95 protein-coding genes (1 of these 95 only partly in view) are annotated in these 115,343 nt (G+C 35.7%); 46 read left to right on the top strand and 49 right to left on the bottom strand.

The genetic code is table 11. The features are described 5' to 3' along the window. Nucleotides 1-689: the start of an alpha-N-acetylglucosaminidase gene (locus BLP44_RS14660; RefSeq protein ID WP_091134032.1), read on the bottom strand. It extends 1,480 nt beyond the left edge of the window; the window shows 689 of its 2,169 coding nt (coding positions 1-689); it begins with the start codon at nt 687-689; its stop codon lies beyond the left edge, outside the window. Nucleotides 690-978: 289 nt separating this feature from the next. On the opposite strand from BLP44_RS14660, the gene BLP44_RS14655 reads away from it, so the two are divergent. Continuing rightward, nucleotides 979-1,713 carry a helix-turn-helix transcriptional regulator gene (locus tag BLP44_RS14655; protein WP_170830247.1) on the top strand — a complete coding sequence of 245 codons (735 nt, stop codon included), beginning with the start codon at nt 979-981 and terminating at the stop codon, nt 1,711-1,713. A 73-nt stretch (nt 1,714-1,786) separates the two neighbouring features. Next, a complete protein-coding gene (locus BLP44_RS14650) occupies nt 1,787-2,317 on the top strand; it encodes a dihydrofolate reductase family protein (protein ID WP_035692297.1) in 531 nt (176 codons plus the stop codon). Between the two features lie 281 nt (nt 2,318-2,598). On the opposite strand, the gene lpdA is transcribed toward BLP44_RS14650, so the two are convergent. The 4 genes from lpdA to BLP44_RS14630 all read right to left on the bottom strand — a co-directional run bounded on the left by lpdA (nt 2,599) and on the right by BLP44_RS14630 (nt 7,931). Next, nucleotides 2,599-4,002 (bottom strand): dihydrolipoyl dehydrogenase, encoded by a 1,404-nt coding sequence (gene lpdA, locus BLP44_RS14645; protein ID WP_091134029.1) that lies wholly within the window; start codon nt 4,000-4,002, stop codon nt 2,599-2,601. 65 nt (nt 4,003-4,067) lie between these two features. Beyond that, nucleotides 4,068-4,670 carry a TetR/AcrR family transcriptional regulator gene (locus BLP44_RS14640; protein ID WP_091134442.1) on the bottom strand — a complete coding sequence of 201 codons (603 nt, stop codon included), beginning with the start codon at nt 4,668-4,670 and terminating at the stop codon, nt 4,068-4,070. 274 nt (nt 4,671-4,944) lie between these two features. Then, nucleotides 4,945-6,876, bottom strand: a complete 1,932-nt coding sequence (locus BLP44_RS14635; protein WP_091134027.1) for a glycoside hydrolase family 97 protein — start codon at nt 6,874-6,876, stop codon at nt 4,945-4,947. A 32-nt stretch (nt 6,877-6,908) separates the two neighbouring features. Further along, nucleotides 6,909-7,931 (bottom strand): aldose epimerase family protein, encoded by a 1,023-nt coding sequence (locus BLP44_RS14630; RefSeq protein ID WP_091134025.1) that lies wholly within the window; start codon nt 7,929-7,931, stop codon nt 6,909-6,911. Between the two features lie 115 nt (nt 7,932-8,046). Between BLP44_RS14630 and BLP44_RS14625 the strand changes: the two genes are divergently transcribed. The 3 genes from BLP44_RS14625 to BLP44_RS14615 all read left to right on the top strand — a co-directional run bounded on the left by BLP44_RS14625 (nt 8,047) and on the right by BLP44_RS14615 (nt 13,846). After that, on the top strand, nt 8,047-8,976 hold the full coding sequence (locus BLP44_RS14625) for an AraC family transcriptional regulator (RefSeq protein WP_244511782.1): 930 nt from the start codon (nt 8,047-8,049) through the stop codon (nt 8,974-8,976). A gap of 127 nt (nt 8,977-9,103) precedes the next feature. Beyond that, nucleotides 9,104-10,513 (top strand): sugar porter family MFS transporter, encoded by a 1,410-nt coding sequence (locus tag BLP44_RS14620; protein ID WP_091134020.1) that lies wholly within the window; start codon nt 9,104-9,106, stop codon nt 10,511-10,513. Between the two features lie 18 nt (nt 10,514-10,531). Continuing rightward, complete coding sequence (locus BLP44_RS14615) at nt 10,532-13,846, top strand: DUF5107 domain-containing protein (RefSeq protein WP_091134017.1); 3,315 nt, start codon at nt 10,532-10,534, stop codon at nt 13,844-13,846. Between the two features lie 169 nt (nt 13,847-14,015). On the opposite strand, the gene BLP44_RS14610 is transcribed toward BLP44_RS14615, so the two are convergent. The 10 genes from BLP44_RS14610 to BLP44_RS14565 all read right to left on the bottom strand — a co-directional run bounded on the left by BLP44_RS14610 (nt 14,016) and on the right by BLP44_RS14565 (nt 36,676). After that, nucleotides 14,016-16,352, bottom strand: coding sequence for a glycoside hydrolase family 95 protein (locus BLP44_RS14610; protein WP_091134015.1), 2,337 nt, complete (start codon nt 16,350-16,352; stop codon nt 14,016-14,018). Nucleotides 16,353-16,445: 93 nt separating this feature from the next. Then, nucleotides 16,446-19,391, bottom strand: coding sequence for a discoidin domain-containing protein (locus BLP44_RS14605; RefSeq protein WP_091134013.1), 2,946 nt, complete (start codon nt 19,389-19,391; stop codon nt 16,446-16,448). Between the two features lie 193 nt (nt 19,392-19,584). Continuing rightward, the gene (locus BLP44_RS14600; RefSeq protein WP_091134011.1) at nt 19,585-21,117 is read right to left on the bottom strand and encodes a RagB/SusD family nutrient uptake outer membrane protein; all 1,533 of its coding nucleotides are present in this window, start codon (nt 21,115-21,117) and stop codon (nt 19,585-19,587) included. A gap of 26 nt (nt 21,118-21,143) precedes the next feature. Next, nucleotides 21,144-24,170 (bottom strand): SusC/RagA family TonB-linked outer membrane protein, encoded by a 3,027-nt coding sequence (locus BLP44_RS14595; protein WP_091134010.1) that lies wholly within the window; start codon nt 24,168-24,170, stop codon nt 21,144-21,146. Nucleotides 24,171-24,712: 542 nt separating this feature from the next. After that, nucleotides 24,713-26,305, bottom strand: coding sequence for a solute:sodium symporter family transporter (locus BLP44_RS14590; protein ID WP_091134008.1), 1,593 nt, complete (start codon nt 26,303-26,305; stop codon nt 24,713-24,715). 3 nt (nt 26,306-26,308) lie between these two features. Continuing rightward, nucleotides 26,309-27,325 (bottom strand): GntR family transcriptional regulator, encoded by a 1,017-nt coding sequence (locus tag BLP44_RS14585; protein ID WP_008469304.1) that lies wholly within the window; start codon nt 27,323-27,325, stop codon nt 26,309-26,311. A 70-nt stretch (nt 27,326-27,395) separates the two neighbouring features. Then, on the bottom strand, nt 27,396-29,600 hold the full coding sequence (locus tag BLP44_RS14580) for an alpha-galactosidase (protein WP_091134007.1): 2,205 nt from the start codon (nt 29,598-29,600) through the stop codon (nt 27,396-27,398). Between the two features lie 19 nt (nt 29,601-29,619). Next, a complete protein-coding gene (locus tag BLP44_RS14575; RefSeq protein WP_091134006.1) occupies nt 29,620-31,590 on the bottom strand; it encodes a sialate O-acetylesterase in 1,971 nt (656 codons plus the stop codon). Nucleotides 31,591-31,601: 11 nt separating this feature from the next. Then, entirely contained in the window at nt 31,602-33,557 is a 1,956-nt protein-coding gene (locus BLP44_RS14570; protein ID WP_244511781.1) for an alpha-amylase family protein, read from the bottom strand. A gap of 443 nt (nt 33,558-34,000) precedes the next feature. Next, nucleotides 34,001-36,676, bottom strand: coding sequence for a T9SS type A sorting domain-containing protein (locus BLP44_RS14565; RefSeq protein ID WP_091134002.1), 2,676 nt, complete (start codon nt 36,674-36,676; stop codon nt 34,001-34,003). Nucleotides 36,677-37,328: 652 nt separating this feature from the next. Here BLP44_RS14565 and BLP44_RS14555 point away from each other — a divergent pair. The 3 genes from BLP44_RS14555 to BLP44_RS14545 all read left to right on the top strand — a co-directional run bounded on the left by BLP44_RS14555 (nt 37,329) and on the right by BLP44_RS14545 (nt 46,080). Further along, nucleotides 37,329-39,851 carry a KAP family P-loop NTPase fold protein gene (locus tag BLP44_RS14555; RefSeq protein ID WP_091133997.1) on the top strand — a complete coding sequence of 841 codons (2,523 nt, stop codon included), beginning with the start codon at nt 37,329-37,331 and terminating at the stop codon, nt 39,849-39,851. A gap of 65 nt (nt 39,852-39,916) precedes the next feature. After that, nucleotides 39,917-40,960, top strand: a complete 1,044-nt coding sequence (locus tag BLP44_RS14550) for a ComEC/Rec2 family competence protein (RefSeq protein WP_091134441.1) — start codon at nt 39,917-39,919, stop codon at nt 40,958-40,960. After that, complete coding sequence (locus tag BLP44_RS14545; protein ID WP_091133995.1) at nt 40,957-46,080, top strand: ATP-binding protein; 5,124 nt, start codon at nt 40,957-40,959, stop codon at nt 46,078-46,080. Before BLP44_RS14550 ends, BLP44_RS14545 begins: the two co-directional genes overlap by 4 nt. 34 nt (nt 46,081-46,114) lie before the next feature. Here BLP44_RS14545 and BLP44_RS14540 read toward each other — a convergent pair whose 3' ends face one another. Further along, nucleotides 46,115-47,080 carry a hypothetical protein gene (locus BLP44_RS14540; protein WP_091133993.1) on the bottom strand — a complete coding sequence of 322 codons (966 nt, stop codon included), beginning with the start codon at nt 47,078-47,080 and terminating at the stop codon, nt 46,115-46,117. A gap of 141 nt (nt 47,081-47,221) precedes the next feature. Further along, nucleotides 47,222-47,548 (bottom strand): helix-turn-helix domain-containing protein, encoded by a 327-nt coding sequence (locus BLP44_RS14535; protein WP_091133991.1) that lies wholly within the window; start codon nt 47,546-47,548, stop codon nt 47,222-47,224. A 421-nt stretch (nt 47,549-47,969) separates the two neighbouring features. Here BLP44_RS14535 and BLP44_RS14530 point away from each other — a divergent pair, with 421 nt between their 5' ends. The 5 genes from BLP44_RS14530 to BLP44_RS14510 all read left to right on the top strand — a co-directional run bounded on the left by BLP44_RS14530 (nt 47,970) and on the right by BLP44_RS14510 (nt 53,943). Further along, the gene (locus tag BLP44_RS14530) at nt 47,970-48,815 is read left to right on the top strand and encodes an RteC domain-containing protein (protein ID WP_091133989.1); all 846 of its coding nucleotides are present in this window, start codon (nt 47,970-47,972) and stop codon (nt 48,813-48,815) included. 304 nt (nt 48,816-49,119) lie between these two features. Then, on the top strand, nt 49,120-49,416 hold the full coding sequence (locus BLP44_RS14525; protein WP_091133987.1) for a helix-turn-helix domain-containing protein: 297 nt from the start codon (nt 49,120-49,122) through the stop codon (nt 49,414-49,416). A gap of 97 nt (nt 49,417-49,513) precedes the next feature. Then, the gene (locus tag BLP44_RS14520) at nt 49,514-50,971 is read left to right on the top strand and encodes a DUF3945 domain-containing protein (RefSeq protein ID WP_091133985.1); all 1,458 of its coding nucleotides are present in this window, start codon (nt 49,514-49,516) and stop codon (nt 50,969-50,971) included. A 6-nt stretch (nt 50,972-50,977) separates the two neighbouring features. Further along, nucleotides 50,978-53,062, top strand: a complete 2,085-nt coding sequence (locus tag BLP44_RS14515) for a type IA DNA topoisomerase (protein ID WP_091133983.1) — start codon at nt 50,978-50,980, stop codon at nt 53,060-53,062. After that, the gene (locus BLP44_RS14510; protein ID WP_091133981.1) at nt 53,062-53,943 is read left to right on the top strand and encodes an ORF6N domain-containing protein; all 882 of its coding nucleotides are present in this window, start codon (nt 53,062-53,064) and stop codon (nt 53,941-53,943) included. Before BLP44_RS14515 ends, BLP44_RS14510 begins: the two co-directional genes overlap by 1 nt. Before the next feature lie 188 nt (nt 53,944-54,131). On the opposite strand, the gene BLP44_RS14505 is transcribed toward BLP44_RS14510, so the two are convergent. From BLP44_RS14505 to BLP44_RS14490, 4 genes are all read right to left on the bottom strand, one after another. Further along, a complete protein-coding gene (locus BLP44_RS14505; RefSeq protein WP_091133979.1) occupies nt 54,132-57,704 on the bottom strand; it encodes a leucine-rich repeat domain-containing protein in 3,573 nt (1,190 codons plus the stop codon). Between the two features lie 418 nt (nt 57,705-58,122). Further along, the gene (locus BLP44_RS14500) at nt 58,123-58,944 is read right to left on the bottom strand and encodes an RteC domain-containing protein (protein ID WP_091134439.1); all 822 of its coding nucleotides are present in this window, start codon (nt 58,942-58,944) and stop codon (nt 58,123-58,125) included. 233 nt (nt 58,945-59,177) lie between these two features. Further along, nucleotides 59,178-59,726, bottom strand: coding sequence for a cysteine hydrolase family protein (locus tag BLP44_RS14495; RefSeq protein WP_091133977.1), 549 nt, complete (start codon nt 59,724-59,726; stop codon nt 59,178-59,180). 121 nt (nt 59,727-59,847) lie between these two features. Further along, the gene (locus BLP44_RS14490; protein ID WP_091133975.1) at nt 59,848-60,723 is read right to left on the bottom strand and encodes a helix-turn-helix domain-containing protein; all 876 of its coding nucleotides are present in this window, start codon (nt 60,721-60,723) and stop codon (nt 59,848-59,850) included. Between the two features lie 265 nt (nt 60,724-60,988). Between BLP44_RS14490 and BLP44_RS14485 the strand changes: the two genes are divergently transcribed. The 4 genes from BLP44_RS14485 (at nt 60,989) to BLP44_RS14470 (ending at nt 67,408) form a co-directional block, all read left to right on the top strand. Beyond that, nucleotides 60,989-62,023 carry an efflux RND transporter periplasmic adaptor subunit gene (locus BLP44_RS14485; RefSeq protein WP_091133973.1) on the top strand — a complete coding sequence of 345 codons (1,035 nt, stop codon included), beginning with the start codon at nt 60,989-60,991 and terminating at the stop codon, nt 62,021-62,023. Between the two features lie 19 nt (nt 62,024-62,042). Next, a complete protein-coding gene (locus BLP44_RS14480) occupies nt 62,043-65,177 on the top strand; it encodes an efflux RND transporter permease subunit (RefSeq protein WP_170830246.1) in 3,135 nt (1,044 codons plus the stop codon). Nucleotides 65,178-65,255: 78 nt separating this feature from the next. After that, complete coding sequence (locus BLP44_RS14475) at nt 65,256-66,530, top strand: TolC family protein (protein WP_091133972.1); 1,275 nt, start codon at nt 65,256-65,258, stop codon at nt 66,528-66,530. Between the two features lie 53 nt (nt 66,531-66,583). Continuing rightward, nucleotides 66,584-67,408 carry a universal stress protein gene (locus BLP44_RS14470; protein WP_091133970.1) on the top strand — a complete coding sequence of 275 codons (825 nt, stop codon included), beginning with the start codon at nt 66,584-66,586 and terminating at the stop codon, nt 67,406-67,408. A 146-nt stretch (nt 67,409-67,554) separates the two neighbouring features. On the opposite strand, the gene BLP44_RS14465 is transcribed toward BLP44_RS14470, so the two are convergent. Continuing rightward, nucleotides 67,555-68,862: an O-acetylhomoserine aminocarboxypropyltransferase/cysteine synthase family protein gene (locus BLP44_RS14465; protein ID WP_091133968.1), complete on the bottom strand. Its 1,308-nt coding sequence runs from the start codon at nt 68,860-68,862 to the stop codon at nt 67,555-67,557. Between the two features lie 355 nt (nt 68,863-69,217). Here BLP44_RS14465 and BLP44_RS14460 point away from each other — a divergent pair, with 355 nt between their 5' ends. Both BLP44_RS14460 and BLP44_RS14455 read left to right on the top strand, forming a co-directional pair. After that, on the top strand, nt 69,218-70,018 hold the full coding sequence (locus BLP44_RS14460) for a phospholipase A (RefSeq protein ID WP_091133966.1): 801 nt from the start codon (nt 69,218-69,220) through the stop codon (nt 70,016-70,018). Nucleotides 70,019-70,064: 46 nt separating this feature from the next. After that, nucleotides 70,065-70,526, top strand: a complete 462-nt coding sequence (locus BLP44_RS14455; protein WP_091133965.1) for a hypothetical protein — start codon at nt 70,065-70,067, stop codon at nt 70,524-70,526. Between the two features lie 51 nt (nt 70,527-70,577). Here BLP44_RS14455 and BLP44_RS14450 read toward each other — a convergent pair whose 3' ends face one another. Continuing rightward, complete coding sequence (locus BLP44_RS14450; RefSeq protein ID WP_091133963.1) at nt 70,578-71,465, bottom strand: helix-turn-helix domain-containing protein; 888 nt, start codon at nt 71,463-71,465, stop codon at nt 70,578-70,580. A gap of 256 nt (nt 71,466-71,721) precedes the next feature. Between BLP44_RS14450 and BLP44_RS14445 the strand changes: the two genes are divergently transcribed. The 9 genes from BLP44_RS14445 to BLP44_RS14410 all read left to right on the top strand — a co-directional run bounded on the left by BLP44_RS14445 (nt 71,722) and on the right by BLP44_RS14410 (nt 79,374). Beyond that, the gene (locus tag BLP44_RS14445; RefSeq protein WP_244511780.1) at nt 71,722-72,099 is read left to right on the top strand and encodes a hypothetical protein; all 378 of its coding nucleotides are present in this window, start codon (nt 71,722-71,724) and stop codon (nt 72,097-72,099) included. A 430-nt stretch (nt 72,100-72,529) separates the two neighbouring features. Beyond that, complete coding sequence (locus BLP44_RS14440; protein WP_211516884.1) at nt 72,530-73,123, top strand: SCO family protein; 594 nt, start codon at nt 72,530-72,532, stop codon at nt 73,121-73,123. A 10-nt stretch (nt 73,124-73,133) separates the two neighbouring features. Then, nucleotides 73,134-73,505: a hypothetical protein gene (locus BLP44_RS22970; RefSeq protein ID WP_170830245.1), complete on the top strand. Its 372-nt coding sequence runs from the start codon at nt 73,134-73,136 to the stop codon at nt 73,503-73,505. A gap of 37 nt (nt 73,506-73,542) precedes the next feature. After that, the gene (locus BLP44_RS14435; RefSeq protein WP_170830244.1) at nt 73,543-74,409 is read left to right on the top strand and encodes a helix-turn-helix domain-containing protein; all 867 of its coding nucleotides are present in this window, start codon (nt 73,543-73,545) and stop codon (nt 74,407-74,409) included. An 11-nt stretch (nt 74,410-74,420) separates the two neighbouring features. Further along, nucleotides 74,421-75,089: a superoxide dismutase gene (locus tag BLP44_RS14430; RefSeq protein ID WP_317040789.1), complete on the top strand. Its 669-nt coding sequence runs from the start codon at nt 74,421-74,423 to the stop codon at nt 75,087-75,089. Nucleotides 75,090-75,108: 19 nt separating this feature from the next. Beyond that, nucleotides 75,109-75,417, top strand: coding sequence for a YHS domain-containing protein (locus BLP44_RS23050; RefSeq protein ID WP_091133954.1), 309 nt, complete (start codon nt 75,109-75,111; stop codon nt 75,415-75,417). A gap of 260 nt (nt 75,418-75,677) precedes the next feature. Continuing rightward, nucleotides 75,678-77,120, top strand: coding sequence for a c-type cytochrome (locus tag BLP44_RS14420; RefSeq protein ID WP_091133952.1), 1,443 nt, complete (start codon nt 75,678-75,680; stop codon nt 77,118-77,120). 11 nt (nt 77,121-77,131) lie between these two features. Then, nucleotides 77,132-78,478 carry a c-type cytochrome gene (locus BLP44_RS14415; RefSeq protein ID WP_091133950.1) on the top strand — a complete coding sequence of 449 codons (1,347 nt, stop codon included), beginning with the start codon at nt 77,132-77,134 and terminating at the stop codon, nt 78,476-78,478. A gap of 647 nt (nt 78,479-79,125) precedes the next feature. Beyond that, entirely contained in the window at nt 79,126-79,374 is a 249-nt protein-coding gene (locus BLP44_RS14410; protein WP_091133948.1) for a hypothetical protein, read from the top strand. 142 nt (nt 79,375-79,516) lie between these two features. Here the strand turns inward: BLP44_RS14410 and trxA are convergent, their stop codons facing one another. The 14 genes from trxA to BLP44_RS14340 all read right to left on the bottom strand — a co-directional run bounded on the left by trxA (nt 79,517) and on the right by BLP44_RS14340 (nt 88,559). Then, the gene (gene trxA, locus BLP44_RS14405) at nt 79,517-79,810 is read right to left on the bottom strand and encodes a thioredoxin (protein ID WP_091133946.1); all 294 of its coding nucleotides are present in this window, start codon (nt 79,808-79,810) and stop codon (nt 79,517-79,519) included. Next, nucleotides 79,788-80,009, bottom strand: a complete 222-nt coding sequence (locus BLP44_RS14400) for a DUF6132 family protein (protein WP_091133944.1) — start codon at nt 80,007-80,009, stop codon at nt 79,788-79,790. The genes trxA and BLP44_RS14400 overlap by 23 nt, the downstream gene beginning before the upstream one ends. After that, the gene (locus BLP44_RS14395; protein ID WP_244511779.1) at nt 79,993-80,145 is read right to left on the bottom strand and encodes a hypothetical protein; all 153 of its coding nucleotides are present in this window, start codon (nt 80,143-80,145) and stop codon (nt 79,993-79,995) included. Before BLP44_RS14395 ends, BLP44_RS14400 begins: the two co-directional genes overlap by 17 nt. A gap of 165 nt (nt 80,146-80,310) precedes the next feature. Further along, nucleotides 80,311-80,952, bottom strand: a complete 642-nt coding sequence (gene pdxH, locus BLP44_RS14390; protein WP_091133940.1) for a pyridoxamine 5'-phosphate oxidase — start codon at nt 80,950-80,952, stop codon at nt 80,311-80,313. Nucleotides 80,953-81,034: 82 nt separating this feature from the next. Next, nucleotides 81,035-81,601: a class I SAM-dependent methyltransferase gene (locus tag BLP44_RS14385; protein ID WP_091133938.1), complete on the bottom strand. Its 567-nt coding sequence runs from the start codon at nt 81,599-81,601 to the stop codon at nt 81,035-81,037. A 39-nt stretch (nt 81,602-81,640) separates the two neighbouring features. Then, nucleotides 81,641-82,348, bottom strand: a complete 708-nt coding sequence (locus BLP44_RS14380; protein ID WP_091133936.1) for a DsbA family oxidoreductase — start codon at nt 82,346-82,348, stop codon at nt 81,641-81,643. A gap of 85 nt (nt 82,349-82,433) precedes the next feature. Then, nucleotides 82,434-82,844, bottom strand: a complete 411-nt coding sequence (locus BLP44_RS14375) for an OsmC family peroxiredoxin (protein ID WP_091133932.1) — start codon at nt 82,842-82,844, stop codon at nt 82,434-82,436. Between the two features lie 183 nt (nt 82,845-83,027). Further along, complete coding sequence (locus tag BLP44_RS14370) at nt 83,028-83,918, bottom strand: hypothetical protein (protein ID WP_091133931.1); 891 nt, start codon at nt 83,916-83,918, stop codon at nt 83,028-83,030. A 31-nt stretch (nt 83,919-83,949) separates the two neighbouring features. Next, nucleotides 83,950-84,537, bottom strand: a complete 588-nt coding sequence (locus BLP44_RS14365; protein ID WP_244511797.1) for a DUF417 family protein — start codon at nt 84,535-84,537, stop codon at nt 83,950-83,952. A gap of 72 nt (nt 84,538-84,609) precedes the next feature. Beyond that, complete coding sequence (locus BLP44_RS14360; protein ID WP_244511778.1) at nt 84,610-85,434, bottom strand: helix-turn-helix domain-containing protein; 825 nt, start codon at nt 85,432-85,434, stop codon at nt 84,610-84,612. Between the two features lie 226 nt (nt 85,435-85,660). Next, complete coding sequence (locus BLP44_RS14355) at nt 85,661-86,512, bottom strand: helix-turn-helix domain-containing protein (protein WP_091133928.1); 852 nt, start codon at nt 86,510-86,512, stop codon at nt 85,661-85,663. Between the two features lie 181 nt (nt 86,513-86,693). Further along, the gene (locus tag BLP44_RS14350; RefSeq protein WP_091133926.1) at nt 86,694-87,191 is read right to left on the bottom strand and encodes a nuclear transport factor 2 family protein; all 498 of its coding nucleotides are present in this window, start codon (nt 87,189-87,191) and stop codon (nt 86,694-86,696) included. 14 nt (nt 87,192-87,205) lie between these two features. Next, nucleotides 87,206-88,102 carry an SDR family oxidoreductase gene (locus BLP44_RS14345; RefSeq protein WP_091133924.1) on the bottom strand — a complete coding sequence of 299 codons (897 nt, stop codon included), beginning with the start codon at nt 88,100-88,102 and terminating at the stop codon, nt 87,206-87,208. Nucleotides 88,103-88,121: 19 nt separating this feature from the next. Beyond that, nucleotides 88,122-88,559, bottom strand: a complete 438-nt coding sequence (locus tag BLP44_RS14340) for a cupin domain-containing protein (RefSeq protein WP_139159206.1) — start codon at nt 88,557-88,559, stop codon at nt 88,122-88,124. A 133-nt stretch (nt 88,560-88,692) separates the two neighbouring features. Here BLP44_RS14340 and BLP44_RS14335 point away from each other — a divergent pair, with 133 nt between their 5' ends. Continuing rightward, nucleotides 88,693-89,034: a winged helix-turn-helix transcriptional regulator gene (locus tag BLP44_RS14335; protein ID WP_091133921.1), complete on the top strand. Its 342-nt coding sequence runs from the start codon at nt 88,693-88,695 to the stop codon at nt 89,032-89,034. A 75-nt stretch (nt 89,035-89,109) separates the two neighbouring features. On the opposite strand, the gene BLP44_RS14330 is transcribed toward BLP44_RS14335, so the two are convergent. The 8 genes from BLP44_RS14330 to mobC form a co-directional block, all read right to left on the bottom strand. Continuing rightward, nucleotides 89,110-89,310 carry a hypothetical protein gene (locus BLP44_RS14330; protein WP_091133919.1) on the bottom strand — a complete coding sequence of 67 codons (201 nt, stop codon included), beginning with the start codon at nt 89,308-89,310 and terminating at the stop codon, nt 89,110-89,112. Nucleotides 89,311-89,466: 156 nt separating this feature from the next. Then, complete coding sequence (locus BLP44_RS14325) at nt 89,467-89,844, bottom strand: nuclear transport factor 2 family protein (protein ID WP_091133918.1); 378 nt, start codon at nt 89,842-89,844, stop codon at nt 89,467-89,469. Nucleotides 89,845-89,963: 119 nt separating this feature from the next. Beyond that, nucleotides 89,964-90,728 carry an MBL fold metallo-hydrolase gene (locus tag BLP44_RS14320; protein WP_091133915.1) on the bottom strand — a complete coding sequence of 255 codons (765 nt, stop codon included), beginning with the start codon at nt 90,726-90,728 and terminating at the stop codon, nt 89,964-89,966. Between the two features lie 36 nt (nt 90,729-90,764). After that, on the bottom strand, nt 90,765-91,145 hold the full coding sequence (locus BLP44_RS14315; protein ID WP_091133913.1) for a VOC family protein: 381 nt from the start codon (nt 91,143-91,145) through the stop codon (nt 90,765-90,767). Nucleotides 91,146-91,231: 86 nt separating this feature from the next. After that, complete coding sequence (locus tag BLP44_RS14310; protein ID WP_211516883.1) at nt 91,232-92,347, bottom strand: NAD(P)-dependent alcohol dehydrogenase; 1,116 nt, start codon at nt 92,345-92,347, stop codon at nt 91,232-91,234. A 191-nt stretch (nt 92,348-92,538) separates the two neighbouring features. After that, nucleotides 92,539-93,246 (bottom strand): DUF5131 family protein, encoded by a 708-nt coding sequence (locus BLP44_RS14305; protein ID WP_091133907.1) that lies wholly within the window; start codon nt 93,244-93,246, stop codon nt 92,539-92,541. Nucleotides 93,247-93,336: 90 nt separating this feature from the next. Further along, the gene (locus tag BLP44_RS14300; protein WP_091133905.1) at nt 93,337-93,951 is read right to left on the bottom strand and encodes a Crp/Fnr family transcriptional regulator; all 615 of its coding nucleotides are present in this window, start codon (nt 93,949-93,951) and stop codon (nt 93,337-93,339) included. Between the two features lie 300 nt (nt 93,952-94,251). After that, entirely contained in the window at nt 94,252-96,255 is a 2,004-nt protein-coding gene (gene mobC / locus BLP44_RS14295; protein ID WP_091133904.1) for a conjugal transfer protein MobC, read from the bottom strand. A 270-nt stretch (nt 96,256-96,525) separates the two neighbouring features. Between mobC and BLP44_RS14290 the strand changes: the two genes are divergently transcribed. After that, nucleotides 96,526-97,308, top strand: coding sequence for a hypothetical protein (locus tag BLP44_RS14290; RefSeq protein ID WP_091133902.1), 783 nt, complete (start codon nt 96,526-96,528; stop codon nt 97,306-97,308). 126 nt (nt 97,309-97,434) lie between these two features. Here BLP44_RS14290 and mobB read toward each other — a convergent pair whose 3' ends face one another. Together mobB and mobA are read right to left on the bottom strand one after the other, a co-directional pair. After that, on the bottom strand, nt 97,435-98,718 hold the full coding sequence (gene mobB, locus BLP44_RS14285) for a conjugal transfer protein MobB (RefSeq protein ID WP_091133900.1): 1,284 nt from the start codon (nt 98,716-98,718) through the stop codon (nt 97,435-97,437). Nucleotides 98,719-98,726: 8 nt separating this feature from the next. After that, the gene (gene mobA, locus BLP44_RS14280) at nt 98,727-99,158 is read right to left on the bottom strand and encodes a conjugal transfer protein MobA (protein WP_091133898.1); all 432 of its coding nucleotides are present in this window, start codon (nt 99,156-99,158) and stop codon (nt 98,727-98,729) included. A 749-nt stretch (nt 99,159-99,907) separates the two neighbouring features. On the opposite strand from mobA, the gene BLP44_RS14275 reads away from it, so the two are divergent. The 3 genes from BLP44_RS14275 to BLP44_RS14265 are packed head-to-tail and all read left to right on the top strand — an operon-like array spanning nt 99,908 to nt 101,776. Continuing rightward, on the top strand, nt 99,908-100,675 hold the full coding sequence (locus BLP44_RS14275; RefSeq protein WP_091133896.1) for a ParA family protein: 768 nt from the start codon (nt 99,908-99,910) through the stop codon (nt 100,673-100,675). A gap of 4 nt (nt 100,676-100,679) precedes the next feature. After that, nucleotides 100,680-101,129 (top strand): DUF3408 domain-containing protein, encoded by a 450-nt coding sequence (locus BLP44_RS14270; protein WP_091133894.1) that lies wholly within the window; start codon nt 100,680-100,682, stop codon nt 101,127-101,129. A gap of 11 nt (nt 101,130-101,140) precedes the next feature. Then, on the top strand, nt 101,141-101,776 hold the full coding sequence (locus BLP44_RS14265; protein WP_091133892.1) for a conjugal transfer protein TraD: 636 nt from the start codon (nt 101,141-101,143) through the stop codon (nt 101,774-101,776). 16 nt (nt 101,777-101,792) lie between these two features. Here the strand turns inward: BLP44_RS14265 and BLP44_RS14260 are convergent, their stop codons facing one another. After that, nucleotides 101,793-102,827 (bottom strand): hypothetical protein, encoded by a 1,035-nt coding sequence (locus BLP44_RS14260; protein WP_139159205.1) that lies wholly within the window; start codon nt 102,825-102,827, stop codon nt 101,793-101,795. Continuing rightward, the gene (locus BLP44_RS14255; RefSeq protein WP_091133886.1) at nt 102,808-104,670 is read right to left on the bottom strand and encodes an AAA family ATPase; all 1,863 of its coding nucleotides are present in this window, start codon (nt 104,668-104,670) and stop codon (nt 102,808-102,810) included. Before BLP44_RS14255 ends, BLP44_RS14260 begins: the two co-directional genes overlap by 20 nt. Before the next feature lie 270 nt (nt 104,671-104,940). On the opposite strand from BLP44_RS14255, the gene BLP44_RS14250 reads away from it, so the two are divergent. The 13 genes from BLP44_RS14250 to BLP44_RS14190 all read left to right on the top strand — a co-directional run bounded on the left by BLP44_RS14250 (nt 104,941) and on the right by BLP44_RS14190 (nt 114,948). Then, entirely contained in the window at nt 104,941-105,246 is a 306-nt protein-coding gene (locus tag BLP44_RS14250; protein ID WP_091133884.1) for a DUF4134 domain-containing protein, read from the top strand. A gap of 11 nt (nt 105,247-105,257) precedes the next feature. Continuing rightward, nucleotides 105,258-105,587 (top strand): DUF4133 domain-containing protein, encoded by a 330-nt coding sequence (locus tag BLP44_RS14245; RefSeq protein WP_091133881.1) that lies wholly within the window; start codon nt 105,258-105,260, stop codon nt 105,585-105,587. Continuing rightward, nucleotides 105,584-108,085 carry a TraG family conjugative transposon ATPase gene (locus BLP44_RS14240; protein WP_091133879.1) on the top strand — a complete coding sequence of 834 codons (2,502 nt, stop codon included), beginning with the start codon at nt 105,584-105,586 and terminating at the stop codon, nt 108,083-108,085. The genes BLP44_RS14245 and BLP44_RS14240 overlap by 4 nt, the downstream gene beginning before the upstream one ends. 87 nt (nt 108,086-108,172) lie before the next feature. Further along, a complete protein-coding gene (locus tag BLP44_RS14235; protein ID WP_394363685.1) occupies nt 108,173-108,793 on the top strand; it encodes a DUF4141 domain-containing protein in 621 nt (206 codons plus the stop codon). 2 nt (nt 108,794-108,795) lie between these two features. Then, complete coding sequence (gene traJ, locus BLP44_RS14230) at nt 108,796-109,791, top strand: conjugative transposon protein TraJ (RefSeq protein ID WP_091133877.1); 996 nt, start codon at nt 108,796-108,798, stop codon at nt 109,789-109,791. Between the two features lie 21 nt (nt 109,792-109,812). Next, a complete protein-coding gene (gene traK / locus BLP44_RS14225) occupies nt 109,813-110,436 on the top strand; it encodes a conjugative transposon protein TraK (protein WP_091133875.1) in 624 nt (207 codons plus the stop codon). A gap of 11 nt (nt 110,437-110,447) precedes the next feature. Then, complete coding sequence (locus BLP44_RS14220; RefSeq protein ID WP_091133872.1) at nt 110,448-110,882, top strand: hypothetical protein; 435 nt, start codon at nt 110,448-110,450, stop codon at nt 110,880-110,882. Nucleotides 110,883-110,898: 16 nt separating this feature from the next. Continuing rightward, nucleotides 110,899-111,186, top strand: coding sequence for a nitrogen regulatory IIA protein (locus BLP44_RS14215; RefSeq protein WP_091133869.1), 288 nt, complete (start codon nt 110,899-110,901; stop codon nt 111,184-111,186). After that, nucleotides 111,173-112,498 carry a conjugative transposon protein TraM gene (gene traM, locus BLP44_RS14210; protein ID WP_091133868.1) on the top strand — a complete coding sequence of 442 codons (1,326 nt, stop codon included), beginning with the start codon at nt 111,173-111,175 and terminating at the stop codon, nt 112,496-112,498. The genes BLP44_RS14215 and traM overlap by 14 nt, the downstream gene beginning before the upstream one ends. 86 nt (nt 112,499-112,584) lie before the next feature. Further along, the gene (gene traN / locus BLP44_RS14205; RefSeq protein ID WP_091133866.1) at nt 112,585-113,487 is read left to right on the top strand and encodes a conjugative transposon protein TraN; all 903 of its coding nucleotides are present in this window, start codon (nt 112,585-112,587) and stop codon (nt 113,485-113,487) included. Nucleotides 113,488-113,508: 21 nt separating this feature from the next. Next, a complete protein-coding gene (locus BLP44_RS14200) occupies nt 113,509-114,069 on the top strand; it encodes a conjugal transfer protein TraO (RefSeq protein WP_091133865.1) in 561 nt (186 codons plus the stop codon). A 12-nt stretch (nt 114,070-114,081) separates the two neighbouring features. Further along, the gene (locus tag BLP44_RS14195) at nt 114,082-114,531 is read left to right on the top strand and encodes a DUF3872 domain-containing protein (RefSeq protein ID WP_091133863.1); all 450 of its coding nucleotides are present in this window, start codon (nt 114,082-114,084) and stop codon (nt 114,529-114,531) included. 135 nt (nt 114,532-114,666) lie between these two features. After that, nucleotides 114,667-114,948, top strand: coding sequence for a molybdenum ABC transporter permease (locus BLP44_RS14190; protein ID WP_091133861.1), 282 nt, complete (start codon nt 114,667-114,669; stop codon nt 114,946-114,948). Nucleotides 114,949-115,343 lie beyond the last annotated feature (395 nt).

Raw genomic sequence — 115,343 nt, 5'->3', positions numbered from 1 at the left:
TGAAGTGCTTCTTTTTTAACAAACCATTCTTGTGGCAATGGACCTTCCAAACTATTAATATTGCCCATACGCTGCCAAGGAAGATAAGCTGGTCCTGCAAAATGAGATTCTAACTGCGAGCTGGTTAAGCCATATTCTTTCCATAATTCCTCCCAAACCGCTTCTTGACCTTCCATTGCCGTCGGCAGATTGATTCCGTGCAATGCCATCCAATCAATTTCCTGTTCCCAACGTTTCCAGTCCCACCACGGAGTTGTATAGCCAAAAGTACAGGCATTCAGATATTCTCTGTACTGAAAAGGCGTTTCTCCTTTTTTTGAATATTTCGGCCATGCTTTAGGCAAATCAATTCTGTTTCCCTCCCAACTAATCAAAACTGCTCCTATGTCTTTTAAGAAATTGTATGCGGCATAACAGATTGCGGTATTAGTCGAACCTTTTATCTTGACCAAATTATTCTCTGTCTCAATTTTAAACCATTCCGAGTTACTTTTTTTGTTTTCATCAAGACTTAACTGAAATTCGTTGGCACGACTTCCCACAAGTCTTTCAATAACTCCAAAAGCACTTTTTGTCTTTTCTTCATTTTGGCAATATCCTTTTACTGGACCAAAAAACAATAGCATAAAAGCTATGACAGCCAATTTTAGGGAACTGCTCTTTTTAATTTTAAAATTCTCGCTTTTCATATAAATCACATATTTATTAAATTGTCTTAATCACTTTGGCTTAACAAAACAAAGGAGATTAAATAACTATTAATCTCCCCTGCACAAACAAAACCTAACAAATTTTACTAACATTAGCAGTCTTACCCAAAAAACCATAACAACGAAGTAAGATCTGAACTGAAAATAAAATTATATATAATGCTATCCCATAAGATGGATTTATCGGTCAAAAGCATAGACATATTTAACAGTCTTTTTATTCGTTCAAATTGAAGGTTAGCTACTTTTGTAACTAATATAGATGCGTATGGAATACATAAAAATAAAACCCTGCAAGGAATTAGAACCTTATATTCATTTCTTTTGGGAACTAAAAGGAAACCCATACGAAGCGCAGTGGGAACGGGTTTATCCAGACGGATGCAGTGGAATTATTATAAATTTAGGAAGCAACTGCTTGACAGATAACGGCTCTCTACATCTTGAATTCGGAAAAACTTACGCTGTTGGTGCTATGAATTCCTATAAAGATAGTTTAATTGATATGGATACTCATTTAGCAGGCGCATGTCTAAAACCTGCCGCTTTTGCTAATTTCTATAGCTACGACCCGCAAAATATATTGATTAATAATACTGTTGAATTTGAAAAATCTAATTCATTTCATGCTGATAAGATATTTGAAAAACCATTCGATTATTTTAACCGCTTCTATTTGGATAGAATAAACAACAAAAACATTCCTCTGCAATCTGTTATTAGGGATATAGATTTAACAAACGGACAAATCAGTATTTACGAATTAGCTAAAAAGAATTGCACAACGGTGAGACAGTTGGAGCGTAATTTTAAAAAATACATTGGATTCTCTCCAAAAGAATATTCAAATATTATTCGTTTTCAAAATGCTTTAAATATTATCCAAAAAACAAATCAACATCGAAGCCTTTCGGATATTGCATTTGAATGTGGCTATTACGACCATTCGCATCTCAGTAATGAAATTAAGCGAAACACTGGATTTTGGCCTTCATCATTATAATTTGTCGCATTTTTACAAAGTATAATCGGTGGCGCAAAAGTACATTTGACAGAACATTAAAACTTAATAAAAAATGCGAAAAATATCACTTTTCATCGCTATGAGCTTAGATGGCTACATAGCAAAGCCAAATGACGATCTTAGCTTTTTGAAACTTGTCGAAAAAAAAGATGAAGATTATGGATATGCTGAATTTACTGCTAATGTAGATACTTTAATTATTGGCAGAAAAACATATGATTATGTGCTAAAGGAAATCGGTGCATCTCATTACGACAACGGCCAAAGAGATGTTTATGTCATCACTCGAACTGAAAGGCCACAAATAGGGAGGACAATTTTTTATACAGGAAACATAGCCGAACTAGTCGAGAAGCTAAAATCTGAAAAAGGAAAAAATATTTATTGTGATGGCGGCGCTGAAGTAATAAATGAACTGTTGAAAAATAGTTTAATCGATGAATTCATAATTTCAATTATCCCTGTTTTATTGGGTAATGGAACCAAACTTTTTAAAGACGGCAGACCTGAGCAAATACTTGAATTTGTTTCGGCAAAAACATTTGAAACTGGATTAGTGCAGCTGTATTACAAAAAGAAATAGAATATTATTTTTCAGAATTATTTAAAAAATGATTTCGCAGCAAAACGATTCCATTCCACACAATAACATGCATCTTGCAAAACGAACTTCCCTTTGGCAAAATCTATTATATCAGGGTCGCTATATTTCTCGCCATTTCCTGCGCACTAATTCCGTTGTGCATCAAACTATTCAGTCTAAGAGCATAAAACACTAGAGGCAGCACAAATTTTCGCTGCCTCTAGTCTAGTTTGAATTTAATTTTAAACTAAAATGAATTATGATTTTTTCAATCCTTTGTTTTAAATATTAAGTGACGGCTTTCCTGAAGCAATCGTATATGCTTCTTTAAGCGCTTCTGAATAGGTTGGATGAGCATAACTGATAGAAGCCATGTCTCCCGCGGTCACTTCGTACTCTAACCCTACAACGGCTTGTGCTATAAGATCTGCTGCTCTAGCTCCTATAATGTGCACACCCAATAATTCGCCATATTTTGGATCAGAAATCACCTTAACAAAACCCTCCTGCTCCATACCTGCTCTGGCCCTGGCGTTGACTGCAAAAGGAAACTTGCCTATTTGATAAGCAACTCCATCTCTTTTTAATTCCTCTTCCGTGGCCCCTACAGAAGCAACCTCTGGCCAAGTATATACCTCGGAAGGAATACGGTTATAATGAATATGCGGTTTTTGACCATTTATCCTTTCCACCGCAAATACAGCTTCTTCCTCGGCTTTATGAGCCAACATGGCTCCACCAATAACATCACCAATAGCGTAAATATTAGGTACTGCTGTTTGGAGAAGTTCATTTACCTTGATAGTGCCATTGGCATTTAATGTTACATTGGTATTCTCCAGCCCCAAAGCAGTTACATTGGGTTTTCTACCTACTGCAACTAACACATAATCAACCTTTAGCTCATTTTGTTCGCCTTGTTTATTTTTGAAATACACTTTAGCTTTTTCACCCAGATTTTCTGTTTTGTAAACCGCTTGTCCCAATTTAATTTCAACACCTTCCTTACTTAAAATTTTAGCCAAAGCACTTCCGAGTTCCTGATCCATATTAACAATAAGGTTATCAGCATACTCTAAAATGGTCACTTTTGTTCCTATTCTATTAAAGATCGATGCCATTTCAACACCAATTACGCCACCACCGATGATAGCAATATGTTCAGGCTTCTCTTTCATATCCAACGCTTCAGTAGAAGTAATTATCTTTTTTTTATCTATGATGACACCAGGAATCGTAGCTGGTTTAGATCCTGTAGCAATAATATATTTCTTTGATTTTAAAAAAGTTTCGGTCTGATCGGCATGTGAAACTTTAATTTGTTCATCGCTGACAAAAGAAGCTATACCATGAAGTACGCTGATTTTATTCTTTTTCATCAGAAATTCTAGGCCTTGTGTGTTCTTCTGCACCACCTCGCTTTTGCGTCTGTAAAGCTGCTCAAAGTTTAGCTGGATATCTGAAAATTCTATTCCATGCGCTCTAAAACTCTTCGCTGCATCTGCATAATGATGCGTGCTATCCAGGAGTGCTTTCGTAGGAATGCATCCCACATTGGTACAAGTACCGCCCAAACTGTTATATTTTTCTATTAAAACTGTTTTGTAACCAAGCTGTGCGCTTCTAATTGCGGCTACATATCCGCCAGGACCTGATCCTATAACGGCAATATCAAATTCTTCCATTTTATTATTGTTTATTATTTTATAATTCAAAATAAACCAATCGGTCTTTTTTATAGTAAAAAAAATTATGCTCTTAACTGCATAATCATTTTTTCCAAAAACGACATTGCTACCTTGAGCTCGGTCATTCTATTATTCACTTTTGCCTGCATAAACGCCCCTTCGATTATCGAAATAATAATCACAGCCAATTCATTTGGATCTGTTTCTTCTTTTATTTCCTTTTCTTCAATACCTCGTTTTACCTGATTCACAATAGCAGTTTTCCAAAGATCAAGTGCCTTTTGCGCGCGTTCCTTAAGTTGCGGATGGGTATCATCTGCTTCTGTAGCTGTATTGAGTATCGGGCATCCCGACTGTAAAAACGGATATTTATAGTAGTTTTTATACATTTCTGGATAAACCAACAGTCCTTCAACTGAATCGCCTGTTGCTAGGATGCGTTCTTTCATATGCTGGGTAATCTTCGCAAAATTATAATCAAAGACTTTCAGGGCAATTTCATCCTTATTTTCAAAATTACCATAAATACAGCCTTTCGAAAGACCCGTTACGTTCATCAAATCATTGATGGAAGTACCTGCATAGCCTTTTGTATTAAAAACCGATGCCGTTTTTTCTATAATTAACTGCTTAGTATTTTCTGACTTGGATGTCTTTATTTTCATGGCCCTTTTTTTTACTATGACAAAATTACAATAAAAAAAGAACAATCGGTCTTTTTTATAAAAAATATACTGCTTCGCTTCTTGATTGTAAGCTTTTATTTTTTGATGCGAAGAAATGTCAATCAATAACATCTTAATAGATAAAAAAACTTAAGTTTTAAAACTCCTAAAGCATTTAAACTTTTTTTGTTAATAAGTATAAAATAAAAATCAATAGACTCTCTTATCTTTAAAAATCACACATTATTAACCAAACTTATTTTTCTATTTTCCGCTACTTAATAAATTGGATAATAAATCCTCCTTTTGGAGCCAAGCTATATTTCCAGTTTGAAGTTACAGGATAAGTCTCTACTTTAAATTCCATTAACTTATCGTTTCCTTCAGAAATAATTCTGAATTTTGAAAAACCTTTTCCGTATTTTTTCAGATCAATTGTTATGGTTTGATTTGCATTAGTTCCATTAATACCCACGATATAAGAAAGATTATCTTTCTGGCGTGACAATACTAATGCTTTGCCCGGCTCTCCAATGATACATTCTGTTTTATCCCATGTTGCTGGCATTTCTTTCAGTAAATTCTTCAACTCATTCGGAAGTGAATTGAAAACCTCTTCTGAATCGGCAAAATGAATTATTCCTGAAGTATAAATCATGGCCATAGCCAATTCGTGCGTCGCTGTATTTAAACGAGTGTACTTTCTAAAAGTCAAAGCAAATGGCGTATAATCTGCTGGTCCTGCAACATTTCTTGTAAAAGGCAATACAGTGTTTTGCTCCGCCGCTTTTTCAGGAAATCTTGGCTCATAAAAATAACTTTCAGTTCCTAAAATAGCCTCAGCTGTTACGAAATTCGGCCATGTTCTATGCCAGCCTCTTGGCATTGTAGTACCGTGCAGATTTACCAAAAGATGTTCCTTGGCTGCATCTTCAAAAACCGACTGCAGCGTTGCCATAACTTCCTGTCTGTCTGAACACCAAAAATCTATTTTAACTCCTTTTACGCCCATTTCTGCCAGCTCCTTAAATCTCTTCTTCCTTTTATCAGCGTCAAAATATTCAGCCGAATAACCCCAAACCAGTGGCTGAACTCCTTTCGACAAAGCATCGTCAATAATTTTTCCTTCTCTGTTTGCTTTTTCCCATCCAGCGTCAAAAAGCGTGTATCTAAATCCAAATGATGCCGAAACATCTGTAAACTTTTTATACATTTCTGGCGTAAAATCTTCAGGATGTGACCACCACGACCAAGCCGCTTTTCCTGGAACAATCCATGAAGTCTCTTCAATTTTAGAAGCTGGAGCCAAATCGGTAATCATGGTAGATAATAGTATATCTCCTGCTTTATCTCCAATCATAATTACTCTCCAAGGCATTGTCCAAGGCAAGTTTGATTCAGGATATGCAATTCCTTTATCAGCTAAAGGCAGTGTGAATTTTTCATCATTTTTAGCAAAAGCGATTCTGTAAATTCCATCTTTAGAATCTGAATCTAAATGACAGCCTGGAAATGAACCATCAGTTCCTGATTCTGCAATTAAAATCCAATTTTGAGTATTATTTACATTAAAAAGCGCCGGCATGCACCAGCCAACTGATTCACCTCTGGCACCATTTATAGGATCTCCAGGCTTTACATTAATATAAAAATCCTCATAACCTGGTGTATAATCTCCTGCTTTGTTATAAGGCTGCAACCATCCCTTTACATTCTGAGCTATATGAAAACCTGTCAATTCATTTTTAAGTATTCTAGTTTGCTTTTCCTGCTCGGGAAACTTATATCTAAAAGCAACACCTTCTTGGCCTGCAATTAAATCTATTGTCATTAAAGCGTCTTTGCTGTTTTTGAATGTAATGCTTTTGCTTTTAAAAACATGATCTATTACTTTGTTGTTCGCTACTTTAAGTTCGTATTGCTCACGCTTTTCTTCAATAGCTGAAACTTTTGCAACAGACAAGCCTGATGAAAAATCCTGATTTTCAAAAACAAGTCCAAGAGGCGAATCTTCGATTATTGTTTTATCTTTACGGGAAACCTTGTACGATAATTTTCCGTCTTTGGTCAGAGACAAATTGATTTCATTGAGATTATCTTTTGATTTTAAAGAAAGTTCTTCGTTTTGTGCAACACAGCTCGTTAGCACAAAAAATACCACAGGTATCAGCACACTTAAAGATCGGTTAAGAAAGATTTTTTTCATTTTATAATTATTAGAGGTGATAGTTCCTTTTGTTATTTTATTACATCAAAAGCATACATAATAGTTTCGTTATAAACTTGTCCGGATTGGAATATCGTATTCGGAAAATGCTGGTGATTTGGACTGTCGGGATAAAACTGGCACTCTAAGCAGAGTCCGTCAAATGAACTGTATAATTTATTATGTTCTCCAACAATATCACAGTTTAAATAATCTCCAGTATACAATTGTAGTCCTGGATATGAGGTATAAACACGCATTATTCTTCCCGATTTTTCATCATACAATTCGCAGACAGCATTTTCATTTTTAGTTTTTCTATCAAAAATATAATAGAGATTAAGTCCGTTGTTTTGCATCACGTCTTTTAATTCATCTCTCAAAAACAAATATTCGTCGGCGAGCAAAATTTTTCCAGTTGGAATATAATCAACAGTACTTTCCAGAATTTTTGATCCTTGAATGGTTAACTGATGATGATGTATTTTTTCTTTACAAGCTGTCAAATTAAAATAAGAATGATTGGTAAAATTTAACGGAGTTGGTTGATCGACTTCTGCCAGAAAATCAATTTTAAGTTCGTTTTGATCTGTCCATTTATAACGTACTATTGTTTTCAAATTCCCAGGAAAACCACCCTCTCCATCTTTACTTTCAAGAGAAAAAAATACGGCATCTTCTTCTACAATACAATCAAATACTTTGTTATTAAATCCAGCCGAACCACTATGATTATTATTTTTACCATCGTTTTTATCGAGATAATAGATTTTATTTTTGATAGAAAATGCCGCATTATGAATTCTATTTGCAAAACGGCCAACAGTCGCTCCTATATAAGATTGATCTTTTACATAACCTTCTAAAGTTGGAAATCCTAAAACCACATTTTCTTTGTTTTCCACTTTATCTGGCACTACTATGGATTTTACTATGGCACCATAATTAATAAGTTCGACATAGTTGCCGTGACTATTTGTGATCTGAAATTTGAAAATCTCTTTCTCATCATGCCAGCCAAAAGACTCCCAAACAATGTTATTTGTACCATTCATAAAGTTTTACAAAAAGTTTAGAATTTGAAGTGTTAGTATAGAATTTCAAATTTAGTTTTGATTATGGTTCTCAAAATGGACATTTTTTGTGAAAGCATGGATTAAATTACGATATTTGAAAAACACAATCTGGATCATGAAAAATGCAGCGCAAAAAGAAAAAACAAAAGTCAAAGAAGGTTTTCTAGGACAGCGAATGATTGTAATTCCAAAGAATATACTTTCGATCATTAAAAAGAATCCGCTTATAGCTGGTTTATATTTTACGGATATTGGTGTTTTCCCTAATGCAAGTCATCACTCCATGAAACGAAAACATGGGAGCAAGCAATACATTTTAATTTATTGTTACAAAGGAGAAGGCATCATAAGCAAAGAAAATAAAACCATAACATTAAAAGCCAATACCTTTTATATTATACCTCCTGAAGTTGCACATGATTATTATGCTTTAAAACAAAATCCGTGGAGTATCTACTGGATCCATTTTACGGGAGTGCAAGCTCCTTTTTTCTATGATAAATTCATTGCCGAACATCCTGACACTGCACCTCAACTATCACTTGAAGAAAGACGCATAGAACTTTTTGAAAACATATTAGACGTTATGGAAGACGGCTATAGCGCCAGTAATCTCGAATTTGCCAATCTTTCGTTATGGCAGTTACTAAATACCTTTTTGTATGAAAAATTCTTCATTCAAAGGAACCGAAAATTTTCAGAGGATAATACTATTGAATCGGCTATTGACTATATGAAAAAACATCTCGATATTTCCTTAAAAATTAATGATGTTGCCGCTTATTTTAATTATTCTCCTTCTCATTTTTTTACACTATTTAAGAAGCAGACTGGTTACTCTCCTATACATTATTTCAATTATTTAAAAATGCAGAAAGCCTGCCAATATCTGAGCTTTACCACTATGAGCATAAAAGAAATCAGTTTTAATTTAGGGTTTAATGATCCTTTATATTTCTCTCGTTTGTTCAAAAAAATCATGAGTACTTCACCAATACAATATCGAACCGAATACAAGCAGTAACGCAATTGTTTTCGCACTTAATCATTCAATAGTAAAAAATCAGATTATAATCCATCTATTCAAAAAAAATATCCATAAATCAAAGGTTCCTATTCCGCTAATTTTACAAAAGCTATAAAACCTTTTTATGAAAAACTATAATTATACCTTTTTACTATCAATCAGTCTTGTTGCGGCATTGGGAGGATTACTCTTTGGTTACGACTGGGTTGTAATCGGCGGCGCAAAACCATTTTACGAACTTTATTTTGGCATTACAAATTCTCCAGCTCTGCAAGGCTGGGCAATGAGCAGTGCGCTTGTAGGATGCGTCGCAGGAGCAGCCGTTGCAGGAAAACTAGCCGACAGTTACGGAAGACGTCCTATACTAATCGTTGCTGCCATATTATTCTCCTTATGCGCTCTTGGAACAGGAGCATCTGAAACCTTTACCGTGTTTATTATCTGGCGAATTATCGGCGGAGTCGGAATTGGAATCGCTTCTACCATTTCTCCTTTATACATTGCAGAAATCGCCCCTCAAGAAACCCGAGGATTATTTGTTTCTATCAATCAGTTAACCGTTGTGATTGGAATTCTTGCTGCACAGATTACCAATATGTTAATTACTGATGTTATTCCGCCAGATTATTCACATGAACAGATTTTAGCTTCTTGGAACGGTCAAACAGGCTGGAGATGGATGCTTTGGGCAGGATTTTTTCCCGCGGTTCTTTTCTTTATATTAATGTTTTTAATACCTGAAAGCCCTCGCTATCTTGCAAAAAAAGGGAACCATGATAAAGCAGAGAATACTTTAACTAAAATTGGAGGTTTGGCCTACGCCAAAGAAGAGATTGCCACAATTAAAGAAACTTTTACAGAAGAAACCGAAAAAACCGATTTCAAAATGTTGCTTGATAAAAGAGCTTTACCCATTCTGCTAATCGGAATTGTATTGGCCGCTTTCCAGCAATGGTGCGGTATTAACATCATTTTTAATTATGCTCAGGAAATCTTTGTTTCGGCTGGTTATAGCATTAATGATTTGTTTATGAATATCGTAATTACAGGAAGTATCAATCTTGTTTTTACATTGGTTGCCATGGGAACTGTTGACAAAATTGGACGTAAAAAACTAATGCTTTTTGGTTCGGCTGGACTTGCCATAATTTACGCCTTACTCGGTTATTTTTATTATACCAATGTTACCGGTCTCCCTTTATTATTACTGGTATTATTAGCAATTGCTATTTACGCCATGTCTCTTGCTCCTATTACGTGGGTTATTTTATCTGAAATTTTTCCTAACCGCATCAGAGGTGTTGCGATGTCTGTTGCCACATTTGCACTCTGGATAGCATCTGCACTTTTGGTACAAACGTTTCCAATCTTCAACGAATACTTAGGCACATCTGGAACTTTCTGGATCTACGGAATTATCTGTGCCTTAGGATTTTTGTTTGTATCTAAAAAACTTCCTGAAACCAAAAACAAAAGTCTCGAAGAGATTGAAAAACTGATGGTTTCTGATAAAGAATCAAAGAATATTCAATAATTTAAATTTCATTACATCATGCAAAAAGTAAATGTTTGGAAGGAAAAAATAATCCTGCCAACTTATGAGGTGGGCAAACCTGAAAAAAATCCTGTATTTATTGAAAAAAGAGTGTATCAGGGAAGTAACGGATCTGTATATCCTTATCCAGTTATTGAAAAAATTGCTGACGAAAAAACCAATAAAGAATATCAAGCCGTTTATCTTGAAAATGAGTTTGTTAAAATAATGATTTTACCAGAACTAGGCGGACGCGTTCATATGGCTTACGATAAAACCAAAGAACGTCATTTTGTGTATTACAATCAGGTTGTAAAACCTGCATTGGTCGGACTTACAGGTCCTTGGATTTCTGGTGGAATTGAGTTTAACTGGCCACAGCACCATAGACCAACCACTTTTGACCCTGTTGATTTTACTATAGAAGAACATGAAGACGGGAGCGCTACAATTTGGTGCAGCGAAGTAGAACGTATGTTTAGAACCAAAGGTATGGCCGGATTCCGGTTGTATCCAGATAAAGCTTATTTGGAAATTAGAGCCCAATTATACAACAGAACCTCATTTCCACAGACTTTTTTATGGTGGGCCAATCCTGCAGTTAAAGTAAATGACGATTATCAGTCAGTTTTTCCTCCAGATGTAAATGCTGTTTTTGATCATGGAAAGCGCGACGTTTCGTCTTTCCCAATTGCAAAAGGAACGTATTACAAAGTAGATTATTCGCCAGGAACTGATATTTCGCGTTATAAAAATATTCCCGTTCCAACATCATATATGGCGATTGCATCCAAATATAATTTTGTGGGAGGTTACGAAAATGATTCAAAAGGCGGATTGCTTCATGTTGCCAATCATCATGTTTCTCCTGGGAAAAAACAATGGACATGGGGACACGGCGACTTCGGTCGTGCTTGGGATCGTAATCTTACTGATGAAGATGGCCCTTATATCGAATTGATGTGCGGGGTTTATACCGACAATCAGCCTGATTTTACTTGGATTATGCCAGGCGAACAAAAAGAATTTACGCAATTTTTTATGCCCTATCGTGATTTAGGAGTTGTAAAAAATGCCACTAAAAACGCGATGGTTAATCTGGAAAGCATCGATAACAAATTAGTAATTAAAGCTTACACAACAGGAGTTTATCCAAAAACAACCGTCACTTTAAAAAACAATGATATTGTTTTGTTACAAAAACAATACGATGCTTCTCCCAAAAATTCATTTGAAGAAACTATCGATTTTGAGTACAATACCTCTTTAGAAGGTTTATCGATTTCTGTGACCGATGCAGATGATAAAGTTTTAGTTGACTGGATTTATGAAGGACAAAATGAAGATGAAATTCCAGAAGCCGCAAAACCTGCACTTGCTCCAGAAGATATCCAAAACAATGAACAGTTATTCCTGACTGCACAGCATTTGGAGCAATACAGACACGCTACTTACAGTCCGATTCCGTATTACGAAGAAGCCTTAAAACGTGATTCTGGCGATATTCGTTCTAATAATGCTATGGGATTATGGCTCATGCGAAGAGCAAAATTTACTGAAGCTGAACCCTATTTTAGAGCAGCCATAAAAACATTGACGCAGCGAAACCCAAATCCGTACGATGGTGAAGCTTACTTCAATTTGGGATTGTGTCTTAAATATCAGAACAAAAACAAAGAAGCATACGATGCTTTTTACAAATCAACTTGGAATGCAGCTTGGCAAAATCAAGGTTATTTTTATGTAGCACAACTTGATGCTTTAAATGGCGATTTTGAACTGGCTTTGGAACACATTCAAAAAGCTATTTCTAAAAATACCGAAGATCATAAAGCACTGCATTTGCAGGTAGCATTTCTTAGAAAATTAAATCAAAAAGAAAAAGCACTTCAACTTGCAGACCAATATTTACAGAACGACTTGTTTAATTTCGGATTGCTATATGAAAAGTATATTTTAAGTACCGATAAAAAAGATCTGGCGTATCTAAATGCATTAATCCGAGATAACATTCATACTTATATTGAATATGCTTTAGATTACAGCGCAACCGGTTTATATGAAGAAGCTGCATCATTATTAAATGAAGGTCTGAAAGATGAAAACACTTATCCAATGGCATGGTATTTTGCAGGTTCATTTTATGAAAAATTAAATGATTTCGGTCAAGCCGAAAAATGTTTCCAAAAGGCTTCTCAGGCAAAACCGGATTACTGTTTTCCAAACCAGATTGAAGCGGCTTTAGTTCTTTCAGAAGTTATCAAGAAACAGACGAATGACGCAAAAGCATTGTATTATTTAGGAAACTTTTGGTATGCTTCAAAATTCTATGATGATGCTATTTCCTGCTGGGAAAAATCGGTTGCTATAGACGATACGTTTCCAACTGTTCACCGTAACTTATCATTGGCTTATTACAATAAATTAAATGATGAGCAAAAAGCGCTTTCAAGTTTAGAAAAAGCATTTTCTCTGGATACGGAAGATTCCAGAATTTTAATGGAATTAGACCAATTGTACAAACGTTTGAACAGAGATTTGGTTTTCAGACTGGCTTTCTTAGAAAAACATTTAGAGTTGGTTATTCAAAGAGATGATGTGTATTTAGAAAGAGTGGCTTTGTACAATCTTTTAGGCAAACATAATAAAGCTTTGACTTTATTGCAAAACAGAAAATTCCATCCTTGGGAAGGTGGTGAAGGAAAAGTAAGCGGTCAATACGTGATTTCTTTGACCGAAATTGCTAAACAACAGATTTCTGAGGGCAATTATGATAAAGCAATCGAACTTTTAGAACAAGCTCAAATTTATCCAGAAAATTTAGGTGAAGGAAAACTGCCAGGCGCACAAGAAAACGATATTCATTATTGGCTTGGAGTTGCTTTCGAAAAGAAAAATAATTTAGAAGAAGCGAATAACTGGTGGCATAAAGCAACTCAAGGATTAGAAGAACCAACAGCAGCGATTTTTTATAATGACCAACAACCAGATAAAATTTTCTATCAGGGATTGGCTTTCTTAAAATTAAACAATATTCCAGAAGCCAATAAACGTTTCGAGAAGTTTGTTGCTTACGCAGAAAAACATGTAAACGATCATGTTACGATTGATTATTTTGCAGTTTCGCTTCCAGATCTTATGATTTGGGAAGATGACTTGGACAAGCGAAATAAAATTCACTGTCTATACATGAAAGGATTAGGTCTTTTAGGTCTTGATAAAAAAGTAGAAGCTGAGGAAACTTTTAACAGTGTTCTTTCTGAAGAGAAAAGCCATTCAGGAGTTACGATACATTTATCGTTATTAAAAAACGAAGAATCGGTTTCGGTTTAAGTTAGTAACTATTTTTAACAGCAGACCCGACAGGTTTTTAAAACCTGTCGGGTCTTGCTTTTCTTATTCCTACAAGGTTTTCAAAATCTTGTAGATATTATATTTTAAATCGAGATAAAAAAGGTAAACCTACGAGGTTTTTAAAACCTTGCAGGATTACTACTCGAACTTATAATTTAGAAGAAGTGATTTCTTTTAATTCTCCATTCACTTTTACTTTTACTTTAGCTGGCATTGCAGACTTAATTTCATACTCAATTACTTTACCATTTTTCCATTTCATGTTTATGGTAAAATTGCCTTCCGCCTTAAGTCCTTTTACTTCACCTTCTTTTAGCCAAGCATCGGGCATTGCAGGCAATAATTCGACAAATCCAGCATGGCTTTGTATCAACATTTCGCCAATTCCGGCTGCGGCACCAAAATTACCATCGATTTGGAATGGCGGCCCAGCAGAAAATAAATTTGGATACACTCCTCCTCCTGCTCCATAATTAATATTCGTTGCTAAAGTTGGTCTCAAAATCGTTTTTAATAATTTATAAGCTCGGTTACCCTCTTTTAAACGAGACCAAAAAAGCATTTTATAAGCTATTGACCAACTTGGACCATCGTCTCCGCGAACCTCGAGTGTTTTTTTAGCCGCTTCGGCAAGTTCTGGCGTGCTTTCTGGGGTAATTAAAGGCGCTGGATATAATCCGTATAAATGAGAAACATGACGATGTTGTGGGTCTGGTTCTTTATACGGTTTTAGCCATTCCTGAATTCTTCCGTCAGGAGAAACAACCCCTGGAGGAGGCAGTAATTTAAGTCGTTTTTCAAGTTCTGATTTTAAAGTATTATCCAATCCTAATTTGGTAGAAGCTGCAATTACATTATTGAACAATTCACGAACAATTTGGTTATCAATTGTTGGTCCCATACAAACATGTGCGTCCTGACCATTTGGCAAGAAAAATGAATTTTCAGGAGAAACTGACGGTGAAGTTACCAGCCATCCTGTTTCTGGATCTTTTACCAGCATGCTGTTGTAAAACTGCGCTGCGCCTTTTATGATTGGATAAATTTCAGCTAAATAAGCCTGATCATTCGTGTATAAATAATGATTCCATAGATTGTTGCAAAGCCAGCCCGAACCTGCTTTTGCAATTCCCCAAGAGGCGCTTTCTCCTGGTTCTGTAAATCCCCAGATATTCGTAATAACGTGTGCTACCCAACCATCAGCATTGTAATAGGCTTTGGCTGTTTTTTCGCCGTAAGGCACCATTTCTTTAACTAAATCTTTTAAAGGCAGATTCAATTCAGATAAATTTCCTGTTTCTAATGCCCAATGATTCATCTGAACATTTACGTCAAGATGATAATCGCCATTCCACGGAGTTTGAACCTGATGCGCCCATAAACCTTGCAAATTTGGAGGAAGCAAACCCACTCTTGTACTGCTGATACTCAAATAACGTCCGTATTGATAAAATAAAACAGGAAGTGCGGTATCTGAATCAGGATATTTCATAAAAGCATCCAAACGTTCGTTTGTTGGCGATGCATTTTTAGTTGATTTTCCAAAATTCAGCGCTACACGATTGAATAACTTTTGGTAGTTTTCAATATGTTTTTTCTTCTGATCCTGATACTTTTTCTGCAAAGCAGCATCCAAAGTTTTATCTACAACAGTTTCAAAATTCTGATTTTTAAAATCTGTTCCTGCAGAAACATAAAGCACGACCTCTGTTGCGTTTTTTACTTCAATTGTATTGTTAGTATATAAAACACTTCCGTCTGCTGTTTTGGCTTTTACCTTGGCTTTATATTTCATTCCTTTTCCGTCAATTCCGTTATTTAACTGACCTGTCATGACTAAGGAATTGTCACTGTTTACAGTTTTAAAATGTTCCGATCTGTCTAACTTAACGGTAAAATTAAGTTTTCCTTTTTTGCTTGAAGTCAATTTTACAAAAAGGACATCATCACCAAAACCAGCAAAATATTCTCGTTTATAAATTACACCGTCAATAGTAAATTGAGTTGATGCAAGTGCAGTTTGGATGTTTAAATTTCTACTATAATTTATAGCTTTTGATTTGGTTTTATAATCAAACTTTAAGGTCATATCTCCCAAAACCTGATAACATCCAAATTGTACATTTGCTCCGTCCCCGCTCCCTGAACCTGGGCCTGTACAAACAAAATTTTGATTAATGAGCTGTTCGGCTTCGCTATTTTTATTAGCCAATAACAATTCTCTTATTTGAGGTAAAAAAGTATAAGCTTTATAATTATTAGCATCTTGTGGAGATCCGCTCCATAAAGTAATATCATTTAGAACTAACTTTTCGGTTTCAATTCCGCCATCGGGCATAATGCCTAACCTTCCGTTTCCTAGAGGCAAAGTTTCTTCCCATTGAGATGCGGGTTTAGTGTACCATAATTCGAGCTGATTGTTTTGTGAAAAGCTCAGAAATGGCAATAGTATAAGAAGAAAACGTTTGATTATTTTGATATGCATATTTATTGTTTTGATTATTTCTAAAACCTTAAGGGGCTTACTTTATAATAGTACCTAACAGGTTTTGGAAACCTGTTAGGATATAAAACTCTCTTATTTATTATAAGGAATCGCTTTTACAACGGGTTTTTCTCCATTTTTTAAAGCTGTTTCATCAAATTCTATTGTGACTTCTTTGCTTTCTCCTTTTAACAAAGTAAAATAACTGTCGCTTACGATTGCCGGTAGTATTTGAGTTCCCGATTTTTCGTTTAATGCCTGAATCTGAATTCCAAAAGCTATTCCCGACGGACTTGAAACTTTTGACTTTATAATGTATTTCCCGTTTTGCTTTAAGACTTTGCTGGAAACATTTACATTGGCTTTTGACAGTTTATTCAGTTCTGTAAAATCTTTCATATTGGTGCCTCTCCAATAAAAATTCTCACTGATTAATTTATCTGAGGCATCTTTTAGTTTTAATCGAATAAAATGCACAGGACTTAAATCGGAAGTATCAACATGGGTTTCGGCTCCAAAAATTTTGAAATCGTATAATGAATATCCCCAGCCTGAACCACGTTTTATTCCTAACATTCGAACGTAACGGCCCTTTGTTTCATCAAATGAAATAGTTTGAAGACCTTGTTTTCCGTCTTTAATCACGCCTACATCTGTCCAGTTTTTGGCGTCAGAACTAATTTGGATTTTGTATTCTTTTCCAAAAGCATTTTCCCAGTTTAAAACCACTCGATTCACAATATACTCTTTTTCAAGATCTACATAAATCCACTCATTATCTGTCGAATTACTTGCCCAGCGCGTATTTGAATCTCCATCTGCAACATCTCTTGTATTTCCTCCATCAGTAGAGGATGCGGTAACATTTTTTTGAAAAGCCAAATCTTTCTGATTGGAATAAAACGGAATTACAAAACTTTCTACAGCTGTATTAGAATAAGAATCAACCACAGCATTTTGCTTATACTTTCCTACCGTTTTTCCATCTAAATTATAGACAACGGCTTCGGCTTTCAGATTTTTAAAATCAGTTCCTGTTGTATTGATTACTTTAACTGAATTGTCTACAGGACTCCACTGAATGTGCACAGGCTCGCATGCCGATTTTACACCCCAATACGCTCCCGTTAAATCATAATAGTAATCGTAAGTTTGCCAAACCATACTTGGGTATGAAGATTGACTCATCCAGATCATAATTCCCGAAGCATCTTCCCACATATGATCCAGCCATCCTTCGTACATGGCTTTGTTGGTTTCTATGTTTAACAGCTGTGCTTTTCTAGTATATTCTTCCAGATTATTTGGTTTGCCGTAACGTTCTGTGATGCTTTTATCATAATTATCTGGAGCTGCATTAAATGCTTTTTGACCAAAGAAATGTTTGTCCCACATATCGTTTCTTGGCCACCAGTCTTTTTCTGGAATAAACTTTTTAAAACTTTCGATATTAGGAAAAACGGCTGTACCAATTTCAGATCTTAATCCCCAGCTTGGACCGTCGCCTGTTCCCGCATAAGGTTCTGGATATTTTGTAAAATAAAACCTCGGATCTTTATTGCCCCAAAGTCCGCTACCGCTTAAGTTTCCTGTATTCGAACATGGCTGATAATATCTATCGTTGTTATCAAATGTTTTTATATTTTCGGCAATCCAGCCATTTAGTGGAGGCTGCGGAAGACCTTCATTATTTCCGCACCAAATTGCGATACTGGCGTGATTTCTAACACGTTTTATTTTCTCGATTACATTGCTGTTGAAAACATGAATATCCAATGGCAGATTCGGATTGGCGTTTAGCCAAAAATCATCCCAAACCATGATGCCGTATTTGTCACAAGCTTCGTAAAACTCTTCATCTGTTGTTGAACCTAACCAATTACGGATAATATTGTAATTCATTTCTTTGTGAAGCTTTACTTTTAGATCGTATTCTTCACCTCTGCAACGAAGCATATACTCGCTCATTCCCCAGTTTCCTCCTTTTAAGAAAACACGTTTTCCGTTGATGGCAATATGCAAAACGCCACCTTCTGTATCGTAAGTATATTTTTTAATTCCGAAAGTTATTTTTTGATTATCAGAAACTACATTTCCAACTTTAAAAGTAAATTGGCAAGTATATAAATTAGGATCGCCGTAACCATTGGGCCACCAAAGTTTCGGGTTTTGAATGGAAAGTTCCGGAAACTGTTCTTTTGTCAGTTTTACACTTGTAATTCCGTCAGCATCCAAATTTATTTTTTTAGAAAAGGTTATGTTCCCTGGCATTATCACTCCAGTTAGAACTCCTTCTTGATTTTGTGAAGAGGTGTTTTTCAAATCTACTTTTACTTCCAAATCTGCGCGTGCATTGGTTGGTAGATTGGTATGAATCCATGGATCTGCAATGGTGACTTTATCGGTATTGGTTAAAAAGACATCGTCTGTAATTCCAGAATTTAATCCTGGCACATAAGGCATCCAATCCCATCCTGCGCTAGAAATGTAAGTTGGGCTTCCGTAGTTATTTAGCGGCTGTTTTGGGATGCTCACTAAAATGTTTAAGACATTTTTTGCTTTACGGTTTATAAGCTTTGTAATATCAAATTTGCCGCGTTGCATCATTCCGCTTAAAACTGCTATTTTTTTTCCGTTAAGGTAAATTTCTCCTTCACGGTTTATACCTTCAAAATTTAGCCAGATGATTTCTTTGGTGAAATTTTCCGGAATGGCAAATTCAGAACGATACCAAAAACTGCGATCGTATTTTGATTTATCGACCTGATATATATTGTCTCCAAAATTAGGGTCTTTTTCTAATCCGCTTACTACATAAGAATTAAAGATTGTACCTGGAACAACTGCTTTTACCCAATCGCTATCGGAATAATTTGGAGCAAACATTTTAAGGCTGTCTTTTCCTATTTCTGCTTGTGGTTTTACCTTCCAAACAATATCAGAAGAGTTTAGGCTTACTTTATTCTGAGCGTAAAAATTGAACGAAATGGCATTTAAAACAAATAAATAGAGATAAACCTGATAAGTATAAAATTTCATACTGTTATTTGAATGATTAAAAATTGTTGAATTATAAGAAATAAGAATGCCATTTTGGAATAAGCTTTTTCGAACAGAAGAACTCAGTACTGTTACTACCTATACCCAAAATGGCATTACAAATCAAAACTGTGGCATTAACCGAACCACATGAACCAAAAAAATAAAAATTACTATTGATTTTTTTTAGATACTAATAGCCCGGATTTTGATCCTCTGGGCCAATCTCATCGTTAAGCTTAATCTCTCCAATTGGAATAGGATAACGGTTATGAAATGCTGCAATGGTACCGTTTTGTTTTGCCCATTTGTTGCGAGCGCCTACCAATTCTACCAATTTTCCTGTACGAATAAGATCCATTCTTCTCCATCCTTCAAAAGCCAATTCGCGCATACGCTCATCTAGAATCTGATCTCTAAACTGCGTTTGAGAAAGTCCGCTCCAAGCCATTCCTGCTGGCAATGTTCCTCCAAAAGCTCTGGTTCGAACCTGATTCACATAACTTTCGGCTTCTGTTGTGCTTCCTAATTCATTTAAACATTCTGCGTAGTTAAGCAATACATCAGAATATCTGATATAGGCTTTATTTTTACCAGAATTCCAAAATGATTGTTTTCCATCTACACGAATATCTTCGTATTTTTTAATGTGTGGATCTAGCTCATCACCACCAAAACCTGCAGGAAGTGTTGGCGTAACTCCCTTATAAGTAAAATCATAACGGATACTGGCAGCTTTACGTGTGTCACCAGCTTCCCATAATCCTCCAGCCGTTTTGTCTTTATAGCAATATTGAGTAGGAAGAATAAGATCGTAACCTCCAAAATAGGCATATTGATCCATATTGGCTAAAACTCTTGAACCTGTCTGCCATTGTATCTGGTTGTTATCTGGCCAATTGTTGTTATACTGCCATTCGTATAAAGATTCTGAAGAATTAGCATGATCAGGATTAAAAACATCTGCGTAATTAGGCAGCAAGCTATATTTTCCAGATTTAATAACTTCTTCAAACCATTTTTTTGCTTTGTTATAATCACGGTATCCTGATGCTTCTGGCGCATATAGATATACTTTTCCTAAAAGCGCCTGAGCTACTCCTTTTGCAGGAAATGCAGGATTGCTTTGTGTTACAGGAAGTTTCTCTACTGCTCTTTCCAAATCGGCAACTATATAAGAGTAAACCAAATCTAAAGGCTGACGCTTTAAACCAAACTCTGCCGATTTTGCTTTATCATTAATCGGTATTTCTCCCCAGTATTGTGTAAGTTCAAACATTAATGTTGCTCTTAAAAAACTAGCTTCACCCATTAAAAGATCGCGTTTTGCACTATCATCTTCGGTATTAATTCCTAATGCTCTGATAGACTGAGCTGCAACTTCGATCACTGGCCATCTGTCATTCCATAATTGTCCAATTGCCTGATTTTCCTGACTTAGGAAACCATTGTACAAATCTAGCCCCGCTTGGTTTGCATCTCCAGTCACCTGCAAAGCTCCTTGTTGCGCCTCGTCTGTACCAAGAGAAGTATAAAGTCCTGCACGGTCTTTTTGCATATTTCTCCAATTTGTTATAGCTCCCAAAAGAACAGGTTCTATTTTTCCTAAACTGCCGTATGCTTGTTCAGCAGTAAGAGAACTTTTTGGTTCTTGATCTAAAAAATCTGAAGAACAGGAAGCGGATAATATTGTTAGGGCCATAAAGGCTATAATTTTTGTTTTCATAAAAATAATTTTTAGAATTAATTTGATTAAAGAGATACATTTAATCCCATAACTATTGCTCTAGAAATCGGATAAGAATCTCCTCCCTCAGGGTCATAACCTTTGTATTTAGTTATAATAAATAGATTCGATCCCGTTACATAAAACCTGCAATTTTTAAGAAAAACACTTTCTGCAACTCTGTCTTGTAATGTATAAGATAATGTAAGCGCATTTAATCTAAGGAATGAAGCATCTTGTATCGCCTTATCTGTTTCGCCTAAAGTATATCTTCCTCCTCCATAATAAGCTCTTGGCACATCTGTATTGGTGTTTGTTGGAGTCCAACGATCCAAAAGATCTGTATGTGCTGCACTCATTCCTCCAGAGTTCATATAGCTTTCATAAGTGCCACTTGGTCTCTTACCTCCTATTGAATACGCAAATACTGCATTTAATCCAAAACCTTTATAATTAAGATCAGTAGAAAAACCACCATAGTAATCAGGATTCAAATCGCCAACCACATATCTGTCTTGATCGTTTATTACACCATCTCCATTGCGGTCTTTAATTTTAATGTCTCCAGCCTGAACAGTTCGGCTTCCATAATTTACTTTAGTAAGATCTTCTCCTTGCTGTGCTATCCCATCATATTGAAACACATAAACCGTATTTACTGATTTTCCTAAGAAAAAGTTCCCAGTACGCTGGATTTCATTGTTGCTATAACCACCTAAATTGTAAATCTCTGTAGCATCTCCGTAAAGTTTTGTAACCTTATTTTTTGCGGATGATATGTTGGCAGAAACATTCCATTTAAAATCTTTGTTTTTAATAATGTCACCGCTAAGTTCTAATTCAAATCCTTCATTAGTGGTAGCACCAATATTGTCTAACTTATATTTATATCCTGATGAAACTGGCATGTTACGCAACATCAAAAGATCATCATTATTGATGTGGAAATAGTTAGCACTTGCAGTCAATCTGTTTTGGAAAAAACCAGCGTCTAATCCAATATTAAATTGTTTTTGTTTTTCCCATCTTAAATCAAAATTATCGATGTAATTATCAGACACGTAAGTTCCAGAATTATTGCTCACTTGCGCATTGTATAATGCAAAGTATCTGTAAGCATCTACATTCTGATTTCCTACCATACCATAACCTACACGAAACTTAAGTTGGCTTAATTTTTCAAATCCTGAAAGGAAATTTTCTCTAGAAATATCCCAGCTTCCCGCTATAGAAGGAAAAGTTCCCCATTTGTTATTAGGTCCAAATTTAGAAGAACCATCTCTTCTTATTGTACCTGTAATATTGTACTTCCCATCAAAAGTATAGTTAGCTCTTGCAAAATACGATTGGTTTGTATAATCTGTAAAATTCGATCCTAACTGTGCATTGTCTTTTTGATAAGCCCCAGATAATGCCATGTATGTCAAGTCATCACTCACAAATCCGCGAGCTCTTACATCTGTAGTATTACCCGAATTGCTTAGTACAGAAAATCCTCCCATTATACTTACGTCATGCTTTGCAGCAAAAACTTTACTATAACTTACAGTATTATCCCATTGATAATTTAATTGTGAATATCTATAATGGTGCGCCTCGCCATTCATAGAATTTCTAAGTGATTGTCCAGTGTAGCTTGGCACATAATCAAAATTTGCCTGATCTATAACATCCACAGAAAGATTCGTTCTGATATCAAGTCCTTTTACTGGTTTTGCGCTTAAAAAATTACTGCTTGTAAGTCTATTGCGCGTACTTGTATTTATGATGTCAAGACTTTTTATTGGATTGTAAAGATTTTGATCAAATACTTCACCATATCTCAAATAAGTAGCTTTTGGGTCTATAGGCAATAATGGATTTGCTCCCAATGCCACACCAAAGGCACTTCCTTCTTGGTAATTGCTCTGACTTCTTGAAAAGGTCGTATTGGTACCAAACTGCAACCAAGATTTTAAATCCTGTGTAAGGTTAATTTTTCCATTATATCTTTTAAAATCAGAATTTTTAAGAAGCCCTTCCTGATCAACATAATTAAAACTTACAAAATAAGTTCCTTTTTCTCCTCCTCCGCTAAAGCTTAAATTATGATTGGTTTGAAAGCCTGAACGCGTTACCTGATCTAGCCAATTGTAGCTTTTACCAGTTCTGTAAGATTCCAATTCATAAGGTGCAAATACAGTCGAACCATCTGACTTAATTTGATTAATATAAGCAACACGATCAGCACCAGGATTCTCATCCATATAACGATTTGCATAAGCGTCAACTCTTAAATCAAATAACTGCTGGCCATTCATCAAAGGAATAGTTCTTGCAAATTCAGATACACCAGTCCATGTGTCATACTGTATTTTTGCTTCTCCTGATCTTGAACCTTTTTTTGTTGTGATTACGATTACTCCATTTGCAGCTCTTGAACCATACAATGCAGTAGCAGAAGCATCTTTAAGCACTTCCATACTCGCAATATCATCAGGATTTATGTTTTCAAAATTACTATCTGTAATCAAACCATCAATTACAAATATTGGGTTACCGCCAAAGTTGAGAGAATTATTCCCTCTAATTCTTATTGACCCTGTTTGGCCAGGCACTGCACTTTGCTGCACGTAGACCCCTGACGCGCGCCCTTGAAGCGCCTGCACTACGTTTGGAGTAGGAACCTCTCTAAGCTTATCTCCAGAAACACTGCTTACGGCACCTGTTAGATCTCCCTTTTTTATAGCAGCTCCAACTATTACCACTTCTGTCAGTTCCTGAGTGCTTGGAGTCAAAGAGACATTAATTTCAGACTTGTTTGCAATTGCAGTTTGCTTATCAAATCCGATAAAACTAAACTCAAGCGTGGAACCAGATTTTACATTTAATAATTTGTAACTACCATCAATGTCTGTTACTGTTGAATTCTGAGTACCTTTAACCTGAATAGTTGCCCCTGGTAAAGGTAAATTTTGTTCATCCTTAACTTTACCAGTTATGGTTTGGGAGTAAAGTGTGCCGGCATACAACATAACTACTAAGAAGCATAAGTATCTTATTGCAATTCTCATAATAATTTGGTTTTTAGTTAATAAATTAGTTAGTTAGTTTTTTGTTCTTTATTGAGCATTTAAAATACGAGAAAACGAATTGACTTATACTATACTATACTACAACATTACAAACATACAAATATTTTCATTACATCCAAATTTATGTTTTAAGAATTTGCTATTTTTTTTATTGATTTATTTCGGCTTTGCCACAAATACGGCACCTAAAAAAGGAAAAAGAAAATAAAGGATATGATAATTTAAAGAAATGTCAGACAAAAAAGAAGAAAGGCTCAATTAAAACCAAGGAAAAAAGTGTACAAAATTAAAGAACTCATTCTCAAGATATTTATCCTTTAAAAGACATGCAAAATGTGTCTTTTTAATAAAAAACTTTTCAATATATGTCTATTAATTAGACCTAACAGGTTTTAAAAAACTGTTAGGTTTAACCTAAAACATAAAAAAAGACGCACTGAAGTGCGCCTCTACATAAATCTTTGAACCTCTGAACCTTTGCACCTAAACCTTAGAACCTCAGCATCTCAGCACCTTAAAACCTAAGCTATTCCCCATTTAGAGAATAAAGTAAAAATGCTTATCATGCCAATAATCAATAAAGCAAAATACCAATAACGATTTTTCCAAGGCGATAATTCTACTGTTTCTAATTTGATTTCGGTGTATTGATACGCAGGATAATACCTAGATACCAATAGCATACAGAATGAAGTCAGAATAAACAAAAGAGCCAGCATGTGCAGATAATGCAATTTAATGTCCAATACATAATTGAAAATAATATAGCTCAAAATGAAAAAAATCATACCTATTTTTGCTGCTTGAGGTGGTACTTTTTTAAATACAAAACCAATCAGTATAATAGTAAAAATGGGCACACAAAACATACCGCCTAATTGCTGCAAGTAAGTGTAAAAACCAGCTTTACTAAAAATGATAAATGGTGCCGAAAACATAGCCAGAGCTGAAACAATAATTTCAAATTTACGTCCCGTGTAAACCAAATGTTTCTCTGTCGCTTCTTTGTTTCTTTTCTCTAACCATGGCTTGTAAAGATTAAGAACAAATAAAGTACTGCTGCTGTTAAGTCCTGCATTAAAAGTGCTTATTGCTGCTCCTAGAACAACAGCTGCCGTTAGACCAATCATGATTCCAGGCATGGTATCCTTGATGACAAGCGGAAAAACTTCTGCTGTATTTTCTAAATTTTTATAAAGATGTGTTCCAACCAATCCAGGAATATTGATAATAAAAGGACACAAGAGCTTTCCTAAGCAAGCTAGCCCCATACCTTTCTGGCTATGGGATAAACTTTTTGCCGAAAGTGCCTGCTGTACAATAAATTGTTCCATTCCCCAATAATACAGATTCATGATAAACATACCTGTAAAAATGGTGCTGAGCGGAATTTCATCATGAGGACCACCAATTGCATTTAAATGCTCTTTATTTTCTGACAGCAGAATATGAAGTCCTTTGAACCAATCTCCGTTTCCTAAGAATTTAAATCCAAAATAAGGAAATGCAATACCAATAGTCAGCAAACCGACACTCAAAACAGTATCGCTGATCGATATGGCTCGCAAACCGCCCAAAACTGAATAAGCGCAACCTGTAAGACCTATTAGCCAAACCATTACCCAGATATTCTGCCAATAACTAAATCCAAATGGAGACAAGAAATTAAACATTCCAGTCAGCGCTACTGCTCCACCATATAATACGGCTGGAAGTAAATTAACAATATAACTGCAAAGAAATATAATCGATACGAGTCTTTTAGTCGATTGATCGTAACGCTTTCCGAGATAATCGGGAATTGTCATTGCTCCAGTTCGAAAATAAATTGGAAGAAAAAACTCAGCAACCAAAAGCATCGCCAGCACAGAACTTACGCCCCATGCTATCACGCTCATGTTATTGGTGTAAATAGATTCGTTTTCACCTATAAACTGATTAGCACTTATATTACTGAGCAGTAAAGCACCTCCGACTATAAAAAAATTATTGTTATGGTCTGCAAAAAAAAGTCCGCTTGTTGTCTGTACCTTTTTTTTTCGCGTTTTTATTGCTGAAATAACGGCAACTAAACCCGTAATCAGTAGGAAACTAACAATCGATAAAACATTCATAAATTACAGCGAATTTCTATCGATAAGAACTGTTGGAATGATTTCCTGCGTTTTTTTTCTGTTCAGCACAAAATCGGCTGCTCTTCTTCCCATTTCAGAGAAATCTGTAGAAAATGTAGTTACTCCGTCAAAAATGATCTCTTTTACAATATCATCGTTATGCGAAATAAAACCAATGTCTTTACCAATCTTCAATCCTTTAATTTTAGAATCTTTCAGCATTTCCCAAAGTTCCAAATTGTGAATGGTAAAATATACTTTTCCTTTTTCCAGAGAGCCAGCTGTATATTCTTCTTTTATAACTCCCTTGATATCATAATCTTTCATAAATCTTTTAAAAGAATTTAAGATTTCATTAGGTTCTGCAGACGATGGCTTGAAGAAGAAAACAAGTTCATCGTACTTTTTAATTTTATCTTTAAGCTGCACAAAAGCGTTGTAAGACGAATCTCCAAACTCTTGTGCAACATAATTGTAATCTTCATCCGTTTCTATAAAACGGTCTACCAACAGCACTCTGTTTGTAGGCAATTGTTTTAAGACAGCAGGTGTTTTTTTATTCGGAATCGGAGCGATAACAAACATTCCGTATTTTCCTTTTATGCTTTGAACTATATTTTCGAACGTATCAAAATTGTTATGATGAAAGAAAATATCCAATTGCACATTTTTGCCCAGTCCTTTTCTAAAATTCTCGTAAAACATTTCCTGAAAAATATCAAAAGCAAATATCAGCAATGCCACTTTTAACTCCTGCTTTACATCATTGGTAGCTACAAAATACCCCAATCGGTTTTTCGATTCGATAATTCCTCTGTGCACCAATTCTTTATAAGCTTTTGCAATGGTTTCTCTCGCAAAACCCAATTCGCTAATAAAAGTATTTACAGAAGGAAGTAAATCGCCTTTTACGACTACCTTTTCATCAATGGCATTAATTATTCCCTGAACCAATTGCTCATGCTTAGATAAGGAATTTATAGATTCAAGATTTTTGATCTGCTGAATAATTTGCTTCATAAATCGTTTTAATAAGTATTTATTTAGAAAATATTGTATTACAAATATATACTAATGTTTGAAATTTAGTTTAGGCCTTAGTAATTTTTAAAACAACACTACTGTTTGATGCTGTAACATTCGGATTAATCCCAACTTGCATTAAAAAATCGCCCGAATATACAGCAGTTTCTACCACTGGTTTTTTATCTGGATACACGTTAATTTCTTCTACTTTATAGTTTTGTCCAGCCTGCAATCCTTTTAGTTTAATTGGAAGATGAGTTCCTGCTTCATATCTAGAGTTAACAGAATAGCTGAAAACCACAGCTTCATTACCATTTTTATTGACAAACATTACAGAAGCAGCATCATTATCCCACGGATTCTGCAGACGATATTGGTCTCCCTGCCAGATGGTATTGCTTAATTCGTTATAGTTTTTTATTGCTTTTTGAGTGAAAGCCAAATCCTTTTCATTTAAATCTTTTACCACAATATCAAAACCTAATTTTCCCATCATAGCAACATCTGTACGGTATTTTAGAGGTTGTTTTCCCCAGTCTGTAACGTGTGCCGCAATAGTAAGCGCTGGATAAAAATACGAGTATTCCCATTGCATGTAAACACGCTCTAAAGGATCTGTGTTGTCACTTGGCCAGAATTCTGTAAAGTATTTCAAAGCACCATAATCTACTCTTCCTCCACCGCCAGAACAAAGCATCATTGGCACTTTTGGATATTTTACGCGTATACGTTCCAGCACTTTGTACAATCCGTTTACATAATCGGTGTAGAAATTATTCTGTTTGTCTTTCAAATAATTAGAATAAGCATTATAAATCACAGCATTACAATCCCATTTAATATAAGCCAATTCTGGATTTTCAGTAAAAAGATTATCTACCACTCCATAAACAAAATCCTGAACTTTTGGATTTGCCAAATCTAAAACCAATTGATTACGGAAATAATGTTCTGCTCTTCCTGGCTGTTTGATAACCCAATCAGGATGTTTTTTATACAAATCACTTGCAGGATTTACCATTTCAGGCTCAATCCAAATTCCGAATTTCACTTGATTGTCTTTGGCCGTTTTTACTAAAGTTCCAATTCCGTTTGGCAATTTCTTTTTATTGACATCCCAATCTCCCAAAGCTGCATCATCATTGTTACGAGGATACGTATTTCCGAACCAGCCATCGTCCAATAAGAACATATCAACGCCTAGTTTTTTACTATCGGCAATTAAAACTTTAAGTTTTTCTTCATCAAAATTAAAATATGTTGCTTCCCAGTTGTTTAATAAGGTCAAACGATCTTCTTTTCCGTCTAAGATTTTGTAACTTCTTGACCAATCGTGCAGATTACGGCTTGCAGTTCCTTTTCCTTTTGATGATAAAGTGTACCAAAATTTAGGAGTAGTAAATACTTCGCTTTTAGCTAATTTATAAGCTGCCGCCGCATTATTGATTCCGGAAATAACACGAAGATTATTTAGTGGATCTAATTCTAAATCGGTTCTAAAGTTACCTGACCATTCTAAACCTGCAAATAAAACTTTCCCTTCATCTTCAGTAGCTGGTTTATCTAAAGAAACCATAAAAACAGAAGGCTGAAACAAATTGCTGCGAGAACCTAATTTCGTATCTAAAGTTTTGATTCCGTGAGTAATTTTAGTTTCTTCTGGCTGCATTTCTTTTGCCCAGTCTCCATGATATTGATTCAAATAAAAGTTTTTGTATCCTTTCAAATATAAATTAGCCGATGCATATTTATTTAAAGTGATGCTTCCTTTTTCATTGTGCTGAATGGTTGTCCATTGCTCAATAACATCAGTATCATAATAAGATTGAATAAACAAATGAACCTCAACTGGATAAACAGGATCTTTTAATGTAATTTCGGTTTGAGAAACTCCTGTACTTACCGCATTCGTTTTGTGACTTACATATAGCAAATCCAAAGAAGTGTTTCCGTCAGCATGTGTTACTGTAATTGCAGGTTCTAATAAATTTTTTGATCCAGAAGCAGTGTAAGCCGCATTATAAATTCCTGAATAATCCGTTCCTTGACGAAACTGACTTTGTATTTTAGCATAATCCGAGTCGTTTGCCAGTTTTTCTCCTAAATAAATAGTGTTTACTTCTTTTCCAGGTGTTACTTGTAAAACTAATGCGTTAGTTTTTGTTTTTACAGCGATAATCTGTTGTGCGGTAACTGTAGTGCAATAACTCGTGAGAATAAAAAATGCTATCGCAAAAGACTGCCTTAAATTGATACTTTGTTTTTTCATTTTATTATATGTTATTTTTTTATTTTTTTCCTTCTGTAATTCCTTTCCAATTATCGGTTCTAAATGATGATGCTGGCAATCCTGATGCATTGGTTAAGTTTCCGTCTGGATTGTCTGCCCAATTGTATCTTACAGCCACAGGATTTGGAACTTCCTGAGCATAAACCACTACTTTTCCATCCACTATTTTTGCTTCTGCCCAATAAAACTTCTGGTCGGATCCCGCAATTGAAAATCCTTTCAGAATATTGTCTTTAGCTTTAATACCGGTATTAAAATCAAAATCTAGAATAATGCTCTTATGCTCAATTTTATATGATTTATAAAGAGGTCCCGAATAATCAATTTTGGTATTATAGACTTTCGCTAAAGCAATATTCGCCAAGCGCCCTCCTACATCTTGTTTATTTTTTGGATGAATGTCTTCTCCATCACCAATATCGGTTGTAACAGCCATTCCTGTATTGGGAACTTTTAAGGTTAGGAATTGTGCTTCTCTCAATTCTGCCCAATCTGAATCTCCTGGCTGTTTTTTCTTCTCTTTATAATTAGCCAATTGCACAAAGAAAAAAGGAAGATTTTTGTCTTTAAATTTATCTCGCCAGTCGTTTATCAAGAGTGGCATTAACTTTTGATATTGATGCGCTCTTTCGGCATTACTCTCGCCTTGATACCAGATTACTCCTTTTATTTTATAATCTAATAAAGGCGCTATCATGGCATTGTATATGGCACTTGGTCGGTTTTGTCCTTGTGCCAAATACGGTTTTCCAGGTAAATCTTTACTGTCGACACCAATAACATATTTCCAATCTCCGGTCAATGAAATAGTCTCTTTATCCGATTTTAAAGCGATATTTTCATCGCCATAAATACCTCCATTTCCTGCTCCGTCAAAAACTCTTATTGTTATTAGGTTTTCGCCTTTCTTCAAATATTTGGCTGGAATAGTATAATGGCGTTCTACATTATAACCTCTGGTTTCTCCAATATAATTCCCATTAAACCAAATTATATCGTCATCATCAGCGAAATAATTCAGAGTAAAATCTTTACTAGTATCTGAAATATTTATTTTTTTTCTAAACCAGACTACACCATCAAAATTCCCTAATCCGTTGCTGTCAAAAAAAGAAGGCATTTTCATTGTTTTCCATGAAGTATCATCAAAATTCGGTGCTGCCCAAATCACTTTTCCTGTCTCAAATCCTTCATCTGCACCTCTCACTTTCATTTCCCAATCTCCCATGTCAGCATTATATTTTTGTAATAATGCGGCAGCATTGGTTTCAGATTTCATCGCTTCAATCTGAACATCAAAATCATGAATGGTATTTAAGGCTCCAGAACTTGTCCAAGCTTCAATTAATGTTCCGCCCCAAGAAGAATGAATTAATCCAATAGGAATCTTTTTTTCTTTATAAATTTTTCTAGCAAAAAAATAAGCTGTCGCACTAAAATCGGCAATAGTTTTAGAACTGCAGACATTCCAGCCATCGTGTTGCACTTTTAGTGTATTTAGAGGTAAAGTGCTTTCGATATGTTCGGCTTGTAATAATCGTATTTGAGGATAATCGGCATTTGCAATTTCTTCTTTATAATTATCGATTTTTCCCCAGCCTTCCAAAGGCATTTCCATATTACTTTGTCCGGAACATAGCCAAACTTCACCAATTAAAATATTTTGAAGTGTTTTTAAATCTCCGTCATTTATCGCAATAGTATAAGGACCACCATAAACTGTAGTTTTTAAAACTACATTCCATTTACCGTTTACCACATTGGCTTTATAAGTCTTTTTATCCCAAGAAGTTGTAACAGATACTGATTGTTTATCGCTTTCTCCCCAAAACGGAACAGTGCTTTTTTGCTGCAAAACCATATTATCTGTAAAGAAAGATGGTAATAAAACCGTTGCGTTAATTACATTTGAGGAAAGAATAAATAAGGTAAATACTAAAGCCGTTTTCTTAAAAAAATGTTTTCTCATAATTCTATCAATTAACGTTTTACTATTTTAAATAAACCAGCATCTTTAGCACCAAGATTTAAGTCTATACTGTTGTTTTTTATCTCAACAGTTTCGGCTGTAAAAAGATTTTGCAATTTATAATTACCGTTCTTAACACCAAGTCTTTCTAATGATAAAGCAAAATTTTTAGCTGCTGAACCATAATTTAAAACTGCCACATACCAATCATTTCCTATTTTTTGTTCGAAAACTTCAGTTGTTAGTTTTCCCGTATTTCCTTCTACTGGACGAAAAGCTACTCCATTGGCAACAATTTTAAGCAATTCCTGATTTTGAAGCCAATCTTTAGCTCGTTTGCTCCAGATTCCTTCTTTGCTGTAATCGTCTCCTGTAATTAATGTTCCAGTAATGACAGCCGAAATTAATCTCGCACGATTCTCGCCTTCGGTAACATCTGCAAAAACCACATGATCAGCATCGATATAATCGTAGGAATAGGTTTGCCACCAGCCATAATTGACACTATTTAATGTGTATTGTGTCTGCTCGATTGTTTTCCAAGCGTCGCATGCAATACGGCGAACGTGTGCGTAACGGCCTGTAGCCATATTAGGAGAAATTGCAGCATAAATTAGCATTTGTCCATCTAATGCTTTTACTAAATGTTCCATTCCTACTTTATAAGCCTGCATTCCTGTGGTCACATTTTTATCATAGAATGAAGTCGATTCTGCAGCGGCGTGACCCAAAAAGTCAATTTTTATCATTTTAAAACCACATGCTTTTAGCTTATTAATAACGTAATCAACGCGTTTAAGCGTTCCAGGATGTGTAGGATCTATGGCACGAGCACCGTCGAAATCAAAATAAGTATTTCCGGTTTTAGTCCACAATTGTCCAAAAGTATAATCGCTACCTTCTGCTTTACGGTTTGGGCCGTCTTTCCAACCCCAATCTGTAAAAGGTGCCCAATAAGCTCCAAGCTCTAAACCTTTACTTTTACAATAATCTGTAAATTCTTTTAATTTGCTAAAATCTCCTGTAAATCCGCCTTTTACCATGTTATCCCAAAAAGAATCAAGATCAATATAAGCTGTATTGCCTACTCTAAATTGCGGAATTGAGTTCGCAAAAAAATCGGCAACTTTAGTCGTATTTTCAAAATTAATTTTCTCCATCAAAACGCCCCAGCTATTCCAGCCAACTGGAGTTGGTTTATCCCAAGTAAATACAAAAGGTTTCTCCACAATACGATTTGTTTTTGCATATTCTTCCATTCCCTCTCTCCAATCAGAATAATATCCGACGAAGAATTTAGGCGATAAAACTTTTTCACCTTTTATTATTCCGTGCGCAATACTATCTCTAGTTATTTCTTTTTCTGAAAATCCAGCCCAAGCCGAAAATTGTGCTTCTTTATTTGTATTGATTGTTTTAACAGCGCTTTTCCAAACGGTATGTTCAAGCGAACCTACAATAAAACCGTTTCTTGAATTGTTGTTGAATATAATTCCAACTTCTGCGCTAGTATTTTGAGAAATAGTATCTAGTTTTTTAGAATTATAACTTATAAAAGCATCATTGTCATAAGGAACAAAAACGCTGTGCAGATTTTCAATTTTATCAAAAGCAATTTTGCCTAAATCTAATGGTGAGATATAATTGGTCGCAATCTGTTTTCCGTTATTTACTATTTCTATTTGAGTTATAAAGTAAGACTTATTGGTATAAGTATAAAAACTCTGAATTAAAGTTGGGTTATTTTTTTCTTTATAAATTAAAGTATATTTTAAGCCATTTCCTAAATCATCTTTTATGGTTTGTTTTGCAAAAACAGCATCCGGATATGAATCTGTCGTTATGGTTTTTCCGTTAACTATAACAGAAGCTTTTGCTCCGCTAAATACCGTTTTTCCAGATTGGCTTACTGAAATCGTTTTTTGTTTCGCATCATAAATAATGATTCCGTTTTTACCAAAAGTCATTGTAATATTTTTTTGCGCTAAAGCTGATATACAAAAAAATACTGCCAGAAAAATAGATAAAAACAGTTTTTTTAAAGGAAAAGGATAGTGGTTCATTAGATAAGTTTTTCGGTTTATTATACTATTCTATACTACAATAATACAAATTAAAATTAACCCTGCAAGAATATAAGTAAAAATAGTGCTCATTTTTTCCGATTCCAAAAACATAAACACCTATAAATCAATAAATAAAATCACTTAAAAAGGATTGCATTTTTTTCTTCAAAATAGTCAATCTGACAATAAACGGATAAAAATTTCAAAAAAATAAACAAAAAATATACAGCACAAGAAGTACTATATTTCAAATTTGCCGTTTAAAAATTCTAAAACATCAATACAAAAAATCCCGATTCTCAACATAATGAAAATCGGGATTTTTAAAAGTTACTTAAAGATTTTTAATTCTTAACAAATTTAAAATTTTGCTGAGGATGTCCAGATGCTTTCACTTTTACTACATAAACGCCTTTTGTAAGACCGTTTACCGGAATTTCTGAACTAATTGTTCCATTTGTTGTAACAGTGTTTTTCCAAACTTCTTTTCCTGCTATATTGTGTACCGAGATTGTTGTTGGACCATTAATTTCCTGATCAAACTTAATTCTAAAACTGTCTGTCGCAGGATTAGGAAAAACATAATTAGTAGAAGCATTCGACCAATTATAACTTGGAGTACTTAATGTCCCGCTAGAAATAGCATAAATCGCAGCATCAGCCTGAGGTAGTTGAACGCTTAATGTGCTTTGAGCTGTACTCGTGGCTCCAGAATAAAGTTCTTTAACATTATAATTGCCTGAACCAAGCCCTAAACGGCTCAAACTGATATTATTTGTCACAGTCGAATTGCTGTAATTAAAAACTGCCACATATGTCACATTATTATGTGTTGCCGAAAAAACATTCGCCGCATTATATCCTGTATTTCCATCAGCAGGAATGAAGTTCATTTCATTACGGGCAACATCCATTACATCATTATTTTGTAAAAGGTTCTGCGCAGTTGTTTTCCATTGTCCAGCAACAGAAAAATCATCACCTGTAATTACCGTTCCTGTAACTACACTACTTAATAATCTTGCACGATTCTGTCCAATTGAAACATTTCCAAAAACTACGTGATCTGCATCTATATAATCATAAATTTGATTTTGCCACCATCCATAAGTTGTACTATTCAAAGTATAATCGGTATCACTTATTGTCGCGTACGCATCACATGCAATACGTCTTACATGCACAAAAGGACCAGTAGCGAGATTAGGTGATATAGCTGCCTGAACCAGCATCGTTCCTCCAATTTGGTCAATTAAGAATTTCATTCCTTCTTGATATGCTTCCATTCCTGTATGCAATTGGTTATTTGCAAAGCTGTCTGCTTCAATGCTTGCATGAGTTAAAAAGTCAATTTTTATCATTTCGAATCCAGCAGTTTTAAAACGATTTATAAAATATTGAATTCTTGCCTTAGTTCCAGGACTTGTCGGATCCATAGCGTAAGCGCCATCCAATTCTAAAGGATTTCCGTTGACTTTTGTCCAACACTGATTATAAGTAAATGAACTTCCTTCTACCTGACGATTGTATTTTCCCCAATCTACAAACGGAGCCCAATAAATTCCAGCCTTATATCCTTTGCTTTTTGCATAAGTAACAAATTGTGCCAACTCCGAATCACTCATATTATCCCAATACGAATCTAAGTCGATGAATAAAGTATTATCCTCCGTTTTAAACGCAGGGCAATCATTATGAAAAAAATCTACAACTGCTTTAGCCTTCGTTAAGTTAATATTGGTCTGCATAGCTCCCCAACTGTTCCAACCAATTGGTTTTGGTGCTGTCCAATCAAAAATATATTTGGGTTGCATTGCTGCGTTGGCTTGTGCAAATTCTTCAAATCCAGTTCTCCAATCATCTGTAGCATTAATCATAACTTTTGGAGAAGGGCAGCTTGTCTGGCCGACATTTACCCAACCATGTCCTCGCGCATCTCTGGTTACATCTTGTTTGGTCCAACCCGCAACAACCGAAACATAAGCCGACGAAGAACCTCCACCACTTACCGTAACACCTGTTTTCCATTTTGTATGTTCCAAAGAACCAATCACTAAACCTTTTCGGTTAGTATTGTTATAAATATTGGTTACTTCTGATGCTGTAAACTCAGCTGAGTTTAAAGCATAAGCATTGTAGCGAATCCAAGCGTCATTATCGTAAGGAACAAATACGGCTCTTGTATCTCCTGTTCCAAAATTAGGCGTTATCTGGTTACTGGTTAAAGGCGACATTTTATAGCAGTTTGATCCGTTTCCTGTTAAGACCACTTGCACCGCCAAATAGTTTTTATTGGTGTATGTGTAAAAAATCTGCTGCATTCCAAGATTATAATTCCCACTTAAAGTAAAAATATGTTTGGTGCCGCTTCCTATATTGTCTGTAAACGGTTCTGAAGTATAAACCGCCGAAGCAAAATTACTGCTCAAGTATTGCTGATCACTGTTGGCATAAGCAGATGCATTGCTAATTACAGTTGCACCATTAAACTTTATGCTATAGGTTTTATTAGTGAGGTTATAAACAATACTATTGTTTGTTCCAAAAGCGATAGTTTGGTTAGTTCCAACCGCTAATGGTGTCAAGACAAACTTATCCAGATTAGGAGCCCATGAATTGGTATTATCCCAAAGCAGAGTGGTTGTACCGCTGTTTAGATAGACGCTTATATTTTTGGAAGCTGCTGTGCTCCATCCTCCACTTGGCTCACATGGAATTGCAATAGCCGTGGCTGAACCAGCAGTTAACCGAATTGCACGCGGATCTCCTGTACAGTAAAACAATTGCAGATTGTACCAGCCTGTTGTAGCTACGTTGACGTTTAAAGAGACACTTCCTGTACCTCCTAAATTACCGACTATTTTTCCTGAACAGGAATCGCAATTCTGAATGTCGGCATTTCCGGTACGAGTGCCGTTTTCAAATTCGTAAGTCTGCCCCCAGCTACATATCGTTAATAAAAAAAGCATTAAAGCTAGAATGTTTTTAACTGGGACGGTTTCTTTTGTAATTTTTTGCATGGTTTTCTTAATTAGTTAGTAAAATTTACAACAGTACTATACTGTACTATACTACAATAATACAAAAAAAATATTACTATATCACTAAAAAAGAGTTATTTAAATAGAATTGTATAATATTACTTAGCGTTCATTTTTGAATTTCAATAAAAAAAGAGTTAAAATGTTCTACGAACATCTTAACTCTTTTTGCAAATTTTATTTTGGATTCTTTGCCCCTCTATTTGCCGATGCAGAAATTAACTTTCTTTTCTTTACAGGGTATTCCAAATGTAGTGGTACAATTATGGTCCATTTTAAAGCAAAGTATCTCAAACTAAAACAAAGTATCCTTATTGAGTTTAAGATAACTCATGGGAGTTGTTTATGCAAAAATAGTAGAAATTCTGAATATTATTTACATATCAGAGATATAAAAAAAATTAAGTAATTATAGTTCTTTAGAGATTAGATCTTTTCAAAACTAAAAAGTTGTCGCTAAAGATTTTGTTATCTTCTACTATTTGAAAGAATTATTTTGTATAAGCATTCTAAATGATTTCATAGTGTGTAGAAGTTACATTCAAAGTTCTCAAGAAATTATATTAATAATTTGAAATTAATCTATATTTGAGATAAAAAAAATAGCCAAATCAACTATATAACATTAAGGATGATCTTATCTCAAATATCCAGAAAACTACCAATAATTACTGTTAGTGTTGCCATTATCGCATCATTATCCTTTTTTAGAAAATCTTTAAATATACTTCTCAACAAAGTTTTTGTTATACCGCTTATTTCTGAATTTGAAGATACGATTTTTAATAGTCTAGTTTTAGTACTGTTGTCAGTTAGCATTTTATTATGGTTAACTATTTATGGAAGTAAAATGTTTGCACGACAGATAGGAATTATTAGTCTGGGATTTTATATTTTGATGGCTACCAGTAAATTTTGGATTTTTTACAGCTTTCGATTTTGTCCGGTCTTAAGTAATTGGGATATAATAATTATAGGATTCACAGTACCGATGTTTTTAAGCATTATCAAAAAAAATCCAATTTTAGAAGACCTACCTTCAGATGGTTTTTATGAAGATTTACCTATATTCAAAGCTGATGAAGATAGTTTTAATCGTAAAGGGATTGCAAAAGAGATTGCAGATAAAATCAATATTACCTCAAATAAAAAATCTTTTGCTATCGGAATACTGGGCGAATACGGTACTGGCAAGACTTCTTTTATGAATCTTATTAAAACTAATCTTGATACAAAAAAGATTTCAGTTATAGAATTTAATCCCTGGGGTGTAGAAGGAAAATCAAATATTCAGCAGGATTTCTTTGATGTACTCTCGTCTAATTTGTATAGAGTAGATCCTAAGATATCAGGATTAGTATTAGACTATTCTCGTAAACTGGCACGTACAAGTTCTACGATGGAGAAAATTTTAAGGCATACAGGAATTATAGGAAGTTTGTTTCATGAATCAAACTATATTGATGACTATGAAAGGATTAATCAGTTACTTGAAAGTTCTGGAAAAAAAATTGTAGTTATTATTGATGATTTAGACCGTCTTTATAGCGAAGAAGTGTTGGAGGTGCTCCGTATAATAAGAAATAGTGCCAATTTTACTAATATTTTTTATTTGGTTGCTTATGATAAAAGCTATGTCAACAGGGCTGTTCTTACAATTAATGCTAATACAGGCGCAAGTTATCTTGATAAGATCATACAGTTAGAGATTCCATTACCAAAACGTGATTCAAGTGATCTGCAGATACAGCTTCAGGGATATCTTGAACTATTTTTGGATCCAGATGATTTTAAAGTGTTTACAGAGCATATACTAACAACTGGTTTTAGTCCCCAATATGAGTATGCATATCCAAAAATTTTTCGCCAATCCCGCGATATCATAAAGTTTATAAATGGTTTTAAGCTAATTTATATTAAACTTAAAGATGAAGTATTTTTTGAGAGTTTTTTTGTTCTGGAATTATTAAAATTTCGTTTCCCGCTTATTTATGACAGGCTTTATGAAAACAAAAAAGATTTTGTTCATGAGCAAGCTTTTGCGACTCTTGAGTCACAATTTTATGAATTGGATACATATATCGAAGACAAGGAGAGTAAGATTTCCATTATTAGGAAGCTTCGTTCTGAAAATGAATATCAGGATGATGAAATTAAGCTGATTGAAGGATTGTTGCATCATTTATTCTTCGGGTGGGAAAGAACCAAAAGTGCCAAAAACTCTATTATCCATCCCATGTACTTTGATCGTTACTTTCGTTATCGTATTGGTAGCCGTGAGATTTCGGAAAAGTTTTTTAAAAAAGCGTTTAGTGGAGGTTTGGATAAATTGAAGGAATTGATAGACAATTATGCAGACCAAAATATGATAAAGGAAACTGTTGCACGTTTATTTCAGTTGAAAGCTTTAAACAGGTCTGAATTTGAACTTCAGGTCAAGGCTCTTTTTTATACAGGCCCACTCTATGCGTTGCAACAGGGTGTCAGAAATTTTGCATTTGATTCTTTACTTAATTTTTTATGGGATAATACATATAATTCTAATCTGAAATTTTTTAAACAGAATACATATGATTTTAAATTACTGATTATAAGTCTATTTGAAGAAGCTCCTTTTCCTTATTTATTCCATAATGAAATGATATATCATATTAGAACAGATAACAGAAATTTTCCACTTTCGGAGGAAGAACTAACTGATTTTCAGATTCAATATTTTAAAAAGCATTTGGATAATGTTGGACTTTCAGAAGACGCTGTATATATTTTTTACTGGACAAGTGAAAAAATATTTGAGCCTCTACAAGATGGCAGTGGCAAAGGGTATAATCGCCACCAAATCAAAGATAAAATGGCAAAGTTAATTGTGGAAGTTTTATCTTTTCATAATCCCGTTAATTTTCTTCGAATGAGTATTCAAACAGATTTAAGAGAAAAATCATTGCATACAGTTAACTGGACGTTTTTGAATCTATTTTCTGATCCTGAAGAGCTTAGAAATGCTGTTTTAACCAATACCAAAATTTCTGAAGAAGTAAAAAATGAATATCTTCAATTTTTTGATGCCTGCAAAAGTAATGGGTTTGACAGATATACCGAATTTGAATTTACGACAGAGCTGAAAAACAAATTGATGACTAGCATTCATCTTTAAATCTATCAAGAACGAATAGATCTAGAAAAAAATTTAAAACTACTAACATAATCAAAATGCAAATTATGAAGATTACATTTTTAGATGCAGGATGTGGCGATGCAATACATATCCGTTTTTTAGGAAACGACAATAAAATACATAATATAATTATTGATGGAGGAACTGAAAAAGGCTCTGTTTATGATGATGGGTTACGTAAAACACTGAAGGAGATTGTAAAAACTCCTGATGAATATATTGATTTATGGATTTTATCACATATAGACGATGATCACATTGGAGGAATTTTAAGACTTCTAAAAGATACCGAGCTACTGGGGAATGTAGATTTCTCCAAAACCAAATTTTGGTATAATTATTCTATTTGGGATTATGATACGGGTATACGTGATTCCAATAGAAAAAGTACAAGGCAAGGTATAAACCTAAGAGATTACTTAATTAAGAATTCTATTGTCAATGAGTCGATAACAACCGATTCGGGAACGATTGATTTATGGGGCGCTAAGGCCACTATATTATCTCCGGAGAAAAAAAACTTAGATGAGCTAAAGGAAAAATGGAAGAAAGAAGAGAGTCTTCTAAGAACACGGGATTCTTCGTCAAAAAAGGCGGCTGGAAAAAATGATTATGAGACACCTATTGAAGATTTTGATATTTCTAAAGAGCATAAATCACATTCAGAGGAAAATGCTTCAAGTATTGCATTTTTATTTGAATACAAAGAGGCGGCTGTATTATTTACGGCTGACAGTGAGCCAGATGTGCTAATTGCGAATCTTAAAAGAGTAAACAACGGAAAGCCTGTGCAATTGGATTATATGCAATTACCGCATCATGGAAGCAAGTATAATTTAAGAAATGAGCTTTTGGAACTAGTCAAATGTTCAAATTATATCATTTCGGCAGATGGATTCAATAAATCGAACCTTCCAAACAAAGAAACACTGGTAAAAGTTCTAAATGCAAATCCAGATAAGGAAATTCAATTTTATATTACACAAAAAAACTCCCTAACAGATAGTATTTTTGATGTTGATAAAGAAAGCAAGATTAATTTAAATTTTCCTAAGAAAGGTGAACGAAATTTATTCTTTGATATATGAATTCTACTATCCACGATTACATAATCCGAATTTCGACGCCTGAAGGTTTTGGTGGCGGATTTATATTCAGTCCTTCTTCAGACTCCTCAGAAGCTTATATAATTACAGCTCGTCACTGTCTGACTGACAAAAGCGATATTCCTTTAAAGAAAGATAATATAGTTATTCAATTTCTTTTAGATGGTGAATGGCAAAGTTATGATTTGAATGATACTGACGTCATCTTATTGGGGGAAAATTTTGACACGGAGGACATTGGGATTATTATTGTACCATTATCAATTCTTCCGTCATGTATTGATCTGGAACACGCTCCTAAACTTTGTGAGCATCCTAGAGATTCTATTTGTGCTGAAATAACGGGTATCCCAAAAGCGGTACAAAACAAACGTAAGAGAACCCTATACAGACTGAATGTAGTGGGTGATCGTGATTACGATAACGAAATACAAATTGAGGTTGCCGATCCAATAACAGGTCATTATAACTCGGATAATCTGGTAGAGGGCTATTCGGGAAGCCCAATTGTTTTAAAAACTGAAATAGCTGATTACGTATGCGGTATTTTTCGTTCTTATGAAATTACGACAAAGCGTGTCTTAGGTATCAATCTACATCTTGTTAACACCCTGCTTGAAAACTATAGGTATGAGATATTACCATTACTAAGTATCGAAACCAATCAGGATATCCTGAATGCTATAAAACAGCTAAATTCCAATACAGAAAGGGTTTTGTCGCGAATTCGAGACAAGGTTGGAGTAATAAATCTTGAACGAAGTAAGTTAACAAGTGCTCTGATTAAAAAAATTAATGATTCGAAATTCACGATTGTTTATGGTAATCCAGGAGTAGGTAAATCTTCAATTGTAAAAAGGGCTTTTCACGAACTAGGAGAAAGTCATAGCATTATTGCTCTACAAGGCGAGCAGCTGGATAAAAATAGTCTTATAGAAATATTTCGCCAGAATCCGTTTGGGTTTGTTCCAGAACTTGAGTACGTTCTGAGTTCTAACTACTTTACCAAACATAAAATATTATTGATAGATAGTATAGAGAAGTTACTGGAAACAAAGAATGCAGATACCATATTGGATTTTTTTGCACTAATTGCGAAAAGAGACGATATTAAAATAGTGATGACATGCAGGAGCTATGCCATTGAATCATTAAAAATACGTTTTCTGAGACAGTTTCCAATATTTAGCGATTTCAAAATACCTGTTCTTAGTGATGATGAACTTCTTAAAGTGGAAAGAGAATATCCTCAATTAAAATCATTGCTTGAGAAAGAATCTCTGGCCAAAGTCCTGGAAATTCCTTTTAATTTAGATTTGGCTGTCAATCTTGCCAGTGGAACAGTTATGGAGGATGTAGATTCTGAAATGGCATTCAGGAAAATCATGTGGGATTACGTTATAGAAAGTAGAATTTCTCATTGCGAGGCATCCGTAAAAAGATTACGCGGAGAAGTATTTATGTTGATAGCCATTACACGGACTGCGGGTATGAGTACTTATGCTTTTATTGATACACCCCATGATACTATTATTGAGGCATTGTATCATGATGGCATTATAGATAAAGAACCAACTACTGGTAGAGGTTATGCAGCATCACATGATATTTTTGAAGATTGGGCTCTGGAGCGTCATATTGAAGAAAATTTCCAAAGATATGCAATAGCAGAAGGGCGTTATGATCATTTTTATATAGCTCTTGACACAACTGCGGCTATAAGACGAGCTTTCAGGATTTGGTTTTCGGAGAAAATGCAAATTGGAAGTCCGCAAGCTAACGAGCTGATGAAATTGACACTTTCGGAAAAGGAAGTAGAAAACTATTGGAAGGATGAAATTCTGGTAGCCATTATGCAATCTCCTTACAGCAAGATTTTTCTTGAAGAAAATAAAGTTTTCCTTTTTCAAGATAATTTTAAGTATTTTACGCGATCTATCTTTGTATTGAAAGTGGCTTGCCAAAAACTCGATCTTACCAACCTGAATTTATATAAACCTGAAGAGAAGACGAAGTTTTATCATAACGTCAATCTTATACCTTTTGGGGATGGTTGGCAGAACATGATCAGTTTTGTGAATGACAATATTTCTTCTCTTGAAAGACAATTTCCTAAAATCATTAATATGATACTTGAATGGAAAAAAGGAATAAAGGACAGTTCCTTACCACCAGAAGCTAGGGAAGTAGCTATGATTATACTTGCTTACTTTAAATCATTTGAAACCGAAGATAAGGATAGTGAATATTTATCATCTCTTGATTCTTATTTAGAAGATTGTATCAGATTATTATTGAGGCTTTCAGAAGTAGTTTCAGAAGAAGTCAGAGAATTGATTTATAAAGCTCATACTACTAAGATCAGCAATAGAAAAAATGGGCTTAAAAGAGTTTATGGTTCAATTATCAAGTTTGTCATTTCTGGTGATGAAAGTAAAATTGTTAGTATGAATTACCCGGAACTTGTAATTGAAATATTGGAAGAAAAGTGGTTTTACTATCCACCACCTCCTGCCGAAGAAATCAAAAACGATCACGAGAATCAATTTATCTACAAAGGGCATTATGAAAATAAAGAGAATTCATTCGGAATTAGCGCAGAAATTGATTTGCGTTATTTTCCAGCGAGTCCATATCAGACGCCGATATCATATCTTTTACTGAAAAAGCCAGTGCATACAATCAATTTTATCGTAAAATTACTAAACCATTGTACGTTAGCTTATCTTCAATCTGACTACGACAAAAAATCAACGTATCAGATTGAGTCCAGTGACCGAACAAAATTTGAATTGCAATTCACTGATGGTTCGGTTAATACGCAACATGCTAGTGCAACATTATGGACTATGTTCCGTGGAACCTACATCGCTGTGCCAGACCTTATCGAGTCTGTGTTGATGGCGCTGGAGCAATTCTTACTTTCGTTAGCTGGTATAAGGGAGGAAACAATAGAAACAGAAGAAGATAAATCTTTTCTACTTATTTGGGACTACGCTTTTGAAACGCTCTTAAAAAAGAGTAACAATGTTATGGGATCTGCTGTATTGATGAGTGTGGCTATGGCACATCCTAAATTAGGTGCAACAAAAGTATTACCTCTTTTAGGTTTCAAAGATATATACAATTGGGATATTTTAAGAGTTGTTAAGGAATCATCAGCATTTAGTCCTCTGGGAACGATGAGGAATGCTCGGGAGCATCAAATTAAATTGCATAACTTCCAAAAGTTGGAACACCGAAAGATTATGATTCGTGATTTCGTTAGAGATCATTCTACTGGAAAATTAGCTCCTCAAATCCACAAGATATTAGATGCTCTTTATGAAGACCCTAAAGCGGATGAGCAATGGAAGCTTCAAGTAAGTTACATGGATTACAGAAAATATCAAGTGACTGCAAAGGTACCTGAAGGATATTTGGTGGAAGCTATCGTGGATGAAAGTCTTCAGCATATTGTTGACGAATATAAAAAAGATGCCGAAGAATCATCTGTAGTTTCGATAGCAACCAACTGGAGTTTTAAAAAATTTCAGTACACTCCTGTTGAAGATGAGAGCTATAAAAAATGGCAGGATGTATTTAAAGTCATTAAAGATGCTGAGCAAAATACTAAAATTAATGTTATAGAAAAAAATACAGGATTGACAGCGGGAATTGGTGTCCGCGATTATTTCGTAAATCTAAACGAAATCGAGAGAAACTGGTGTACTGATAAAATTTGTGCTATAATTGAATATGATCTTCACAGAGCAGATGAAAAAATCGGTTTTTTTGGATTTACGCATACTCCTTTAGAGACTGAAATATCATACTCAGTTCTCCCTCTACTTATGCATTTGTCGGAAGGAGAACTTAAATCAAAGTTGAAGAGATACATTTTTCTCGCCCTGATTTCTTATCGAGGAAATCTGGAAAAAAAACCTCTCTTTAAGACTATTCATAATTATTTATGGAAGAATGATCCTAATTTCATGGAGAATTGTATAGCAGGGATATATCACTATTCATCATTTAGCAAATTACTTTACCGCACCAGGCACTTGCAGATATCATCAGTGGCGCTTCAAAAAAGAGGACTAGTGTTATTTATTGATAAATTAATTAAGTACTTTAAAGGCAGTGGTAAAATATCAGAAATAAATGCAGGTGATGAAAAATTATCTCGAGATCAGAAGATTATAGAGGTTCGAAGAAAATACGATGAACTAATAAAATCCATTGAAATTAGTGACAATGAGATTTTACTCGAGAGCATCGAGTTTGATGATAATAATATTGATATTCTTTTAGAAATACATAAACTAATTCCATACGATACTGAGAGTTTAAAACTACAAGGTTTCTGTCTTTCTCTTTTGAAGTATATTTTAAATAACCTAAACAAAAAAGATTATAGAGTAACTCATGATCAATTCAATTATCAATCGCTTCATGAATTTGGTGAGTTTTCTGCTAAATATATGCTTAATCAAAAGTTGGAAGTAGCATCAAACTTTTTTGAAACGATGACTGATATAGTTTTTGAAAGCAGTGACGAACGAAAAATGAGAAATAAAGTTAAAGATTTCATATCGCAACGATTGGAAGACTTACATCTTGCTTACTTGGCTGACGAATCGAAATTACGATACTGGAACTTACTGGAAAAATTCATTGATAAATGTACAAAAGCTAAAGTCTTTACATTCGACAAGCAGTTGCTTTTTAATCATTACTACATGTCTGATTCTTATCAATTCAACTGGCTGCCTTTGGCTGGCAAAAAACAACTACTGCTGGATTTCATAGATGCAGGGGCAAATCTTGATAATAGTATCAAATTGGTATCTGGTATCGGATTTACTGAAATGATGCCAGATGCTGTTGAGGTAATCGCCTCTCGTATGAGTAAAGATAGGATTGATTATGAAAATTCTTATTACTTCGACAAGCTGATAATTCAAGCTTACCATGATAGTACTTATAGGAAGGCACTACAAAGCAATGTAAAGCTTAGAAATTCATTTATTAAAATCTTAGATTTGCTGATTAACAAGAATGCATCTTCATCAGCATATATAATCCGGGAAGATTTTATATTTTCTAAATCTTTACATTAATGGTGAATTATAGCTGCTCTAAAACCATCTGTTCTTAATCACGTTCAGCCTTTTCCCATGCCCACTTGTGATAAGAACAGATATTTCCATTATATCCTTCTTCTATATCTAAGTAAGTTCCACAAACTAAACAAGTTTTATTTTCTTGTTGATAACCACAAGTAAGACAGCATTTTTCGGAAAAAACATAGGTTGATTGTCCACATTCTGGACATTCTGTGTAAGGATCATTACCCCCATCAACTATTGCAAGATATGCTTCAGAAGCAAGGTCTTCAATAATACATTCCTCAATTACATCAACAAAATCGAATTCTTCATTACATTTTTTGCAACGTAAAGGCAGAGTTTCACTTGGTGTATATTTATGAACATCTTGTGCATGGATTAAATCTGATTTACATGAGGGGCAACGCATATTATTAATTGACTCAAAAAGGATAGAATAAGTCCAGTCTACTTTTGAAAGAGATTGTTCACTTTCTTCTTTTTCTTTTTCATAAATCTCTTCTGTCTCCAGAAAAATATCCCACGAAACTGGTCCTAAAAGGATACTAGGTTCTTCTTCAAGGTAGTTGATACAAAAATCTCTTATAATTCCAAAAGATTTTGAGACTACTTCATTTATTACTGATGATGATTCTTCTGTATAATAATGTTCGATGTTATTACGAAGATTGTTTATCTCATCTATTACTTTCCAGTCAACTATAATTCCAAATCCTTTAAATCGCTCTCTGATTTGTTGGACATCTACAGTTTTTTTCCCTTTTCCTTGAAAGGATAACTCTCCATTTGCATCGAGTATCGGTATAATTATTTGTTTTATTAATACTTCATCACTATTCTCTGGAGACATACGTCGTAATTGTTCTTTAAATAGAAGTAACATTCCAGCAAAAATATTTCGTATGGCAGATTGTGCTCTTCGTGGATCTTCGTTTTTAAAATCTTCAAGCCCAATTTGGATTGCTTCTATTGCATTCTTTAAAATTTTCATATCAATTCAAGATTATTTTAGGTTTATGAAAAGTTATTAAATTTATAAAAAAATAACAGATTACTCATTTTACTTTACTTTCAAATCAAAGAAAAAGATATTTGGGTTTCTTACGAATTGTAATGTTATATAATTTAAGACCTAAGGTTTTATAACCTTTTTTTCAATATCGTTTCGAATTTCTAAATGAGTTTTCACCCTGCCCGCCTTAATCCATTTCATCAATTCATGCCGGTAGAAATAAAGACGTTTTCCTTGCTTATTAACTGGGATTTCCCGTTTGCTTACTTTAGAATAAATTGTTGGTACTGATAGATTTAAAAGTTTAGAAGCTTCATCAATGTTCAATAATTCGTTCTTATTTTCTTCTTTAAAAGAAATCTTTATGATAAGTCTTTCTAAATGATCTAATCTATCATGGAGTTTCTTCATCATTGTAGGTATCTGGTCAAATGTAAATGGCTTCATAGAGTGTCTTAATTTTTAAATTCCAGGTAAAATTAAAACTTAGCAAAGTTGATTATTAATGATGTCTTTAATAGGTATGCTTTGTCTTTAATAGGCAGTTTATACCTCGTTTTAGGCATTTAAGAATATATTTAGATGGCAAGACTATTACCCAAACGGAAATTATATTTGTTTAAATCCTAGTTAATATACTGTGTACCTTTAACAGTAATCGTTTCATTCAATTGTTTCAATTACATTCAATCAAAAATTGATAGAGTGTAATAAAAGTTCATCGGTTATTTTCAATTTTATAAAGAATAAAATATCCCCACTGTGGGGAAACTGTGATATTTATTTTACTATTTTTTCCAAAATTTGGCATATCTACAATAGATAACCCTCAGATCAAATAATTGAGAATCTTTAAAAAGACTATGCTATGGAAATTATATTGAATAAGATATTAGAGCAAATTCATCATCAGGAAGTTAAACTGTCTTCACAGATGATGCGAATGGCGGATGAGGCATATCAAATGACTTTATTCCTGAAAAAAATGTTGTACTCAATAAAATCAGAAACCTTACAAACTGGATTTAAAGATAAAGAGAATGAAATTAACTTTTTCAAGAATATCAAACCACAAATATTAGGAAAACTCATCTATTATAACAAAGTATTTCGTATTGAAACTACTTGCCCTGTAAGTAATGGTCAAATACATCAAAGCTATTATGAAAACCAATTCAAATCGCTCAAATCAGAATATAAAGAAAGCATTTGCAATGAAGATTTTTACAGATACTACCGTGCATGTAGAACAGATCGTGATGATACTTACTTTAGACTGGGGCAAATCAATTACCACGATGGATTAAAGAGTAGTGTATTCGAAATTGACCTTAGTTTCTCGACTTACTATGACAACAAGGTAGCTCACATTATAGCCAACGAACTGCTTTATACTTATCTGATTACCAAAATTAATCCTGAAGAAAATCCCGATATGATTTTAATAAACGGAGAAGGAAACAAGGACATTGCCTGGACAAATTCTCAAAATGCTCTTATCGAACTTATATATGCTCTTTATGCTTCAAATTCAATTTCACATAGAAATATAGGTATCCGAAAATTAGCGTTGATTTTTCAGGTACTATTCAAAACACCACTCAATGATATACATCACTCTTTCCACCGAATGAAAACAAGAGTGGGTTCTCGAACGGCATTTTTAGACCAGCTCAAAATATCTCTGGAAGAATATATGGATAAAGACCTTTAGTTATTTCAATACCACTATAAAGAGCAGTACCCAAAAACGTACTGCTTTTTTTTTGCCAATATATACCCATTGGTAAATTCTTGCTGAAAGTTCATTCAAAACTATTCTGTTTTCCTTCAAATACCTGTGAAATGAGGATTTTTTTATTTATAAAAAAAAATCAAAAAATGGCTAAACCAATTGGCAAGACTTGGCATAAATAAAATAAGAACCTAGGCAATTTTGCATAGTTAACTTATAAAGAAAAGGTAGAAAGTTAAAGACAGACAAAAAACAGGTATAACCCTTTAAAAAAAATAGCTCTATGAATATTGATAGAATAGAATTTTTAGCGTGGATGGAACGCCTGATGGTGCGTTTTGATATATTGGGAGACCAAATAGATAATATACGAAATAAACGTAACAGTATAGATGGAGATGAATTGCTAGATAATCAGGATCTGCTTCAAATGTTAAAAATCAGTAACCGTTCCCTTCAAAGATACCGCTCTATCGGGAAACTACCTTATTACACCATAAGCGGTAAATTGTATTATAAGCTTTCTGATGTTCATCAGTTCATTAGAGATAGTTTTAATCCGCAATCTACAAAGCTATAGCGCCTTTGAGCGACAAACACTGCCTTTGAATGCCAAGTAATGTAATGAAGTGGAGTCTTATTTTACTTTCGAAATTGAATTTTAATTTTTTAAGATTATGAGTGAAGAAACTTTAAATAAACAGGAAATAACTGAGCAACTATCTGACATTCTACTTGTACTGGATAAAGAGAAAATGAAAATACAAGCGGTAAAGAGTATTGATGAAAATGGTAAAATGGAAACCGTTGAACCGACTAAGAAAAACCAAAATCAGTTTATGCGTGTGGATAAGCATGGTGATTTCTTTTCCAACTTCTTTTCCAATTTTTTCAGCCAATTGAAAAATCCGACCAATTTCTCATTTTTTAAAGTACCTGCACCTGTTGCGGTTAATGTTGCAAATGATATGCAGAAGCAGGTAAACAATCCTACTCCTGATGGAGAAAAATTAATGAAGGAACACGAGGTGAAATCAGAAAATTTACAAGAACAGAAACAAGAAAATCAAAACAATATGGAAACAACACAGACAACACCTGAAACAAATGAAAATCGATTTAAGCCAGAACAGATTGATTGGGATACCATGAATAATCTTGGGCTAAGTAAAGAACGTCTTGAAAAAATGAATTTATTAGAACCTTTATTAAAAGGTTATAAAACCAATGAGCTCGTTCCAATAAGTGTCAATATGGGCGGTGCCATTGTCCGTACAGATGCTCGTTTATCTTTACAGTCTACTGAAGACGGAAAGGTTGTAGCAGCGATACATGGTATCAGAAAGGAACCCAACCTGAACTTTGAATTTTTCGGACATAAGTTTACAGATGAAGACAAAAAAAACCTGCTGGAAACAGGAAATATGGGACGTGTAGTCGATTTAAAAAACACCAAAACCGGTGAAATGATGCCCTCAATTATTAGTGTAGACAGGCTTACCAATGAGCTGATTGCTCTAAAAACAGAATTCATTAAGATTCCGGATGAGATTAAGGGGGTAAAATTAGATGATACGCAAAAGCAGGCTTTAACTGAAGGCAAACCGCTTTATCTTGAAGGAATGATTTCTAAAAAAGGTGATACTTTCAGTGCCAATATTCAATTTAATGCCGACAAAAGATATGTAGAATTTTTATTCGACAGAAGTAATTCCAACAATCAATCGCAAGGCAATCAACAAAATAATAAGCAAAGCCAACCTCAGGAAGCTCCCAAAACTTTTAGGGGAAAAGAACTAAATGATGAGCAATACAAGGATTACAAAAATGGGCAGACTGTTTACATTGACGGCCTGATTGATAAAAAAGGAAAGCCATATCAGGGATATATTACCTATAACCAGGAATCAGGAAAAACCAAATTTGAATTTCCGAATAAGGTTAAGGAACAGGCTCAGCCTACCGAAGCTCACAAAACACAAACAGCAGTCAATTCGGAGGGAAAAACCAATGAAGCGACAAAGAATATCAAAGAGCCTTTGGGACCTAAGCAACAAACTCCAAAAGACAAAAAACAACAAGAGCAACAAGAGAAACAGCAAGAACCTGCGAAATCTAAAGGCAGAAAAATGTAGTATAACATGAAAACAATTATTGCAGAAAAACCAAGCGTAGCAAGAGAAATAGCCTTACTTGTGGGAGCGTCTGAGAAAAAAGAGGGCTATCTGACAGGTAACGGCTATTTTGTTACATGGGCATTCGGACACCTGATCGGGTTGGCAATGCCTGAAGATTATGGGGTGTCAGGATTTGACAAGGCATCCCTACCTATACTTCCAAACCCGTTTTTATTGACTGTAAGAAAAATCAAAAAAGAAAAAGGCTATACAGTCGATACAGGGGCATTAAAACAACTAAAAGTAATTAAAGAATTATTTGATAAAGCTGACAGTATTATCGTCGCTACCGATGCCGGCCGTGAAGGTGAGCTTATCTTCAGATATATCTATGAATATCTCAAATGCAACAAACCTTTTGAAAGGCTTTGGATAAGTTCACTTACAGAGAAAGCAATCAAACAAGGTTTTGACAATCTAAAAAAAGGAAAAGAATTTGACGGATTGTATCAGGCAGCACAAGGCAGAAGCCATGCCGATTGGCTGGTTGGAATCAACGCTACACAGGCATTGAGCATTGCTGCAGGCAACGGGATTTACTCTCTGGGAAGAGTACAAACACCGACATTGGCTTTGATCTGCAAACGCTATCTGGAAAACAAGAATTTTGCTGTGCAACAATATTGGCAGATACAATTATCGCACAACAAAGAATTGATAGATTTTAAAAGTATCTCAAAGATAAAATGGGAAGATCAAAAACTTGCCAATAATACATTGAAAGCTATTCAGAGAAGCGATACGGCAACTATTACATTGGTAAAAACCAAAAGCGTTACAGAGCAACCGCCTTTATTGTTTGACCTAACGGGACTGCAAAAGGAAGCAAATAAAAAGCTTAATCTTTCTGCCGAAGATACCCTTAACATTGCCCAAAGCCTTTACGAAAAGAAATTTATCACTTATCCACGTACTGGAAGTAAATACATTCCCGAAGATATGTGGGCAGAAATCCCTAATCTCGTAAGAGCATTACAAGATAAGGAAATCTGTAAACAAGCCATAACTCAAGTGAAGTGTGATCGTTACAATAAACGCATAGTGAACAATTTGCGTGTTACTGACCACCACGGTTTGTTGACTACGGATAAAATTCCATCGGCACTCAATGCTAAAGAAAATGCAGTGTATGATATGATTGCTTTTCGTTTACTCGAAGCCATTTCACAAGTTTGTATCAAAGAAATCACCGATGTAGATTTACAAGTATTTCATTATGATTTTACGATAAAAGGCAGTAAGATTATTGAACTTGGCTGGCGTTCAATCAAAGGAAATTTCTCAGAAGATGATACTGAACCTTTGCAGGATCTGCCTCAACTGAAAAAGGGTGATGAAATCAAAATAAAGGAAGCTATACTTTTGGAAAAGCAAACTAAAGCACCTGTGCTTTACTCTGAAGCAGGTCTGTTATCTGCAATGGAAAACTCAGGAAAGGAAATTAAGAACGATGAAGAACGAAAAGCCCTTCAGAATATTGGTATTGGTACTCCGGCTACAAGAGCATCGATAATTGAAACGCTGTTTACCCGCAATTACATCCAACGAGAAAAGAAATCCCTGATACCAACCGAAAAAGGACTGCAGGTATATGATTTGGTTAAGGACAGAAAAATTGCGGACGTGGCTATGACTGCCGAATGGGAACTCGCTTTGCAGAAAATCGAGAATAACGAAACTGATTCAGAAGTATTTCAAACAGAAATGGAAGCTTATGCTTTATCTATTACAAATGAGTTATTACAGACTTCCATTGCTCAAAACAGCTTGCCTAAATTGGTTTGTCCAAAATGTAAAAACCAGCAACTCATTATCCGTGATATAATAGTAAAGTGTCCGGATGAAGTTTGTAATTGGTTACAGTTCCGTAATGTTTGCGGAATACAAATTGGCATAGCAGATATTGAAAGCCTTATCAACAAAAAGAAAACCTCACTCATCAAAGGAATGAAAAGCAAGGCAGGTAAGAAATTCGATGCCTATATCGTATTGGATGAAGAATGCAAGACCTCTTTTGAGTTTGATAAAAATAAAAGCTACAAAAAGTAATGGAAAATAAACCTACCATTAGCACAACGGAAATCAAGAGCCTGATTTATTCCATACGTGGCAAGCAAGTGATGCTGGATAGCAACCTCTCTTCCTTATACCAAGTGGAAACAAAGAACCTCAACAAAGCCGTAAAAAGAAATATCGAAAGATTTCCTATTTCTTTCTGCTTTCAATTGACAGATAAGGAATTTGAAAACTTGAGGTTCCAAATTGGAACCTCAAGTTTAAATTACGGTGGAAGACGTTATTTGCCATACGTTTTTACCGAACAAGGGATTGCGATGGCATCTGCGATACTCCGCTCGGATATTGCCGTTAAAGTGAGCGTTGAAATTATGGAAGCTTTCGTAGAAATGCGGAGAATGCTTATCAGCAATGCTTCTTTGTTTCATCGTTTGGATAGTATTGAATTAAAGCAACTAGAAGCCGACCAAAAATTTGAAGAAATTTTTAAAGCTTTGGAAAGCGATAAGCTCCACAGCGAAAAAGGTATTTTCTATAACGGGCAAGTTTTTGATGCCTATACTTTTGTTTCTGATATTATCCGAAGTGCAGAAAGTTCTATTATTTTACTTGATAATTATGTGGACGATACGGTGCTGACTTTATTGGGGAAACGCAAGGATAATGTAACAACAACAATCTATACCAAAACTATCAGCAATCAGTTACAGCTAGATCTGCAACGATACAACAGTCAATATGCACCTATAGAAATTGAGATTTTCACCGATGCTCATGACCGCTTTTTGATTATTGACAATACAGAGCTTTACCACATCGGAGCATCACTGAAAGATTTGGCAAAAAAATGGTTTGCCTTTTCAAGAATGGATATTGAAGTGAGTAGAATGTTACGCATCTTAAATAAACAATAAACTCTCCAAATCAGGAGAGTTTTGTTTTATGCTTCTGAACCTTCTAAAGAAACTTTTCTAAAATCCTTCAGTTATTTTCTAATTCTAAGAAGTTTTATGCTCCTAGTATCTGCCATTTTGTTAATTTTTTCTGTTTGTAATTCTGTATCTACTTTTAATCTATCTATCAAAGCATACATAGAAAATATTTATATACTATTATTATCTACTTTATCTTCTACAATTCTATTGTAAATTTTTAAAATATCAGATGGAAGTTTTTGTTTATTATAAAAATCTTCACCTGCTGGATTTAAATCATTTTCTATCATTAAACGTAAGCATGCTTCAATAATGTACCAAGCCATGTCTTGATTTTTAAAGTCCATTACAGGTTTAGCTGTATAAGGAAGTGCAGTGAATTCACCTAAATTATTATTTACGGTTGTCCAACGACAAAAATTTAGGATTATAGGGACTATTTTAAAATTTTGGTCAGCTTTTTTCCTTTCATAAGCCTTTTTTATCTCATGTTCATGTATATAGTCGGTTTTCATAAAATTTGGACTAATCATGAAACAAACAATGTCTGAATCATCAAAATGTTTTTGAATTTCATCATTCCAATTAGAACCGGCTTCCAATTCACTACAATACCAATGGGAAACTTTACCATCTCTTTGTAACGCAGAAAGATGTTCAATAAACTTATTAACCAATCTTATATCTTGTTTTGAATATGATATGAATAGTTTTTTCATTTTTAATGGGGTTTTTAAATATTTTTTGAAAGAAGTTAATCTGTAATATTTTTCATTATAAAAGAATATTGGATTTTCCTCTTTCTCATTTTGATGAATAATATCCAATGGAATAAAATCTTTATTGTTTTCATCTGGAACAAGCTTTGTGACTTTTATACCTTGATTTATAGAATCAATATGTCCAACGATAGTTTCGATGAATTTATCATTTGTACAGCTTAAAGAATAAATATTAAGTGAAGCACATTTATTGTCATTATTCCATGATGAGAACTTAACCATAGCGATATCTTTACTAACCTCATCTTTAATAATTATTCCATTTTTCCAAAAATAAAACGAAGAGTCATCACTTGTTTCACTTAAAGCTTTAGAACCATATTTATGAAATAGATCTAATATTATGCTCTTATGAATGAATGTTTCATAGTGAAAACGATAAACAGGATTATTAAACAGTGACTGGAATAATTTAATGCTTTTAGGTGGGTTTGGAGGTAAATAGAGAGGTGCGATATAAGATTTTTTGTCTACAGTAGGATGTCTAAATAGAATTTTAAAATGAAGCATTAGGCTGATTATATCTTTCACTTCGTCACTTTCCTCTTGTTTTTTCAATGTATTCGCAATATCTAGTTGACTGATTTCTCCATTAACTTTGTTAATAGAAAGAAGGATTTTATTCAAATCTCCCAATATTTGATTTTGATTTAAAAAAACTTTTCCCTCTAATTGATTATTTTCGGGATAATAAAGACATAAACCAATATCCGCTAAAAAAGACGCAAAGACTTTAGCATCATCTATCAAAAATAGCACTTTTTTCCGTTGTGCTGCTGATTTGCCTTTCAGTTCCGGTAGTCTCTTTATTATTTTGTTACAGTAACTTAGAAAATCCTCAATGGAAAAACTTTTATTAAAGGTATTTTTTTCGATATCTTGTTTTATATGATTCCATGTTCCAAGAAACTGCCTGTTCAAAACTTCTAAGCTGTCAAAAATATCAAAAAGTATATTTTTAGATAATTCAAGTCTATCATTTTTATACAATGAAACCTGTTCAAAATCGTATATCTTAGGATAATTTCTATTTAGATTTTCTTCATTTAGAAAAATCTTTGATTGCTTTGAATCTACCTTGTTTTGTAAAATTAATATGTTTTCTTCTTCCTTTTCATGTAATACTTCGGACACTTTATCTACTGAATTGGTTACTGATTTTGTCCAATCAGTTTTACCTCTAATTGATTCTTCAATTTGCTCGTCTCTTTCATCAAGAATTTTTGTTATAGATTTTTCAATCTGAGTTAATTTCCTCTTTTGTGTATGATATCTAATTGAATCAAGCCAATACTCAAGAGGAAATGTCTCAATTTTAACAGTTTTCTTTTGACCATCACTTTGTGTTTGTTCTATTTCTAATTCATCGAAATGGTTAGAAAGTTGATCCCATAGCAATGCATAAGCAGTTCTATTTGTGAAAAAAAGATGATGTGTGTCGTGATAGTATTCTTGACCACCAAAATCAAAGACCCTTACAGTGTAATTTTTAGTGCCTTTTTTAACTTTCCAAATTCCCAAATTTAACCAATGTGTAGTTGCAATGGTTTTATCAACTACACCCATCTTCAACCAATGGACGAATGTAGATTTTCCTACATTGCTATTACCTACCATGATAAGTTTTATATCAGCATTTTTAAAGGGTTTAATCTGTATTTCTTTTTCAGCTTCAAGTTGAGAAAAATAGGCTTCTATACTTTGTTTTCCTTTAGCAACAACTTCTGCCGGAGGAATTGATAATGGATTACGCCCAATACTGATAGTATTGTTTTCCCATTTAGAATCTTTAATGTCGATTTTTGAAATTAATTTTCTTATTGGGGTTAAATCTGTTATCTGATTAGCGTGTAAATCAACAGTTTGAATTGCTGTGTCCTCTGAGGATAAAAATTTGATATTTCTTATTTGATTGTTGCTTAGATATAGTTCATTTAATTCTGGAAATTTATCAATACTTGGGAAATTGCTAATTGAATTGTTGTTTAAATATAATTTACTTAGATGAGATAATTGATAAAGTGATGCGACTGTTTCTATTTCATTATTACTCAAGTTTAATATTGATAATTTTTTTAACCGTACCAATGGCTTAATATCAGTTATATACCAATTTGAAGAAAAATATCTTGTTCGTTTTCTTGAGGTCTTCCAATTTCCTCCAGCGATAAGAACTTCAAGATTTTTTAAGTTTCCAATTTCTTGAGGAAATCCAAATAGCACATTAGGCTCAAGTTTATTATTACTTATTTTTCTTTCCCAACCTCCATTCTGAAATTCACCCCATTCGTTACTAAGAATTAATTTTTTTATATGTGTATTTTGAAATAACTCCTTTACCTCATTTAAACTAGTTAATCCACAATTACCTAAATCTAATGTAGTGTCTTCATTTTTTAAATTAACCTTTATAAGTTCTTTCGCATGTTTAAGAGAATATGGATGAGAATTTACTATTATTTGCCTCAATAGATGACCAATTTGGAATGAGTTTTCATACTCTCTATAATGAAAATCATGTATAGGGAGAAAATATTCAACAAATGGAAAAATCTTTTTAAGGGAGCTAAAATTAAAATCTCTATTTAGCTCATAAGGCCTAAATAAAGGTGTTGCAATAATAATTTGTGCCTTATTTGATAAAAATCTTAGTTGCTCAACATTTTTTTGTTGAATAGAAAATTCTAATTTATCTTGATACTCGTTTGTAATATAAAGAATAATATTTTTTACTTCTTTTGACTCAAAATTGATAAACTCAAATTCAGAATTTCTATACTCTTTTATCTCAACCTCTATTTGGAGATTTTCTGTACGAATGAGCCAGTCATGTCCATTGAATTTATCCATTGCAGATTTTTTTTCAAAATGAATAAAATCTTCTATTGTATTCCTAAAGAATGATTTTCCAGCTCCTGCATTTCCCAGAATATATAATTTGCATTTAAAAAAATCCATAAATCAATATAATTGTTTTGATTAGTGATTGTGTTTTTAATAATCATATTGTAAATAAAAATATCTGTAAACTCAATCTTTATTCCTATCATTTAAAATTCAATAGCTTTGGGTAAAAATACAAATAAAATCTATCTACAGTTAATTAGTATTGTGTAAATCCAACACTGCTAAGCCAAACCCTTATACTTCTACAAATGGATTATTTACAGCTATATTTCTTATGTTTTAAACAAAACATAAGAAATATTTGTAGCATGAATACACAACAAAAAGACTTGTCGTACTTCCGTTTACGACTGCAAGAGCACCTTAACATCAGCGTTCCTATTGAGCTGCCAATGCCTATGATTGTTGATCAATAAAAATTTTTTGAATATTGTAATTTCTCTTAAGTGATATACTTTACAGGCTTTTTTTATAATTCATCCTTTTCATCCATTTTCTTGATAAGTGAATCACGAAGACTGTCAAGGAATTTAGTACGGTTTATTTTTCTTGATTTAAGTTCCATGAATGTATGATAAAAATCTCCTAGTTCAATACTAAAGATGTCTTCAAAAGTTTTTGCAATTACTTTAATATCTTTATTATCAAAAACATCCTGAGCATACAAAGCATATATCAATTCTGTCAGAGATGTTTTGCTCCCTCGCCAATTTAATTTTGGTAAATCTGTGGATTTGGATTTATAAACTGCACCGTGAAGCTGATCCTCAAGATATAAGTATATTAAGTCATTAGCTATTATTTTTGCAGCTTTGTAATCGTGGGAAGTGGAAAAACTATGGTCTGCTTCGAAATAAAACGTATCCAAACTTAACTTAATATCATAGTTTCCACGCACGAATAGTTTATCATCAATAAATGTGTTATTGGTGCGGTAGTATTTATAAAACTCAAGATTATTATCAAAGAATCGTTTGAGTTTCTTTACTTCATTTTTGAGGTATTTTTTAATAGGCTTTACACCATAAGGCTTTTTTGTTTCGATTTTATAGATTGCATTGTAATAAATGAGCTTTGATACTATTAATGGTTTTTGATACTTGAAAAAGTGAATTTCTTCTTCAATACTTTTAAATCCTCTTTTCAAAACAAAAGCCTTTAAATCTGCTAGGGATTTAAGAATATTATCAATAATAATTTCTATCTGTTGAATAGAATCATCGATATCAGTTTCAAATTTACCGATTGATGCATCCAGTTTATTGAGAGTTTGGCTGTAGAATTTTTCCATTTGATAAAATAAAAATTTACTAAGACAATATATGCATATCATAAAATTCAAATAACCCGTAGATGATGGCTCAGAATTTTAATACTGTATTGATATTCGTTATGCCACAAAATAGATTTGATTGGCTTACAATTTCACTTATCAGTCATTAGGTATAAACTAGAAGTAATCTAACTGTTCAAGTAATTGAATTTATAAAAAAAGGGACAATCAATGTTGTCCCCTTTATTGGTTTAGGCGTTAAGAAATTCTTCCGCCGTTATTACCGTCGCATAGAAAAATGATAAAGCCGAAATGAATGCAGTATGCACATCTTCTGCTTTAACAGTTTTACCAGCTAACTCCAGGTCTCTGGAAGCACATGCATCAGCAATAACGGTACATTCAAAACCCAAATCTTTTGCAGCTCTTGTTGTGGCATCAACACACATATGTGACATCATCCCTGTGATGACCAGTTCCGTCACATCATTGGCCTTAAGATATTCTAAGAGTTCTGTATCCCTGAAGCTATTTGGATAGTTTTTCTGAATGACTTTTTCTCCTTCATGTGGTTTAACATTCTCGTGGATTTCAACTCCAAATGTTGCTGGTTGGAAAAAAGGAGCGTTTACATCCGCAGCAAGATGCTGTATGTTTGCAATAGGAAGTTTATTTGCTCTAAAGTAGTCCATTAATTTTCTAGCCTTCAGACTAGCTTCTTTTGAACCTACCAGTTCCCATGCTCCGTTTTCAAAATAATCGTTCTGGATATCAATTACTAATAATGCTTTTTTACTCATGTTATATTTTTTTATTTGTTTAAACCTATAACACAAAGTTCGTCCATCAGTCATTTATTAGGACTACCAAAACCTACTCTGATTATACCATTTTGATAAATACTTGATCATTTGCATTGTACTAAACTAAAGCTCTATACCCACTATCAGATAAAAATTCACTTGTTGTAAATCCTGTTTGGGCTTTAAACAAACGCATCAAATGATTGGGTTCAGAAAAATGAAGTTTGTAGGCAATTTCACTAACTGTCAGTTTTGAATGGATTAGATAGTTTTTTATTTCCAGAACCAGCCTCTGTTTTAGGAGATGAGTTGCTGTTACATTAAACTGCTCTTTGACTGCCGAATTCAAAGAAACCCTGCTTATTCCAAGTATTTCAGCATAATCTGCTATTCTTTGTTTTTCCTTGATGTGTATTTCGATTAACTGTTTAAACTGAAATGCATAATGCTTATTCTCCTTTTGCACATCAAGATTGTTTCTCGTTGCATATTCCCTGTTGAGTTTTTGAAGTATATAATACAGGAGAGAGCGAATGATGTGTTCGCTGTCTGCCTTTGGATTAATAAGCTCCGCTTTTATTTCAATGAGAAAAGTACAATAACTCTGAATGAAGTCCTTGTCAACCACCATTTCTACAGGAAAATGCAATTGATAAAAATACAACAGTTTATAGGTAAAAAGTTTATCAGAAAAAAAATCATTCAGAAAATCCTCCTGAAAAATTAAAATGGTAAAATTCTGCTCCTTATCCTCATCAAAGTACCATTGTCTTTTTTGATAAGGAGAAATAAAGATAATGCTGTTGTCTGTCAAATCAATCTGTTGATGGTTTAAAATGAGCCTGCCGCTTGTTTTTTTGAAAAATACGATTTCAAAAAAATCAGTATTAAAAGGCATCTTTTTAAGATACATATCATCTGCGCTTTCCAAATGGACAACATTTAATAAAAAATCTACACCACACTCAGTTTTATGAAATTTATAGGTTTCCACGGTTTGGATATTTTTAGAAATTTAATTGCAATTTACTAAAAACTCCTATAAAAATGAAGTGTATCAAATAACCTTATTTATCAAAATGGTAGCAAAGTAAACTTTTTTACTGTGGTTGATTATCAAAATTAAACTCCGGAAAAAATGAGTTTTTGACCAAACTCGGCACGAAACAGACCTTTTGAGCCTTAAACATTCTATAGAGATTTGCACCGATCGGTTGAATGATCGATTGGAATTTAGTGATAATTAAAAAGCAAATTATATGGTAATGTTAAAAAAGAATATTTTTTTTATTCTAAGTGTCTTGTTTTTAGGAGCTGGCTGTGGTAAAACCAAATCAGATCAAAACCAAACAGCCCAGCCTGTAAAAGTAAGTGTAAATGAAATAGCGGTTTCGCCTCAGTCTCAGGTCTTGGAGTACAGCGGCACCATTGAAGCAGATAATACAGTCTCGATAGGCTTTAGTGTACCGGGAAGGGTCAATGGGGTAATGGTTCAGGAAGGACAGCATGTGGTTAAGGGACAGCTGCTAGCATCTATAGAACAAAACACCTACAGGAACAATCTTATTATGGCCAGTGCAGGATTAGAACAGGCACAGGACAATTTTAACCGTTTAGACCAGCTGTACAAAAAAGGGAGTCTTCCAGAGCGTGACTACATTGCTGCAAAAACAAGTTTGGCGCAGGCAAAAGCCAATAAGGAAACTGCATCCAAAAATTTATACGATACCAAATTATATGCTTCTTTTTCGGGAATTGTTACCCACAAATTAACAGAAGCCGGTGCGACAGCTGCACCCGGTATTCCGGCTTTTACAATTGTAAAAACCGACAAAGTGTATGCTGTGGCCGCTATTAATGAAAATGAAATCAGTTCATTGAAAATTGGAGCCGGTGCAGAAATTACAATTCCATCATTAGATAAAAAAATTAGCGGAAAGGTTACCATAATCAATCCGCAGGCTGATGATATGTCTAAAACATACACTGTAAAAGTACGGTTAGAAAATCCAAACGGAGGACTTCTTCCGGGAATGATTGCAGATATCAGCATAAAGTCAGGCAAAACCCAGAATGCTGTAATTATTCCTGTCCAAGCAGTTGTACGAGATCCGGATAATATAAACTACGTTTTTATTGCCAAAGCAGATAATACGGCTTTTAAAAAGAGGGTGAATATATCCAAGATGACAGGAACTAATGATGTTGTTGTTAATGAAGGTCTGCAGGCGGGCGATAAACTTATCGTAAGTGGACAAACCAATTTAGAAGACGGCACACCTATCAAATTTTAATCTCCAATTAATTTAAAACATGACAAAGCGTAACATACACTTTTTGGAAGCAGCAATGAAACATAAACAGGTTGTCATTGTGCTTGTTGTCCTTTTGATGATTATGGGGATTAACTCTTTAGTGAACATGCCCCGAAGCGAAAATCCCCGAATTGATATGCCCACTGCTTTGGTATATGCTATTTATCCAGGTGCCGATGAACATCAGGTAGAAGAAGAAGTAGCAAAAAAAATAGAGCAGTACTTATTTTCGTTTGAAGAAATCAAGAAGAAAAAAGTAAAATCCGAGGTACGTGAAGGACAGGTTTTCATCACAACAGAAATCTACACAACGGTGCAGGACCGTAAAAAGTTCTGGCATACCCTGCAGCTTGATATGGATGCCAATCTGCGCTCCAAACTGCCTCAGGGAGTTATCGGCCCGTTTATCAACAGTAATTTTGCTGATGTAACAGCGATGATTATTTCAGTGTCATCAAAGGAACGTTCCTACGCTGAGATTGAAAAGTACCTCGATAAACTTGAAGACGGACTTAAGGTTATTCCGATGGTCTCTAAAATCAACCGCTCGGGAGGACAGAGACAGCAGATTTACATCAAAATAGATGATAAAAGACTGCAGCAGTATGGCCTGGATGCCGGCGCACTTATGGCAGTGCTGCAACAGCAGAACATCACGGGCTACACAGGCGAGGTCTCTATGGGATCCAATAATATTGTTCCGGTATACACCAACAGCCGTTATAAGGATGAGAATGATATTGCCAGCCAGATTGTCTATACAACACCTTCAGGAACTATTGTTCGTTTGAAAGATGTTGCCCAGATCGAAAGACGTTTTGAAGAAAAATCATCCTTTGTGCGAATAGGCGAAGAGAAAGCCATGGTGCTGTCTGTTGATATGCTTCCGGGTAATAATATTGTAGCATTTGGGAAAGAAGTAGAAGAAAAGATTGCTGCAATACAGAAAACATTTCCGCCTGATATTAAGATGAAAACCATTGTAAACCAGCCTAAAGATGTTGAGCACAGTATCAGCCATTTTATGAAGGAATTTGGTCTGGCTATTGCCTCGGTGCTTTTGGTGGTTATGTTATTGCTTCCCTTTCGTATTGCCGTAGTAGCTTCTGCAGCAGCGCCGATTTCTATGCTGATTACTTTTGCTTTTATGAATATGATGGGCGTTGAACTGCATCAGGTAACACTCGCAGCACTTATTATAGTATTGGGAATGGTGGTGGATAATGCCATAGTGGTTGTAGATAATTATATAGAAAAACTGGATGAAGGTGTAGAACCATGGACAGGGGCCTGGCAGGCTGCCAAGCAATTGATGATCCCTATTTTCACGGCTACACTGGCCATCATATTTGCCTTTCTGCCTCTGGCGATTTTTATGGATGGAATTGCTAAGGATTTTATGTTTTATCTGCCCGTTACAGTTGCCATTGCACTGATTGTCTCCATGCTGGTTGCCCTTTTATTTACCCCTTACACCTGTTATGTTTTTATTAAAAAAGGACTGAAACACAAGATAAGCGACAGGCCTTTGAAGAAAAATCTGCTGGATCATCTGCAGTCTGCTTTTGATAAAGGTGTAGAAGCCGCATTTAGGAATCCGAAAATCACTATTGGTATGGGAGTTTTATCCGTGGTGGCCGCAGTTTTTATAGCTACTAAGGTGGATTCGGAATTTTTTCCCTTAAGTGAAAGAAACCAGTTTAATATGGAAGTCTGGATGCCGAATGGGACATCACTTGAAAAAACCGAACAGAAAGTCAAGGAACTCGAACAAATATTGAAAAAAGATCAGCGTGTGGTTGATGTAACTAGTTTTATCGGAATGAGTTCTCCTCGTTTCCACACTTCATATGCTCCTGAAACTCCAAGGAAACATTTTGCCCAGGTATTTATTACGACTACCGATAGTGATGCAACCAATGAAATGGCAAAAGAATATCTGGATAAACTAAAAGGATTTATGCAGGATGGCGCAGTGAAGATAAAGCAGCTCAGCTTTCAGGAAGGTGCACCGATTGATATTCGCGTTATAAGTGACAATGAAGTTGACCAAAAGCGCACCGCATTGGAAATAAAGAAAATTTTAGAGAAGGCAGAGGGTGTCAATTATGTGCGTTTGAGCAATGAATATGATTATATGGGGGTAAAACTGAATGTAGACAATGCAAAAGCCAATCGTTTAGGCATCAGCTCCCAGTCCATTACCCAGACTTTAGGGGCAGGTTTGAAAGGCTATTCGATTTCAACCTTGTGGGAAGGAGATAAAACCGTGGATATATTCCTGCGTTTTGATGAAAAGAGCCGAAAAGATCTGACAGCACTCGAAAACCTGCATATTTCAACTCGCTATGGAAAAAAGGTTCCTCTTAAAGCAGTTGCCACACTGGATCCGCAGTGGCATACAGGAATGTTGCTGAGAAGAAACGGTCTGAAAATGCTGAGCGTATACTCTGAGGCGCAGCTGGGCAAAAAACCGTCCCGTATCCTTCAGGATATCCAGCCTGATCTTGATGCCCTTAAGCTTCCGCCCGGAACCAGTATACAATACGGTGGAGATGCAGAGTCGAGCGGTGAGAATGCACCTCGAATGGGAGTATCACTGGGAGTCAGTCTTATTCTTATTTTCCTGACGTTATTGTTTCAGTTTAAGAGTCTTGCAAAATCACTAATTGTGCTTTGTACGTTTTTATTAAGCCTATTTGGTGCCTTTTTAGGACTTCTTGTAACAGGAAACCCGCTTGGAATGACTGGTTTTATGGGAATCATAAGTTTGATAGGTATTGTTGTTAGAAACGGAATCATACTGGTCGATTACGCCGATGAGCTTATTAGGGATCACGGTTATAAACACAAGGCGGCGGCTATCGCCGCTGCAAAAAGAAGAATGAGGCCCATATTTCTTACTTCGGCTGCAGCTGCAGTAGGAGTTGTTCCGATGATTGTCGGGAAATCTCCTATGTGGGCACCGCTGGGAAGCGTACTGGCATTTGGGCTTATTTTTTCGATGATATTGACGCTTTTTGTAGTTCCGGTGATGTACTATAAATTTTTAAAAAATCCAATTATCCACGATGAAGCGCCTGAACATCAGCCAGACGGAGAGGATGATGTAATGTACAAACCGGCGCATTGATAAATATAAAATTTAAACTTCCTGCTGGATCTCAATTAAATACAAGATTTGGCAGGAACGTTTTAAAAATAAATAGACATGAAAAGAAAACTCAATACACTACTTTTATTAGTCTCACTGATGCTGGTATCAGGATTTGTTCAGGCTCAGCAGCAGTTCTCCTTGCAGGAAATAAAAAGCAAGGCTTTAGAAAATAATAAAAAGCTTAAAAAAGCACAAAGCAGTATTAATGCGTCAATAGCAGCCAATGCATCTGCGAAAGCCGCTACAAAACCCACTATTGATGCCAGCGTTTTCGGGCTTTATCTTTCAGATCCTTTTAAAGCTCTGCTTCCTGAATACAGTGCAAACGGTTCGGTAGCATTAACGCAAGTTATATATGCAGGAAATAAAATCCAGACAGCAAAAAAGATGACAAGTTCTGTAGTGGATTTGCAGACTTCTCAAAAAGACTTAACAGAAGATGAGGTATTGCTGAGCGTGGAAACAGCCTATTGGCAGTTTGTCAATTTAAAGGAAAAAGCAGCACTGGCCGAACGATATCTGAAACTATTAAATACTCTAAAAAAGGATCTTCAGAATTCTTTTGATGCAGGATTGATTTACAAGAATGACCTGCTTAAAGTAGAGGTCCAGCAGAACGAAGCGGTACTGAATTTAACCAGAGCCAATGACGGTCTTGCCATGGCAAAATTAAACCTTGCACAAATTACAGGTTTATATAATGTTGATTTTGATATTAAAGAAGATACAGCTGTAGATATACAGCTCATAAGCCAGTCAGATGTAAAGACAGCAGTAGAGAAACGCCCGGAAATCGGTATGCTTAACAAGGCAGTGGAAATTCAGCAGTATCAGGGTAAATTATTAGAAGGAAACCAAAAACCTACGCTGGCAGTAAGTGCGAATGGTCTGGTTTCTTATGGGAAGGGCATCAACTTTTCTAATGGAAATGATGACATGCAGGCCTTCGTTGGACTTGTAACCCTGTCTGTACCTATTCTGGATTGGGGAGGAAGAAAGCAGAAGGTCAAAGAACAGGAGTTTCAAACTGAGGCCAGAAAATTCGAACTAGAAGAAACCAAAGAGTTATTAGCCATAGAAATTCAAAACGCCTGGCTGATGCTCAACCAGTCCGTTACTCAGATTGAACTCAGCAAAAAATCACTTCATCAGGCAGAAGAAAACCTGCGCCTGAATCAGGATCGTTTTGATGCGGGAACAGTTTTGGGAGAAGATGTTTTAGAGGCGCAGGTACTCTGGCAGAAAGCATACGCTGATGTTATCGATGCCAAAGCTGGATATAAAATTATGGAAGCTAAATATAAAAAGGCAATTGGAGAGTATAAATAAAATAGCAATTGACTAATAAATAGCATTATTACTTACATTTTAAAAGTCACACAATGAATTCACAGCTGACCATTATTGCGGCAACTAATTATTCTGAAACAGCTTCAAATGCTGTTGCTTATGCGGCAGGATTTGCAAAATCAATAGGAGCAAAATTAGTTCTATTCAATGCTTTCTCTTTAAGTGTACATAGCGCCAATTCACGAATTAGCGCAAGTGGAATGGAAAAAGAATTGGACAAGGCAGTTTCAAAACTAAAAACTTTAAGCAAAGAAACAGCAGAAGTTTTTGAGATTGAAGTGAATTGGCACTGCAGTTATTCTTTTCTTGAAGACGAACTTTTGTCTCTAATTAATGCTACAAAAGCTTATCTTATAGTGATGGGAATGGCAGATCGCTCTTTCGAGCAGGATTTATTGGGAAACACAACGACATCAGTAATCAAAAAAATAAATTTTCCTGTTTTGGCTGTACCAAAAAATGCGCGCTTTCAAGGTTTAAAAAAAGTCCTTTTTGCCTGTGATTCACTAGGCTGGTCAACGACTAAAAAACTCAGTTGGATTGAACCACTTGTTGGAAACATTGAAACAGTAATTGAATTTTTTAGTGTTGATGAAAGTGTTTCAGAAATACAACAAAAAAACAAAGAAAATTTAACTATCGTAAAAGAAATTGAGATCGAAAAACACATCTATAAAACTGTACGGTCTAATGACGTAATTTCTGAGATAAAGAAAGAAATTATAAAATATAACGCTGATATCTTAGTTATGGTTCCCAGAATATATGGCTTTTGGGATTCGCTTGTGCATACCAGCAAAACAAGAATTATGGCATCGGGATTGGAAATACCATTATTGGCATTTCCTAATTATTAAAAAGCAAATCGTATAATTTATATTATTTCATAAAAGCCAAACTTTTTAGTAATTGTAATGAACAGAAAAGCCTGCAATATTTATTTTGCAGGCATTTTTTGTTTAAAATTACTTTATAATTAAACCTTTAATGTAGAGTAAGTTGTCTATTTTATTTTATCAAAAGCCTGTTGTAAATCAGCTTTGATGTCATCAATGTGCTCAATACCTACTGATAAACGCAGCAGTCCAACAAATACTCCTGCAGCTTTTTGTGCTTCTGCACTTAGCTGTTGATGTGTCGTGGCTGCCGGATGGATAATCAAAGATTTAGTATCACCCACATTTGCCAGATGGCTGATCAGTTCCAGACTGTCAATAAACGAGTCGGCTTTTGTTACATCACCCTTTATTTGAAAAGAAAGAACGGCACCGTATCCATTTTTAAAATATTTCTGTGCATTGGCATAACTAGGAGAACTTTCAAGTCCAGGATAATTTACTTTCTCGACCTGTGGATGTCCTTCTAACCATTTGGCTATCTCTAAGGTATTATCAACATGGCGCTGTACACGAAGGGATAATGTTTCTAAACCCTGAATCAGCTGGAAAGAGTTAAATGGAGATATAGCCGGTCCAAAATCACGAAGTCCTTCAACACGTGCACGGATAGCAAATTGAATATTGCCAAAAGGGCTGTTGACCCCAAATACATCAGCGAAAACCAGTCCATGATATCCTTCCGATGGTTCAGAAAATTGTTTAAATTTTCCATTTCCCCAATTATAAGTACCTCCGTCAACGATTACCCCGCCGATGCTTGTTCCATGGCCGCCTATCCATTTTGTTGCTGATTCAACCACAATTGAAGCCCCATGCTCCAAGGGTCTGAATAAATAACCGCCTGCTCCAAATGTATTATCCACTATAAGGGGTAAATCGTGTTTTTTAGCTACGGCTGCTATTTTATCAAAGTCAGGAATGTCATAACTTGGATTTCCTATTGTTTCAAGGTACAATGCTTTTGTGTTTTCATTAATAAGTGATTCAAAAGCTTCTGCTGTAGTTTCTTTTGTAAATTGAACCGTAATCCCGAGCCTTTTGAAAGATACTTTAAATTGATTGTAAGTACCGCCGTATATATTACTGCTTGAAATAAAGTTGTCTCCGGATTCTAGAATATTGTTTAAGGCAATAAATTGTGCGGCCTGACCCGAAGCAACTGCCAATGCAGCAACACCGCCTTCAAGTGCAGCAACACGTTTTTCAAAAACATCTGTAGTTGGATTCTGAAGACGGGTATAGATATTCCCAAATTGTTTTAAGGCAAATAAATTAGCACCATGTTCAGCATTCTCAAATACATAAGAACTTGTCTGGTATATCGGTACAGCACGGGAACCTGTTATTGGGTCAGCTACTTGTCCTGCATGTACCTGCAGTGTTTCGAATTTTAAATTTTGGGTTGTTGACATCGATTATAATAATTAAATAGTTAGAATTTTTTTGTGGAAAATATAAAATGGAATTCAGCAATATCTCTTTATTAAAAGCTACATAGCTAGTGAAGACCACATGTAAATGTATAATACCAAATTTATAAAATAAAATAATTTGATTTCTTTATTTAAGACAGAAGTAAAAAACAATATAGATATCCTTTTTGCGATGATTTATATCTCTTTGTAAGATTTGTAATCTAATTGTTTTAGTATGATACTGATTTAGGGCATATCTTCAGAAAAGCCATAAACTGACTAATTTTGGCTCAAAAATGACCTTTTATATACTAGTCTTCCAGAATAAATTTGCAGTAATGAATACCATTACATGAAAATAAATCTTCTTTTACTTTTTTTTACAGTATTAGTTTATGCCCAGATTCCTGCCGGAAGAGATTCGATACATGCAGTTATTACCAGGCTTCCGGCATTTTCTATTTATAAGGATAATTATTTTGTAACCGGTGTTGATCTTGGGCAGAAACCTTCTAGAAACAGCATGGATGCAAAATTTCAGTTCAGTTTTAAACAGCGTTTATCCAACAAACCTTTAGCAGATTTTTATCCTTATCTGACTTATACGCAGAAATCATTTTGGAAAGTTTATAAAGCATCAAGTCCATTTGAAGAAAGCAACTATAATCCCGGTCTGATGCTTTTAAAACCTGCATTCAGGGAAGATAAGTTTTTTGGCGCACTAACTCTGGGAATCGAGCATGAATCCAATGGACGTGACAGTATCTATTCACGAAGTCTAAATACTGTTTCTGTAGGATTTACAAGGATATTCTCTCCCAGAGTCATACTGAGCCTGAAAGCATGGATACCTTTTTTGATTGACAATAACCCTTCGCTGCCCAGGTACATTGGCTATGGAGAAGGACACCTGCAGTGGGTGTTGGATAAAGACAGGCTATTTTTTGATATAATAGTAAGAAAAGGGGCTGACTGGGATTTTAAAGGGAGCGTCAATACTGCTGTAAGTTATCGGCTGAAAAAAAATGCAAACCAGCTTGTTACACTGCAGTGGTGGCAGGGATACAGCGAGAGCCTTATCGATTTTAAATCAGAACGGGGAATGCTTAGGGTGGGCTTTATCTTTAAACCCACATTTTATAGGTTTTATTAATGATAGGAATTTTGAAAAATAAAAGTAGTATTAAAAATTATATAAGATGAAGTTTGAAATATTGAGATATGGAATTTATGGTGCTGTTATAGCTGTTATTCTATTTTTTATCTTCAGCTGTAATGATGTAAAACAACATCCCGTTTTATACACAGCAGTAAAAGGAAAGGACACGGCATTTTTAGAAATCACGGCATATAAAAATAGATTTTACGGCACGTATGAAGTGTATTACGGCAGCCGGTCTATGAAAGATTCAGGTGCAGTTGAAGGAGAGATATCCGGTGATACCCTGCGGGGTAAATTCAGATACATCAGTTATGGGGGCAGTAAGACTATAAACCCGATTATTTTTCTGCGTAACGGGCAAAAGCTGATACAGGGGCATGGTGTTGTGGCAAGTTATATGGGAATCTCGTATTTTATGCCCGATAACCCCATAGAATTTAATGATTCATTTGTTTTCGACCCTGTGAGTCAGAAGAAAAAATCAGAAATAGGAGAATAGATAGATACTGTTGGTTAATTGGGTTGGAACAGGTTTTGTTTCTACTGTATCTTATGTCTTTCTCCTGTATTCTGACGGGGATAATTGTAAATGTTTTTTAAAAAATTTACCAAAGAAAGACTGATCACTGAAATTAAGTTCATCAGATATCTGTGAAATGCTTAATACGGGGTTCGATAGCAGAATGCAGGCTTCAGTAATAATGGCTGCATCTATAAGTTCTCCCGCTGTTTTGCCAGACACTTCTTTAAGTATTTTAGAAAGGTGTGCAGCCGTTAGATTTAGTGTGTCAGAGTAGAACTGTACTTTTCTTTCTTTCTTAAAATTTTCTTCCAGAAGTTTTATGAATTTTGAAGCAAGCTCTTCCTTGCGGTTCATTTTAGTGACATTTGAAGCATATTTTTCACTATATATTTCGGCAACCTGAAACATCAATAAATTAAAACTATGAATTAAAAGTTCTTTGCCATAAAATGGACTCACAATAGTATTTTTTTCATACAACAAATCGGTAAGTTTAATCAGACTCTCTATTTCCGTTTTTTTTAATCTAAGGCTTAGTGCTGTTTTGGAAGCGAAAAACTCAAATGCGGTTATATCAGTACGGTTAAGGGTGTGATTAATTGCAAAATTCATGGTGAAACTAATGGCAATAAGTGACATACTTTTTTCTATCTCCTTAACGTGTGTAACCGTATGTGGAGAAATAAGCACAATGTCATGGGCTTCTATGGTGTAATCCAGTAAATTAAATTGAATTTTTGAGCGGCCTGACAGTATAATCATAATAGTATAACTGTCTGAGCGGAATGGATAAGGAAAAGGGCTTTCAGTAATATCTTCCTTACTGATGTAGATATGAAGACCTTCTGCCTGCGGTGTGTCGCCTAATGCTTCAAGGATATCATTAATAGAGTTTCTTTTTATGCTTTGTTTCAATGCCAGTTTTTTGTAAAGATAAAATTTTATTTTAATTCATACAGCCCGACTTGGTAGCGTAAATAGGCTTTGTAAATCCTAATTATCCAATGCGGGTCTTATTGAAAAATATAGTATTAAGCTTTAAAGTTTATTTTTTCCTGTAAGAGGTCGTATTTAAGTATTTATATTGTGTTTCTGTTTAATTAAACAAGAGTTTGTTAAAAATAAAAATAAAATAAATGTATTTTTGCTTTTATAAACAAAACTGATACAATTGAAAAAGTATATTGTCATATTACTTTGCGGTCTTATCTTTCTGCCTTCCATGGGTAGCACGTTTGTTTATGTTTCTTTCAAATTAAATCAGCAGGAAATTGCCAGGACTATCTGTATACAGCGCAAGCAGGTTTTTAACTCCTGCAACGGACGATGTCAGCTTCAAAAAAGTCTTAAAAAATATTCAGATAATGAAAAACAAATGCAGGACAGCCTTAAAGAAAAATTAGAGGTTGTTTATATCTGTACTAGCTCGGAAATAAATTTTATATCTCCGATTATTGCAGAATCACCTGAAGATGATTTTTCTTTTTTAAACAGCAAGCCTGTAGGCATTTCTTTATCTACTTTCCGCCCGCCAGCTGCCATTTTATAACTTAATTTTCCCAATTATATTGGTTTCATTTCCCATTGTGCTTTTAGCATTAATGTGGTCATTGCTATGTTTTGGGCTGTAGTTAGCTTCTAAAATGCATAATCAAAAGATGCTTGTGTGAAGAGGTGATAATTAGTGTATTTAAGCATTATTACTAACAGGGTCAACAAAGAGATTAATTTATCGTCTTGTTGTGGAGAGGTTTTCCTTATTTGTTTTTTATAGGATTATGACTTTTGGACAAAGCCATGTTGCAATCTTTAGTTAACCAGCGAAAACCATATTTTACAATTTACTCCAACATCTTTTGATGATATGTATATACTCAATCAGTGAATGCGGTTTGTGGCTTATTCCCTATGGAGTTAGCTACTAATCTATTCTAATAAATAATTAAAAAATAAAAATGATGAAAAAAATAATTTGGATCATGATATACTGCCTGATGCTCACATCTTGTGGGAAAGTGCAGGAGAAACTTCCGATTTTAGGAAATCCGATAATAGAAGGAAATAAAACCCGATATCCTCGCATTAAGGATTTTTCGTTTACCAATCAGGATAGTATGGTGGTAAACAATACTACTTTTGCCGGCAAAATTTATATAGCGGATTTTATTTTCCTTTCATGCCCTTCAATCTGCCCGAAAATGAATGTAGAGCTCAAAAAAGTGTATGAAACCTACAAGGATAATGATGAAGTATTGTTTCTTTCCCACACCATAGACCCTGAGCATGATACCATACCGCGCTTGAAGGCCTATACGGTGGCTAATGGTATAAAAAAAAATTGGCATTTTGTGACCGGCAGCAGGGACAGTATCTACAAAATTGCGACCGAAAGCTATTTTGCAACGGCGTATCCTGATAAAAACGAGCCCGGAGGTTTTGTTCACAGCGGAGGATTTCTGCTTGTTGACAAAAACCGCCATGTTCGCGGGGTTTACGATGGTACAAATCCAAAGGAAACAGACAGGCTGATTGATGATGTGAAAAAACTTTTGGAAGAAAGCCCGGCCAAATAAAATTGCACTGATGAAAAAATGTATCATTTTATCTATTCTCATACTGTTTGCGTTTCAAAATGCAGGCAGCATATGGATTATTGGTGACTTTTACATTAATCAGGATTATATTGCCAAAAATCTATGTATCAACAGGTTTGATGCTGTTCCAATTTGTAATGGAAAATGTTATCTGGAAAATAAATTAAAAGCAAGTGAAAAACAGGAGCAAAAATTCCCAACAGTAACATATAAAGAGGTGCAGCTGTTTCTGCAGCAACCGCAGCAGTTTTCATTCACGGCGATATACTTTGTATTTAAAAATGAATATCCGATGCTGGATAAGAGCAGTCAAAAATCCGATTATATTTTTTCGATCTACCATCCCCCCAGATTTGTTTAATACTGTTGTTTTAGTATTAATCATAAAAATCAAAAAAATGCAAATATCAGAAATACCAGTCTGCGGTATGAACTTATTTACTGATGACGGCAGTCATTTCTGGATGGATAATCCGGCAAACCTGCTTCAGCGGTTTCCGATGCTGGAATACCCGCACAAGCAGAATTTCTACATGCTTCTCTTTATTGAGCAGGCAGAAGGAGAAATCAGGATTGACAATCAGAAAATCCGTCTGGAAAACGCCAAGGTCATCATCATAAAGCCGCGCTGTATAAGCAGTGTCGACATTAATAACAAAGCGAAAGGAAAAATAATCTGTTTCACCGAAGATTTTTTCTCCCTGCGTTATAATACTAATATTTTAGAACAATTTATATTTCTTCATGATGCTTCCAAATTGTTTGTAAGGCTCAGTGACGAGGAAAGAAATAAATGGATTTACCTGCTTGAAATATTTTTTAAGGAGTTCAGCCTCCACAAAAGGGAGTCTGTTAAAGTTCTTCGTTCTTATCTTAATATCCTGCTGTTTGATCTGGATAGACTTTATGACCCCATAGGATTAGCAACAAACAATAGTCCTAAACAACAAAAGGTCAAAGAATTTGAAAAGATGATTGAGAAAGATTTTAAAATGAAAAAAATGCCTGCTGCTTATGCTGACCTGCTCAATGTGACGCCAAATTACTTAAATAAAATCTGTAAGGAAATCACCAATTATACTGCAGGAGATCTCATACGAAAACGTATTGTAATAGAAGCACAGCGTCTGATTCATTTTACCAACTATTCAGTAAATGAAATTGCAGACCAGCTGGGTTTTGAAAACACATCCTACTTTGTAACCTTTTTTAAAAGACAGACAAATAAAACACCTGAGCAGTTTCGCAGATTATCAAATCATTAAAAAACAAAAATATGTTACAAAACAAAATTTTAATAGTAATGCTGGCAATGAGTTTATCCGTGTCAGCTCAGTTTGTTCAAAAACCGTTGCCATTTGCCTACAATGCCTTAGAGCCATTTATAGACAGCCAGACAATGGAAATCCATTACAGCCGGCACCATGCAGGTTATGTGAAAAATTTAAATGATGCGGTTAAAGGTACTGCTTATGAAAAAATGACACTCGAACAGCTCTTTTCAAAGGCATCAACTTTACCTGCTGGAGTGAGAAATAATGCAGGAGGGCACTATAACCATGAGATGTTCTGGTCAATACTGACGCCTGAGAAGAACACAAAGCTTTCAGCTGAATTGTTAAAGGCATTAACCGCAACATTCGGAGGGCTGGAAAATTTAAAGCAAAAATTAAACAAGGAGGCGCTTTCACGCTTTGGATCCGGATGGGTTTGGCTGTATGTGTCTGATAAAAAGCAGTTAGAGATAAGCTCGACAGCAAATCAGGATAATCCCCTGATGGCTGATGTCCAGCAGAAAGGAACGCCTATATTAGGGATAGATCTTTGGGAGCATGCTTATTATTTGAAATATCAAAATAAACGGGCTGATTACCTGGAAGCCGTATGGGGTATAATAAACTGGAATGAAGTGAGCGACCGCTATCATTCTGTCATCATAAAATAATCATCTAAATTTCAATACTATGAAAAAAATCATTTTAATTGCCGCAATAGCCCTTTTTTTAGGCTGTAATAAAAAAGAAGAAAAAAAACACCCGCACGATCATTCCCATACAATGGAATCTGAAGCTGTTTATAAAGATCCTAAAAATCCGCTCAATAAATTAACTTATGCCAGTAATTTAGATTTCAGCTGTAATATGGATATCAGCAAGTACGGAGTTAGTGATACTGTTACTTATAAAGGTAAATTATACGGTTTTTGTTCAGGGGTGTGTAAAGAGGACTTCGTGAAAAATGCCGATGAATATCTGGCAAAGAATAAGAAGTAATTTTGTAAATCAACAATAAGCCAAAAGGCTGGAAAGTATAACTTTTCAGCCTTTTTTATTTAAGAGTCATGCAACGAAAAGAATAAAGTGTGAAAAAAGAATCAGATGGATTGAAAAACTAAGTTCAGTGTACTAAAAGGCAATGTAAAAAGTACTATTAACAAATCCGGCAGGAACGTTTTTTTAAACTTCCTGCTTTTTTGTTTTTAGCAGTTTTTGAATTACTGTACGAGCTTTGCAGAATAAAAACAGAATAATTTATGGACTTTCCAATTTTTCATTTAGACTGGCTCAATAATAGGATGCTCATTGCTATCATTGCCATTATTCACGTTATGATCAATCATGGTCTGGCGGTAGGTTTTATGCCCCTTATCACATGGCTGGAACAAAAAGGTGTTAAGAAAAGCGGGATGAATCAGATTACCGATTTAGATTGGGATAAGAGGATTTACAATATGATGAAAATTGCTTTTATTATCACAACAACACTTGGAGCAATGACCGGTGTCGGGATATGGTTTTCTGTTGCCCTAGTGAGTCCTACTTCTATCGGTAGTTTGATAAGGGTATTTTACTGGGCATGGTTTGTAGAATGGCTGGTGTTTGTTACCGAAGTGATTTTGATCATGATTTACTTTTTGACATGGAAGAGTAGCAATACAACACTAAGGGGGAAATTACTACATATTCGTTTCGGCTGGTTTTTAAGTTTGTTCTCTTGGATTACTATGGCTATTATTGTTTCGATTTTGAGTTTTATGATGGATCCGGGAAACTGGAATACCCATAAAAGTTTGCTTAATGGATTTACTAATCCGATTTATCTTCCCCAATTATTATTTAGAACCCCTACAGCTATGCTTGTTGGAGGAAGTTTTGGGATGCTGCTGGTAACGCTTTTCTTTAAAAAGGGTACGGATTTAAGGATGAAGGCTGTTAAATATATTTCAAAATGGATTATTCTTTGGGCGCCGATTTCCCTTGTAGGAGCAGTAATCTACTACAACTCAATTCCCGAAGCCATGACAGCCAATATGAGTACAGCAGTCGGAACCATGGATTTCAACCAATATTACGATTTAATGAAGTACTTTATATTATTCGGCATTTCATCGTCTTTGATAATGGCTGTTATGGGTTTATACAAAACCCGATGGATTAAAAGTTACGTGGTCTTATTTCCTGTAGTTATGGCCTTTGCCTATCTCGGATTCTTTGAAAGGGTTCGTGAATTTGTCCGAAAGCCTTATGTGATTGGAGGGTATATGTATTCAAATTTATTACTTGAGGAAGACTATCCCGTTTATCAACAGTACGGGCTGCTCAAAAATGCCACTTACACTACAGTAACCGAAATAACTCCTGAAAATAAAGTGGAAGCCGGAAGAAATGTTTTTGCAATCGCCTGCAGCCGCTGCCATACTACACAGGGAGTCAACAGTGTTGTTGATGTTTTTGAGCGGATGTATGGAATTGATAAACCTTTGGATATTAATTCAATGGCGTCTTACATTCCCAATATGCATAACGGAAGAACTTATATGCCGCCATTCCCTGGTACTCAGCAAGAAAGTGAAGCATTAGCTGCCTATATCCGTAATATTCAGGATACCGGAGATGTTTTGGAGGGAGCTCAGTCTGAAGGTGTAAAGCTCAGTGAACTACAAAATGCACAGACAATTTTAGCAAATAAAAAATAAGATATTTAAAAATGATAAATTTATATATAGCGTTGCAAAATAACGTACCGGTTCCCAAAGATATTCCACTGCCTCTGCCAATGCCTGAATGGTTTTTTGTAGTTGTTCTTGTATTGTCGTTTCTATTGCATATCCTCTTTGTCAATTTAATGCTTGGAGGTTCGATACTAACTTTAGCAGCACAGATTAAAGGACTCAAAAATAAGGAGTACGATATACTTGCACACGAAATAGCCAAAACCATAACAGTCAATAAAAGTATTGCCGTCGTTCTTGGGATAGCGCCGCTTTTAAGTATTAATGTTCTTTACACTATTTATTTTTACTCGGCAAATGCACTCACAGGTTTGATGTGGATTGCAGTAATACCGCTGGTAACTATAGCATTCCTGCTTACTTACCTCCATAAATATACATGGGAGAAATTGGAGCATCATAAAGCGGTTCATATTTCAATACTCGCTGTGGCAACAGTTATATTTCTGTTTATTCCCTTTATATTTTTGACCAATATTAATCTAATGCTCTTTCCGGAAAAATGGGCGGTGGTAAAAGGATTTGTTGACGCACTGTTTCTTCCAAATGTTTTTCCTAGATATTTACATTTTATATTGTCTTCACTGACAGTAACCGGCTTATTTATATTTTGGTACAACAGCCGAAAGAGTTATCCTTTTGAGGAAATTTATAAAAAATTTACCCGATACGATATTCAAAAAAAGGGCTACTCCCTTGCGTTGACAACATCTGTCTGTCAGTTTATGATAGGTCCGCTCGTATTGCTGACCTTGCCCTCAAAAGGTATGGGATGGAACCTGATTCTTGTGATTTTCTCTGGTGTAGCTTTTGCGGTTCCAGCTATGTGGCTTATTTGGAAAAGACTCACCGGTGAAAAAGAAAACATTGAAAAAGACTTTTATAAAATAGCATTCCTGCTTGGAATTACCGTTCTGTGTATGGGCTCAGGCAGGCAGATCTACAGGGCTAATTCACTTGAAAAGCATCGTGAACTGGTAAAAATTAAGACCAACGAATTTCAAATTTTGAAAAAGCAGGCATTAGCTAAAATTAAAGAACAGGAAGCCGGAGCTGCTTCGGCAGATATGTCAGAAGCAGAAAAAGGACAGAAAGTCTTTAGCCAGTATTGTGCGTCCTGCCATAAAATTGATGAGAAATTAGTAGGTCCGCCTGTTTTGGAAATGGCTAAAATTTATAAAGGCAATACGGCAGATCTGCAGAAATGGATAAAGAATCCGGGAAAAAAACGACCTGATTATCCACAGATGCCTGGGTTTGAATCTCAGTTGGACCAGCAGAAACTTGATCAGCTGGCAGAGTATATCCTGAGTATAAAATAAATTAAAAAAATTGTATGATTCGTATATGCTATCTCATTCCAGTATGTATCTGTATTTTTATGGTAAGTATTCTATATCTTGAAAATAACCCAGAAAGGGTAATTAAAAATGTACAAAATATAATCTTGCCATCTAATAAAGAACATAAAAATACTAAATTAATCTTGCCTGTAAAAAGGCAGTAACAGCTAATTTTTAACTTAAAAAGCAACACCTATGATTCAAGTTTTTTCCATTATGATTTTAATTTTTGTACTTCTGGCCATTGTTTTTCTTATAAAAATAAAGTCTTTAACACTGCAGCTTATAAAGTCAAAAGAATTGAATAACAAAGAAAATCCGTTAGAAAAAGATTATCAGTTTATAAAGGGACTGTACTAGCCAAGGTTGTCCACCAAACAGATTCCTTTTTTAATTTGATAGCCGAAGCCCTGTTGATGCTGACACACTCAGGGCTTCTTTTTATAAAAGTTCTTTCTAAATTGTAGCGTTTAAGGAATTACCTGAAAAAAGATTATTTGAATTTTAATAAATGACAATTTTGTTAATAAAATTCATTGGAATGTTGTGTTTGGAGAACGCAATAAATTAGTATTTTTTCTATTTTTATCTTCAGAAAATAGCATTGCTGTTTAAAATAGGATAAAATGAAAAAGGATGTAAAACTGCAGATTCGTAAAGATTTAAATAACAATCAGCAACAGAATATAATTAAATTGAAGGGAAGTTTAATTTCCCGAGGCTATACAGAAATAATCCATATTACTGATCAGGACGATGATTTTCATCTAAATTTTTTTGAAACTTCTCCTGAATTTAAAAATGAGGTGCAGGAATTTATACAGACATTTATAAAAAAGGAAAATTTAGAAGATACTGTGCAGTTTTTCAAATAATCCTAAATATTAACTTCATTGAAAATATTTAAATACTTCTGACTAGACCACACCGATTAAACTTGCTTTTTGACTGTTATAAAAAAGGACACCGAGATAATTTATCTCGATATCCTTTCTTGCAATAGTGGCATTATTTTAGTTAAATGTTTTCTTTGATCAGTCTTTCCAGTTCATTTGCTTGAAAAACACCTGATTGGCGCCAGCGTATTTCTCCGTCTTTAAAAATAATAATCGTTGGTATGCCTCGGACATTGTATGCTGCAGCTGCCTGTGGATTTTTATCTACGTCAATCTTTATGATATTTGCTTTGTCTCCTATGCGCTCTTTTAATTCTTCAAGGATTGGGGACAGCATTTTGCACGGTCCGCACCATTCAGCAAAAAAATCTACCAATACCGGTTTGTCACTATTAATTATTTCTGGAAATGTCATCTTGTTGTCTTTCTTTTTTAAATATTGAAAATAGAAGTCCACCCATCAATGCCCCATAAAGCGTACTGTTCATTGGACTGGAAGTAATTGCACAGCTACCGGAACTGCAGCCGACAAATTTCCAATATAAATATCCTGCAACTGCACCTACTATAATGCCTATGATGGCAAGCAAATGTTTCTTAACGAACTTCTTCATACGTTGTTTCTTCTAATTTTTTATTACTTCTGGCACTGAGCGTACTGCATCCCGCATTGCCACAGCATCCAATATTCATCAAAGGCATTAATGCAAACAAGGCTCCAAGGCCTACAAGCATCCACTGTTTGTCCATAACGCCTTGTGTAATCACAAAGATACCCAATGCAAGTCTCAACACCCGCATAAAATTCCAGTTACTCAAATACTTTTTCATTGCTGTTTATTGTATTATATACGATTAGATATATTCTTTCCCACATTCCAAAAGGTGGCTGCTTTGGAGCTTTTTCCTTTAAATTCAAGGCGCTAATCTCGAAATCTTCCAGCCAAGATTATCTGTCAAATTGTAAAGGATCCTGTCGTGCAGGCTGTCTGCTCTGCCTTGCCAAAATTCCATTTCGTAAGGTTTTGCCAGATAGCCACCCCAATATTCCGGTCTTGGAATTTCCTTTCCCCGAAATTCTTTCTCGAGTTCCCTCATTTTATTGCTGAGAAAATCCCGATCAGGCACTAGATTACTTTGTTGTGTTATCAACGCACTTAGCTGATTTCCTCTAGGAATCATCTGAAAATACCGATCACTTACAGATTCAGGGATTCTTTCCAAATTAGCTTTAATAATGATTTGTCTTTGCACGCTCTTCATAAAAAAATGCAGACAGGCCTGGCTTGTTTTTTCAATCGATTTTCCTTTTCGGCTGTCGTAATGAGTATAAAAGATAAAGCCTTCACGGTTATATGAATTAAGCAAAACCATCCGTGTTCTCGGACAGCCATCTTCTTCCACCGTAGATACCGATACCGCGCCCATTTCATTCATTTGTCCATCTGTAAACCAATCATCAAACTGCTCAATTGGATTCTTTTTTACCTTAAATTCATCCAGCTTAAATTTTTCATACATATGATTGATGTTATAAGGGCTTTCCGAGTAATTCATTCTAATAAAAATTCTATTATTATCCAGCTGTACATTTTAAAAATCACCAGCTGATCAGTTCTTTTCAAGTGCACGATTTATATCACTTGGGAACTGCTGCTATTATAAAAAATCCTTTTTTATGCTCACTGATATGGAAATCAACAAATCCTGCCTTTGCAAACAGTTCCGGCCAGCCTCTTCTTCCGCCTCCTGAAAAGGGGGTAAAAGAGCACACTAATTTAGCTCCCGGCATAAGCACCCGATAAACTTCATTTAACGCACTAAGCGGTTCTTCCCAGAAAAGCATATTATCCATGGCAAGTGCTCCATTGAAACTATTGTCGTTAAACGGCAGGTGCGAAGCAGTGCCTTTGATGAGGGATATCCTGCCTGCATCTATTGCCATAACATTACGTTCGGTCGCCAGTCTTTGCATAAGATCTGATGGATCTATACCTGTAACAGTTCCCTCTGGTAGAGCATTTGCAAGAGCCTGAAGACCTATTCCTGGACCAAACCCTATTTCAAGAGTATGGTCAGTGGGAGCAAGACCAAGAAGTTCAACGGCTTGGATTGCCATGGTATTCCCTAAGCCGACCATCATAGAAGCGCCTCTTTCTCCCCATTTTCCTTCCGGTTTTACAAACATTCGATACATATCAAGCATGCCAATTTGTTTTAAGTTGCTATTTTAAAATTTAGCCTCTCAGTTGCATCCATCTTCAAGGGAACAGTTGCTGCCCTGAATTACCTGTATAGGTGTTTTTGGATTTGATGCTCTCCATTTCGTAAAGGATGTGTTCAGTGTTTCTAAAAACACCTGTGATGGCTGTGCACCTGAAACCGCATATTTCCTGTCGAACAAAAAGAAAGGCACACCGCTTATCCCAATATTTTGAGCTTCCTGTATATCCTGAGTGATCTCGTATTTATACTTTTGATCATCAAATATTGATTTCAGTTCAATCTCGTCCAGCCCCAATTCTAAACCTATTTTGACTAGGCTTTCTGTATCAGCTATGTTTTTTACATCTGTAAAAAAAGCGAGAAATAAAAGCTCTTCTGCTTTGTCTCCCAGTTTTTTAGTTTTTGAAAATTGTATCAGCTGATGTGCTTTTTGCGAATTGACAATGATCGATTGGTCTAGATGATAATCCAATCCTGACTGCTTTGCCATTTGGGTTACATTAGCCAGCATTGCGTTCACCTGTTCTAAGGGCATATTTTTACGCTTTGTCAGATACTGGTGATAACTTTCGCTGGACTGTTCAGAAATGGAAGGATCCAACAGGAAGCTTTTCCAAACCACTTCGATTTGTTCCTTATGGTCAAATTGTTCCAAGGCTGCTTCAAAATTTCTTTTGCCGATGTAACAGAATGGGCAGATTACATCACTCCAAATTTCTATTTTCATTTCAAATAATTTATCTTGTTTATTAATCAGATCTTAGGCAATTATTTAAAACAAAACCGCCTATTTCGTCGGCTTTGTTTTATTATTACACCAATGATGCCTTTAAAGTGATTTCTACACTCAAGGCATTTCCGATAGTACACATCTCTTTCGCTTTAATAGCAAACTGCTGAAACTGCTCATCGTCAATACCAGGGATTTTGGCCTGAAGATTAATGTTGGAACTTTGCACCACATTATTTTCTATTACAAGTGAAACATTACTCTCAAGACTATCAGCAGTAATACCGCTTTCTGAAAGTATGTAGCCCAGTGTCATTGCATAACAGGTAGCGTGAGCTGAAGCTAGCAGTTCTTCCGGGTTTGTAAAGGTGCCGTCACTTTTCGCAAAGAAAGGCTTGAAGTTAACATCGTTCAATCCGGAATTTTCTATGTTTAATTTTCCGTTTCCCTGTTTTAGATTTCCCTGCCAGACGGCTTTGATATTTATTCCCATATTATAATTGTTTTTAATTATCTATGGAACAAATTTATCCCTCTATTAAATTTGGTACAATGGATATAATGCACAATGTATAGGACATTTTTCCACTTTCTAGTCTATTCTGCTTTTATTGCTGATTTCTAAAGACGATTTTGCAGTCTGTGTGGTAAAAAAACGACAAACAAATCGGTATGGCTAATTGTTTATTTTTAAGGCAGGCAATAATTTGAATTTGTATAGGTAAACACCTCCAAGAATACTTATTGATGCCAGCATTACATTGATTGTAAAATGCAATGGAGTAACTGTGGGTAAAACCATAGGGAGTAATGCCATTGCGTAAACGGGTGGCAATTTTATACCCGTTAATTTATTGAGCAGTGAAATTGAAACAAGTATAAGACAGCATTGTATCAATTGGTTTTCAATGTAATAATGGATAGAAGATCCTAACACGGCAGCTACTACCAAAACAAGGACTTGTTCTGCAACAATTTGAAAGTCTACTTTATGTTTTTGGAAATTTTCCATACCAACAACTATAACCGGAGGAATTGAAGCCATCTGTAAGGCATCAAAATAGTAACATATTCCAAACCAGATAAAAAGCAGGCCCAGATAATCAGCCATATTTTTAGGAGGGTTTCCCAAGGCTGTATTCGTTTGATGAATGGAATTTCTTCGTTCATACCAAGCACCTAATGCCAGAAGCCCCATAAAAACAAATATAGAAACCAAAAATGTAACAGAAGTACAGTTTGTGATTACAGGAAGCAGTCCGGTTGCCAATGCCGGAGCCAGAACATTCTTTAACAGCGCAAATAAAATTATCATTGATAGCATGACAATCACAAGTTTTTGGAACAGCGGAATTGTCATTGAGTTTACGGCAAAGCCGATTATTGCCGTAAGGGAAGGAATTACAAATAAATTCAATGGTTTAGAAATCCATTCATGCTTAAGGTAGACAAAACTGCCAAAGGCCAAAGCCGCAAGTTCCGGCAGGATAATTTCACGTTCCTCAAATACCATCGAACAAAAAATCATTAAAAGAATGAGCGCCGAAAATTTGAAATATTTCCCCATAAATCTATATCATCAAATTATTTCGAAATTCTTATAAAGATCTTCTGTTTTCTTTTGCCAGTATCCTAGATGCTGCATCTGATGATATGACGAGGCCTGCTGCCAACATAATTACATCTTTTAGCACAAGCCTTCCTGCTCCTGATAAGTATGGAAAGCCATAGTCCGGCGTAGGATAATCTCCTCCAAGATTCGGCACATATACCTCTGGTGTTGTAATTAAAAAGGAAAGTGTTACGATTGACATGCCTACTGTCAGTAATCCCCCGGCAAAGCCTGTTTTTGGAAACCAGATGCCTAAAAGAGTCACAATCCCAATTGAGATTATTACCATACCCAGAGCGTTTGAAAATGTATAGGTCCCATTTTCTTTATGCCATTGAGAATTTACTTTGGAGGTCCTGCCTTCAGGATTTTTATAATCCTGGTATTCTGGAGCTTGTTTGTTGTAGAAAAAACTCATTACCGGGCTATTGGCTACAAAAGGGACAATCCCATCTGCTTCATAAGGAAAGACTTTGAGGCCTCCAATCCAGACCATTACGATGAAAACTGAAATACGCAGCAAATTGTTGAATGATAGCTGTGCCTTGGAAAAAAAATGTAGTAGGGAGTTTATTAATCTTTGCATTTGCCAAAGTTAGGCAATGCATCTTTAAATGGGTATGGACAAAACGGGCTAATTGGTGCACTATTTTGCCACGATTGAAATACCTACTTTCAAACGGTAATCCGTAGGGGACACGCCGACATTTTTTTTAAAGAACCTGCTGAAATAGTGTACGTCTTCAAACTGAAGTACTCTAGAAATTTCCTTGATGGGTGTTTGTGTGAGGTGGAGGAGTTTTTTAGCTTCAAGAAGAATTCGCTGTACAACAAAATAGGTTGGCGGCATTCCAAGCTGATTTTTGATTTTTTTGCTGAATGATGCTGCTGACAAATGACATTGATCAGCATAAAATTTTACAGACCGCTCCAATAGAAAATGTTCATCCAGCAGCTTCTGAAATTTTTGTCCTTCCTGAGGAATCGGTTTTGTTGATTTTTTTTGATTGAGAAGAAAGTTCGATTTTTCTTTGCTTGCCAGAGCCAGTATCACCTGCAGATACGCTTTAAGCACACTGTCTGACCTGTTTTGCTGTTCTTCCATTTCGTCAAACATCCTTTGCCTGATGTTCAGAAGTTCTGTAAATAAATCTTTTTCAAAACTGACATGCGGCTGTATGTATATGTTGTTAAATAACAGTCCGTTGCATGCCACTTCTTTTTTATGGTATTCAATGCAATAAAAATCTCCATGAAAAAATATGACATCACATACAATTGTTTGATCTGATTTATATTCTATCTGCTGGTAGGGGGATAAAAAAAGAAGCGTATTGCCGGCAATACGGTATGAACTTAAATCTACATCTATGTATGCGCTTTCTTTAAAAAAGATGATCTGATATAATGCCACAGGATTAGGGATCTGCTGTCTGCAAAATTCGATTTTCTCAATTGAAAACTCCATCATCGTACTATAATTTTAAGTTGTTTTGTATCATTTATAAAGATTTTAGGTATAATCCATAAACCTCAAAAAGACCTTAAATTAGTAATCTTTGAATCATTATTACAAATTTAGATAAAGCAGATTTAATATGGTAAGAATGCCTTCAAATTGATTTTTGCATAACATCAGCTCGAAGGCTAAAAGTCAAAGCTTGGATTGAAATTAAGATTTATGCCCAATTTTATATTTACTGCTCAATATTGGTTTGCTTCCTAAATTCTATGGGTGATTTACCAGTCTGTATTCTAAAAAAACGCACAAAGTAGGATTGGTCATCATAGCCAAGCTGTGCTGATATTTCCTTTACCGTAAGATCAGTATTGGCTAGTAAACGCTTGGCTTGAAGCATAATCCTGTTTTTAATAATAATATTAGGCGATATGCCTTTCTCATGAACAATTTTCCTGTTCAGCGTTTTCGGGCTGATGTACAGGAGTTCAGCGTATTGTGAAACACTGTGCAGTTTATTGTATTTAATTTCAACAAGCTGGCTGAACTTCCGGCTTACTTCATCCTCTTTAATTACTGCTTGACCGTTATCCGGTGATCGTTCAAGCCAGGATCTGCTCGCTGTTATAATAAGTTCTTTTAATTTGGTTCTTAGCATTTCCTCTGTCCAGTAATCATCTTTATAAAGTTCGTTCTTTAATTCTTTTATGATTCTGCAAAACAAGTCACTTTCGTTATTGTCCAAGCCAATCATAGGGGTTTCAAAAACATTATTGAACAATATACCGTCACAGGTAAGTTCCTTGTCATGGAAGGCGATACAGTAAAATTCAGGGTTGAAATAAATCAGATGACCTTTTGTATCATCATCCAGTTGAAACTGCTGTCCTATATTAAAAAAGAACATCTTATCATGTTCCGCTTTATAAACTGAAAAATCAGCTGTAACGGTGCTTCCTTTTTTTGCAAAGAGAATGACATAACAATCTGCTGAATCATCGCAGGGAATTGGTATTTCGTCAAATGCAGCTGTAGTATCAAAAGGCACATACCCAATTTTCTTGTTTCCAAAAGATTTTAAAAGTTCCATAGATAAAGTATCTGACAGGTTGGTGATTTATGGATTTCTGATTTTTAAATCAGACATTATTTAGTAGGTTCATTAATATGTTTTCCGCTTTATTGGAATTGTATGGCTTTGTAATTCCTTACATAGCTAAAAAGGCGGTATGGCATAAAATGCCAACCGCCTTTTTAAATAGTATCACATACTACTTACCCCAAAAAGCATCTTCACGATCCTGATCTTCTGAAAATAGCCAGACCTGAATAATCTTTCCGTCAACAACCTCAAACAAATCGATACCTTTCATATCAATTGTTTTGTCGCCAATTTTTCCACTGAAATGAACAGGAAAAGAAACGAAGTTTCCATTAACCATCATTGCACCTGTCGGCTTAACAACCAAAGTTCCTTGTGTTGCTCCCATCATATCTCCAAGCATTTTTCCAATAGCATCAAGACCAGTTTTTGTTCCGGCAAGTTTGTGTCTGCCGGGCTGATGCCATTTTGCATTAGGGCTGAAATAAGAAAATGCCCCGGGAATGTCTCCTTTAGAAAGAGCTGTTGAGTAACCCTCTACTGTTTCTTTTGCTGTCATTTTAGTTGTCTTTTTTACTGTTTCTGCTTTTGTCGTTTTTTGAGCTTGGAGATTAGCAATCCCCAAAGTCAAAAATAAGAGTGAAACAATTATTGATTTTAATTTCATAAAGCTATAAACTTTTAGTTGGAAAAGTATGCTTTGTTATCTTTTGCCCATTCTTCCAAAGAAGTCATCTTTACAGGCAATTTTTCAAGCACCTTATTCATTTCCGGGTTAAATTTTGGAGGATATACCGTAGCTGTTTTTAAGCTTTCATAGTATGAGGCAACAGCTGATGCTCCGGCTTCTCCTACGTATGGCGCTAAAATATCTTTGAATTCCTGTGGAGGCTGTGCGTAGTAAACAATGTTGTCGCCAAATCCTTTTGAGAACCTCTCCGCAAGATCGTTCCCTTTTAAATTCTCAAGACCGCTTATCTGGAAAGTATCCGCTTTTAGATCATCATTGTAAATAGCTTCTACAACAAATGCACTCACATCTTTAGATGCAATCCATCCGATAGGCATTGCTTCAGGAGTTGGGTAAGCTAATTTCTTTTCATTTATAATAAATGGTGCGCAAAAACCACCCATCATATTTTCCATATAGATTGTTGGTTCGATGATCACATACTCCAAACCGCTGTTAACCAGATAATCTTTGATGTCTAACTTTACATCATCGGTAGGAACACCAATCTTTTGCTCAGGAAGCCATCCGCTGGTGTTCCAAACAATTTTCTTAACACCGTTTGCTTTGGCAGCGTCTATTACATTTTTCGCATAAACTAGACCATCAAAAGGATTTGGTAATGAAACAGGGATCATAAATGCGATAGCATCAATACCTTTAGTAATTTCGTTCATTTTTGAAACATCGCTTAAGTCTCCTAAGACAGGCGTTGCACCAGCATCTTTCAGCTTATCAAAGCTTTTTTCTGAACTTGTAGCTGCAAATACTTCAGCACCTTTTTTCTTTCCTTCTGCAATTACATTGAATTGTTGTGAGCCTGTAGCTCCGAATACTAAAATTTTCATTTTTTTTTATTGTTTTTGATTAATGTTTCATTTCTTCTAATAACTGCATATCCATTCCTTTTTCATAGTAGACAAAGAACAAACAGTCTTTCCCTTCAAAGCATTTGTTGCAGTGCGGATTCTTTCCTGGTTCAAACCATGTAGATCCCGGAGGAATAGGTTTTGCATTTTTTACATCTCCAACATAGGCGCTTTCATTCCCTTCAATCATCACGGCCCAGTAACTTGAACTATGAGTGTGCAGCGGGGAAGCTGTGCCAGCCGGAATCTTTACCATTACGCCAATTGGTTTTCCAATATCTGCCAGGTTACCAAATACTACTGAGAAAACAGGGCCTTTATCTCCCATTTCTTTTACCATAGGAATCCATTTCATTTCATTTGCAAGGGTAATGCTGCGTTCCTGAGCAACTATGCTATTACTTAATAATAAAATAGAAGCAAAAACGAACAACATCCTTAATACGTTTTTTTTCATTTTCTAATAATTTACGTTTTAACTTGTACAAAATTAATACATTACTTACCTTTGTACAAGTACTTACGTATTAGTCAGGTACTTACCAAAAAGTTAGAATTATTTAAAACCAATGGAAAAAAAAGAAAAAAAAATTTTGCCCTGCGATGATAATTGCCCTGTAAAAGCATCTTTAGGTCTTTTAGCGGGTAAATGGACGATGATGATTATCTTTCAAATCGGTAATGATGTAATGAGATACGGTGAATTAAAAAGAGCTATTCCTAGTATAAGTGAAAAAATGCTGATACAGGAACTGAACATGCTTGTCGAGAATAAACTGGTAAATAAGAAGGCCTATCCGGAAATTCCGCCGAGAGTAGAATACAGGCTGACCGAACTTGGTTTAAAGACTATTCCAATTATAGATAAACTTGTAGAGTTTGGAAAAGAAAACCTGATAAAATTATCATAACAGTTTGCTTTCCTGTATATGTACTATCCATTAATCTAAATAATAATGGATAGTATTTATAGCAACAACTTATGTTCAAATCTTTATTTGATTTTTAAAACTCGTATCGTTCACCATCATCTGGAACCAATACTTTATCAGATATATTTTTGTCTGAAGAAATTGCTTGATTTCTTTTCTGGATAAAGTATTGTGATTTACGCCTTCCATATGAATTAAGATAATAGTAGCTTCGGGCATTGCTTCGTGAACTTCATAAATATTATTTTTATTCATTATCACTTGACAAACAAAAGCGAACGTCCTTTATCAGAAAGCATTGGGTCAACCAGATTTTTTTTACCAGCATATTCTATCAATAATGAGGCGTTTCGTATTTGACGAATTTTCTTTTTATTTTCTCATTTTGTATAACTGCGGACGCAAACCTGTTTAGAACATTGGATTATTATTTGCAGGCTCATCAGGCATCTGCATCATCGCATCCCAATGTTCAGCTAGCAGTCCTTTTTCAATACGATAAATGTCAATAAATCTCCATTCTTTTCCTCCCATTTCGGTACGAGTATGAAGTATCACAGTATCGTCTTGTGCAATAATGTGTTTAAATTGAATTTGCTGCTTTGGTACTCCTTGCAAACTAAGCATTTGAACAACACCCCTTACACCTTCAATGCCATCAGGTAATGTTGGGTTATGTTGAATGAAATCCTTGCTGATAAATTCATCTACTGCTGATACATCTAAATCACCAAAAATTCTTTGGTATGCAGTTTGGGCTATTTTTTTGTTTGTTTCTTGTACGCTCATTTTATTATTTATTTTAAATTATTATAACAGTTTGCTTTCCTGTATATGTTCTGTCTGTTAATCTATAGAATAACGGATGTGTTGTATCAACAAATCTGATCTATTCCCTTAGTTGATATTTAAAACTCGTAACGTTCTCCATCATCTGGAACCAATACTTTATCAGAAATATTTTCGTCTGAAAGAAATTGCTTGAGTTCTTTTCTTGATAAAGTATTGTGATTTACCCCTTCCATATGGCTTACCACTAAAGTGGCATCAGGAGCAGTCTGGTGCACTTTTTTAATATCTTCTTTGCCCATAATAAGCGGACCTCCTCCAACGAATTGATTGTCGCCGCCGTTGACTACTACTATATCAGGATTGTGTTTTTCAAGTTCCTGCTGAACACCTTCATACCATACTGAGTCAGTGACAAAATACAAGATTTTTTCCGAGGGATGCTTCATGACAAACCCGTGAACATTCCCTGCTAATTTTAAGGTTTCACCAAAACCATGCTGGGCCTGGGTTTTGAACAGCTTAATTCCGTCAACATCGGTGCCGTCTGTCAGAACCTCAACGTTTGTAAAGCCAGCTGATTCTACTTCTTTTTTATCAGCATCATCCTGCACATAAATTTTTACATCTTTGGGAAGGAATTTCTTTGCGGCATCATCATAATGGTCGTAATGCAGGTGGCTTAAAAAAACGGCATCAAGATCATTGACAAGCTCATCTATAGAAACCGGAAGGTCGACCAAGGGGTTATTACGTTCGTCACCGCTTGCGGGATGCGGAAATGCGGGCAATGTCCCTTTATCTGCCATCATAGGATCAATCAAAAATTTTTTGCCTCCATAATGTACAACCATTGTTGCATTTCTTATTTGTTGTAGTTTCATATCTTAATTGTTTAATTGTTTTGTATAAAATCTTTTTTATTTTAAGGAGTATAGCCCAATCGTGTTATTTTCGCTGTCTCTGAGTAGGGCTGAAAAACCGAAGTGAGGAAGCTGTGTTTTTGAAGCTAAAATCTCCACACCTTTTTCACGTGCTCTGGCTTCCTGTACCGCGCAGTCATCACAGTTGAAATAAATAACCGTTCCATTTGGCGAAGGTTTGTTGAACTGCATCTTCACCAATGCGCCTCCCGCTCCAGGGAAATGATCTTCCCATTCAAACATCTGCATCTGACTGTCGCCTTTTGAAAGGTCAATAAAATTTATATCATCAAAAACGTACCGGTAAAAATCAATTGCCCGCTGCATATCTTCCACATAAATCTCAAACCAGCCGCCAATATTTCTTTTTGTTTTCATTGTGCATTTTATAAAGTAAGTTTCTGTCTTTTTTCAATACCCGTCGTCAACATCAGCTTGAAACTTCCTATATCTGAAGTGAAAAACTATTTTTCAAAATCACCTATAAGAATGACTGGTTTTATTGTTTTGCCGCTTTCTGAATCTTCAATAGCCTGGTTAATGTCCTGAAAACTATATTTCTTGATAAGTTTATCAAAAGGAAACTGTCCAAGGAGATACATATTAACCATCTGGGGAATAAATTCAGATGGAACGCTGTCGCCTTCAACGATGCCTTTTAACTTTAGCCCTCTGGAAACAAAAGAATTCATTTCTATTTCAAGCGGTTTTGTTGCAACTCCCAATATACCTATTTCACCGAAAGGCTTCAAAGCAGATAAGATGGTATTGATTACCTCATTACGACCGGTGGTATCTAATCCATAGTCAAATCCTTTTGGCAGTATTTTTTTTAATTCCTCTGCCGCGTTTTGGTTTTTGCTGTTGATAATGTGCGTGGCACCTAATTCTTTTGCAAAATCCAATCTTTCGCTATTAATATCGACAGCCACGATAATTCCTGCTGAACAGGCTACTGCTGCCAGCAATGCAGATAAACCTACTGCGCCCGCACCGGTTATAACAATGGATTTACCCGGTGAGACTTTTAGAGAATTGATAACAGCTCCGGCTCCAGTCTGAACTCCGCATCCCAAAGGACCTAAGATTTCTAAAGGAGCGTCTTTATTGACCTTAATGGTATTGCTTTTGTGCGATATGGCATAGGTTGCAAAAGAAGACTGAGAAAAAAAGTTATCGTGTATTTCTTCATTTTTCTGATGACTGGCGTGGTTGTGTGTTCCATCTAAACGACAGCCTGAAAAATTCATTCCCATCAGATTTTCACAATATGCAGGATTGCCTTTTTTGCAGTTTTCACATTCTCCGCACGATCCAAATGTAAGTACGACATGGTCTCCAGGCTCCAGATTCCTTACGTTTTCACCTACTTCCTCTACAATTCCGGCTCCCTCATGTCCCAGTATAAAAGGGAATCCTGTTGGACCCATCTGCTGGTCTCTTACGGCCATATCTGTATGGCATGTCCCAGTAGCTATAATCTTTACCAGCACTTCGTCGGCACGCGGCTTTTCGATTACCACTTTTTCTAATCCAAATTTTCCTCCTTTTTCTCTAATAAGAGCTGCCGTTATTTCCATATTCCTTATTTTTAAATGTGCTACTTTCTTTCCAAATAACATTTACCTAAAAAATAATCGGTCAAATGAAATTGAAAACATTAAATTCAATAGTCACTAATTTAAGAATGAATTTGCAGTATAACGCTTGACCTAGATCAATATCGAATATTGACATAGGTCAACATCTGATATGTAATCGCCGGTTAATTTTACTGGAAATCAAATGAAATCTGTTTCTCTTCTTTGTTATTCTCAACAGTATCAGTAAAGGGCAAATCCTGTTTCATATCTTCAGGATCTAAAATATTGATAAGACTATCCTTCATGAAGATTGAAGCATTTTTCTGGTCTACCTGTTTAACTATATTATCCACCCATTCCTTCTTTACCTTGACCTTACCTTTTCTATTTCCTGTCTCTGGTCCAATGACAATCCATTTAATATCATGAAGGTCAAGCTCTCCAAGATCATTCAAAAGGGGTTCGAATGTGAGAAAATAGTTTTTTGCTTTGATGTTGTTCCTTAAAGCATCAATCCTGCGTTTTTCATTCTTTGCCGTAATGGTGGCACCTATCCATACATTAGGAAGATCGGTCTCGAAATGAATACGTTCGGGGAATTTTGTGAGAAAGATAAATGTGTGCTGTGGAAAATCTTTGATATAATCAAAAACAATGGCTCTCCACTCTTCCTGCCAACCAGAGAAATCACTCATACTAGTCATGAAGTAGGTATGCGAAATCTTTGACTGCTTGATCTGTTTTAAACGGTGCGGACTGAATTCAGGAACCTCAAAATCGGGAGTGATCTTAAATCTGTTATTAATTTTTCGTGCATAACAATATACACAGCCGGCGGTACATCCGTTTACGGGATTAAGGGTTTTGATCAGCTTGCTTATATTGACAATTTCCATAATAAAATGTTGTTTACTTTACTATGCAAATTTACCTACACCGGCAATGATTCTTCAAAGAACCAGATCAAGAAATACTATTGATCCAGGTCAAGTTCCCATGAAAGGATTTCTAGCTCTTCTGCTTCGCAATCGACTGATAAACTCTGCTGAAACGCCCAAATAGGATGCGATATGAACCTGTGGTATTCTATTGATGAGGTCTGGATGACTGGAGAGAAAATTATAATAGCGGTCTTCTGCGGAAAGGCTTATATTTTCAAGCATCCTGTTTTGAAGAAGCACAAGGTTTCTTTCTGTAAGAATTCTAAAAATCCTGTCAAATTTTGGTGCGCTGAGATAAAGCTTTACAATATTTTCACGGTTAATCTGAAACAATTCGGTGTTTTCAAGAACATCAATGTTTAATAATGATTTTTTTTCTTCGTAATAACTATCCAGATCATTGATCCATGATCCTTCCGTAGCAAAAAGCAGGATATGAGGATTTGCGTTTTCATCATCTTTATACATGCGAAGACAACCGGAAAGTACAAAATTGAGATGCTGGCAGACATCTCCTTCCTGAAGTACAAACATACGTTTCTTATAGCAACGCAGATGGAAATATTGACGGATCAATTCCTTTTCTTTTTCATTCAATGGAATAATTGAATTAAAAAAATCAATCATTATTGTAAATTTATCTTGTGCTTCCTGATGCATAGGCTAAAAACTCCAATGGTTAAATGTGTATAAATGTACAAAATAATGGACAATCTTTCTTCTGCAATGTTAGCTATATTGCTTAAACTTCAAAATACATAAAAAAGCATACAATTCGATAATGACATACAATTAAAGTCAATACAATTTTAGTGAGAAAACATCAAATTAATATCATGATTTTTTTTTAGATGATATGAATGAATTGGGAATGGCACCCAACGCGACTATTGAGTAAATTGTCATTTGTTGCTATGGATAAAGGAGGGCGCTTTTTATAAAGTATATTAAAATCAAGAATCATTGTGCGTTTTGTACCAAATGTTGTAGGTTCGGATCGTTCTTAATACGTTCAATTTCATTCTCAACAATACTAACAATATCAGATTTTATCTGACGGTAATTGTTGTCAATGTTTGTCTTCATGCTATCAACTCCCTTTTCATCTACAAAAGATAGAATCTCCGGTATCTTTTGGTAAGCTTTCGTTTCGGATGCCACCTTTTCATTATCAACTACAATTTCGGCATGAAATATTTTCTGCTCAATACGCTCATCAAAGTTGTCGGAAACAGAACCGACGAACATCCCTTGAGTTAGGGTTGATATTTTGGATGCAGGGATAAGGCTGTCCAACTGTGTCGATATAGAAGTCGAGGTATCGTTCCTATTGATTGATAAGCTCTGTCGTTTTTGTAACACTTTCCCGAAACGTTCTGAAAGGCTTTTTGCGGTTTCCCCAACTACTTGACCGCTAAAAATATTACCCACAGTATTTTGAATAACCTTTGCTTCCTTATCACCATAGTCCCTTATTAATTGTGAGAAATCCTGAAAGCCTAGACAAACAGCCACTTTATTACTTCTTGCAGTTGCAATAAGATTATCCAATCCTCTGAAATATATGGTAGGCAACTCATCAATGATAACTGAACTTTTTAACTGTCCTTTTTTGTTGATGAGTTTTACAATTCTGGAATTATACAATCCCAAAGCAGCAGAATAAATATTCTGCCTATCGGGGTTGTTACCTACGCATAAAATTTTTGGTTCTTTAGGATTGTTGATATCCAGCGTAAAATCATCACCTGTCATTACCCAATACAATTGCGGGCTAATCATCCTAGACAATGGAATTTTCGCTGATGCAATTTGCCCCTGTAACTGGTCTTGTGCGCCACCTTGCCAAGCATCCATAAACGGTGATAGATAGTTTTCCAAATCGGGATAGGAAGTTAAAATCGTAAATACGTCCGAATACTTCTTATTCAGTAATTCAATAGCGTGGGGAAAAGTGCAATACTTACCGTTATCATAAATTTTCAGATACCAAATAATAGCTGCTAATAAGATAATCGGACTTTCCACAAAAAAATCTCCTTGCTTCTGTATCCAAGATCTGTTGAGATTTAGCATTATGGTATAAGCTGCTTCGTAAGCATCTGAAATGTCTGTCATAAAATCCGGATTGAGCGGATTACAACGGTGGCTCTTTCGTGGGTCGTCAAAGTTGATGACGTAGAATTTCGGTTGAACTTTAAATTTATCCCTATGCTTTAATAGATGATTGTAGGCAATGGTAGAAAGATCGTCAAATTTGAAATCGTAGATGTACATACTAAAGCCTTTCTCAATCTGCTGTTTAATGTAGTTGTTCACGATGGCATACGATTTACCGGAACCAGGAGTTCCCAATACAATGGTTGCTCTGAAAGGATTTACAATATTTATCCAACCGTTGTTCCATTTATTCTTGTAATAGAATTTTGTGGGTAGATTGACAGAATACTCATTTTCCATCAATTTAGTTTCCTGTTGAAAACTTTCGTTTTCATTATTGAAAACATCATCCATCAGGTTAGTGCGTAATAAACGGCTGATCCATACACCTGCCATCAGCAAGGCGATATAACCTAACGATATGGTCAGCATATACAAGAATGTCCCTGTTACTGTAGATAGTTTTAACAATGGTGTGTTCAGAAAGAACAGCACAATGCCAACGCCCAAAGCCACGTAAATTTTAGACCAGGTTATCTTTTCATTCTTTACGCCTTTAGTACCTAAGCAACTCAATGCCAGTAAAACCAAAGCGAATGCTTTGGTGTAAAGGGTATGTGAAAACAAACCTGCCGTCCGGTCGAAATTGCCTAATATCTTGTTGATTACTTCCAACGTCCAACCACGTTCTATAAAGAAACGGTAGCAAAACCAATAGAGATGCATCAATACAATAATGATACTTACTGCTCGCATGAAAGCCATAATTTTGGCTAAGCCTCTTAAATCGTCTTCTCCCTGCATTATTATTAAGTTTTAATTTCGGGCGTGAATTTAAAGGCTATGTATAGTGGCTATAAGAATGTGGTAGTCGTTGGCGTTGAGTGGTAGTGTTTGGCTTTATGGCATATTTAAGCCATTGTAGTAGAAGATTAATTGAACTATTTTTGTTGCTGAAAGAACAAATATTTTCAAACAATAATAATCTAAAGACATACATCTATTTACAAATTAACCATTTGTACCATAGGACCAGAAAAAGGAGATGAACTGTTAAAAATTATAACACACCAAATGAACGAGAAAAACATATTTTCAAAAGATTTTTTAATCGCTTTATCAAATTGGCAAAGAGGTTGGGTAGAAAATCAAGAAAAAAGAAGACAAATTGCGGATGAATTAGTAAAACAGTGTGAGAATATACCAGCTAAATTTAAAACAGTAAATCATTTTTGTTATAGAAAAAGGTTCATACTTGAAGGCGAGATTATTCCAATACTAATAGAAGATGATTTTTTTGAAGGAATAGCGAGTTGGACAAAAGACAAGGATTATGCAAAGAAATTTAAAGGCATAATTAGAACTAATACAAAATTTGTAATGTTATTTAAACATATTCCACAACCCAATGAAATCGTAATCAACATCATCTCACTATGGGAAGATGATGTGTTTAAAAAAGCTGTGGAAGAATTTAAAAATGAAGATTACGAAGCTGCAAAACCTTTAATTAACTTCAAAGATTATCAATCAGAAATAATTTTAAAATCAATACTAAAAGGAACAGAAATAGAAGACATTGTTGGAATATCAAGTTCATTTGAAGACTTGTGCGGTATGGCTAACATTCCAGAGGATAAAAGAGAAGAATTATCAATTGAGTATGCCCGAAATCCTGATGGTTTACCTATTGAAATTCCTACTTTTGCCGGGACAAGACCAACAAAAGAAGCAATAAACAGTACATTAATTAAATTCAAAGAAACTCTTGAAACAGCAAAGACCAATAATATTTTTGTTGACTGGAGTAGAGCCGCAAAAGTTCAACAGGATGACTTGAAACATAAACCTAAATAAAGAAATGAATGGTTCAAGTTCCCATAACGCCTGCTTCGATGGGAAGTTTGAGGGTGTAAACTCAACTATTATAATTTGTCAATAAAATTAATCAAATGTCGTATAGCAGCCTTGGGCTGATTACTATTATTGACCTCTTTGGCGTTTCCTTTTCTTCTTCATTTTATTAGCAAAATCCTCTTCCTCGTAATCTTCGCCTTGGGCTTCGGGTAGTAATCCGCCAAATGCTTCAATCAAACCGTCTTCGTGTCTATCATTATTTAGGAAGTCGAAAAAATGGTGTGGTTTTTCCACAGGAATTTCCTCATCATTTGATATGGACCTTTTCGGTTGTTGTGCAACACGTTCTTTAATCTCAGGTTTGATATTGTTGTTCCAATAATCATTAAAGATATTGGCAGAAAGTTCCTTTCCTAAACGTGAACCATTCCATACAGCTTTGGAATTGTGGTCTATAAATGTAACTCCATAAATCCGACCTGTATCGTTCCGGCGTACTACTACATTAATGCCCTGTTCAGATAATTGCTTTTTAAAAGCCTGCTCATCAATTGTTGATTTCAAAGCAACGGTAATGGCAGATTTAAGGGTCTGTCTGGTTGGGCTATCTTTCAAAGCCTTTTTACATTTCGCAAAATGTAATTCTAAGGCAGGAAGCCCTGCGTTCTTTCCGAACAATGAAGCCTTAAATGGATGCCCGGCTCTTTCTCCTTTTTCATTTAAAGGAATGTACAACAATCCCTGTTTCATCTTTCCCTGCAATTCGCCCTCTACTTTTTCGGTGGTAATATTGAACAGGGAAAGTAAAGCATTGTATTCTCCCAAAGTTTGGTATTGATAATAGTTCGGCAGATGTCGGACTACGGAAGAGATTTGGCTTTTTACATCGCCCGCCCGATAATCCAACGGACGGAAAACCTTGTCATTTTGGTTACGCTCTTTATCCGTTGCAGGTATAAGCTCGTGCTTTCTTTCCAGTTCACGGCAAATGTTCATAGACCGCATTTTCTCAAACTTGTCCGAAATCTTTTTTCCGCTTTCATCTACACAAACTGATACAATATGAATATGACTTCGGTCGATATCCGTATGTTTGAAAACCACAAAAGGCTGTTCTCCATAACCCATTTCCCGCATATACTGTTCTGCCATTTCCCTGTAAGTATCATTACTGACGCTATCTTTTGGATCTGGATTGAGCGAAATATGCAACGTATGTTTCTCTGTATTGCGGTTGGCTATCAGGTAAGGGGCAAAAGATTGGGCTAATTGTGCAACGGAATAATGACCGCTTGGGGTTTCAATCATCTTATTAGAGAACAAAATTTGCCCGTTTTCGTTATCGACCTTAAGCTGATTGTACGCCAATGCACCGTATAAATTCCCGCTTCTTCCAATTTTCGCTATCATCTCGAAGGCTATTTTTTCAAATGTTTTGCTTCAAATTCTCCAGTTATTTGAATGATTTTTTGGCATAAAGTCGCCATTTCAGCCGTCTGTTTTTCCAATTTGTAGAGAAATGCTGCTGCCTTTTTCTCCGAAAAATGACGGTACAACAACTTCACAATCTGATTATAATTCACGCCTATGGAACGGAACTGGCTATGAAACGAAGTCAACCGCATATAAAAATCAACCGTTCCTTTGTCAATTTTAACCGATTTCATTTCCTTATTGAACAGCAGGTAAATGATAAACTTCGCTTTATTGGGCATTCCCGATGCTTCAAAAAGTGATAAAAGTTTGGCATTCTCCTCATCTGTAAGACGGAAAACATGGCGGTGGATGCTTGGGTCGGTTTTAGGTGTCCGTCCGCCCTTATTCTGTTTTTTGTTACTGCTATCATTCATCACTAATCCATTTTTAATTCATACAAAACCTCGACTTCGGAGAGTGTTTTTCAGCTCCCAGCAGGGCAAGTTGTTTTGAGGCACTAACTCGGTTTCGAGTGCCTCAAAACACAACTTGCCGTGTTCGGTTGAACACTATAATCCGCCCTTCGGGACGGATTGAATGTAACAGGGAAAAACGGCTTGTTGCCGTTCCCGTTGCCACCTGATATGTCTAAAGACTTTTGCATAAATCCGTTAATAAAAATCATTTCACAAAGTAACCTCCTCTTTACGAAAGGAGTGTAATGTATGGCAATGCCAAACACTACCTCTGAAAGCCAAACACTGCCATAGCTATACAATCGAATAAAATTGATTGGTTCTTTGTGTCTGAATGTTTGCAGGAAGTCAAGCAGTCCGTGCTTCAGGAATAGCAGACAGCACACATTCAAGATGGCAGGCAAGACAGCCTGCCTGATTGCTGGAATGCAAGATTGCAAGACTACGAGAAAGCATGAACGCTTGTTATCTGAATATCCAGCCCGCTTGAATGATTGGTTGATTGACGGAATGAAACAATGATGGCAAGCCTGCCTGATAAGATGTCGGAATGATTGCACGACTGCTGTACCGCAAGGAAGCAGGTCATCAGTCATGAACGCAGGCAACCCTGATAGCTATCCTGAATGAAAGCGAGAACTCAGAACGGCTTGCCGGAACCCCTGTAAGACGGAAAACAAGAATTTGAAACTTTAAATTTTTAAAATATGGACACAAAAAAGAAACCTCTGTTTATTGCCTTTTCTTCTCAAAAAGGTGGTGTTGGCAAAAGCACATTTACCACGCTTGTTGCGAGTACAATGCACTATCGATTGGGCTACAACGTAGCCGTATTGGATGCGGATTTTCCTCAGCATAGTTTAATGAAAATGAAAGCCCGTGATTTGGCAATGGTGATGGAAAATGAAGCTTTGAAAAAGATGGCATACAAGCAATTTACTACCATCAACAAGAAAGCCTATCCGATTATACAGCATAGAGCAGATAATGTACTGAATGAGGCTCAGGAATTTGTTGCAAATTCTGCTATTCCCGTTGATGTGGTATTTTTTGACCTTCCCGGAACTGTGAACACGCCTGGCATCTTAAAAGCATTGGCTGGAATGCACCACATCTTTACACCTATCACGGCAGATCGTGTGGTAATGGAAAGCACGCTCATTTTCACACAGCTTTTGCAGGATGTAATTATGAAAAAAGGAGAAACATCAATTAAAACCATTAACCTGTTTTGGAACCAGGTGGATGGCAGGGAAAGCACTCCATTATATGACGTTTACAACCAGCTTATAGCGCAACTGGGGTTAAGTCTGATGCAAAGCCAAGTGAAGAACAGCACTCGTTTTCGAAAAGAAAGCGAGGCGGACAGCAAAACGGTTTTCCGTTCTACTGTAATGCCTCCCGATGAACGATTGATGAAAGCCTGCCAGTTGGATTTGTTCATCAATGAGTTTTTAAAAATCATACAATTATAGCTCTATGGAGAAAGATAATAAAAGGAAAGTCACGCCGGACATCAACGAAGAGTTGATGATGAACCTGATGGTGGACGGCATTAAAAAAGACGGCATACAGCTTCCTCACGAACCATCTGAAGAGCCGAAAAAGGAAACTGTAAAAGAAGAAGCAAAACAGGAAGAATTGCTTCAAAGCAAGCCAGTACAAAGGGAAAGAAACCGCATCAAAAAAAATCTTGACGGCAGTTACGGTGAACATTTTTTGAGAAACCACTCAATGACAAAGCGAGGGGATAAAAGTATTTATATCAGGCAGGAATACCACGAACGGTTATCTAGGATTGTTCAGGTCATTGGCAAGGACGAGATACCGCTGTATGCCTACCTTGACAATATATTGGAGCATCATTTTGAAATGTTTGAAAAAGCAATCACGGATGATTTCAACGAAAAGTTTAAACCCATTTTTTAAAGCATTTGATTATGGAAATAATAATTGTGATATGCCTGCTGATAGTCATTGTACTACTGTTGCAGGATAAGATTGTCATTCATAAAAGGTCGCAGAAAAAGCTGACACAGGAAAAAGCCAATCCGAACCTGCCCGATATTATGGGTCAGCCGAAGCCAGCAAGAAGCCTTTCAGTGCCAAACACCGCCAATGAAAGCCAAATAGCTGAACAGGAGATAACCCCTGATAATTTAGACATAGAATACGACGAAAATGAAAACGTTGGCATTCAAATTCCGCAGGAAGAACTGGACGAAGTTTTCAGCAATATGCCTGATTTGGAAGATGAGGAAGAAGAATGGAACAGGTACGGGATATCCGGTGGTGATGACAGTCTTGCCCAAGGGGTTACCTACGACGAACTAAGCTCCGTAGGAGCATTGCTCCAAAAAGAAAATTTGGAACAATCTCAAAAGGAAACAACGGTAGCCATAGTTCAAAGATTACAGGGAACTGAATTATTCATCCTATTGGAAAATTCCGTAGAAGGTGCTTCCCGAAAAATTGCTGAGCTTTTGGATGGTACACTCTCATCTGAAACGGGAGCTAGTTCTTCCTCTTTGCGGAATAATGATTTGAGTGATTTTGATATTGGGGAGTTTGTGTGACTCCCTAATATTCTATTTAAATTACAATCCCAAACTCTTCTGCTATATCTTTAACTAATTTCGTATGTATTCGTTTGTGAAAATTAATTGGATCTAGATAATTACCTACGATTAGTTCTTTTATTTCCAATTCTGATTTGAAGATACTCGTTCCGCCTATTTTAAAGGTTTCATATAAATCATCAATGGATGTATTACAATACATATATGAATTTTTAATAACATTTCCTGCGATATCTTTATGGTATTTATAACGATCATTTAAAGCGAAGACTTCAACATTCCTTTTGGCTTTAATTGCAATAGGATTGCTAACTTTTATTCCTTTACATAAATTCATTTTTAGCTCAAAATCTTTGCCGGAAACAAGAAAATCAACCGATTTAACTTTTGTTCTGAACTGGTAAACATTTTCTAAAGATTCAATGAATGGATGAATATTTGTTGCTAAAGAAAATGGTTTCTGACCCTTTAAAGCTCCCGAATTGCATAAAGCGCAACTTGGCACTAGATTATAGAATGACAAAGCTAAATATGGATATCTATTTTTATTGTAAAAATGATCAAATTGTGGACGAGATTTCATTCTTTTATTTCGAATGGTAAAAGTAAAATTTGCATTGCAATAGGGACAAGTATTCATATCGAGTCTCTTGGCGTGTCGATATGCTATTTTCCCTTTTTCTTTTTTTGTAAATGACTGCTCATCTGTGTCGTAATTAAATATTTTTAAAATTTCAGTTTTAAACCATGTATTTACATTTGCAGTTGTTGTAGGTTTCTTCTTCGAATTTAAAGGATTTCTTTTAAGGTAGTTACTTTTAGCAGTTTTCACAAGATTATCCAGCAATTTCATTTGCAACTCTAATTGATCGGGCCTTCCAGTGATTATTCTTTTAAGATTTGTTTCTAAATAATTCATTACAGGCTTTAAATCACTACCTGCGTAGGATTTTAGATTTGAACTGATATCAAATTCTTTCTTTATATCTTTATAAAAAGTTAATGCCATTTTATCAAGCTCTGATAGACTATAGGGAACCTGTATCATTTTTGTTTTTAATTTTTTGTTCTATTTCTGCAACCTCTCTTTTTAAGATTTCCAATTTTTCAGCTAATCCAAATTTTTCAAACCACATATCCAGAAGTTTTTTTCGTAATATTTGTTCGCCGATACTATCTATAATTTTTTTGTAATTATAATTAGGCTCTGTTATGCTTTCATCATTTATGTATTTTATGATTTCATTTATTTTATCTTTTGCATATTCTCCGATTAGCATTCCATTCATGTAGAATGAATCGGAAAAAAGTGTATGTATATTTGCTGCAAAAGTATTCGCATTATGATTTTGTTTGTCGTGAAAAACAGGTCTCCCATCTTCTGATTTTTCAACAAACAAAACATTGGGCTTAGGTAAATCAGACGTTAAAAAAGGAGTGTTTGACGTGATAATTAATTGAATCTTTTTGTCATGAAATAATGCGCTTAAAAATTGGATAGTATTTTTAAAAAACATCCTTTGCCATTCAGGATGGTAACCTACATCGCCTTCGTCAATCAAAATAATTAGATTGTTTTGTAATCGAATTGATTCCTCATGAAATAACGAATAAAACCTTGACATAAATGACAAATAAGACTGTTCGCCTGCGCTCAAAGAGTGCCATCTAAATTGAAGAAATGAAGTAATACCTTTAATTTCTATATATAAATACTGAAAGGATTTAAAATATTGATCAGCGTTTTCTCCTAAATTAAAAAAAGCTTCTGTTTCGCTCTTCACCATTATAATGTCTTTTTCAATCAACTCAGTTACTAGATTAATAAACTGAGGCACTATATAAGACAAATTATCTAATTTAGGAATTCCAACCATTAGCTCTTCATCATCTACTTTACTAAGAAAGTTAGCTCCTTTCATACTGGTAAAAAAACGAGTGATATAACTATCACGAGTATCTTCTTCTTTCAGATCAATTGTATGAAAATAAGGATTATTTACACTGTACTTTCGTTCGGTAATTAAAAAATTGATAAAGACGGCATAAAGTAAGTTACTTACAAAAGCACCTTTAACGCCTGTATCTCCAAGATTAAGAGAAATAGGATAAAGATCTTCCAAAAGCTTTTTAACATCTTCATCCTTCTCCACATTTGTTACAAAATAATCGTCCTCTTTTAAGTCTATATTTAAGCGTAATGATTTAGGTTTTTTAAATGGTAATTCCACCTCCATTTTAGTGATAAAGACAACTGCTTGCGAAACTTCTAACATATGTAGGAAATCCAAATCACTTGTTCTAGTCAATAAATCCTTCTTAATTACCAAAGGCTGATTCTCCTCCAATATTCTTTTTCGTTCTTTTAAAAGAAGTGATGAAGTCGATATATTTTGCAAACCACTAAAATTAATATAATCTTCATTAAATTCTAGAAGATAATTATAATAAATGAAGTCTACATAATCTATCCTAGACGAAAACCGTAGTTTATCAAATTTTTTTTCCTTAAAAGAAACGCTAGTTTCATATATTATTTTTAGGGGAATTGACTCTGGATAAGCAATATGATATTGCTCAGTACTTGTACCTTCAAAATCTGAATAGACAAACATATCATCCCGAACACCACCATTAAGACCTTTAGGTAGATTGTTTTTTATATATTTAAGTATACTTGATTTTCCTACTCCGTTTTTTCCAATAATTGCACTAACATTAGTAATGTTTTTTTCTTTGAAAAAATCAAGAATATAATCAGGATTATCCTTGATGGTTAATAAATAATCTTCGCCATTTTTATCTAAATGAATTAGAAATTTAGAGGATAAATTTACTCCCACTTCTTTAATTGAGTTGAATTCTTTGATCCAGATAAAATGTATTTGCATTAGTAATTAATTTCTTTATCGAATTGAATATTGGTTTTGAATTAGTTTGATTTCTAATAAATTATTGAGCTATATTTTAGCATTTACAATTATACTATTTTTAGCTAAAAAAAACAGCTAATATAAGATATTTCATAGTTTTAACTGCCACTCAAAGCCAAACAATTCCTCACACCGCCAATTTGTTATAGGACCTCTTTTTCTGAAACACCTTTGTCCCGAAAGCCCGCAAAGTGCGGGAAGACAATAAGAATCTAATGTGTTTCAATTATGGAAAAACAGAGAAAAAAAGTTTTGCTGACAGCTGTGGCTATGCTGTCAGGAATTGGTGCATTCGCACAGGGAAACGGTCAAGCGGGTATCAACGAAGCTACCCAAATGGTAACAAGTTATTTCGACCCCGCAACTCAATTAATCTACGCTATCGGTGCGGTCGTGGGACTAATCGGAGGCGTAAAGGTGTATAACAAATTCAGTAGCGGTGATCCTGATACAAGCAAAACAGCGGCTTCGTGGTTTGGTGCGTGTATCTTCTTGATCGTAGCCGCTACAATCCTGCGTTCATTCTTCCTTTAATCCCTTGCCTTATGAATTACAATATCAACAAAGGCATCGGAAGAACGGTGGAATTTAAAGGTCTCAAAGCACAGTACCTGTTCATCTTCGCTGGCGGTCTGCTCGGAACGCTCATCTTGGTAATGATACTGTATATGGCTGGCGTAAGTAATTACGTCTGCCTGTTCCTCGGTGCGGGTGGCGCTTCGCTCATCGTATGGCAGACCTTTTCACTGAATAGAAAATACGGTGAACACGGACTGATGAAAATAGGTGCAAGCAAAAGACACCCCCGCTACATCATTTGTCGCAAGTCTGTACACAGGTATTTAAAATTAACTCCTAAATCCAAAACCGTATGAGAAATGTAGCTAAGACAGCCACATTGGAAAACAAATTTCCTTTGCTGGCAGTAGAGAATAACTGCATTCTTTCTAAAGATGCGGACATTACCGCCTGTTTTGAGGTACAGTTGCCGGAACTGTTTACAGTAGCTTCTGCCGAGTACGAAGCCATTCATTCCGCTTGGCACAAGGCTATCAAGACCTTGCCCGACTTTACGGTAATACACAAGCAGGATTGGTATATCAAAGAAAACTATCAGCCTGATCTTTCGCAGGATGACCAAAGTTTTTTGTCAAAATCCTACCAGCGACATTTCAACGAACGACCATTCCTAAACCATTATTGCTATTTGTTCCTGACGAAAACCACCAAGAATAGAATGCGTATGCAAAGCAATTTTTCATCGCTTTGTAAAGGCAACCTTATTCCAAAGGAAATCAATAAGGAAACTATAAATCGGTTTATGGAAGCGGTAACACAGTTTGAACGTATCCTGAACGATAGTGGATTTGTAACACTTAGGCGTCTGACTGAAGATGATATCATCGGAACAGATGAAACGCAGGGATTATTGGAACAATACCTTACGCTGTCGAGAGAAGCAGGCACGCCTATGCAGGATATTGCCTTAAATGCTGAAGAAGTCCGTATTGGAAATAAAAGGCTGTCGTTACATACTTTGTCTGATACCGACGATTTGCCTGCAACTGTTTCGGCAGATACACGATTTGAAAAGCTGTCTACTGACCGTAGCGACTGCCGTTTATCGTTTGCTGCACCTGTAGGATTGTTGCTGAGCTGTAACCACATTTACAATCAGTACCTATTTCTGGATAACAGCGAAGACAACCTGCAAAAGTTTGAGAAGTCTGCTAGGAATATGCACTCGTTGGCTCGGTACAGCCGTGCCAACCAGATCAACAAAGAGTGGATAGAAAAGTATCTCAACGAAGCCCACAGTTTTGGACTTTCGTCTGTCCGGTCACATTTCAACATTATGGCGTGGTCGGAAGATCCTGCGGAACTCAAACAGTTGAAGAACGATTGCGGTAGTGCATTGGCACTGATGGAATGCAAACCGCGTCACAACACTACGGATGTAGCTACATTGTACTGGGCAGGAATGCCGGGCAATGCGGGGGATTTTCCTGCGGAAGAAAGTTTTTACACCTTCATTGAGCCAGCATTGTGCTTTTTTACAGAAGAAACCAATTATCACAATTCACCTTCGCCATTTGGTATCAAGATGGCTGACAGGCTTACCGGAAAACCGATCCATTTGGATATATCCGATCTGCCGATGAAACGTGGGATTATCACAAACCGGAACAAGTTTATACTTGGTCCGTCGGGTTCGGGGAAATCCTTTTTTACCAACCACATGGTAAGACAATATTATGAGCAAGGTGCTCATGTTTTGCTGGTAGATACGGGTAACTCTTATCAGGGTTTATGTGAATTGATTAAAGGCAAAACCAAAGGCGAAGACGGTGTTTACTTTACCTATACGGAAGATAACCCGATCGCCTTCAATCCTTTTTATACTGATGATGGCGTGTTCGACATCGAAAAGCGTGAGAGTGTCAAGACCTTGATACTGACACTCTGGAAACGTGATGATGAACCGCCAACCCGTTCTGAAGAGGTCGCATTATCAAATGCAGTAAGCGGTTATATCGAACGTATCAAACAGGATGATATTTTCCCATCGTTCAATGGTTTTTACGAATATGTAAAAGGAGATTACCGCAAGGTACTCGAAGAAAAACAGGTCAGGGAAAAAGACTTTGACATTGCCAATTTTTTGAACGTGCTCGAACCTTACTACAAAGGTGGTGAATATGACTACCTGCTCAATTCTGATAAGCAATTAGACCTTTTATCAAAACGCTTTATTGTGTTTGAAATTGATGCGATAAAGGATCACAAAATTTTATTTCCGATTGTGACCATCATCATTATGGAGGTGTTCATCAACAAGATGAGAAGGCTGAAAGGTATCCGAAAGCTCATCCTGATTGAAGAAGCCTGGAAGGCGATTGCGAAGGAAGGTATGGCAGAATATATCAAGTACCTTTTTAAGACTGTGCGTAAATTTTTCGGGGAAGCCATAGTCGTAACTCAAGAGGTCGATGATATTATCCAATCGCCTATTGTCAAGGAAAGTATCATCAATAATTCCGACTGCAAAATTCTATTAGACCAGCGCAAGTATATGAACAAATTCGATGACATACAGGCTATGTTGGGACTTACAGACAAGGAAAAAGGCCAGGTACTTTCCATCAATATGAACAATGATGCCAGCCGACTTTACAAGGAGGTTTGGATTGGCTTAGGTGGTACGCACTCGGCAGTCTATGCCACAGAAGTCAGTCTGGAGGAATACTTAGCCTATACCACTGAAGAAACCGAAAAGATGGAAGTTATGCAGCTTGCTGCTGAACTGGATGGCAATGTAGAACTCGCGATCAAACACATCGCTATGCAGCGGCGTGACAAATCAAATCAATAGTCATTAACAATTTAAAATTTCTGAACAATGAAATCGAAGATTCACGAACACAAAAATCAAATAAAGATGAATGTGAGTAAAAAAGTAATGTATGTGGTTTGTACGGCATTGATGCTCGCCGTAGCACCGTCCGCAAAAGCCCAATGGGTGGTTACCGATCCGACAAACCTGGCTTCGGGTATCCTGAACTCTGCAAACGAAATCGTGCAGACTTCTTCGACCGTCAGCAACGTGGTAAAAAACTTCAAGGAAGTAGAAAAAGTCTATAAGCAGGGAAAGGAATACTACGACAAGCTTCAGGCTGTCAACAATCTGGTAAAAGATGCCCGTAAAGTACAGCAGACTGTTTTGCTGGTTGGCAATGTGTCCGAAATGTATGTAACCAATTTCGGAAAAATGATGAACGATCCCAATTTCTCGCCACAGGAACTCACCGCCATTGGTAATGGCTATTCGGCTTTGCTTAATGAAAGTACCGAGTTGCTGAAAGAACTCAAACAGATTGTAAGCTCATCGAGCCTTTCACTCAATGACAAAGAACGCATGGACATTATTGACCGTGTGTACAAGGAAGTAAAAGATTACCACAGCCTTGTACGCTATTACACCAATAAAAATATATCGGTAAGCTACCTGAGAGCGAAAAAGAAAAACGACGCCAAGAGAGTGCTTGAACTATATGGAAATTCTAATCAAAAATATTGGTAGTAATGGAATGGAATAATCTTCACGAAGTCCTGCGGTCGCTATATGACGATATGATGCCACTTGCAGGCGATATGGCAGCAGTAGCCAAAGCGTTGGCTGGTTTGGGAGCATTGTTTTATGTGGCATTAAAGGTCTGGCAGGCTTTAAGCCGTGCCGAACCAATTGACGTATTTCCGCTCTTGCGTCCATTTGCATTGGGTATTTGCATTATGTTCTTTCCAACCATCGTCTTGGGAACCATAAATGCGGTATTAAGCCCTGTCGTTACGGGAACACACGCCATACTCGAAGACCAGGTACTTGATCTCAATAAGTTGCAACAGCAGAAAGACCAATTGGAATACGAAGCAATGGTGAGAAATCCTGAAACTGCCTATATGGTATCGGATAAAGAGTTTGACAAGAAATTAGATGAATTGGGTTGGTCGCCTTCCGACATCGGCACAATGGCAGGAATGTATATGGACAGGCAGGCCTATAATATTGAAAAGGCTATTAAGGACTGGTTCCGCAATCTGCTGGAAATCCTTTTTCAGGCGGCGGCACTCGTCATAGATACGATACGAACCTTTTTTCTGATCGTACTTTCCATACTTGGGCCAATAGCTTTTGCGATATCCGTATGGGATGGCTTTCAGTCCACGCTCACGCAATGGATTACCAGGTATGTCAGCGTATATCTGTGGCTTCCTGTTTCTGATCTATTCAGTTCCATGCTTGCAAGGATACAATCGCTCATACTCGAACGGGACATCGAAATGCTTGCCGACCCCACCTATATACCTGATACGAGCAATACGGTTTACATCATATTTATGATTATCGGTATCGTAGGATACTTCACTATCCCAACAGTTACAGGCTGGATCATTCAGGCAGGCGGTGCAGGAAACTTCACCCGCAATGTAAACCAGACAGCAATGAAATCTGGAAATATTGCAGGAGCTGGAGCCGGTTCGGCGGTAGGAAACATCGGTGGCAAATTAATGGGAAAATAAAACAATCAAATATTCAAGAAAATGGAATTTAAGACATTAAGAAATATCGAAAACAGTTTTCGCCAAATCAGGCTGTACGCCCTTGTATTTGCCGTACTCTGCATAAGTGTTGTAGGATATGCCGTATGGCAGTCCTACAGCTTTGCGGAGCAGCAACGCCAAAAGGTTTATGTCCTGGATAATGGAAAATCACTGATGCTGGCGCTGTCACAGGATGCGAGTATTAACCGCCCAGTTGAAGCCAGGGAACATATCAGGCGATTTCATGAGCTCTTCTTTACGCTGGCTCCTGATAAGGATGCTATTGAAAGCAATATGAAAAGGGCGTTCAATCTTGCCGACAAAAGTGCCTTTGATTATTACAAAGACCTTTCAGAAAAAGGTTACTACAACCGTATCATATCAGGTAATGTGCAGCAGCGTACCGAGGTGGACAGCGTGGTATGCAACTTTGATACCTATCCGTATGCGGTTCGAACCTATGCCAAACAGTTTATTATCCGTTCCAGCAATGTAACCAGACGTAATCTGATAACCTCGTGCTATCTGGTAAACTCAGTCCGTTCCGATAATAATCCGCAGGGCTTCAATATCGAAAAATTTGCAGTGATAGAGAATAAGGATATTGAAGTTATTGAACGCTAAAAAGATGAGATATGAAACAATCACTTGATGTAGAAACATTCGCAAAATCCCTGACCGACAAGGGATACGATGGCTATTTCCAAACTGAAGGAGGCTATGCAGATAAAATCAAAGACAGTATCAGCAAGTTTTTGGAGGCTTGCAATGATGGAACGGATAAACCGAATTTGCCCAATATTCTGATGCTTAAAACTTACCTGCAATGGAATGGCGAGGACAAGCCAAAAATTGAATGCAATATGTGGGTGAAGCATGAAGACGGTCTTTTCGATGTGCAGAAAATGAATATTGAGAGAAAAGACCAGTACGGGCAATTATTAAAGCAATCCAAATTGACAGATCTCTCCACCAGTTCGATTCCAACAAGAAAAGAAGCCATTGCACAAGTGCTGGATACACCCAAACAAGAGTTTTCTTCCCGAAAAAGAGGGTTTGGAATGCGATAATAAAAACCATTAAAGTATGAACAGTTTAAGAGCAAAAATGGACGGGTACTTTGAAAAGCTGGATGAAAAATGGCGGGCATTGCCCGTTGGCAGACAGCATAAATACACCCTGTACTTTTTCGTCGCCTACCTAATCCTTACCGCTGGGGTACTATTTAAAGTATGGTATGATGCAGGAAAACCAGATAACAATATGGTCATTGAACATATTGAAAACCCTGTCCTTAAAAAGAAAGAACGTCCTGCCGTATTGCAGGACACATTATCAACAATTTTAAAAAATAGGATTTATGAAAGAAAATGAGAACAAAAAGAGGGTTGTTCGGGTAACGGAAGGAAATCCGACAGAAACCAATGACGTATTGCAAGACAGTACGCAGAATAAGATGGATAAATTGAAAAAGCCATTGATATTTGGCTTGATGGGGATTGTTTTTCTTGGATGCATGTACCTCATCTTTAAACCATCAGAAGACAAGAAAGATATTGAGAACATTGGACTGAACGATGCGGTTCCGCAGGCTACCGAAGCCGGAATGCAGGCAGACAAGCAGAAAGCTTATGAACAGGAAATGCTGGAACAGAAGGATGCTGAAAAGCGAAATTCGTTGACCACGCTCTCTGATTACTGGAATACAGAGAGTGCAGAAAATCCAACAGATGAACCGATCGATGAGCAGGAAAATTACGATAGTAAAAAAACGAGCGGATATGGAAATCCGACAGTCAACAGTTATCGCAATGCACAATCTACATTAGGTTCTTTTTATCAGGACGATAATCGTGAAACGATGGAACTCCGCAAGCAACTTGACGAATTGAAAGAACAATTGGCAGACAAGGACGTACCCAAGCCAACAACCGTTGACGATCAGCTGGCATTGATGGAAAAATCGTATCAGATGGCGGCGAAATATCTTCCGACAGGTACAAATTCACCTGATGCATTGCCTTCAAATGACGCAACCGCAGCTTCAAAAGTCTCCACACAAAAAGAACGTTTTGTCTCGTTCACTTCAGCAAGAAAAAATACCGTATCAGCCTTATACCGTGAACCGTCAGACAGTGCCTTTTTAGCCGATTGGAGCCAGAATAAAAACCGTGGTTTCTATACCGCAGGTACTGTACAGCAGGTTACGCAACCTAAAAACAGTATCAAAGCATGTGTACACGATGCACAAACAGTAGTTGGTGAAACAGGCATTCGGTTACGCTTGCTTGAAGATGCGAAAACGCCCGGACGTACAATCCCAAAAGGGACTATTGTAACGGCTAATGCAAAATTTCAAAATGGCAGGTTGCAATTGAAAGTTACCTCCGTAGAACTGGAGGGTAACATCATTCCGGTAGATATAACCATTTATGATTTGGACGGACAGCAAGGCTTGTATGTTCCGTATTCTCCTGAAATGAACGCCCTTACCGAAATGGCAGGTAATATGAGCCAGCAATCAGGAACAAGCCTGATGCTTACACAAAATGCGGGACAACAGGTTGCTGCCGATTTGAGCCGTGGCGTAGTACAGGGCATTTCGGGCTATTTCGCCAAAAAGGTTCGCACGCCAAAAGTTACAATAAAGGCAGGACATCAGGTGTTCCTCGTTTCCAAACAATAATGTTGAATTCAAATAAATAGAAAAATGAAACCTGTTCCGTACAGCGGAACAAGCTTCATTACCATTAAAATTAAATAACAAAGACAATGAAAAATATTTTTAAATACTTTGGGGCAATTGCCCTGACCATCGGCTTAGCCGTAACCTCTTTTGCACAAGACAGTGCAAAATCAAAAAGTCCGCTTGAATTGGGTAAGATAGAGCCATACAAAATGGAAGTTACCTATGATAAAACTTCACATTTAATTTTCCCGACTGCCATACGTTATGTGGATTTGGGAAGCGAATATCTGATTGCTGGAAAAGCGGAAGATGCGGAAAACGTATTGCGTGTAAAGGCAACCGTTAGGGATTTTGAACCTGAAACAAACTTTTCCGTAATTACCAATGACGGACGTTTTTACAGTTTCAACGTGTATTACAGTTCCTATCCAGAGGCAATGAGCTATGACCTGCTCACAATGCAAAAAGCGGTAGATAAAGCCAACGGAAACGACGTGCTTTTCGAAGAATTGGGCAACAATTCTCCGTCATTGGCAGGGTTGCTTTTGGAAACCATTTACCAAAAAGACAAGCGCATTGTAAAGCACATTGGGGCTAAAAGCTTCGGCATTCAGTTTATTCTGAAAGGTATTTATATTCACAACGGAAAGTATTATTTCCACACAGAATTAAGGAACAAAACCAATGTGCCTTTCGAGATTGATTTTATCAATTTCAAGGTAGTGGATAAGAAAGTAGCCAAACGCACCGTAGTACAGGAACGTCCACTGACACCGCTAAGAACCTACAAACCCTTAGTGGATGGTATTAACGGAAAATCGACTGAACAAAACGTATTCCTGTTAGACCAATTTACAATTGCCGATGACAAGATACTGCTGATTGAGATTTTTGAGAAAAATGGTGGCAGGCAACAGACGCTCCAAATAGAAAATTCCGATCTGATCAAAGCCCGTTTGATTAACGATATGCACCTAAAATTTTAATAACCTTTTAAAGCAGATAATATGAAAAAGTATATCTATACCGTGGTGCTCATCTTTATGGCCATCACGGTTTCACAGGCGCAAAGAATGCTACCCAAACAGAAAGGATTGGAAGTAAGTACAGGCATTTTGTCCGATGACAAAATCGGCAACGATTATTATATCAATGTAGCAATGACCGTAAACGGCAAAAACGGTAATTATCAGCTTTGGGCGTTGGAATACACGCACCAATATCACGATTATAAAGGGTTTCGCATACCACAGGAAACTTATACTGCTGAGGGCGGTTACAGCTTCTTTTTGTTAGGCGACAGCCGTAAAAACATTACACTGAATGCCGGAATAACAGGCGTAGTCGGGTATGAAAGCATCAACCGTGGCGAAGCGATGTTATATGACGGTGCGAAAATAGTAAGCGAGGACCATTTCATTTATGGAGCTGGCGGTCGCCTCACATTTGAAACCTATCTGTCCGACCGTTTTGTACTTGTCCTCCAAGGGCGTACAAAGGTGCTGTGGGGTACAGATTTGCGACAGTTCCGACCATCGGCAGGTGTGGGATTAAGGTTTAACTTTTAAAACGTAAAAACGATGATAGAAATATTCAATAAATTCAGAATAGGATTACTGCCAATATATGTGCTACTGGCAATCCTGACAAGTTCGGTTACTTTGGTGTCCTGTAGCAAAGATGACGAACTGGAAATACAAAACGATTTCCCTTTTGAGGTTAATGTGATGCCAGTACCTAAAGATATCGCTAACGGACAGACGGTAGAGATACGCATTACAATACAACGTACAGGGAATTACAGTAACACGCAGTATTTCCTCCGCTATTTTCAGTTCGATGGACAAGGTACGTTACAGTATTACGATAATTCGCCGTACTTGCCTAATGACCTGTATCAATTGCCAGCGGAGCAGTTTCGTTTGTACTACACTTCAACGTCTGCGGTATCACAATCCTTTGATGTTTGGATATCTGACAGTTTTGGGAATGAAAAGAAATTGACCTTTCAGTTCAATAGTAGTGATTAGGTTACTACTTGTTAGTAAAGTAACGGCTTATCGAAAGGTAAGCCGTTTTGATTTACAGTATTTTGCATTAGAAAATTTTAAAGGGTCATCAATATTTTTTAAATTTATCATCATCATAAACTAAAACTAAAAGTTATGGTAGCATCATTAGTAATAGGCGTAATATTTTTGGTTTTAGGTTTAGGACTTCGTTACTGGATTAACCGCCGAAAGTTTTATAGGCGTGGTCCTATGGGAGCTGAAGGTTTCTCATCTTATGAAAGTTCTGTCTTTATCAAATTTATCGAAAGAGTGGGCAAATGGATTGCTTATGCAATGATCATTTTCGGGCTGTTATCTCTTTGGGTATACTCTCGTGAGAAAAAGGAGAACCAAATACAGGATGTAAAATCAGAGCAAATTAAACAACACAGATAATTATCTGAAAAATATATTTTAGCAAATCGGATTGCCTTTGGACAATCCGATTTTTTTATTGGTCTCAGATCGGGGTTTAAAACCCTGCAATTTATTGCAGTACTTTAGTAATACGAAAAAATCTAATCTTTGACTTTTAATAATATTTTTAAGTTAGTTTTTAAAATGGAGAGACTTTCAGTCTCTCGTCAAAGCAAACCTCTGCACTTTCGCAGAGTGGTTTAGTTTAAAAGATTACTAATCTGCCAAATACTTTCAAAATCGACCTTGAAACATATTCAAAAAAATAAATAAAGCAGACCATATAATTTCTAGCAATACAAAAAAAACAGTACTCGATGATAATTTATCCATCTCAATTAAATGCGTGAGGTGTATCAAAAGTAGTTTAGTAT

Origin of the sequence: Flavobacterium anhuiense, from assembly GCF_900101855.1 — a bacterium.
Taxonomy (GTDB): domain Bacteria; phylum Bacteroidota; class Bacteroidia; order Flavobacteriales; family Flavobacteriaceae; genus Flavobacterium; species Flavobacterium anhuiense.
This window is presented reverse-complemented; position numbering and strand designations above follow the sequence as displayed.

Bases quoted from the DNA above. Each gene is read 5' to 3' on its own strand.
- BLP44_RS14300 (WP_091133905.1), bottom strand. From the start codon at position 93,951: ATGCATCAGGAAGCACAAGATAAATTTACAATAATGATTGATTTTTTT.
- BLP44_RS14370 (WP_091133931.1), bottom strand. From the start codon at position 83,918: ATGGGGAAATATTTCAAATTTTCGGCGCTCATTCTTTTAATGATTTTT.
- BLP44_RS14415 (WP_091133950.1), top strand. From the start codon at position 77,132: ATGATAAATTTATATATAGCGTTGCAAAATAACGTACCGGTTCCCAAA.
- BLP44_RS14360 (WP_244511778.1), bottom strand. From the start codon at position 85,434: ATGATGGAGTTTTCAATTGAGAAAATCGAATTTTGCAGACAGCAGATC.
- BLP44_RS14635 (WP_091134027.1), bottom strand. From the start codon at position 6,876: ATGAAAAAAATCTTTCTTAACCGATCTTTAAGTGTGCTGATACCTGTG.
- BLP44_RS14190 (WP_091133861.1), top strand. From the start codon at position 114,667: ATGGTAGCATCATTAGTAATAGGCGTAATATTTTTGGTTTTAGGTTTA.
- BLP44_RS14420 (WP_091133952.1), top strand. From the start codon at position 75,678: ATGGACTTTCCAATTTTTCATTTAGACTGGCTCAATAATAGGATGCTC.
- BLP44_RS14505 (WP_091133979.1), bottom strand. From the start codon at position 57,704: ATGGATTTTTTTAAATGCAAATTATATATTCTGGGAAATGCAGGAGCT.
- BLP44_RS14200 (WP_091133865.1), top strand. From the start codon at position 113,509: ATGAAAAAGTATATCTATACCGTGGTGCTCATCTTTATGGCCATCACG.
- BLP44_RS14475 (WP_091133972.1), top strand. From the start codon at position 65,256: ATGAAAAGAAAACTCAATACACTACTTTTATTAGTCTCACTGATGCTG.
- BLP44_RS14485 (WP_091133973.1), top strand. From the start codon at position 60,989: ATGGTAATGTTAAAAAAGAATATTTTTTTTATTCTAAGTGTCTTGTTT.
- BLP44_RS14340 (WP_139159206.1), bottom strand. From the start codon at position 88,559: ATGTTGTTCGTTTTTGCTTCTATTTTATTATTAAGTAATAGCATAGTT.
- BLP44_RS14310 (WP_211516883.1), bottom strand. From the start codon at position 92,347: ATGGAAATAACGGCAGCTCTTATTAGAGAAAAAGGAGGAAAATTTGGA.
- BLP44_RS14545 (WP_091133995.1), top strand. From the start codon at position 40,957: ATGAATTCTACTATCCACGATTACATAATCCGAATTTCGACGCCTGAA.
- BLP44_RS14380 (WP_091133936.1), bottom strand. From the start codon at position 82,348: ATGAAAATAGAAATTTGGAGTGATGTAATCTGCCCATTCTGTTACATC.
- BLP44_RS14630 (WP_091134025.1), bottom strand. From the start codon at position 7,931: ATGAATGGTACAAATAACATTGTTTGGGAGTCTTTTGGCTGGCATGAT.
- BLP44_RS14435 (WP_170830244.1), top strand. From the start codon at position 73,543: ATGCAAATATCAGAAATACCAGTCTGCGGTATGAACTTATTTACTGAT.
- mobA (WP_091133898.1), bottom strand. From the start codon at position 99,158: ATGAATGATAGCAGTAACAAAAAACAGAATAAGGGCGGACGGACACCT.
- BLP44_RS14325 (WP_091133918.1), bottom strand. From the start codon at position 89,844: ATGAGCGTACAAGAAACAAACAAAAAAATAGCCCAAACTGCATACCAA.
- BLP44_RS14345 (WP_091133924.1), bottom strand. From the start codon at position 88,102: ATGAAAATTTTAGTATTCGGAGCTACAGGCTCACAACAATTCAATGTA.
- BLP44_RS14500 (WP_091134439.1), bottom strand. From the start codon at position 58,944: ATGGAAAAATTCTACAGCCAAACTCTCAATAAACTGGATGCATCAATC.
- BLP44_RS14260 (WP_139159205.1), bottom strand. From the start codon at position 102,827: ATGATACAGGTTCCCTATAGTCTATCAGAGCTTGATAAAATGGCATTA.
- BLP44_RS14465 (WP_091133968.1), bottom strand. From the start codon at position 68,862: ATGTCAACAACCCAAAATTTAAAATTCGAAACACTGCAGGTACATGCA.
- BLP44_RS14375 (WP_091133932.1), bottom strand. From the start codon at position 82,844: ATGGGAATAAATATCAAAGCCGTCTGGCAGGGAAATCTAAAACAGGGA.
- BLP44_RS14580 (WP_091134007.1), bottom strand. From the start codon at position 29,600: ATGAAAAAACAAAGTATCAATTTAAGGCAGTCTTTTGCGATAGCATTT.
- trxA (WP_091133946.1), bottom strand. From the start codon at position 79,810: ATGACATTTCCAGAAATAATTAATAGTGACAAACCGGTATTGGTAGAT.
- BLP44_RS14610 (WP_091134015.1), bottom strand. From the start codon at position 16,352: ATGCATATCAAAATAATCAAACGTTTTCTTCTTATACTATTGCCATTT.
- BLP44_RS14410 (WP_091133948.1), top strand. From the start codon at position 79,126: ATGAAAAAGGATGTAAAACTGCAGATTCGTAAAGATTTAAATAACAAT.
- BLP44_RS14620 (WP_091134020.1), top strand. From the start codon at position 9,104: ATGAAAAACTATAATTATACCTTTTTACTATCAATCAGTCTTGTTGCG.
- mobB (WP_091133900.1), bottom strand. From the start codon at position 98,718: ATGATAGCGAAAATTGGAAGAAGCGGGAATTTATACGGTGCATTGGCG.
- BLP44_RS14455 (WP_091133965.1), top strand. From the start codon at position 70,065: ATGAAGTTTGAAATATTGAGATATGGAATTTATGGTGCTGTTATAGCT.
- BLP44_RS14640 (WP_091134442.1), bottom strand. From the start codon at position 4,670: ATGAAAATAAAGACATCCAAGTCAGAAAATACTAAGCAGTTAATTATA.
- BLP44_RS14575 (WP_091134006.1), bottom strand. From the start codon at position 31,590: ATGAGAAAACATTTTTTTAAGAAAACGGCTTTAGTATTTACCTTATTT.
- BLP44_RS14270 (WP_091133894.1), top strand. From the start codon at position 100,680: ATGGAGAAAGATAATAAAAGGAAAGTCACGCCGGACATCAACGAAGAG.
- BLP44_RS14650 (WP_035692297.1), top strand. From the start codon at position 1,787: ATGCGAAAAATATCACTTTTCATCGCTATGAGCTTAGATGGCTACATA.
- BLP44_RS14215 (WP_091133869.1), top strand. From the start codon at position 110,899: ATGAACAGTTTAAGAGCAAAAATGGACGGGTACTTTGAAAAGCTGGAT.
- BLP44_RS14615 (WP_091134017.1), top strand. From the start codon at position 10,532: ATGCAAAAAGTAAATGTTTGGAAGGAAAAAATAATCCTGCCAACTTAT.
- traK (WP_091133875.1), top strand. From the start codon at position 109,813: ATGGAATTTAAGACATTAAGAAATATCGAAAACAGTTTTCGCCAAATC.
- BLP44_RS14255 (WP_091133886.1), bottom strand. From the start codon at position 104,670: ATGCAAATACATTTTATCTGGATCAAAGAATTCAACTCAATTAAAGAA.
- BLP44_RS14480 (WP_170830246.1), top strand. From the start codon at position 62,043: ATGACAAAGCGTAACATACACTTTTTGGAAGCAGCAATGAAACATAAA.
- BLP44_RS14315 (WP_091133913.1), bottom strand. From the start codon at position 91,145: ATGAAAACAAAAAGAAATATTGGCGGCTGGTTTGAGATTTATGTGGAA.
- BLP44_RS14540 (WP_091133993.1), bottom strand. From the start codon at position 47,080: ATGAAAATTTTAAAGAATGCAATAGAAGCAATCCAAATTGGGCTTGAA.
- BLP44_RS14355 (WP_091133928.1), bottom strand. From the start codon at position 86,512: ATGGAACTTTTAAAATCTTTTGGAAACAAGAAAATTGGGTATGTGCCT.
- BLP44_RS14220 (WP_091133872.1), top strand. From the start codon at position 110,448: ATGAAACAATCACTTGATGTAGAAACATTCGCAAAATCCCTGACCGAC.
- BLP44_RS14565 (WP_091134002.1), bottom strand. From the start codon at position 36,676: ATGCAAAAAATTACAAAAGAAACCGTCCCAGTTAAAAACATTCTAGCT.
- BLP44_RS14535 (WP_091133991.1), bottom strand. From the start codon at position 47,548: ATGAAGCCATTTACATTTGACCAGATACCTACAATGATGAAGAAACTC.
- BLP44_RS14595 (WP_091134010.1), bottom strand. From the start codon at position 24,170: ATGAGAATTGCAATAAGATACTTATGCTTCTTAGTAGTTATGTTGTAT.
- mobC (WP_091133904.1), bottom strand. From the start codon at position 96,255: ATGCAGGGAGAAGACGATTTAAGAGGCTTAGCCAAAATTATGGCTTTC.
- BLP44_RS14600 (WP_091134011.1), bottom strand. From the start codon at position 21,117: ATGAAAACAAAAATTATAGCCTTTATGGCCCTAACAATATTATCCGCT.
- BLP44_RS14335 (WP_091133921.1), top strand. From the start codon at position 88,693: ATGGAAAAAAAAGAAAAAAAAATTTTGCCCTGCGATGATAATTGCCCT.
- pdxH (WP_091133940.1), bottom strand. From the start codon at position 80,952: ATGAATTACTCGGAAAGCCCTTATAACATCAATCATATGTATGAAAAA.
- BLP44_RS14240 (WP_091133879.1), top strand. From the start codon at position 105,584: ATGAGAAATGTAGCTAAGACAGCCACATTGGAAAACAAATTTCCTTTG.
- BLP44_RS14320 (WP_091133915.1), bottom strand. From the start codon at position 90,728: ATGAAACTACAACAAATAAGAAATGCAACAATGGTTGTACATTATGGA.
- BLP44_RS14470 (WP_091133970.1), top strand. From the start codon at position 66,584: ATGAATTCACAGCTGACCATTATTGCGGCAACTAATTATTCTGAAACA.
- BLP44_RS14460 (WP_091133966.1), top strand. From the start codon at position 69,218: ATGAAAATAAATCTTCTTTTACTTTTTTTTACAGTATTAGTTTATGCC.
- BLP44_RS14525 (WP_091133987.1), top strand. From the start codon at position 49,120: ATGAATATTGATAGAATAGAATTTTTAGCGTGGATGGAACGCCTGATG.
- BLP44_RS14245 (WP_091133881.1), top strand. From the start codon at position 105,258: ATGAATTACAATATCAACAAAGGCATCGGAAGAACGGTGGAATTTAAA.
- BLP44_RS14250 (WP_091133884.1), top strand. From the start codon at position 104,941: ATGGAAAAACAGAGAAAAAAAGTTTTGCTGACAGCTGTGGCTATGCTG.
- lpdA (WP_091134029.1), bottom strand. From the start codon at position 4,002: ATGGAAGAATTTGATATTGCCGTTATAGGATCAGGTCCTGGCGGATAT.
- BLP44_RS14550 (WP_091134441.1), top strand. From the start codon at position 39,917: ATGAAGATTACATTTTTAGATGCAGGATGTGGCGATGCAATACATATC.
- BLP44_RS14235 (WP_394363685.1), top strand. From the start codon at position 108,173: ATGTATGTGGTTTGTACGGCATTGATGCTCGCCGTAGCACCGTCCGCA.
- BLP44_RS14350 (WP_091133926.1), bottom strand. From the start codon at position 87,191: ATGAAATTAAAATCAATAATTGTTTCACTCTTATTTTTGACTTTGGGG.
- BLP44_RS14590 (WP_091134008.1), bottom strand. From the start codon at position 26,305: ATGAATGTTTTATCGATTGTTAGTTTCCTACTGATTACGGGTTTAGTT.
- BLP44_RS14275 (WP_091133896.1), top strand. From the start codon at position 99,908: ATGGACACAAAAAAGAAACCTCTGTTTATTGCCTTTTCTTCTCAAAAA.
- BLP44_RS14520 (WP_091133985.1), top strand. From the start codon at position 49,514: ATGAGTGAAGAAACTTTAAATAAACAGGAAATAACTGAGCAACTATCT.
- BLP44_RS14290 (WP_091133902.1), top strand. From the start codon at position 96,526: ATGAACGAGAAAAACATATTTTCAAAAGATTTTTTAATCGCTTTATCA.
- BLP44_RS14570 (WP_244511781.1), bottom strand. From the start codon at position 33,557: ATGACTTTTGGTAAAAACGGAATCATTATTTATGATGCGAAACAAAAA.
- BLP44_RS14515 (WP_091133983.1), top strand. From the start codon at position 50,978: ATGAAAACAATTATTGCAGAAAAACCAAGCGTAGCAAGAGAAATAGCC.
- BLP44_RS14265 (WP_091133892.1), top strand. From the start codon at position 101,141: ATGGAAATAATAATTGTGATATGCCTGCTGATAGTCATTGTACTACTG.
- traN (WP_091133866.1), top strand. From the start codon at position 112,585: ATGAAAAATATTTTTAAATACTTTGGGGCAATTGCCCTGACCATCGGC.
- BLP44_RS22970 (WP_170830245.1), top strand. From the start codon at position 73,134: ATGAAAAAATGTATCATTTTATCTATTCTCATACTGTTTGCGTTTCAA.
- BLP44_RS14330 (WP_091133919.1), bottom strand. From the start codon at position 89,310: ATGAATAAAAATAATATTTATGAAGTTCACGAAGCAATGCCCGAAGCT.
- traJ (WP_091133877.1), top strand. From the start codon at position 108,796: ATGGAATGGAATAATCTTCACGAAGTCCTGCGGTCGCTATATGACGAT.
- BLP44_RS14605 (WP_091134013.1), bottom strand. From the start codon at position 19,391: ATGAAATTTTATACTTATCAGGTTTATCTCTATTTATTTGTTTTAAAT.
- traM (WP_091133868.1), top strand. From the start codon at position 111,173: ATGAAAGAAAATGAGAACAAAAAGAGGGTTGTTCGGGTAACGGAAGGA.
- BLP44_RS14400 (WP_091133944.1), bottom strand. From the start codon at position 80,009: ATGAAGAAGTTCGTTAAGAAACATTTGCTTGCCATCATAGGCATTATA.
- BLP44_RS14495 (WP_091133977.1), bottom strand. From the start codon at position 59,726: ATGAGTAAAAAAGCATTATTAGTAATTGATATCCAGAACGATTATTTT.
- BLP44_RS14440 (WP_211516884.1), top strand. From the start codon at position 72,530: ATGATATACTGCCTGATGCTCACATCTTGTGGGAAAGTGCAGGAGAAA.
- BLP44_RS14430 (WP_317040789.1), top strand. From the start codon at position 74,421: ATGTTACAAAACAAAATTTTAATAGTAATGCTGGCAATGAGTTTATCC.
- BLP44_RS14395 (WP_244511779.1), bottom strand. From the start codon at position 80,145: ATGGACAAACAGTGGATGCTTGTAGGCCTTGGAGCCTTGTTTGCATTA.
- BLP44_RS14655 (WP_170830247.1), top strand. From the start codon at position 979: ATGGAATACATAAAAATAAAACCCTGCAAGGAATTAGAACCTTATATT.
- BLP44_RS14555 (WP_091133997.1), top strand. From the start codon at position 37,329: ATGATCTTATCTCAAATATCCAGAAAACTACCAATAATTACTGTTAGT.
- BLP44_RS14385 (WP_091133938.1), bottom strand. From the start codon at position 81,601: ATGCTTGATATGTATCGAATGTTTGTAAAACCGGAAGGAAAATGGGGA.
- BLP44_RS14530 (WP_091133989.1), top strand. From the start codon at position 47,970: ATGGAAATTATATTGAATAAGATATTAGAGCAAATTCATCATCAGGAA.
- BLP44_RS14195 (WP_091133863.1), top strand. From the start codon at position 114,082: ATGATAGAAATATTCAATAAATTCAGAATAGGATTACTGCCAATATAT.
- BLP44_RS14305 (WP_091133907.1), bottom strand. From the start codon at position 93,246: ATGGAAATTGTCAATATAAGCAAGCTGATCAAAACCCTTAATCCCGTA.
- BLP44_RS14585 (WP_008469304.1), bottom strand. From the start codon at position 27,325: ATGAAGCAAATTATTCAGCAGATCAAAAATCTTGAATCTATAAATTCC.
- BLP44_RS14510 (WP_091133981.1), top strand. From the start codon at position 53,062: ATGGAAAATAAACCTACCATTAGCACAACGGAAATCAAGAGCCTGATT.
- BLP44_RS23050 (WP_091133954.1), top strand. From the start codon at position 75,109: ATGAAAAAAATCATTTTAATTGCCGCAATAGCCCTTTTTTTAGGCTGT.